Genomic DNA, 81,239 nt, shown 5'->3' with positions numbered 1-81,239 from the left:
CAGTTCGCGGCAAACTCGCGCAACTAGCCGAAGCATTGAAATCTTGAGTTTGAAGGGGCAGCAGAGCAATGCAGCAACTCAATCCTTCCGAAATAAGTGAAATCATCAAGGGTCGCATCGACAAGCTCGATGTGTCCTCCCAAGCCCGCAACGAAGGCACGGTTGTCAGCGTGTCCGACGGTATCGTGCGGATCCACGGTCTCGCCGACGTCATGTACGGTGAAATGATCGAGTTCCCCGGCGGCGTCTTCGGTATGGCCATGAACCTGGAGCGCGACTCTGTCGGCGCCGTGGTTCTGGGTGCCTACCAGAGCCTCGCCGAAGGCATGAGTGCCAAGTGCACCGGCCGCATCCTGGAAGTACCGGTCGGTCCGGAACTGCTGGGTCGCGTGGTTGATGCCCTGGGTAACCCGGTTGACGGTAAAGGCCCGCTGAACAACGTCATCACCGACGCGGTTGAGAAGGTTGCACCGGGCGTGATCTGGCGTAAATCGGTCGACCAGCCGGTACAGACCGGCTACAAGGCCGTCGATGCCATGATCCCGGTAGGCCGTGGCCAGCGTGAGCTGATCATCGGTGACCGTCAGATCGGTAAGACCGCCCTGGCGATCGACGCGATCATCAACCAGAAGAACAGCGGCATCTACTGCGTCTACGTGGCAATCGGTCAGAAGCAATCGACCATCGCCAACGTGGTGCGCAAGCTGGAAGAAAACGGCGCCCTGGCCAACACCATCATCGTCGCCGCCAGTGCCTCCGAATCCGCCGCGCTGCAATTCATTGCACCGTACGCCGGTTGCACCATGGGCGAGTACTTCCGCGACCGTGGTGAAGACGCGCTGATCGTTTATGACGATCTGTCCAAGCAGGCTGTGGCGTATCGCCAGATCTCCCTGCTGCTGCGCCGTCCGCCAGGCCGTGAAGCCTACCCAGGCGACGTGTTCTATCTCCACAGCCGTCTGCTGGAGCGTGCATCGCGCGTATCCGAAGACTACGTCGAGCAGTTCACCAAGGGCGCCGTGAAAGGCAAGACCGGTTCCTTGACCGCTCTGCCGATCATCGAAACCCAGGCCGGCGACGTTTCCGCGTTCGTACCGACCAACGTGATCTCGATCACCGACGGGCAGATCTTCCTGGAATCGGCCATGTTCAACTCCGGCATCCGTCCGGCGGTGAACGCCGGTGTGTCGGTATCCCGTGTAGGCGGCGCCGCGCAAACCAAGATCATCAAGAAGCTCTCCGGTGGTATCCGTACCGCGTTGGCTCAGTACCGTGAACTGGCGGCTTTCGCCCAGTTCGCCTCGGACCTGGACGAAGCCACGCGCAAGCAGCTCGAACATGGTCAGCGTGTTACCGAGCTGATGAAGCAGAAGCAATACGCGCCCATGTCCATCGCGGACATGTCGTTGTCCCTGTATGCCGCCGAGCGTGGCTTCCTGCAGGACATCGAAATCGCCAAGATCGGCAGCTTCGAGCAGGCCCTGATTGCTTACTTCAACCGCGATCAAGCCGAGCTTATGGCCAAGATCAACGTGAAGGGTGACTTCAATGACGAAATCGACGCAGGCCTCAAAGCCGGCATCGAGAAGTTCAAGGCCACCCAAACCTGGTAAGCCGTGGTGGGGGCGCAGGCCCCCATCCTGCTAGCCGATAGGTGTACCTATATAGGTGTTGCATGGCAGGCGCAAAAGAGATTCGCAGCAAGATTGCGAGCATCAAAAGCACGCAAAAGATCACCAGCGCCATGGAAAAGGTCGCTGTCAGCAAGATGCGCAAGGCTCAAATGCGCATGGCTGCCAGCCGTCCTTACGCGGAGCGCATCCGCCAGGTGATTGGTCATCTGGCCAACGCCAACCCGGAATACCGCCATCCCTTCATGATCGAGCGTGCCATCAAGCGCGTCGGTTACGTGGTGGTGAGCAGTGACCGTGGTCTGTGCGGTGGCTTGAACACCAACCTGTTCAAGGCGTTGGTCCGGGACATGGCGGTGAACCGCGAACAAGGCGTGGAGATCGATCTCTGCGTGGTCGGGACTAAGGGCGCGGCATTTTTCCGCAGCTTCGGCGGTAACGTCGTGGCCGCGATCAGCCACCTGGGCGAAGAGCCGTCGATCAACGATCTGATCGGCAGCGTCAAGGTGATGCTGGATGCTTACCTGGAAGGCCGTATCGACCGCCTGTCCGTGGTTTCCAACAAATTCATCAATACCATGACGCAACAGCCGACAGTGGAACAGTTGATTCCTCTGGTGGCCGATCCGGATCAGGAACTCAAGCATCACTGGGACTACCTCTACGAACCCGACGCCAAGGAGCTGCTGGACGGCCTGATGGTGCGCTACGTGGAGTCGCAGGTGTACCAGGCGGTGGTCGAGAACAACGCTGCTGAACAAGCGGCGCGGATGATCGCGATGAAGAACGCTACTGACAACGCCGGTGATCTGATCAGCGATTTGCAGCTGATCTACAACAAGGCGCGTCAGGCGGCGATCACCCAAGAGATCTCGGAAATCGTCGGCGGCGCTGCCGCGGTCTAAGACCGGTTCATATATTTAGAGGAACCAGATATGAGTAGCGGACGTATCGTTCAAATCATCGGCGCCGTTATCGACGTGGAATTTCCGCGCGATCAGGTGCCGAGCATTTATGACGCCCTGAAGGTTCAAGGCGCCGAAACCACCCTGGAAGTTCAGCAGCAGCTGGGCGACGGCGTGGTGCGTACCATTGCAATGGGTTCGACCGAAGGCTTGAAGCGCGGTCTGGACGTCAGCAACACGGGCGCAGCCATCTCCGTACCGGTCGGTAAAGCGACCCTGGGCCGGATCATGGACGTACTGGGCAATCCCATCGACGAAGCGGGCCCGATCGGCGAAGAAGAGCGCTGGGGCATTCACCGTGCCGCGCCTTCCTTCGCTGAACAAGCCGGCGGCAACGACCTGCTGGAAACTGGCATCAAGGTAATCGACCTGATCTGCCCGTTCGCCAAGGGCGGTAAAGTCGGTCTGTTCGGTGGTGCCGGTGTCGGCAAGACCGTGAACATGATGGAACTGATCCGTAACATCGCCATCGAGCACAGCGGTTATTCCGTGTTCGCCGGTGTGGGCGAGCGTACCCGTGAGGGTAACGACTTCTACCACGAGATGAAGGACTCCAACGTTCTGGACAAAGTGGCACTGGTCTACGGCCAGATGAACGAGCCACCAGGCAACCGTCTGCGCGTGGCACTGACCGGCCTGACCATGGCCGAGAAGTTCCGTGACGAGGGTAACGACGTGTTGTTGTTCGTCGACAACATCTACCGTTACACCCTGGCCGGTACCGAAGTGTCCGCACTGCTGGGCCGTATGCCGTCCGCCGTGGGTTATCAGCCGACCCTGGCCGAAGAGATGGGCATCCTGCAGGAGCGCATCACGTCGACCAAGAACGGTTCGATCACCTCGATCCAGGCCGTCTACGTGCCAGCGGACGACTTGACCGACCCGAGCCCGGCGACCACCTTCGCCCACTTGGACGCCACCGTCGTACTGTCCCGTGACATCGCTTCGCTGGGTATCTACCCGGCGGTCGACCCACTGGACTCGACCTCGCGCCAGCTGGACCCGAACGTGATCGGCCAGGAGCACTACGACACCGCGCGCGGCGTTCAGTACGTGCTGCAGCGTTACAAGGAACTGAAGGACATCATCGCGATCCTGGGTATGGACGAGCTGTCGGAAGCCGACAAGCAGTTGGTATCCCGTGCGCGTAAGATCCAGCGCTTCCTGTCCCAGCCGTTCTTCGTGGCCGAAGTCTTCACCGGTGCCTCGGGTAAATACGTTTCCCTGAAAGACACCATTGCCGGCTTCAGCGGCATTCTGAAGGGTGATTACGATCACCTGCCGGAGCAGGCGTTCTATATGGTTGGCGGCATCGAAGAAGTCGTCGAGAAAGCCAAGAAACTGTAATCCGGGCGCCCGGCGACGGGCGCTAGCGGTCTGCTTGAACGCCTTGCAGTGTTTCAACAGGTCGATACGTGAGGCTAGATATGGCTATGACAGTCCATTGCGACATCGTCAGCGCGGAAGGCGAGATCTTTTCCGGTCTGGTCGAGATGGTCATTGCGCACGGTAACCTGGGTGATATCGGTATCGCTCCAGGCCACGCGCCGCTGATCACCGATCTCAAGCCGGGTCCGATCCGCCTGATCAAGCAGGGCGGCGAAGCCGAGGTGTTCTACATCTCCGGCGGTTTCCTGGAAGTGCAACCGAGCATGGTCAAGGTCCTGGCCGACACCGTGCAACGGGCTGCCGACCTGGATGAAGCCTCCGCCCAGGAAGCCGTGAAAGCGGCCGAGAAGGCGCTGCACGAAAAAGGCGCGGAGTTCGACTACGGTTCCGCCGCCGCCCGTCTGGCCGAGGCCGCAGCCCAGCTGCGCACCGTCCAGCAAATACGCAAGAAGTTCGGCGGCAGCTGATTGCCCCGGGCTTTATCCGCTGCGAGTAGAAGGGTAGCCTTGGCTACCCTTTTTCTTGCCCGCCGGTTTTCCCGCCGGGCGCGAACCGCGGCCTCACGCTGACGTCGCCTTGCCTGTTCAGGACCTGCCTATCATGTCGCTCGATATCGTTATCCTCGCCGCCGGCCAAGGCACCCGCATGCGTTCGGCCTTGCCCAAGGTGCTGCACCCGATCGCCGGCAAATCCATGCTCGGCCATGTGATTGACACTGCCCGCCAGCTCAAACCGCAAGGCATACATGTGGTGATCGGCCACGGCGCCGAGTTGGTACGCGAGCGTCTGGCGGCGGATGACCTGAATTTCGTGCTGCAGAGTGAACAACTGGGTACCGGCCATGCCGTGGCCCAGGCGCTGCCGGGGTTGAGTGCCGAGCGTGTGCTGATCCTTTACGGCGACGTGCCGCTGATCGAAGTGGACACCCTACAGCGTCTGTTGCAACAGGTCAGCGAGCAGCAGCTTGGGCTGTTGACGGTCAACCTTAAGGACCCGACCGGTTACGGTCGCATCGTTCGCGATGAACGAGGCGTGGTCAACGCCATCGTCGAGCACAAGGACGCCACGGCGCAGCAGCGTCTGATCAGTGAAGGCAATACGGGCATCCTTGCCGTACCGGGTAAACGCCTGGCCGACTGGCTGGGGCGGCTGTCCAACAGCAATGCCCAGGGCGAGTACTACCTGACCGACGTGATCGCCATGGCGGTGGCCGACGGGCTGGTGGTGGCCACCGAGCAAGCGGCCGACGAGATGGAAGTGCTGGGTGCCAATGACCGCATTCAGCTGGCGCAGCTTGAGGGCCACTTTCAGCAGCGCTTTGCCAATCGCCTGATGGCGCAAGGCGTCACTCTGATCGACCCGTTCCGTTTCGATGTGCGGGGTGAGGTCAGCGTGGGCCGTGATATCACTATTGATATCAACGTGATCCTCGAAGGCAAGGTAGTGATCGAGGACGACGTACAGATCGGCCCGAACTGCGTGATCAAAAACTCGATCCTGCGCAAAGGTGCCATCGTCAAAGCCAACAGCCACCTGGAGGGCGCCGAGCTGGGCGAGGGTGCCGATTGCGGCCCGTTCGCCCGCCTTCGCCCAGGCTCGGTGCTGGGCGCAGGCGCCCATGTGGGCAACTTCGTTGAGCTGAAGAACGCCGTGCTGGGCGAAGGCGCCAAGGCCGGTCACCTGAGTTACCTGGGCGATGCCGAGATCGGCGCGCGCAGTAATATCGGCGCCGGCACCATCACCTGCAACTACGACGGCGCCAACAAACACCGTACCGTGCTGGGCGAGGATGTCTTTATCGGTTCCAACAGCGCCCTGGTGGCGCCGGTCACCCTGGGCGCGGGCTCGACCACTGGCGCCGGCTCGACCATCACCGGCGATGTTCCCGACCAGGCCCTGGCGGTGGGCCGGGCCAAGCAGCGCAATATCGAGGGGTGGAAGCGCCCGGTAAAACGCCCCAAGGCGTAAGCATCAACGCCGCTGCGTTGCTGCAAAACGACAAGGGCGCCATCAGGCGCCCTTTTTAATGCCAGCCATTCGGCTTAGACCGAGCGATTAGCACCTGTGCGGTCAGCACCATCGGCGGCGATCTGGTTGCTGCCGGTACGATCGAAGCCATCGGCGGCGATACGGTTGCTGCCAGTGCGCTCAGCGCCATCAGCGGCGATACGGTTGCTGCCAGTGCGCTCAGCGCCATCAGCGGCAACTCGGTTGATGCTGGTGCGGTCGAAGCCATCGGCGGCGATACGGTTGCTGCCGGTACGGTCGAAGCCATCGGCGGCGATACGGTTGCTGCCGGTACGGTCGAAGCCGTCGGCGGCGACACGGTTGCTGCCAGTGCGGTCAGCGCCATCAGCGGCGAAACGATTGCTGCTGGTACGGTCGAAACCATCGGCGGCGATTTGGTTACTGCCGGTACGGTCGTAGCCATCAGCGGCGATACGGTTGGTTGCGGTGCGATCGGAGCCATCGGCGGCGAAGGTGGTGCCGGTCAGGCCAAGGGTCAGCAGCGCAGCGATAATCAGGGTTTTCATGGTGTGCTCCTCGAAGCGGGGATAAGTGGCGACGAGGTAAATGTTGCGCTGTGGCGGCACCCATGAGAAACGCACAGGGTCGATAGCGGACATCGATGCCGTTGATGACCGCGGCATGTTACCCCCCGTCAGCTTAATGGGCCGGCCATAAACTCACTGGTCTTGCCGCGCAGCCAGCGTTCGGCGCGCAGGGACTTCATTAAACTTGACTTGAAAGCGCTATTAAGTTTTGATTGGAGAACTTTATCTTTCGAATCGAAACTTAAGACCTCTATGTCGAAGCGCAATACGCCGCAACGTCGTCACGCCATCCTCGCCCTGCTCGCCGAACAGGGTGAGGTCAGCGTCGATGCCCTGGCCAAGGCGTTCGCCACGTCCGAGGTCACCGTGCGCAAGGACCTGGCCGCTCTGGAAAGCACCGGCCTGCTGCTGCGCCGCTACGGCGGCGCGGTGCCCATGCCCGCGGAACTGATCGCCGACAGCGCCCAGCCGATCTCGAAGTACAAACAGGCCATCGCCCGTGCCGCGGTGGCGCGCCTGCGCGAACATGCGCGGATCATCATCGACAGCGGCAGCACCACGGCCGCATTGATTCCCGCCCTGGGGCACAAACCCGGGTTGGTGGTGATGACCAACTCGTTGAACGTCGCCCGTGCCCTCAGCGAACTGGAACACGAACCGGTGCTGTTGATGACAGGCGGTACCTGGGATCCGCATTCCGAGTCCTTTCAGGGCCAGGTCGCCGAGCAGGTGCTGCGTTCCTACGATTTCGACCAGCTGTTTATCGGCGCCGACGGTATCGACCTGGCCCGCGGCACGACCACTTTCAATGAGCTGCTGGGCTTGAGCCGGGTCATGGCCGAGGTAGCCCGGGAAGTGATAGTGATGGTCGAGGCCGACAAGGTCGGCCGCAGGATTCCCAACCTGGAGCTGCCCTGGAGCAGCATCCATACCCTGATTACCGATGAGCGCCTCGCCCCCGACGCGCGTGAACAGATCACGGCGCGCGGGGTGACCCTGGTCTGCGCCGCTGTGGATAACTGAGGAGAACACCCATGTGTGGCATTGTTGGCGCCGTCGCCGAACGTAATATCAGCGCGATCTTGCTGGAAGGCCTCAAGCGCCTGGAATACCGCGGCTACGACAGTGCCGGGGTGGCGGTGTTGAGTCGCGAGGGTGTGCTGCAGCGTTGCCGGCGCGTGGGCAAGGTGGCTGAGCTGGAGGCGGGCCTCGTCGCCGAGCCCCTGGCCGGCCGCCTGGGCATCGCCCATACCCGCTGGGCCACCCATGGCGCGCCCACCGAGCGTAATGCCCACCCCCATGTGTCGGGCAGCGACCTGGCGGTGGTGCACAACGGCATCATCGAGAACCACGAGGTACTGCGCGAGCGCCTGCTGGGCTTGGGCTATGTGTTCAATTCCGACACCGACACCGAGGTCATCGTCCATCTGCTGGACCACCTGCTCAAGGACAGCGGCGACCTGACCCTGGCCCTGCAGGCGGCGGTCAAGCACTTGCACGGTGCCTATGGCCTGGCGGTGATCAATGCCCGCCAGCCCGATCGCCTGGTCGCCGCCCGCAGCGGCAGCCCGTTGGTGATCGGCCTGGGCCTGGGGGAGAACTTCCTGGCCTCCGACCAGCTTGCCCTGCGCCAGGTGACCGATCGCTTTATGTACCTGGAGGAGGGCGATATCGCCGAAATCCGCCGCGACAGCGTGCAGGTCTGGGCCGCCGACGGCCAACCGGTGCAGCGTGAAACGGTGCAACACAACGAAGGCGCCGAAGCGGCCGACAAGGGCAGCTACCGGCACTTTATGCTCAAGGAAATCCATGAGCAGCCCAAGGTGGTGCAGCGTACCCTGGAAGGTCGCCTGGGCTCGGACCATGTCCTGGTCCAGGCCTTTGGCCCGCAGGCCGCCGAGCTGTTCGCCCGGGTGCGCAACGTGCAGATCGTCGCCTGCGGCACCAGTTACCATGCCGGGATGGTGGCGCGTTACTGGCTGGAAGACCTGGCCGGCATCCCCTGCCAGGTGGAAGTCGCCAGCGAGTTTCGTTACCGCAAGGTGGCGGTGCAACCGGACACCCTGTTCGTCAGCATTTCCCAGTCCGGCGAGACCGCCGACACCCTGGCGGCACTGCGCAACGGCAAGGCCCTGGGCGCGGACAACGGCGGTTACCTGGCCAGCCTGGCGATCTGCAACGTTGGCATCAGCTCGCTGGTGCGTGAATCCGACCTGACCCTGCTGACCCTGGCCGGCCCGGAAATCGGCGTGGCCTCGACCAAGGCCTTCACCACCCAATTGGTCGCCCTGCTGTTGCTGACCCTGTCCCTGGGCCAGGTACGCGGCACCCTGCAGCCGGGCGTCGAGGCCGAGCTGGTGGACGAGTTGCGGCGCCTGCCGATCCGCCTGGGCGAAGCCCTGGCCATGGACGGCACGGTGGAGAAAGTTGCCGAACTCTTCGCCGAAAAACACCATGCCCTGTTCCTTGGCCGTGGCGCGCAGTACCCGGTGGCCCTGGAGGGTGCGCTCAAACTCAAGGAAATCTCCTATATCCATGCCGAGGCCTATCCGGCCGGCGAACTCAAGCACGGCCCGCTGGCGCTGGTCGACAGCGACATGCCGGTGGTCACGGTGGCGCCGAACAACGAGCTGCTGGAAAAGCTCAAGTCCAACCTGCAGGAAGTGCGCGCCCGCGGTGGCGAGCTGATCGTCTTCGCCGATGGCCAGGCCGGCCTGCACAACGGCGAGGGCACTCATGTGGTGGCCATGCCGCATATCCACGATGTACTGACGCCGATCCTCTACACCTTGCCGCTGCAGTTGCTGTCCTACTACGTGGCGGTACTCAAGGGCACCGATGTCGACCAGCCGCGCAACCTGGCCAAGTCGGTGACGGTGGAATAAGGCTTCAAGGCCCGTCGCAGCGCTGTTAGCTAGGAAGACAGGCGAGTCGAAGCCTGTCGACCTGCGCCTGGCCTTGATCGGTCGGCGCGATCCTTGTGGGTAAAGCTGTTGATAAGTCTGTGGGTAACAGCCCGTGAAACCGCCTTGACGCCCAGCAATCCAGGGCTCCGCTCGGCGAGGACGTAGGGTAGTCGCGGCGCGCGGCGCAGTGACCGCCCAGCGTATGTGGCCAGGGCCTGCAACCCCGGTTAAAGGTCCTGTGGGGTATCGCCTATAGGTCTAAGCAATTCGCCAAAGCACCTCGCGTCGGGAGGATGATGTTGTGCTTATCCACCGCGCGGGGTGCCTGTGGATAAGTTGTGGGTAACCGACTGGGAGGGCTGTGCTGGCGTGTTCCATGGGCTGGTGTCAACGGGCGCCTTGGGCGCCGGCTAGACTCTGCAGGTCTATTGATCACCGGGAACGACTATGGACGGGCGCCAGGTCCTGCCACGGCTTGCCCGCTGGCTATCGTTGGTCGTCGGTTTTTCGCTGCTGCTGGGCGGTTGCGGACCTGGGCGGCTGGTGGATGGACGGATCAGCAGCAGTTACTTCATCGACGGCGGGCGTATCAGCTATGCCGCCGGCGGCAATTGGCTGGCCCTGGGCATGCAGCCATTGGTGGGGGTGGAGGTGGGCAGCTTCCGGCCGCTTGCCGAGCACTATGGCCGGGATCGGCAGCGTGTCTATTACGCTGCCGCGCGGCTGGAGCAGGCCGACCCCGAAGGTTTCCAGATCAGGCATGCCGGTTTCGCCTTCGCCGTGGACGGCGGCCATGTCTATCGCCAGGCCCAGCGGATCGTCGAGCTGGACGCCGGCAGTGCACGACTGGTCGGCCGCCATTACATGGTGGACGCCCATGGCGCCTGGTATGGTGAATTTCCCGAGGGCGAGCCCTACCTTTTACGCCGCTTGCCCGAGGCCGATCCGGCGCAGCTGGCGCTGGTGGCGCCGCAGCGCACGCCCTACCTGGCCACCGACCGTCGGCACCTCTATTTTATGGGCGAGAGACTGCCGATCCAGCCCGCCGCCGATTTGGCGGTGCTCGCCCTGCCGCTCGACAGCCTGGTGCTGCGCAACGACGGTGACCTCTACACCCTGGGTTATGCCCCGCGCCAGGCCAACCCCTTGGCGGCACACTTCAAGGTGCAGCGCAAGGACCTGGGCGGCGGCAATGCCCTGATTCATTACCCGGGGCTGCGGCAGATCGAAGGCAATGGTTTCTGGGCACTGTTGAACCAGCACCTGCTGGTGAGCCAGGAGCGCTTTTACTGGGTACCGGTGAAAACCACCGTAGGTGCGCTGCGCTTCTTTGCCGAGGGGCCGCGGCACGTGTTGGCCGACGGGCATCTCTATTACCTGCCGCCCGGTCCAGCCGGCACTCATGCCCTCGACCTGGGCGCCGGCCACGCGGTGAGGGTGCTGGACTGGCATTACAGCATCAGCGATGGCCACGTCCGCTGGCGCGAGCGAACGGTGGACGGCGCCCAGGCCGGCAGCTTCTCGGTGTTCGCCGATGGTCGCCCGCACCAGGGTATCGATGCCTGGGATGGGCGGCAGTTCTATTTCCAGGGCCACGCCGTCGCGCCGTTCGATGCCGCGTGGCTCGGGGTCCTCAAGGGTTCCGAATAACGGTCCGAGCTCCCGCCGCAGCGGCCGGCCGGGCCAGTAGCGCTGGCAGCCGGGGCTGCCGATCGCGCCTTGCCGGTTGTGTGACGCCCGGCTCATGTCGCACCGAAGCGTATTTTCGGCATTCATTCGTTTGCTCTGAATTTGCACGTAAGTGTATGAATAGGTTGATTTAATTCCTTTTTGTCCGGGCCTGACGCCGCGCTCCACGGGGGCTTGACTCTGCCCTAAGGGGGAGAGTTTAGAGTACGTCCACCGCCGATAAGCTGCTTATCGCTGCGGTACGACGAAGTTAGGCCTATGGACATATAAGGAGTTGCACCATGAACAATCCGCTGGAACTGGATGCCGTAATCGTCAAAACCCGTGAAATCCTCGCGCAGCTGCTGGTGATCGATGCCGATATGATCGACGCCGACAATAGCTTGATCGAAGACCTCTCCGCCGACTCTCTGGATATCGTCGACCTGGGCTTCCAGCTCGGTCGTCACTACGGCTGCACCCTGCCGAAAACCAATGTGCTGGACCATGCGGTGGCCGTTTGCGGCGACCTGCAGGCCTTCGTTGATGAGCGCGGCCTGACCGCGACCGGCCAGGCGCTGCTGGAAGACAGCCTGAGCGCCTACGGGCCAGGCCAACTGCGGGTAGGGATAAAGCCCGCCCAGGTCTTTGCCGTGACCACAGTGCGCAATTGGGCGCAGCAGTGCCACAACCTCTTCAATTATCTGCCGGAGACCTGTCCGGAATGTGGTGCCGCGCATGCCCTGTTGAACGAACGCGAGCAGGTTGTCTGCGGCGCCTGCAGTGCGCGCCTGACCCCGGCGGACGGTGATGATATCTCGCGTCGCTTGGTGGAGACGTTCGTCGCGGCGAACATCCAAGAGACCGCCTAGTGCGCGCGCGTGAAGTCTACGTCACCGGCTTCGGCCTGGTGGCACCTTCAGTGTTGGACGCCGAGACCTTATTCCAGCGGATCTGCGAAAAACGTTCCTGCGTGCGCGAGCACCCATTGTTCGCCGAGTTGGGGTTTCCCAATACGGCCGCCGGTTATATCGACGAGCAGCAGTGGCAGCAGCTGTACCAGGGTTTCCACGGCGATGCGGGTAAACAGCCACGGCAAGCGGTGTTGGCTGAATACGTGGCAAAACAGGCTTTGCGCCATGCCGGCCTGAGCGCTACGGCGTTTCGCACGGTCTCCAGCGGGTTGTTTCTCGGGGCGAACAAGTACTGCGCCACCAGCCAGGACCTGGATCAAGTCAGCCTGTGCATGGACCACAACGGCAGCCTGGACCTGGATCGATACCTGCAACGGCAGGAACAGGCGGAGCATCCGTTTGCCCGACGGGTGGACCAGCAGACGTTCCATCTGGCAGAAAGCCTGGGCATTCGCGATCACATTTCCACTCACTCGGACGCGTGCGCGGCCGGTACCGTTGCCATTGGCAGCGCCTACCGGGCGATCGAGCGTGGCGAAATCGATCTGGCAATCTGTGGCGCGGTCGAGCTGATGGCCAACGAACTGCCCTACTACATGTTCAACAGCCTGGGTGCGCTCTGCGCGAAAGCCGAGCTGCCAGTGGCCAGTCAGAGCCGGCCCTTTATGCGCGACCGCTGTGGCTTCGTGTTGAGCGAGGGCGCGGCCTTGTTGGTGCTCGAATCGAAACAGCATGCCGAACGGCGTCAGGCCAAACCGCTGGGGCGGGTGTTGGGCTACGCCAATTTCTGCGAGGCGGAAAAAATGACTTCCAGCAGTCGCGACGGCAGCAAGTACGAGCACTGCATGGAGGCGGCCATCGAGGATGCCGGGCTCCTGCGTTACGCCGTGCAGCACGTCAACACCCATGGCACTTCCACCCAGGCCAACGACAGCTGCGAAGCCCTGGCGCTGAAGCGGGTGTTCGGCTCGATGCTGGAGAACGTCACGCTGACCGCGAACAAGTCGGCCATCGGCCATTCCCTCGCCAGCAGCGGGGCCCTGGAAGCCGTGCTGTCATTGATCAGCCTGCGTGATGGGGTGCTGTTGCCAACGCTGAACTACGAGGAAAGCGGCGCGGAATATCCCGAGCTGCGTTTCCTCTCTCAGCCGATGCGCCAGTCGATCGGCGTGGTGCTGTCCAATTCCTTCGGTTTCGGGGGCGTCAACAGCTCCATCGTTCTGGGGAGGGCCTGAGCATGGTTGATCTGTGCACACGTTCGATCTACCTGCTCGAAGTCGCCGTGCTGAATGCCGCAGGCGCCGAATGCGCCGATTTGCAGGGCCCGGCACCTGTCGCGCAGCCGTTGCCGTTCGACTCGAGCCTGCTGGCCCATGCGCTGGCCACGCCACGTCTGGCAGCGGAGCTGTTCGACCGCAAGATCCAGCGCAGCGTCGAACCCCAGGGCCTCCGCCTGCTGCAGTGCGTTGCCCGCCTGGCAGCACCGTTGCAGGCGCTGCAGTTGGCGCCGGAGCGCATCGCGTTGACCGCTGCGATCCCGGAAGTGGATGCACCGAGCCCCTGTTGGGAGGCGGTCGAGGCCATCCAGCGGCAACCGGACAAACTGCTTGGCCAGTTGTTCGCCAACACCCCGCCCTTGCACGCCATCACGTTACTCAACAGCAGCGTGATGGCCTATGTGGCGGAGGCGCTGCAGTGCAATGGCGCCATGGGCGGCTACTGCTCCCAGGGCAACGCCGGGCTCGACGCACTGATCGAGGCCGTCGTGCAAATCGCCGAGCAGCGCGCGGACGCGGCACTGGTGGTCAGCAGCAGCCCGAACCTCACCCCGGCCCTTTACCTGCGCGATGGCCCGCTGGCCGATGCTCCGCTCTATGGCGAAGGGGCGGCGGCGCTGTTGCTGGCGACGGCCCCCACGCCGGGCGCCACGCAGGTGGTGCGCATTGCCGGGTTCGCCCGTGCCTATTGCGCCGACTCGGCGCGGTCCAGGCTGGTCGCCGAGCGGGTGCTCAACCAGGCGCTGGGTGCGCAGAAATTGTGCCTGAACGACCTCCGGCTGGTGGTGGCCGATCCGCAGGATGCGGTCCTGGCTGAACTGCTGGGTGCGGTCGGGCCCTTGCGCAGCAGTCGCGGCGTGACCGGTGAGCTCGGCGCCAGCGCCCTGCTGACCGAGATCGCCTATGCCCTGGGCGCCGATCGAGCGCCGGGGCAGGGCTATGCCCTGTTGATGACGCGCAGCCGGGCCGGCCACTGTGGCGCGTTGCTGCTGGCGATCGAGAACAGGGAGAAACAGGCATGAGTGCGACACGGATCGTGATAACCGGCATGGGTGCGGTAACCGGTTTTGGCTTCGAATGGCAGCACATGTGGGCCCGCATGCTGGACGGCGGGCACTGCATCCGTGCCTGGCAACCCGAAGGGGTCGAAGACGGCAGTTTCCCGGTGCGCTACGCCGCCGCGGTGGACATGCAGCTGTTGCCGGCTTACCTGGAAAATCACCGGGCCTGGCACACGGCCCTGGAGAAACGCAGCCGCTATGGCTGGATCGCCGCCAGCCAGGCGGTGGCCGACAGTGGCCTGGAGCCTGCGCAGTTGCGCGAGGCGGCGGTGCTCTGCGCCTCTGGGGCGCCCCAGCATATGCTCGAGGACATGCGTCTGGCTCTGGCCGCGGACCCGCGCGAGGGCGCCGACTGGCGTCACCTGATGCGCCGCGCCGAGCAGGTGCACGCCGATGGTTCGTTGCGTCAGAGCAACGACCGCCTGGCTCGGGTCATCGCGGCCGATTTTGGCTGCGAGGGGCCGCTGATCAATATCAGCAGTGCCTGTGCCGGCGCCTCACAGGCCATCGGCAATGCGTTCCAGATGATTCGCCGGGGTGAAGTCGAGGTCGCCCTGGCGGGTGGGGCGGACTCGGTGTTGAACCTGGATACCATGGGGGCCTTGTACCTGCTGGGCGCGGCGAGCAGCGAGCAACGCTGGGGCGCCGAACTCTGCCGTCCGTTCGACCGCGACCGCAGCGGCCTGATCGCCGGCGAAGGCGGCGGCTTTGTCGTGCTCGAAACCCTCGAGCGGGCCTTGGCCCGTGGCGCGACGCCCTATGCCGAGGTGCTCGGTTACGGCAGCAGCCTGGACGGCTACAAGGTCACCGCGCCGGATCCCCAGGGCCGCGGTGCCGCGCTGGCCATGCGGGCGGCGCTGCACGACGCCGGGTTGGCGCCGGGACGGGTCGACCTGATCAATGCCCATGGCACCTCGACCCCGCTCAACGATGCGACCGAAACCCTGGCGATCAAGCGTGTCTTCGCCCACGAGGAGCACTTTCGGCGGCTGTCGGTCAGCGCCAACAAGTCCCAGTTCGGTCACTTGATCGCGGCAGCGGGGGCCCCGGAAATCATGCTCACGGCGCTGGCGTGCCGTGACGACCGCATCACGCCCACGCTCAACCTCGATCATCCCGACGCCGAGTGCGACCTCGATTACTGCGCCCACCGGGCGGTCGATCGAGTGGTCGACGTGGCCCTCAGCAACTCGTTCGGCTTTGGCGGGCTGAACACCTCGTTGGCGTTGGGCAAATACCGGAGAGACAACTGATGGCTCGTTTCAGCAATCCCATCGCCATCGCCGGCATGGGCTGTGTGCTGCCCAGCGGGCTGGGTGCCGAGCGCTTCTGGCAGGCCGCCCGCGATGGCCGCAGTGGCATAGTACCGTTGCGCTCGGCGGATTTTCACAGCCGGCGGATCAGCGCGTTCGGCCATGTGACGCAAGAAGACCATCAACGCTGCCGCGAGGACGTCGCGCAGAACCTGCAACGCTATGGTGCCCTGTCGATGATCTGGGGGGTCAGCGCCGTTCGCCAGGCCCTGCAGGAAGCCGGGGTCGACCCGAGCCGGGATCGCCTGACATTCGGCCTGTATTGCTGCCAGGGGGGTTATACCCACCCGTCGCTGGAATCCTACGCGGACCTGCTGCGCGATTGCACGGCGGCCCAAGGCGGACTGGACTCGCGCAAGCTGGCCAAGCGGGTGTTGCAGGACCATGCCCTGGAACCTTTTCTGGTGCTCAAGAGCTTGAGCAACTGCCTGCTCGGCATCGTCAGCCTGGCCTACAAACTCGAGAGCGAGTGCAACGCCTATATGCAGGGCGTCGCCGGCAATCAGGCCGCCTTGCGCGAAGCCTGCGCGGCCCTGCTCAGTTACCGCGTCGACGTGGCGATCGTGGTCGGTGCCGGCAGCGAACTGGACGCCATGGCGCTTTCGGCCCTGGTCCAGGCAGGTGTGATCAGTGCCACCGGCGCGGACAGCTTTCGGCCATTCGACCAGGCCGGTACCGGTGGTATCGCCGGCGAGGGGGCGGCCGCGCTGATCTTGCGGCGCAGCGAGGATCAACCGGGGGCCCGGCAGACCCAATTGGTCGGGTTGTCGGCGCATGCCGAGTTGTCCGGCCTGGAGTTGCCCGCCTACCCGGTCGACCTGCTGGTGTGCAGTGGCAGCGCGATTCCCGAACGCGACCGGCAGCTGTGCGAAACCCTGGCGCAGGCCAAACCCAAGGCCATCACCAATATCCAGCCGGTCACGGGCCTGCTCAGCGCAGCGCCCAGCCTGGTCGACCTGATCCTGGCCCGCAGCGCCCTGCAGGCGCAATGCGTGCCGCCGATCATCGGCCTGAGCCAGCCGGTGGCCGAGGGCCTGCCCTTTGCCACCGGCACCAGCCGGCCCGCGCGCCTGCATCGCTGTGCGGTGCTCAACCGCGACGATAACGGCTTTAGCGCCTGTTACCAGCTCGAGTACCGCGACGACCCGCGCGACAGCTGATCCGCGCCTGCCCCGCCGCCAAAATTTTTATCCCTTCAAGGAGAGTACTGTCATGGATTACCGCGATTACGTAAGACCCAAATACGTCGAGCTGATGCAGGCCTTGGGCCTGGAGTGCGAGTTCCATCGCGCCGCCGGCACTAAGCTTTACTACCGCGACCGCCAAGGCGCGGAAGTGACGGTAACCGATTTTCTCGGTGGCTATGGCGCGGCGCTGTTCGGTCACAACGACCCGCAACTGGTCGAACAACTCTGCCGGTTGCTGGGCGAAGGCGTACCGATGAATGCCCAGATGTCGGTGCGTGGCGCCGCCGGCGAGCTCGGACGGGCGCTCAGCGAGGCCTTCAACCGTGAGCTGAACAACAGCGAACGGTTTATTTCGACCTTCTCCAACAGCGGCGCCGAGGCGGTGGAAATCGCCGTCAAACACGCCGAATATCGCCGCCAGCGGACCTTGCAGAAGCAGTTCGACGAGCTGGACTTCGCCCTTGCGCAATTGACCGCCAGCGACCGCGCCTACCGCGAACTGGAGGTCGAGGACCTCGACCTGCCGGCGGGTCTGCTGCCGGCCAACCTGCACTACGTGACCCTGCGCCAGCTGGTCGAGGCGGTGCGCCAGCACAACCTGGCGCAGCTGCACGCGGAGCCGGTATTCGTCGCCATGCGCGGCAGCTTCCACGGCAAGCTGGTCAATACCGTACAGCTGACCTATGGCAAGCAGTACCGCCAGCCTTTCTCGCGTTTCGGCCTGCAGGTCGAATTCCTCGATCCGCAGCAGCCGCAGCAGTTGCAGGACCTGCAGCAGCGTCATCGGCGCGACTGGCTGGCACTGGAGTGGAGCGGCGAGCAGCTGCAGGTGCGCCGGCAAAGGTTCAGCGCCATTACCGCGGTGTTGCTCGAGCCGATTCAGGGCGAGGGTGGCATCAATGAGTTCGCCGCCGAGTTCTACCTGGCCGTACGTCGTTTCAGCAACGAGCAGCAGTGCCCGTTGATCCTCGATGAAGTGCAGTCGGGCTTTGGTCGCACCGGCACGCTGCTGGCGAGCAGCCAATTCAAGCTGCTCGGCGACTATTACTGCCTGTCCAAGGCCCTCGGCGGCGGCCTGGCGAAGATCGCCGTGACGCTGATCCGCGAGAGCCACTACGACCCCGACTTCAGCTATATCCACAGTTCGACTTTCGCCGAGGACGACCTGTCGTGCCGTCTCGCCTTGTCGGCCCTGGAGCGCCTCTACGCCAATGACAGCGAAATGCTGAAGGACGTGCAGAAGAAAGGCGACTACCTCAAGGCGTCGCTGCGCGAACTGCAGACCGCCTATCCGGATGTCATCGCCGATGTCCGTGGCCGCGGTTTGCTGCTGGGGTTCGAACTGCACGACCTCACCGGCAGCAGCTCGCTGGTGCAGGCCTCGGCGCAGTACAACGATGCCCTGGGCTACATCATCGCCGGTTACCTGCTGCAGCACGAAAAACTACGGGTCGCGCCGTCCGGCAGCAACCCCAATGTGATCCGTCTGGAGCCGCCGGCCTGCATCGGCTATGGCGAAATGGACGGCTTGATCGCGGCCCTGCAGAACGTCTGCGAAATGCTCCGTCGGCGTGATGCCTTCCCGTTGGCCGCCGGTGTCTGTGCCGATCTGATTCCCACCCTGGCGCCCCGTGACACGAGCTTTCGGGAGGAACCGGCTGACCCAAAGTCTGACCCGGGCACCCGCGTGGTTGCCCGTGTGGCCTTTATCAACCACCTGATCGACGCCGACATGCTCAGCGAGGTCGACCCGTCCCTGGCGGCCCTGACGGCAGAGCAGAAGCGCCAGTTTATCCAGCGCATGGCACCCGAGCGTCGCGCCGCTCCCATCGGGCCGGTGCTGATCCGCTCGCGACTGGGCGTGGCGGTGGAGTTCACCCTCTATCCGCTGTGCATGGACTCCGATGCCATGGCGGCCTATATCGCCAGCGGCAACCTGGAGCCGATCCGCAAGGAGATCACCGAACGCATCCGCGATGCCCGTGCCGACGGCTACTCGGTTGCCGGCCTGGGCATGTACACCTCCATCGTGACCAACAACTGCCAGGCGCTGCAGATACCCGATATGGCACTGACCTCGGGCAACGCCCTGACCATCGGCATGGGGCTCGAGGCGATCGAGCAGGGTTGCCTGCAACAAGGCCTGGTGCTTGGCGAGGAGACCGCGGCGGTGGTCGGCGCGGCCGGCAATATCGCCTCGACCTACGCCTCCCTGCTGTCGGAAAAGGTCGATCACTTGCTGCTGATTGGCAGCGGTCGTGATGGTTCGATCCGGCGGCTGCAGAAGACCGCCCAGCTGATCTATGCCGATGCCGCCAAGGCGATACTCGCCGGACGTGCCGAGCAGGATCGGTTGGCCGGCCGCCTGCAGCAACTGGAGGGACTGGATCGTCTACTGGAGCTGCATGGCGACAGCGCCGACCTCGGCCAGCGGTTGTTCCAGTTCGTCGAGGAGAAGGCCGGTGCCAACGCCTTTATCACCCTCAGCAACGACCTGCAGGACCTGAAGCGGGCGCGCATCGTGCTGTGCGCCGCGAACGCCCCGCAGCCTTTCCTGGGGGCCGAGCACTTCGCCGAAAACAGCGTGATCTGCGATATCGCGGTGCCGCTTAACGTCGACCAGGACTTGCCGTCCCAGCGCGCGGACCTGCTCTACATGCACGGCGGCATCGTGCAGACGCCGCTCGGTGATGGCTTGGCGCCCAACGTTCGCGCCTACCTGAAGCAGGGCCAGCTGTATGCCTGCATGGCCGAGTCGGTGTTGATGGGCTTGTCCGGCATGCGCGGGCATTACTCGTACGGCGACATCAGCCGCGAGCAGGTCCAGCAGATCCGTGCCATCGCCGCGACTCACGGTTTCGGCCTGGCGCAGTTCAAGACGGACAACTCTCTTTAAGGAGGCGGCATGCACGACAAAATAGCGGTAGTGACGGGCGGCAGCCGCGGAATCGGCAAGGCCATCGTCAGAACGCTGGCTAACGCCGGTTACCGGGTCGCCTTCAGTTATGTCCGCGACGAGGCCGCCGCCGGCGCCCTCTGCGCCGAGATCGAGGGGCAAGGTGGACAATGCCTGGCGCTGCAGTGCGACGTTGGCGACGCGAGCAGCATCAGCGCGTTTTTTCAGCGGATCGAGACGGCGTTCGGCCGCATCGACCTGCTGGTCAACAACGCCGGCATCACCCGCGACGGCTTGTTGGCGACCTTGTCCCTGGGCGATATCGCCCAGGTGATCCAGACCAACCTGATCGGCACCTTGCTGTGTTGCCAAGGCGCCTTGCCCAGCATGCTGCGCCAGCGCAGCGGCTGCATCGTCAACCTCAGTTCGGTGGCGGCGCAGAAACCTGGCAAGGGCCAGAGCAACTATGCCGCCGCCAAAGGCGGTGTCGAGGCGCTGACCCGGGCCCTGGCGGTCGAGCTGGCGCCACGCAATATCCGCGTCAACGCGGTTGCCCCCGGCATCGTCAATACCGAGATGAGCGCGGCCCTGGTCGGCAGCCTGGAGCAAGAGATCCAGGCGCGTCTGCTGATCAAGCGCTACGCCGAGCCCGAAGAGATCGCCGAGGCGGTGTTGTTTATCGCCGAGCGTGCCCATTACCTGACCGGTGAAGTGCTGCCGGTCAACGGCGGATTGAAAATGCCATGAGCGCACCCAGAACGATTCTGATCACCGGTGCGGCCAAGGGAATCGGCCGCGCGGTCGCCCAAGACTTCGCCGCCGACGCCGGCAACCGCCTGGTGCTGCTCGACCTGGACCTGGACGAGCTGCAGCGTTGGGTGGCCGATTACCCTACGGCGGCGACCATCGAGACCCACGCCGCCGATATCGCCGACCTGGCCAGCCTGCGGACACTCTTCAACGACCTGGGCAAACGCCTGGGTTACATCGATGTGCTGGTCAACAGCGCGGGTATTTGCAACGAGAACGAACCGGAAGACCTGGACAACTGGCAGCGGGTGATCGCGGTCAACCTCAACGGCACCTTCTACGTCACCTCGTTGTGCTTGCCGCTGCTCTCCCGGCACGGCCGTATCGTCAATATGGCGTCCATCCTCGGGCGTGCCGGCAAGGTGCGCAACAGCGCCTACTGTGCCTCCAAGCACGGCATCGTCGGCATGACCAAGGCGCTGGCGCTGGACCTGGCGCCGCGCCAGATCACGGTCAACGCGATACTGCCGGCCTGGGTCGACACCCCGATGCTGCAGCACGAACTGGCGGTGCAGGCCAGCACCTCCGGGCAGGCACTGGCGGACATCCTGCGCACGGCCAAGCGTCGGCTGCCACTGCGACGTTTTATCCTCGGTGAAGAAGTGGCGGCGATGGTGCGCTACCTGGCCAGCCCCGAGGCGGGTGGCGTCACGGCTCAGAGCCTGATCATCGACGGCGGCGTCGGGTTGGGGATGTAGGCATGCGTGGACTAGGTGTATGTCATGGCCTGCTTGCCGTGCTGGCCACTTGCGGCCTGGGCTCAGCCCAGGCCGATACGGAGAGCGTCTACTGGGATGGCGAGATCGGGGTGGCCAGCGCGCTGCGTCTGCACGGGGAGGACCGGGTCACCCAAAAAGCCCTGTACTTCAAGGCGACCCTGGAGGACGCCTGGGATGGCGGGTATTACAAGGCCAAGGGCCGGGTGCGCTACGACGCCCGTTACGACGGCAGCAATCCCTATGGCGACGAGGCCCGCGATGACTATCGGATCAGTGCCGACTGGCGGCACCTGTACTGGGGGCAGTACGTCGGTGACGGCGAACTGACCCTGGGCTGGCAGCAGGTGGTTTGGGGGCGCGCGGACGAGCTGCGGGTGCTCGACCAGATCAACCCACTGGACTATCGCGAAGGCGTGACCGCGTTGCTCGAGGACAGCCGCATCGCGGTGCCGATGGTGCGCCTGACCCAGCCGGTCGGCGAGTGGGAGCTGGAGGCGCTGTGGATCACCGATTTCCTGAAGAACCAGGCACCGACGGCGGGCAGCGAATTCGACGCGCCGTTGTTCGCCGCCCCGGATCCGCAGTTCTTTCAGGTCGAATCAACCCCGGACTATGACGGCGCGCGGGGCTTTTCCAGCGGCCTGAGCGCCAATGGTCGTATTGGCGCCCTGGACGCCAGTTTCGTGCTCCTCAATGCCCGGCAACAGGACCCGGTGTATGCCGTCGAAGGCGTGACCGACGACCAGCGGATTCGCCTCGAGCGGCAATTTCCGCGTTACACCATGGGCGGTGCGGGTTTCGCCTTCGACGCCGGGCACAGCATCGTGGTGCGCAGTGAAATCGCCTATTTCAACGACTGGCGACTGACCAACCCGACCCGTAGCGAGGGCAGCGACCAGAGCCCGATGCTCAAGTCGCTGCTGGGTGTCGACTACCTGTGGCGCGATTGGCTGATCTCGGCACAGTGGCAGGAACAGCAGATCCTCGATTGGCAGGCCGGCATGCTGCAGGACGAACGGGACCACCTGTTCACCCTGTCCGCCGAGGGTACCCACGCCCAGGACCGCTTGAAAACCCGCCTGGTGTTCGCCTTCTCGCCGCCGGCGGCGGATGACGCCCTGGTGCAAGGCATCTTCACCTACAAGCCGGTCGAGTGGCTGAAGCTGGGCCTGGAAGTTGACCTGTTCTTCGGCAAGCAAGACCGCCTGTTCGGCGCCTACGACGGGCGCGACCAATTACGGGTATCCGCCGGCTACCTGTTCTGACCCGAAAAAACCGGCCCATCAGCGGGCCGACCTTTACCCCTTCTAGAGCACAAGGAGCTTTATATGTCGCCGCTATTCAAAGGCCTGACGGCCACCGCCCTGATCATGTTGGGCGCTTCGGTGAGTGCTGCCGAAACCCTGAGCGCGGACCAGATCATCAGTCAGGTGCGTGACCGCGACGATGGCAAGAGTTTCATGTCGCAGGTGTCGTTGATTCTCCACGACAAGAACGGTAATACGCGCGTCCGGGAGTTCACCTACCTGCAAAAGGACTACGCCGACAGCGACAAATTCACCATGTACTTCTCCACGCCCAACGATGTGCGCGACGTCGCCTTCCACATCGAAAACCCCCATGAGGCGCTGGGCCAGGAAGACAGTCAGTGGATGTACCTGCCGGTGAGCCGCCAGACCCGGCGGATCTCCACCACCGACAAACGCGGCTCCTTCATGGGCAGCGAGTATTCCTACGCCGACCTGGACAAGATTCGCGTCAAGGATTACCGCCAGACCCTGATCGGCGAGGAGAAGATCCTGCAGCGTGATTGTTATGTGATCGAGCGCGAACCGGCCTCGCCCGAGGTACTGGCCAAGACGGGTTACAACAAACTCAAGGTGTGGATCGACAAGCAGAACCACCTGGTGATGCGCCAGGATTTCTATGACGTGAAGGGCGTGTTGATCAAGCAGATGCGCACCAAGGAGGTGGGCACCGTGGATCAGATCGACAGCATCCTGCTGAGCGAAACCGAGCACTTCATCGACGGCACCCGTTCGGAAATGCGCTTCAACCACCTGCAGTACAACGTCGAGTTGAACGATCGGTTGTTCACCCAGACGGCCATTCGCCGCGGCCTGAAATCCGGCGACGTGCCGGCTTTCGCCGTTTCTTCCCTGTAAGCGCCGGAACAGACGATCATGGATAGATATCTGCAGTTCATTGAACGCTTCGCGCGGCCCATCATCTTTTTGCTGATGGCGATCACCGCCTACTTCATCTATGGGCTCGGTTCGCTGATGTCCGACACCAACCCTTACCTGCTCAAGGAGTCGCATCCCGCGCGCAAGACCATCATTGACCTGCAAGGCGAGTTCACCGGTACCTTCGATTCGGTCATGGTCGCGCTGCACAATCCCCAGGGCGTGTTCAACAAGGAGACCCTCAACGCCCTGTATTCGATGTCGCAATCGGCCCGGCAGATCGTCCTCAGCAACGAGGACGATGGTCGCGAATTGCAGCGCATCGTCGACCAGCACCCTTCTGACGAGGCGGCCCGCCAGCTGCTCGGGGCGATCCTGCAGGATGGCCTGAGCCAGAATGACTACCAGAAGGCCAAGGCCCTGCGCGACCACGCGGAGCTCCAGGGCTGGGACTCCCATGATCGACAATTCCTGACCTTCCTCGCCGAGCGCGTCAACCCGATCCGCGAAATGGCGTCCATGGGCGACCTGGAAAACATCGTGCTCACCGACAGCGGCGAGCTGTTGATCCACAAGACCCTGCGTGCCTACGACATGGACCCCAAGGAGGTCGAGGCGCAGATCATGGGCAACGAGCTGATGCTCGACGGGGTGGTTTCGCGCGACAAGTCGGTGGCATTGCTGGTGGCCGAACTGGGCACCAAACAGGATGATGCCCAGGCACAGTTGCGGGCCTACCAGGCGGTGCGGGCGATAGTCGCGGATTACCAGGCCAAGCATCCGCAGTTCAAGGACGAGGTGTTCATCGCGGGCATGCCGATCTTTATCGCCGCGCAGCAGGAGATCATCGATCATGACCTGGCGCTGCTGTTTCCGATCGTGTTTCTGCTGGTCACGACGCTGTTGGTGTTCTTTTTCCGACGCCCTCTGGGCGTTATCCTGCCGTTGTTCAACATCCTTTTCTGCACTATCTGGACCCTGGGCCTGATGGCGTTGTTCGAGGTCCCCATCGACCTGCTCACCAGCGTCCTGCCGGTGTTCCTGTTCACCATCTGCTGCTCCGACGCGATCCATATCATGGCCGAGTACTATGAGCAGAAGTACGCGGGCAAGAGCAATCGCGAGGCCAACCGCGAGACCATGCGCCTGATGGTCATGCCGGTGGTCCTGACGACCGTGACGACCGTGGCCACCTTCCTGATTTCCACCACCACCAACATCGTCGGCATTCGCAACTTCGGCCTGTTTATGTCGATCGGCTTGACGGCGGCGCTGATCATCTCGCTGTTGCTGATCCCGGCCTGGATCTCGCTCTGGGGCAAGGACGAGAAAACCGAGCGGAAAGTGCGCAAGGAGTCGATCATTTCCCGTCAGCTGGTGCGCCTGTGCGCCTGGTTGATCGCCCACCGCAAGGGCGCGTTGCTGGTGACCCTTCCGGTACTGGCGGTCATGACGGTGCTGACCTTCTTTGTCGCGATCGAGGACTCGGGCATCGTGTACTTCAAGAAGGACAGTCCGGTTCGGATCTCCGACGAGTTCATCAACGCCCACGTTGCCGGTACCGCGCCGGGCTGGATCGCGATAGACAGCAAGCTGCCGCGTGGGGTCCTGACCACCGAGGTGGTGACGTTCATCGACAAGCTCGACCACTTCCTGCGCGAACAGCCGAATATCAGCTACGGCTACTCCCTGGCGACCTACGTCAAGCGCATGAATCTGGTGTTGAACGACATGGACCCCAGTTACCTGCGCGTGCCTAACGCCCGCGAGCAGGTCACCTCGGTCAACGAGGACGGCCAGCGCGAAACCTTCGATATCGACGGTAATGCCTTGATCGACCAGCACGTGATGCTGTTCGAGAACGGCGGCGGTTCGGACTTGAACAACGTGCTCAACGCCGACTACTCCAAGGCCCTGACGCTCTACACCATGACCACCTCGGTGGCCAGTGACTATCAGGCCCTGTTGAACCGGCTGGACGCCTGGCTGGCGGTGAACAAACCGGCCAACCTGGAGATCACCCATGCGGGCACGCCCGTGATCTGGACTGGCGTATTGCAGGAAATCACCAAGGGCCAGGTGCTGAGTTTCACCCTGGCGTTGCTGGTGGTGACCTTGATGATGATGTTCTGGCTCAAGTCGGTGCGCCTCGGCATCCTGGGCATGCTGACGTTGCTGACCACCTCGGTGGCGCTCTACGGCTGCATGTACCTGCTGAAAATCGAGTTGAACATTGGCACCGTGCTGGTGACCTTCCTGGTGGTCGGGGTGGTCGATTACGCGGTCCACCTGTTGTCGCGCATCAAGCTGCTGGTGCAGCAGGGGCTGCACATCGACGCGGCGATCCTCCAGGCCATGCACAGTGTCGGTCGCTCGACGGTGGTCAATGTGGTGATCTTCTCGGTCGGTTTCCTGGCACTGTTGTTCTCCAACTTCAAGCCCATCATCGACCTCGGCGCGCTGGTCGCGCTGGCCCTGTTCACCAGCGGGGTAATGACCATCCTGGTGGTTACGCTGATTTCACCCTGGTTCTTCGCCGCGGTGGAACCCCTGGAGCAAGCCTGCCCGGCCGGCGACACGCTGCCGGTCTAGGCATAAGCCTGCGCCACGGGAGACTGTCACGCACCCGCGTTCGCGCGGGCTGCGGTGGCAGCCCCGCGGCGCTTTGCTTCAGCCAGGCCGGCCAGCACGGGTTTCAGCTGCGCGCCGAGGACTGTTTCTCGTGCTGCGTTGCCCGGACCAGATGGCATTCCTCCTTGGCGTGTTCGAGGGTTTGCTCGAACGCGACCAGGCCATCGTAGAGCGCCTGTACGGTATCGATCTGGGTCAGCAATTCGGCCTTCTTGCGGGTGATCGCCTGTTGCGCCAAGTCCCAGGGAAATTCCCGGCCGTCGTAGTTGCAGAGGATTTCCTGCAGCTCCTTCAACTTGAAGCCCAAGTTCTGCGCGCACTTGATAAACCCCAGTACGTCAATGCTTTCCTGGCTGTAGATGCGGTATTTACCCTCGCGCTGCGGCTGGGGGATAAGGCCGATCTCCTCGTAGTGACGAATGCTCTTGACCGTAGTGCCGGACAGTTTGGCGACTTTTCCTATATACATAACAGTGACCATCATAATGAAAAACGATCGGGTCCACCCCGCGCGGCAGCTGCGCTCGTGCGGTGTAAAGCTGGTCTGGGGTAGCGGCGGTTTGCGGTTCGTCCTTGGGGGTGTTTCTCCTTGAACCAGATAATCCAGCGGATCGGGGCGCAGCCGTGCACTGGCCCATGGCAGCGGCCTGTGGTCAGGTTGTCACTGTCATATGTCAGAAAAGCGAGTTGAGTTGAGTTGAGTGGAGCAGCCGGCGGCTACAGGAGGGCCTGGAACAGGCCTGGCCGGTTGGGAGGAGGGGCGTGCGGAGGGCGACAGTCGAACCTGAGGGGACCGGGGCCGGCGCTGCGACGGGGAATATCCAGCAAGCGCTGGTCTGGGGCTAAGGTCCGCTGCGTCATCGGGTTCGAGTCAGAAGTGCGACTGAAGTCGATGAAAACCAGGGGAAGATTGATCATGGCAAATTCCCTTTGCTATCGATAAAAATACGTCTCGTGCATTTGGTGCGAGCAAAGGGGGGCTTGTCAACCGGCTAAAACGATGGTTAGCGGACTATAAGGCCAAATACCTGTTTTTCAGTGTACATTTGTCAGCTGGTTGGCAATTTCCGGGTGTTGGCCGTGAGCGACAGATGCCGGTTGGCCCCCCCCGCGTCAGGCCCTTTTCTCCAGGACCAGACGGTATTCGCCGCCATGCTCGCCCGCCTTGGCGCGGATCTCGCCCGCACCGGCAAAACCGGCAAATACCCCGGTGCCGCTGCCCGAGAGCATGCGCAGTCGACCGCTGACACCGCGGGCCGGATCGAATACGCCCTCGTGCTGCACCACCAGACTGCCAGGACCGTAGGCCGTGTCGCCCTGCAGACGTTCAAAGCCGGTAAAGGCCACCGCAGTGCCCTCGACGGGTGGGTAACACAGCAGGTATTGCAACCACCCTTGGCCGATCAGGTCGCCGCTCAGTTGATTATCGATTTCGGCCCGGCTCAGTTTGCCGCTGCCGGGACCCTGCTCGTAAGCCGTCTCGACCCAGCGGCTGGCCAGGAACTGGCAGCGGAGGGTCATTGCGGTGTCGGTGCTGTTGGGCACTTCAGGCGATATCGGCATGGAAGTGCCCCATAAACACCAACTCTTCGATGGCGTGCATATAGGGCGCGAACCGTGGATCGCCCTGGGCGAAAGCGGTGGCGGCGGCCTGGGCATGCTCCAGGCTGTCCCAGCGGGCGATATCGGCAAAATAGCGTTCATCCTGCAGCGGGCTGTAGCCGTGGAATTCCACCAGGCCGGGGAATGCGCGCAGCGCGCTACGCAGTCCACGGCGCAGCTCGGGCATGTCGCCATGAAAGCCGGCCTTGAGGGTAAAGATCGCCACTTCCAGTATGGAGTTGTCGTGCATCGCGAAGCGCCTTCTGGGGTACGGGAAGGGGCCAGCTTAGGAGGGGGCTGCTGACAGCGTACTGTCAGTGGTGGCCGCGATATTTTGCACGTTTTGCTCGTTTTGCAGTTTCCAGGCCTCGGCGTGGCGGCGCATATAGTCGGCCAGGCTGAACGCCGCGGTCATCGGCTGGGTTTCATCGGTCAGTACCAGCCGCTCGATACGGTCGATGCGAAAATTGCGGTAGTCGACCCGCAACCGGCACCAGCTGACCAGGGTCCAGCGGTCGCCCCAGTAGAACAGCGCCAGCGGAAACACCCGTCGCTGTGAGTGGGCTTCATCGAGGCTGAGGTAAACCATATCGACCGCCTGGCGCTGCTGGATGGCTTGATGCAGCAGGTCCCAGTGGCGTCGATCAGTGGCCAGCGGCTGGTTGTCCAGGGCGCGCAGGGTCGCCTTGCGTGGGTCCAGGCTATGGGGTGGCAGCGCGGCGCCGATCTTGCCCAGCAGGGTCTGGGCGGCCCCGGCCAGGGCATCGCCGGTGGACCGTGAGAGCATCTCCACGCCGAGCATCAAGGCGGCGATTTCGTCCTGGCTGAGGGTCAGCGGCGGCAGTTCGAACTTCTCGTGCAAGGCATAACCCACCCCCGCTTCGCCATACAGCGGAATGCCGCTGACGGACAGGTCGTCGACATAGCGGTAGATGGTGCGTACCGACACACCGATCCGCTGGGCCAATTGCTGCGCGGTGATCGGCTGGTGGGCACGGATCAGATTCACCAGCTGGAAAAGCCGGTCAGCCTTGTGCATGGGAGGGATTCGCCAGAAACGGGAGACCCAGGGTAAAACACCCGAGGTCGTATCGGCGATAGTCCTAATGCAGACGTTTGGCCTTGGCGCGTACCGGCAGATACACCTCGTCCCTGACCAACTCGAAACCGATCAGCGCGGTGCGCAGGAAGCGATATACCGAATCGCCGGTGGCGAGTATCAGCAGGTTGTCTGAATTGAAGTTGATCTCCAGTTCTGGGGCCTGGCCTTCGACCACAAAACCGCCCATAAAAAAGAAGCGGATACGGTTATGCCCCTGGGGCGTAAAGATATCTCCGGCCTCGGGATTGAGCAGCGGATGGGGGCGTATAAAAGATTTGAGCGCTTCCAGAGGTTCCATGCCAACTCCGTATAGGGCGTTACCCTCACTGACCGGTGGGCGCAGCCGCGCGAGCGGCCCTGGCCGCAGCCCAGTGCGCGGCCCGGTTAAGATACGGAAAATCGCGGCGAAGTTGTTCACGGTAAACACGCAGAATTTGGTTGTAATAAACGCGCTCGCGCGCTTGTTAATACAGGCGCTTCGATGGAACCAGAGGCTAGACAGCGGAAAGAGTTGGTTTCGCTTCGATTGATTTGATATCGAAGCGGTTCGCAACCAAGGCGATGTTCGGCTTGGGTAATAGTTAACTCTCAAGTTGATAGTTATGTATGCAGGGTGTGATTGTCCTGTTTTTATGCGCGGATGTTCCGTCCATTTTTGCGCGGCGTATTCGGCGGCAATCCGGGTGCCGTCTCGAGCCACCTGAACCGGGTCAGCGTTAGCCCGCGCAACTGCCTTCAGGGGCGGGCCGCAACCGCAGGGCATAGTCAGCGAGACTTACCGGTACTGCGCCAATGCGCGGTTCAGCCCCAAGTATCGCTTCCAGCTGAAGTGATGCCTGCAGTGCCCGTTGCGGCTGGCACCAGGGGTCAAACCGCGAGGGCCCTCTTGTGAGGTTCAGCAGGATCGCCAGTTCGTTCGGTTGCAGTTCGCTGACAGGCAAGTCGAAATACCGCCGTGCGGCGGCATCCAGGCCCTGGGTTCCATGACCGTAATAGGCGTTGGATAAACCGCTGGTAACGATCGCGGCGGCTGACCAGTGGCGATTGATCCAGAGTGCCAGCGCTGCTTCCTGCAGATGCCGGTGCAAGGTGCTGGCGTCACCCTTCTCGTGTCCCAAGCGCCAGTAACGTGCTGCGATCGAGGCATTTCTCAAGTGCCTTGTCTGCTCAAGGGGTCTGTCGCTGGTAAATGCCAGCAGCAGGTCCCAGGGGCCCGTATCCCTGGTAACCATGGTCGCGGTTCCGCCATTTATGACCCAGGCCGCCCGGGTGACTCGAGAGGGGTACAGGTGCGTGGGCTCAGTGGGCAGCGCACCGAGACTGTTGAGCGCCGCGCAGTACAGGCCATAGGGCAGGGCGGCCACGACCAGGCCCAGCACGGCAACCGTTACCAGCAGATAGCGAGCGATGCGGCGCATAAACGCGGTTCCAATGGAGTGGCGAAAGCCGACTCGTTCGGGCGGCTTACCAGGGGTGGCGCGAGCCTGTACCGGCACCCGCGAGAAATTAGGGCGGTTGCGGCAGGCGGTCCAGCGACGGCCCAGTTCGCGGGTCGCGGTCTGCATTACACCTGGGACGTCCGCTGGCGTACCGCCTTCGGCGAGTACGCCCTACCTATGCCGGGCAGTCTGCTTGAAACTGCATCAAGGGTAACTGCGCGGGGTATAGACCCAGGCACCGCCGTCGGCCCTGGGGAACTGCCGGGTGGTGGACGAGCCGATAATCACCAGGGTGCGCATGTCCACCTGCTCGGGCGTCAGCGCGGCCAGGCTGGTCAGGCTCAGGCGTTCGGCGGGGCGGCCGATATCGCGGCCCAGCACCACCAGGGTGTCGCCGTCGCGCCGCTCACGGAGGATCTCCAGGGCACGGCCCAGTTGCCAGGGGCGGGCCTTGGAAATCGGGTTGTAAAAAGCCATGGCCAGGTCGGCATCGGCGGCATGGCGCAGCCGATCCTCGATCACGGTCCAGGGTTTCAGGTTGTCCGACAGCGACAGCACGCAGAAATCGTGGCCCAGAGGTGCGCCGGCGCGGGCGGCGCAGGCCAGCGCCGCCGAGACGCCGGGAAACACCTGCAGCTCCACCCCGTGCCAGCGGGGATCGGCTGAGCCTTCCAGGGCTTCCAGGACCGCGGCGGCCATGGCGAATACGCCGGGGTCGCCAGACGACACCACCACCACCCGCCGGCCGCTGGCGGCCAGTTCGAAGGCGTGCTGGGCGCGCTGCAGTTCCTCGCGGTTGTCGCTGTGGTGCAGGCATTGGTCGGTCCGGAACGGCCCCGCCATGATCACGTAGGTCTCATAGCCCAGCACGTCCTCGGCCTGCTGCAGCGCCAGGCTGGCGGCGGGCACGCGAAATTCGGCGGCGCCCGGGCCCAGGCCGACCACCGTCAGGCTGCCGCGGGGGCGACCGATGTGCGCGGGGTCGATCGGTGCCTCGGCCAGCAGCAGGCGCAGGTGGGCGAAGCTGCGGTGCACGGCCGGCAGGTGCTGCTCGTGCTCGATAAAGCGCAGCGGCACATTCAGCTGCGCGGCGGTGCGTTGCAGGTTGGCGTCGGCCATCCAGCGCGGATCGGCCATCAGACAGGCCAGGGCCTGGGGCGCCAACCCGGCGTCGTCCAGGGCGGCGAGCAGGTCGTGGTGCAGCTGCGGCCCGGGGCGGTCGATCAGGGCGGCCACCCGCTGTGGATAAATCAGCAGCTCGTTGGCCGAGGGTGGACGTGGGTGTGGACTGATGTGGATAACCCGCTGGGCCAGGTTATCCACAGGTAGCTCGGCCCCGTCCAGCCAGGGTGCATGGCCCTCGATGCGCAGTGGCTCGCCGCCCAGCAGGTCGGACACGAAATGTTTGCCCTGCTCCAGGTCGGCCAGCACATAGCCCGCCGGTGGGTCGAGCAGGCAGGTGCCGAAACGCAGTTCGCCGCTGGTGGTGATGGCGGGGCTGACCTGCAGCGCCGCGGCGATTTCACGGGCCAGGCGATTGACCCCCGCCAGGCCGCCCAGCAGCGGCACCACCGCGCTACCGTCCTCGGCCAGGGCCAGCACCGGCGGCTCGTTGCCTTTTTCCGCCAATAGCGGCGCCAGGCAGCGGATTACGATGCCCGCGGCGCACAGCACCAGCAGCGGTCGACCTTCGCGGTAGAGGGTGCGCAACAGGCTGCCGAAGTCGTCGTAGGGTTCGCCGTACGGATCGTCGGCATCGCTGATCCGTCCGCGCTGCCTATGCAGACTGGCCTGTGGATAAAGTGCCTGCACACGCCGTGCGGTGGCCAAGGCGGAGGGGCCGAGAATGACGATGGCCGGTGGCAGCAGATCAGCCATGGCAACGGCTCCTGTGGATAAGTCGAAAGGGAGCTGTCAGCCGCGCCATTTTTCCCCCGGCAGCAGGATCAGGGAAAAATACGGCGAGGCCATGGGCTCGACCTCGGCCAGCGGCACGATGCGCTGGTTGTCCATGGTCGCCCGTTCGACGTAGAGGGCGCGGTCGGCCAGGCCCAGTTCCTCGAGCACCCGGCGCACCTTGTCGAAGTTGCGCCCCAGCTTCATCACCACGGCGGCATCGGTGGCGGCCAGGCGAGTCTTCAGTTCCTCCTCCGGCAGGACCCCGGAAAGCACCGCCAGGCTCTGGTTGCGGTAGACCAGCGGCACGCCCAGCACCGCTGCGCCGCCCAGCATGGAGCAGACCCCGGGCACCACCTCGGCGCTGTAGCGCTCGGCCAGGCGGTCGTGCAGGTACATGTAGGAACCGTAGAAAAACGGGTCGCCCTCGCAGATCACCGCCACGTCGCGGCCGGCTTCCAGGTGCAACGCCACCTGTTCGGCGGCGCCGTCGTAAAAGTCGCTGATGATGTCCTCGTAGCTCAGTGGCGGCGCCAGTTTTTCCGTGGTCACCGGGTAGACCATCGGCAGGCGCAGCTGCTCGTCGCGCAGGTGGCCCTGGATGATGCCAAAGGCGTTGCCGCCCTGGCCTTTGCTGGCCTTGGCCTTGGCCACGAAATAGCCGACCACCGGCGCGGCCTGCAGCAGGCGCAGGGCCTTGAGGGTGATCAGCTCCGGGTCGCCGGGGCCGACGCCCAGGCCGAGCAGGCGTCCCTTTATCATTCGCCCTCCGGGGCCAGGGCATTTACCGCGGCGGCGGCCATGGCACTGCCGCCGCGGCGGCCGCGGACGATGACAAAGGGTACGCCGCGGCTGTCGGCGGCCAGCAGCTCCTTGGACTCGGCGGCGCCGATAAAGCCCACCGGCATGCCGATGATCAGCGCCGGTTTCGCCGCGCCGGCATCGAGCATCTCCAGCAGGTAGAACAGCGCGGTGGGGGCGTTGCCGATCACCACCACGCTGCCCTCCAGGTGCGCTCGCCAGAGTTCCAGGGCACTGGCCGAGCGGGTATTGCCCAGGCGTTGGGCCAGGGGCGGCACTTGGGCGTCGTGCAGGGTGCAGAGCACCGGATTGTCCGCCGGCAGGCGACTGCGGGTGACGCCCTCGGCGACCATCCGTGCATCGCAAAGGATCGGCGCGCCAGCGGCCAGGGCCCGCCGTCCGGCCTGGCCGGCCCCGGGGGAAAACACCAGGTCCCGGACCACGTCGACCATGCCGCAGGCATGGATCAGGCGTACCGCGAGTTTTTCCAGGTCGGCCGGGATGCCGCGCAGGTCCGCTTCGGCGCGGATGGTGGCGAACGACTGGCGGTAGATTTCCTGGCCGTCGCGGATGTAATCGATCATCGGTCTGTGTCCAATTCGGGCGCAGCGGCCAGCAACAGGCTGGCCTCTTCAAGGGAAAGGTGGTGGCCAAGGGGATGGCCGAATCCGGGCTGCGCCGGCGCGCGCCGGTACAGGTCATAACGCCCGGCGGCCACGGCCAGCAGGGTAAAGGCGGCGGGGTGGGCGGCGGCGCAGCTGCGCTGGCAGCCGCTCAGGTGAATGCTCGACGGCAGGTGTCGGGTCGCCAGCAAGTCCGCCAGGCGCCGGGCATCGGCCTTGGTATCGGCCAGGCCCTTGGCGCAGTCGCGGGCACCGCTGCAGGCGATCAGCCGTGTCAGCGGCAGGTCGGGGTGGCAGAGCAGGCCGAGATTTTCCAACTGGCTCAGTACCTCGGCCGCCCGGGCCTGGGGCACCTGAGGCAGCAGCAGGCTTTGCCAGGGGGTCAGGTGCAGGCTGCCATCGCCCTGTTGTTCCGCCAGCTCGGCCAGCCGGTGCAACAGGTGGCTGTCGAGCCTGCCCAGCGGCGGTTGGCCGCCCACCTGGCAAAAGGCCGGGTCGGCTTGGGGCTGGATGCCCAGGTGCGCCCAGGCGGGCCCCGGTACCCGGCGCCAGGTCGTGACGGCCGGATCGCGCAGCAGCGGGAAACTCAGGCGGCTTTGCACCTGCCGGATAAAGTCGTCGGTGGACAGCTGACTGAGCAGGTGACGCATGCGCGTCTGCTGGGGGCCGGCCAGCGCGAGAAAGGTCAGCAGCACCTGATGCACCAACGCCACCAGCTGCTCCCCGGTTACGGCGGCCAGGGGTGGCTGGTTGGCCGGGCAGCCGGCCAGGCCGAAGCCGAAGAGTGGCGCCGGCCCCCCCTGCAGCGCAGTTATCCACAGGTCATGGGGGTGGTCGAGCATGGCTAGGCGCTCGCCGCCGTCGAGTTGCACGGCGAACTTGGCGGACAGCCGGTGCAGGCGGGGGTCACTCTGCAGCAGCGCCAGCAATGCCTGGGCCAGCGGACGGGTGTCCAGCAGCGCCGCCGGGTCGAACCCGGCCGCGGGGCTGAGCATCAGGTTGCGCACCGCGTCGGCGGCGGCCAGGTCGCGGGCGCCGTCGGGACCCAAGCTGGCCGCCAGCAGGTCGTCGATCAGCGCCTGGGCCTGTTCGGGGCGTACGCCGCGCAGCTGCAGGTTGCCGCGGTTGGTCAGCTCGAGCACACCGCTGGCATGGCGTTCGGCGGCGCGTGCGATGGCCCGCGCCTGGTCGGCGCGCAGCTGGCCGCCCAGCAGCTTGATCCGGCAGATGCCACCGTCCAGCGCCTGAACGATGCGCAGCAGGCCGGGGCACGCCGAAGGGCGTGAGAGGGCGGGGTCGGGCAGGGGCAGGCTTTTGTCCAAAAAGGTCACCGAACAACGGCGTCGCGGCGACCTGACAAGGCTTCCCCGGGGGAAGGCTCTCGGCATCGGGGCACCCCGCCCGATGATTGCACTCGCGACCAGGTTCGTCGGCAGGTCTCCTGGCTGGCAGTTACCGGGGCGCGAGTTGGACCCGGCGCCTCGACGTCCGCCGCGGCCTTCCCGGTGTATTACACCAGTGGCACAGGGCAGGCGGACTCGCTGCATACAGTTGCGGGGGCAGCCACGCTTGGGAAACGAGCGCGCTCGCTTCTTGCGTGTTCCCTCTTCGGCCCCGAAGGGCACCGACGAACGCGCTATTATGCCTGCTTTGTGCGGCCCGATGAAAAGCCCGCGTGTCGCGAGGCGCCGGGGTTGCCGCCGAGCGTGACTGGTCGAGGGTTTTGGGGGGTACATGACAGCGTGGTTGACCCTGGTGGGTATTGGCGAAGAGGGCTTCAGCGGCCTGGGCAAACCGGCCCGGCGTGCCCTGCTGCAGGCCCAGCGGATCGTCGGCAGCCCGCGCCAGCTGGCACTGTTGCCGCACTGCATCCGGGCCGAACGGCTGCCTTGGCCGAGCCCTTTCGCCCTGACCCCGGTGCTCGAGGCACGGGGCACGCCGCTCTGCGTATTGGCCAGCGGCGACCCCATGCTGTTCGGCGTCGGCGCCAGCCTGGCGCGGCATCTCCCGGCGGACGAACTGCGGGTGTTGCCGGCGCCCTCGGCCTTTTCCCTGGCCGCCGCGCGGCTCGGCTGGCCGCTGCAGGAGCTGACCTGCCTGTCGGTGGTGGCCCGGCCCGTGGCGGCGCTGAACGCCCAGCTGCATCCGGGCGTGCGCCTGCTGGTGCTCAGCCAGGACGGCGGCAGCCCGGCCGCCATCGCGGCCTTGCTGCGCGAGCGTGGCTACGGCCTCAGCCGCCTGACGGTGCTGGAGCACCTGGGTGGGCCGGCCGAGCGGCGCATCGAGGGCCGCGCCGAGGGTTGGGCGTTAACCGAGGCGGCGGCGCTGAACCTGGTGGCCATCGACTGCCTGGCCGGGCCCGCGGCTCAACGCCTGGCGCTGACGGTCGGACTGCCGGACAGTGCCTACCGGCATGACGGCCAGCTGACCAAGCGCGATGTACGCGCCATGACCCTGGCCCGCCTGGCGCCCGCGCCGGGCGAGCTGCTGTGGGATGTCGGCGCTGGCTGCGGTTCCATCGGTATCGAGTGGATGCGCGCCCACCCCAGCTGCCGGGCCCTTGCCATCGAAGCCGACGCCGGTCGCCAGGCGCTGATCGCCCTCAATCGCGAGGCCCTCGGGGTGCCGGGGCTGCACCTGGTGGCAGGCGCGGCACCCGCGGCGCTGGCCGGTCTGGCGGCGCCGGACGCGGTGTTTATCGGCGGCGGGGTGACAGTGCCGGGCGTGCTGGAGACCTGCTGGAGCCAGCTCAAACCTGGCGGTCGCCTGGTGGCCAATGCCGTGACCTTGCAAAGCGAAGCCGTGCTGGTCGACTGGCGGGCGCGCCACGGCGGCGAGCTGATCCGCCTGGCCCTTGCCCAGGCGCAGCCGTTGGGCGGCTTCGACACCTGGCGTCAGGCCTTGCCGATCACCCTGCTCGAATTGCACAAGCCCTCGGAGACGTGCGTATGAGCGGCGGCGCAGTCGTGCAAAAACCGGCGGGTTGCACCCGCCCAAGCCAAGCCTTGCGGCCCTGGGGGATTTCGATCAGAGGCCTGCCGCATAGCGTGGCGCCTTTACGTAGGGCGGGCTTCGCCCGCGTATCCCGTGCCCCCTGGCGGCAGCAGCCGTGCGCGTGGCATTACCCCGCCCGGTATTTTTATATTAAAAAAATAATCTTTTGCTTGTCCGGGCCAACCGCCCATGCGTGACGAAACCCCCGAGCAGCCCGCCCCCCTGCGCAGTGGCTACACCACTGGCAGCTGCGCCACGGCCACCAGCCTGGCGGCGGCGCGGTTGCTGCTCGGCGGTGGCAGCAGCGATGCGGTGGAAATCGTCTTGCCCAAGGGAAAACGGGTGCCGATGCGCCTGGAGTTCTGCCGGCCCTGTCAGCTGCAAGACCAGCCGGCCGCCGAAGCCGGCACCATCAAGGACGCCGGCGACGACCCGGACGTGACCCACGGCGCCCTGGTCTTCGCCCGGGTGCGCCTGAATCCGTTGCCCGGCGTGCGTTTCCATGCCGGCCCGGGCGTCGGCACCGTGACCCGCCCCGGCCTGACCACCCCGGTGGGGGAGCCGGCGATCAATCCGGTACCCCGGCAGATGATGACCCAGCACCTGCAGCAATTGGCCACCGAGTTCGGCTACCCGGGCGGTTTCGAGGTGGCCATCGGTGTCGAGGGCGGCGAGGCCCTGGCGCTGAAAACCATGAACCCGCGCCTGGGTATCCTTGGCGGCCTGTCGATCCTCGGCACCAGCGGCATCGTCCGGCCGTTTTCCTGCGCGGCCTATATCGCCTCGATTCACCAGGGCATCGATGTGGCCCGGGCCAATGGTTTCCGGCACCTGGCGGCCTGCACCGGCAACGCCAGTGAGGATGCGCTGCGCCGGCATTACCACTTGCCGGAGATCGCCCTGATCGAGATGGGCGATTTTGTCGGTGCGGTGCTCAAGCACCTGCGCCAGGCGCCGGTGGACAAGCTGAGCATTTGTGGCGGCTTCGGCAAGATCAGCAAGCTGGCGGCCGGCCATATGGACCTGCACAGCCGCCATTCCAGTATCGACCTGGAGCAGTTGGCCGAATGGGCGGCCCAGCTCGGCGCCACTGCGGAGCTGCAGCTGGCCATGGGCGGCGCCAATACCAGCCAGCAGGCCCTGGCGCTGGCCAGCGCCGAGGGCATCGCCCTGGGCGATCGGGTCTGCGCCCAGGCCCTGGCATTTGCCCGCGGCATAGTGCCGGCCCAGGTGGCGCTGGAGGTGTTTGCCATTGACCGCCAGGGCCTGTTCGTCGGTTACGCCGGTGAGTCGCGGTGAGCCGCCTGCTGGTGCTTGGCGGCGTAGGCGAGGCTCTGGCCATCGCCCGGCATCTGCCACCGCCCCATGTTTACAGCCTGGCGGGCCTGGGCCGGGTACCGGATGACCTGGCGTGCCAGGTGCGGGTCGGTGGTTTCGGCGGCGCCGAGGGCCTGGCGGCCTTTATCCGGGAGCAGGCCATCGACCTGCTGCTGGACGCGACCCACCCCTATGCCGCGCAGATCAGCCGCAATGCCGCCCAGGCCGCGCAGGTAAGCGGTATTCCTTGCTGGGCGCTGCGCCGGCCTGGCTGGCAGGCCGTGGCCGGTGACGACTGGCGCGAGGTGGCCGATTGGGCCGAATTGGTGCGGGCGTTGGCGCCTTTTCAACGGCCGTTTTTCACCCTGGGCCGTGAACCCCTGGCCCATCTGCAGGACATCCCGGCGTCGCAGCGCTGGACGGTGCGCTGCCTGGAGTCGCTGCCGGGGACCGAGCGCGCCGAGGTGATAGGCGACCGCGGGCCGTTCTCACTGGACGCCGAGCGGGCGCTGTTCCGGCGCTTGGGCAGCGATGTGCTGGTCAGCAAGAACAGCGGCAGCGCCGCCACCGAAGCCAAGCTGCAGGTGGCCCGCGAACGGGGCCTGCCGGTACTGGTGCTGCGTCGCCCCGCGCTGCCGGCGGTGGAGCGGGTGTTTGGCTCGGTGGCCGAGGTGCTGACGGGATTACGTGAGCGGGGTTTTGTACGGCTTGGAGAAACGCTGGACGGTCTTACCGGCCAGGCATTGCCGTAAGCCAACCGGGGGGGGGCCGAGACTGCGTCAAGAAGACTATTTCGCTCGATTTGAGGGTTGGCTCCTCTTCTGCAGGTACGGCTCTGGTAGCCTTGCCAAGCCGCTCTTCGGTGACTCCAAAAGTATTTTTGGGTGTTAGTGAAGGGGTTACCCAGGCAACGGACGCACAGGTCAATCACAAGGAGTCGAAGATGGCAGGATATCGAGTGCCGGGGCCCGCCGGGATGGCGAACAACGCCGCTGTTGATGCTGGCACCCTGGGTCGCACGGCCACCTCTCGCCCCGGTCCCGCAGGAACCCAGGGCGGTGCAGGCGCGGCTCTCAATGAACGGCCAATGGTCAAATCCGACGCTCGACTCGATCAGATTCGCGCACTCGTCCAAGCGAACAACCGCTCCAGCCTTGCTGAAGATCTGATCATTTGCCAGATTTACATGGAGTCTCGCTTCGATGCGAATGCCAGATCGTCATCATCGAGTGCCAAGGGCCTGATGCAGGTCCTGGTCATCGCGGTCAAGCAAGTGTTTCAATCGCGCAAGGAAAAAGAGCTCGGGCACAAGATACAGGACAGGAAAACCCTGGATGCCTGTTTTGCTGCAGGCAAGGCGCTACATGCCAGCCCGGCGATTCTCGATGAGGTGGTCAATATCCAGATCGGCACTGAATACATGCAGTGTTGCCTCGATCAGACATCGTCGGTTGAAGGCGCCTACAAACTCTATCGGGGCGTCAGCAACGGTATGTATTACAACAAGATAAAAAGTGCTGCCGCCAAGCTGAAAACCAATCCAGGTGACATGAACATTCTGCTGGATATGGTCAAGTGATGAAGCGGCTACTTTGGACTGTTGCCTGTTGTTTGACGGCTATCTGTGCCCAGGCGAGCGAGCCGACTACCCCCTATCCCGGCCTGGAATCCCCCGCCCATACTGTGATCTCCTGTGCGATGGCGGATGCATCGTCGGCCACGCTGTTGGCTCAGCCGAATGGTTATGCGTTGGAGATCCTGTCCGTCCGGCTGGATGGCAAAACCGAGCGGGCCTTCCAGGATATGCCGGACATCGAATTTGCCGGCGAAGTGGCGCTGGCCACCTGTGTGGACAAGGCGTTGTTATTCGTCCTGCAGGGCGGCTCACCCTACCTCAAGGGCGAATTGATCAGAAAAAACCCGCATAGCCAGGCCGTGGAGCACCTGTATTTTGCGGAGAAGTCCCTGCCGGGCTGGTTGTACCTGAACGAGCGGCAGATGTTGCTGGTGTTTGCCAATGAGGGCCACGAGACGGATAAGCCGTACCTGGTGTATCGCTATGTCGCGGGAGAGGGACAACCAAGCGAAAGCGAGGCGACCGATCAGCGGCCGGTTCAGGATGGCTATACCGTCATGCGGATCACACCCTAGGCGCCCTGCAAAAAGGCCCGGGCTCGGCCAGCGTCGTGTCGCTCCTGGTGTTGAGCAGCGTTGATCGATAACGCGTCAACAGCACTCAGGGCGTGCGCCTGGCGCGGAAATTTCCGGGCGGCGGTAAGTGTGTTCGCGGGTATGACCCGCTCCTATGCAGGGCTGCTGTGGATAACTTTTTTCTTATCCACCGGAGCCACGCGCGGCGGATGAGGTAAGGCGTCATCCGTCCTACGCAAGGCGCTTTGGCGAAGTCCGCCATCAAGACTCGCCCCGACAAGTAGGCTGTACTCGCCGGAGGCAGTGCACCGCAGTTTTGTAGGGCGAGCAGCGCCCGCACAGGGTGTGGCAGTCAATCAGCGTGAATTCAAGCTCGCAAGCCGCTCTGGTCACGGGTTGTTTTTAGCCACGGGCAGCGACTCGATATGCCGGTACTCGGCACCCAGGGCGTGGGCCAGGCGCCGGGCGCCGCCCAGGCGGATCGGGGCGCATTCGATATCCACCAGCAGGGCGGGGCAGTCCAGGGTCGGCAGCGCCGGCCAGTCGCGCAGGCGGCCATCGGTAAGGATCAACAGTCGGCGCTGCTCCGTCGGGTGCTGGCGCTGGCGGCGGGCCAACCATTGGGCGGTCTCGCTCAGGGCTTGGACCAGCGGGGTACCACCGCTGGCGCCCAGGCTGTCGAGCCAGCGCTGGGCCGAGGCGGCGGCTCGCCAGCCTTGCCATTGCCAGTGCGGCTGGTTGCCGCTGGCTTGCACCAGGGTCAGGCGCACCCGCTGGCGATAGGCCTGGGCGAACACCTGGGCCAACAGGCCCTTGGCTTGGCCAAGTGCGCCATGCCGTTGGGTCGAGGCCGAGGCGTCGACCAGCACCACCCAGAGTTGCCCGGGTCTTTGGCTACGTGCCTGCAGCACCAGGTCGCCGCGCCGCAGCGGGCGTCCGTGCAGCAGGGTGGCCAGCCAGTCGATGCTGCCGGTATGGCCGGGGCGTTGCGGGCCGCGTGTGCCGTTGGCCAGGCCGCCGGGTCGGGCATCCGCGCCCTGGGCCGTGCGCGGGCGGATGCCTAGGGCTTTTTTGGCCAGCGCGGCGGCTCACGGCGCTGACCCATGGCGACAGATCGGGGCGGTAACTCGCCCCACTGGCCTTCGCTGTCGTTCGGGCCCTGGTCGGGCGAGGCGGGGGCGGGCGAGGTTTCCGGTTGTGCTGCCGGGTTGCTGCCGGCTGGCCGCGGTGGCGCCGCGCCCTGGCGACGATGGCGCAGGGCGAAGTCCTCCACCGCCTCGATATCCTGCGCCTCGATCGCCGTCGCCCCACGCCAGGCGGCATGGGCCCGGGCCGCGCGCAACCAGACCAGGTCGGCGCGCAGACCGTCGACACGGGCGGCGAAACAGCGCTCGGCAATGGCCTGCAGTGCCTCCTCATCCAGCGGGATGTGCTGCACCTGCGTCCGTGCCACCAGGCAGCGCTGCCGCAGGCGTTGCTGCTCGACGGCCCAGTGCGCGCAAAAGCCCGCGGGGTCGGCATCGAAGGCCAGGCGGCGGCGCATGATCTCGGCCCGTTCGGCCGGCGGCGGCAGGCCGTCCAGTTGCACATTCAGGCCAAATCGATCGAGCAGCTGCGGACGCAACTCGCCTTCCTCGGGGTTCATGGTGCCGATCAGGACAAAGCGCGCCGGGTGGTGATGGGAGAGGCTGTCGCGTTCGACCCGGTTGACGCCGCTGGCGGCCACGTCCAGCAGCAGGTCGACCAGGTGGTCCGGCAGCAGGTTGACCTCATCCACATAGAGCACGCCGCCGTCGGCCTTGGCCAGCAGCCCCGGGGAAAACTGCGCGCGACCCTGGCCCAGGGCGGCGTCCAGGTCCAGGCTGCCGACGATGCGTTCCTCGCTGGCGCCCAAGGGCAGGGTGACAAAGGCGCCGCCCGGCAACAGGTCGGCCAGGCCGCGGGCCAGGGTCGACTTGGCCATGCCGCGCGGACCCTCGATCAGCACGCCGCCAATGCCCGGGTCGATGGCCGCCAGGCACAGCGCCAGCTTCAACCGATCGGCGGCGACCACGGCGGCAAGGGGAAAGTGGGCAAGGTCGGTCATGGGGCAATCCTGTAAGCGCGTGCCGGGCATGGTAGCGAAAGCCTTGGCACCCCGATAGAAAACAGTGATTGAACGCAGCCGGGCGATGCAGTAATTTGAGCTTATTCGCTTAGGAAATCGCCATGTCGACCCTCGTACCCCTTTCGCATACCCCTGCTGCGGCTGATGCCCCGGCGCGGGTGCGGGTGGCCGTTGCGGTCGGCTATTTTTATTGGTTTAGCCACGGGCTGGCCTGATCCCCATCAGGCGGCCCACCTCAGCCGGGTCGCCAACCACAGCTCCACAACAACCCCCGGTCGGCCTCCCGACCGGGGGTTTTGTTTTTTCCGGGCCCACAAGGCCAATCCACCGTCACCGAGGATCACACCATGATCGGCTATTGCACTGTTTCGACCCGTTACCCCTTTACCGACTGGCGATTTACCGGCCTTGCCCAGCCCGCCATTCCCCTGAATCGAACACCCAGTTAGCGCCAGGCGCGGCTTGCCCGCGCCGGCCGAGGATTGCCCGTCATGAATTCGTCCGTATCCGTTCTGCCCGACCGCCACGCCCCGCTCCCCGTCATCGCCCTCGATGGTTCGTCACCTCTGGCCACGCGCCGTTCCAGCCAGCCACTGCCGACCCCCGCTGAACTGCGCCTGCGCTTGCCGCTGCAGGGCCCCCTGGCCGCCCGGGTCCGCGAGCAGCGCGATGCCGTGCGTGGGGTGCTGGCCGGCGAGGATCCGCGCTTGCTGGTGGTGGTGGGGCCTTGCTCGCTGCACGACAGCGATGCCGCCCTCGACTACGCCCGTCGCCTGGCGACGCTGGCACCCCAGGTGGAGGACCAGTTGCTGCTGGTGATGCGCGCCTATGTCGAGAAGCCGCGCAGCACGGTGGGCTGGAAAGGCCTGGTGTACGACCCGCACCTGGACGGCAGCGGCGATATGGCCACCGGCCTGGCGTTGTCGCGTCGGCTGCTGCTGGAGATCGCCGAGCTGGGCCTGCCCCTGGCCAGCGAGGTGCTGCAACCGCTGCTGGCCGGTTACCTCGACGACCTGCTGAGCTGGGTCGCCATCGGCGCGCGCACCAGTGAGTCGCAGGTGCACCGCGAGCTGGTCAGTGGGCTGGACCTGGCGGTGGGCTTCAAGAACGGCACCGACGGCAGCCTGGCCGTCGCCACCGACGCCATGCGCTCGGCGGCTCACCCGCACCAGCATTTCGGCGTCGATGCCCAGGGGCGCCCGGCGCGGGTGCAGACCCTCGGCAACCCGGATACCCACCTGGTCCTGCGCGGCGGTCACCCGGGCCCCAACTACCAGCGGGAGGCGGTCGACAGCGCCTGCGCGGCGCTGCGCCAACTCGGCATGGCGCCGCGGATCATGGTCGACTGCAGCCATGCCAACAGCGGCAAGGACCCCTTGCGCCAGCCTGCCGTCCTGGCAGAAGTCATCGACCAGCGCCTGGCCGGCCAGCACGCATTGCGCGGCGTCATGTTGGAGAGCCATCTGTTCGACGGCGCCCAGGCGCTGTCCTGCGACCTGCGCTACGGCGTGTCGATCACCGACGGCTGCCTGGGTTGGGCGGGTACCGAGTCCTGCCTGCTGGAGGCGGCACGCCGGCTGCGCGGGTAGGTTTTTATGTTCGAAATCCTAGGGTGGATAATGATTTTCTTATCCGCCCAGGCTCCGAGCGGTGGATAAATAAGACGTCATTCACCCTACGCGAGCAAGCGCGGGTCAAGAGGATATCGATCAACCCACGTAGCCCCGTCATACCCGCGAAGGCGGGTATCCAGAGTGGTAACTACAAGAAGCCAATGCCTGTGTAGGGTGGATAACGCTGTTTTATCCACCAGCGCCCGACAGGGTAAACAGGGCGTCATTTACCCAAGTGCCGTCACTGCTCTTCGCTGTCGATCAGCAGGTTTTCCAGAGCGGCTCGGTACTCGCCCGGCTGCTGCCAGAGGCCGCGCTGCTGGGCTTCCAGCAGGCGTTCGGTCATGTCCTGCAGGGCGCCGGGATTGTGCTGCTGGATAAAGGCCCGGGTGTCCGGGTCCAGCAGGTAGGCGTCGGTCAGCAGCTCGTATTGGTGGTCGTCGATCAGTTCGCTGGTGGCGTCGAAGGCACACAGGTAGTCGACCGTGGCGGCCAATTCGAAGGCGCCCTTGTAGCCGTGGCGTTTCATCCCGGCGATCCATTTCGGGTTGGCCGCGCGGGCGCGCACCACGCGGTTCAACTCTTCCTTGAGGGTGCGGATGCGCGGGTTGTCCGGCTGGCTGTGATCACCGTGGTAACTGGCGGTGGTCGCACCGCGCAAGGTCTCCACCGCCGCCAGCATGCCGCCCTGGAACTGGTAGTAATCGTTGGAGTCGAGGAGGTCGTGTTCGTGGTTGTCCTGGTTGTGCAGCACCGCCTGCAGCCGTTCCAGGCGCTGGGCGAAACGCTCGCGGGCCGGTGTGCCGGCGTCCTCGGCGCCGTAGGCGTAGCCGCCCCAGTTGAGGTAGACCTCGGCCAGGTCGGCGCGGGTCTGCCACAGGCGTTCCTCGATGGCGTTCTGGATGCCGGCGCCGTAGGCCCCGGGTTTGGAACCAAAGATCCGCCAGCCGGCCTGGCGCCGTGCCTCGTCGGTAGGCAGGCCCGAGCCTTCGAGGCGCTGGCGCTCCAGGCGGACACGGGCGGCCAGGGGGTTGAGGTCCTCGGGTTCGTCCAGCTCGGCGACCGCCTGCACGGCGGCGTCGAACAGACGAATCAGGTTGCTGAAGGCGTCGCGGAAAAACCCCGAGACGCGCAGGGTCACGTCCACCCGTGGGCGATCGAGCAGCGACAGCGGCAGGATCTCGAAGTCTTCCACCCGCTGGCTGCCGGCCTGCCACACCGGCCGCACGCCGAGCAGCGCCATGGCCTGGGCCAGGTCGTCGCCGCCGGTGCGCATGGTCGCGGTGCCCCACATCGACAGCCCGAGTTGGCGCAGGTGATCGCCCTGGTCCTGCAGATGACGCTCAAGCAACAGGCTGGCGGACTGGAAACCGATGCGCCAGGCGGTCGGGGTCGGCAGATTGCGCACGTCCACGGTATAAAAATTTCGCCCGGTGGGCAGCACGTCCAGGCGTCCGCGGCTGGGCGCGCCGCTGGGCCCGGCCGGCACGAAACGTCCGCTCAGGGCCTGCAGCAGGCCGTGCATTTCTGCCGGGCCGCAGGCATCCAGGGTCGGCGCCACCTGCAGGCGCAATTGCTCCAGCACCGCGCCGCTGGCCGCGCCGGGCGCGGGCTCAATGGGGTCCTGCAGGCTCGTCTCGATCAGCTGCAGGGCCAGCAGTTCCAGGCGCTCGCGGGTGTCGCCCTGGCTGCGCCAGGCGTCCGTGCTGAGCGCCTGCAGCAGGGGCGGGCGCAGCCCGTTCCAGGGCTCGGCCATGGCGCAATCCAGTGGATCGAAACCCAGGGCCAGGTCATCGGACAGGGCGCGCAGCAGGCTGGCGTTGGCGCCGCGGCCGTCGCCGCGAGGGATACGCAGCAGCGCCAGCAGGCTGTCGCGGCGCAGGCGGCCGACCGGCGATTCGCCGAACACATGCAGGCCGTCGCGGATCTGCGATTCCTTGAGGTCGCAGAGGTAGGCGTCCAGCTGTGGCAGCCAGCTGTCGGGGTCGGCATTGATCTGCAGCTTCAGTTCCTGGTCCAGGCGGGTGGCGCGCACCAGGCTCAGGATCTCGCCACGCAGTTCCTGGGCGCGGCGCGCGTCCAGCTGGGACGCGTCGTAGTACTCGTCGGCCAGGCGCTCGATATCGCGCAGCGGCCCGTAACTTTCGGCGCGGGTCAGCGGCGGCATCAGGTGGTCGATGATCACCGCCTGGCTGCGCCGCTTGGCCTGGGCGCCTTCGCCCGGGTCGTTGACGATAAAGGGGTAGACGTTGGGCAGCGGCCCGAGCACGGCGTCCGGCCAGCAGCTGGCGGACAGGCCGACGCTCTTGCCCGGCAGCCACTCCAGGTTGCCGTGTTTGCCCACATGCACCACGGCGTGGGCGCCGTACACCCGGCGCAGCCAGAAATAGAACGCCAGGTAGCCGTGGGGCGGTACCAGGTCCGGGTCGTGGTAGACCGCGCTGGGGTCGAGCTGGTAACCGCGCGCCGGCTGGATGCCGATAAAGGTCAGACCCAGGCGCAGCCCGGCGATCATCATGCGCCCGTCGCGGCACATCGGGTCCTGCTCGGGCGTGCCCCAGCGCTGCAGCACCGCCTGGCGGTTGGCTTCCGGCAGCTGGGCGAACTGCGCCTGGTACTGGTCCATCGCCAGGCTCTGGGCGCAGGGGCGCAGGTCCAGGTTGTCGAGGTCGTTGGTCACCCCACCCAGCAGCCGGTGGATCAAGGCGGTGCCGCTGTCGGGCAGGTCCTGCACCGGATAACCCTGTTCCCGCAGGGCCCGCAGGATATTCAGGGTGGCGGCCGGGGTGTCCAGGCCTACGCCATTGCCGATGCGCCCGTCCCGGGTCGGGTAGTTGGCCAGCACCAGAGCGATGCGCTTGTCGGCGTTGGCCAGGCGCGCCAGCTCGCACCAGCGCCGCGCCAGCTCGGCGACGAAATCCATGCCCGGCAGGTGCGGGTGGTAGCAGACCACGTCGCTCTGGCTGCGCTCGCTGCGCCAGGCCAGGCCCTTGAAGCTGATGGGGCGGGTGATGATGCGTCCGTCCAGCTCCGGCAACACGATATGCATGGCCAGGTCGCGCGGGCCCAGGCCCTGGGGGTTGGCCTGCCACAACGGCTGGTTGTCCAGGGCGCAGATCGCCTGCAGCACCGGGATGTCGCGGCGAAACGGCCGCAGGTTGGGCGTCTCGGGGCTGGACTGGGCGAACCCGGTGGTATTGATGATCAGGCTGCAGTCGCTTTGCGCCAGCCAGTCCTCGACCTGGGCCAGGCAGGCGGCCTCCTTCAGGCTGGCCACCGCGATGGGCAGCGGGTTAAGGCCCTGGGCGGCCAGGCGCTGGCAAAAGACCTCGATAAAGGCGGTGTTGGCCGACTGCACATGGGTGCGGTAGAACAGCAGCGCCACCACGGCCTGCCCCGCCTGCCAGCCGGCTTGCCAGTGACCCAGGTCGGCGTCGGCCTGGTGCGGGTGATACAGGCCGACCCGCGGCAGGGGCCGGGGTTCGCGCCACGGCAGCTGGCGGCCCAGCCAGCCGCTGGCCAGGCAATGGTAGAGTTGGGTGGCATTCTCCAGGCCGCCCTGGCGCAGGTACTGCCAGAGCCGCTGGGCCTGCTCCGCGCTGACCGTGCCCAGGGCCGTCAGCTCTGGGTCGGGCTGGTCGTCGCCCGGCACCAGCACCAGGGTCGCGCCGCGTTCGGCCAATTCGATCAGCCGCTCCACCCCATAGCGCCAGTAGCCGATGCCGCCGTGCAGGGACAGCAGGATGACCTTGGCATGCTGCAGCACCTCCTCGACATAAAGGTCCACCGAGGCGTGGTTCTGCAGCTGCGCGGGGCTGGCCAGGCGCAGGCTCGGGTAGTCCTCGGGCAGGGCGCGGGCCGCTTCGGCCAGCAGCGCCAGGTGCGAGTCGCCGGTGCAGAGGATCACCAGCTCGGCCGGGGTCTGCGCCAGATGGGCGATGCCATCGGCCGGCACATAGCCGCCGGGCTGGGTGCGCAGCAGGTGCATTAGCCGGCGCCCCGCAGCGTTTTTCGCCAGTCGCCGTTCATCCCAGCAGGGTACGCAGCTCGGCTTCGATGGCCGCCTGCTCGAGGCCCTGACCGATGATCACCAGGTGGCTGGCGCGGCTTTCATCGCTGCGCCAGGGGCGGTCGAAGTGCTTGTCGAAGCGTGCGCCGACGCCCTGCACCAGCAGGCGCATGGGTTTGCCGGGAATGGCGGCGAAACCCTTGATACGCAGGATGGCGTGGCGCTGCACCAGGGTGGCGAGGCTGTCCAGCAGCAGACGTTCCTCGACCTCCGGCAGGCTTACGGAGAAGGAGTCGAACTCGTCGTGGTCGTGCTCGTCGTGGTCCTCCAGGTCGTGGTGGGTCTTGCGCTGGTCGATGTGCAGCTCGGTCTGGGCGTTGAGGCCGAGCAACACCGACAGCGGCAGCACGCCGCTGCGCGCCTCGATGACCTTGACCGCCGCGGGCAGCTCCGCGGCGACTTCGGCGCGCACCGCGGCCAGGGCCTCGGCGCTGAGCAGGTCGGCCTTGTTGAGGATCACCAGGTCGGCGCTGGCCAGTTGGTCGGCGAACAGCTCGTGCAACGGCGATTCGTGGTCCAGGTTGGGGTCCAGCTGGCGCTGGGCGTCGACCTGCTCGGGGAAGGCGGCGAAGGTGCCGGCGGCCACGGCCGGGCTGTCGACCACGGTGATCACCGCATCCACCGTGCAGGCGGTGCGGATTTCCGGCCAGTTGAAGGCCTGCACCAGGGGCTTGGGCAAGGCCAGGCCGCTGGTCTCGATGAGGATCTGGTCGAGCTCGCCACGGCGCGCCACCAGCTCGCGCATCACCGGAAAGAACTCCTCCTGCACGGTGCAGCACAGGCAACCGTTGGCCAGCTCGAAGATGCGGCCGTTGGCTTCTTCCTCGCTGCAGCCGATGCTGCATTGCTTGAGCAGGTCGCCGTCGATGCCCAGCTCGCCGAATTCGTTGACGATGACCGCGATGCGCCGGCCCTCGGCGTGGTCGAGCATATGCCGCAGCAGGGTGGTTTTGCCGGCGCCGAGAAAACCGGTGACTATGGTGACGGGCAGTTTGCCCAGGGATTTCGAGTCGTTCATGCGCGCTTCTCTGCCAGGTCGAAAGTCGGCGGGCAGGCAGCACGAACGCGGTGGGTTTGCACCCACGCAACGAATGGCCACCGGATCACCCCGCCCGGTTGTCGTAAAAATGCGTTCGCAGGCAGGTCTCCTGGCTCGCGACCTGGCCCGTGGGCCGGCTCTTCGCCTTCCCGCACCCGGTGCAGTGGCTGTGGAAGAGCATCAGTCGCTTACAGTTGCGGGGGCAGCCGTGGCATCGAACCACGTTCCCTCTTAGCTCCGGCGGGTCCTGTGCGGAGGCCGGAGAACCTCGAAAGGGCAAGGCTACGCAGTGCCGGCGGGTCGGTCAAATGCTGCTTGTCCGTAGGCGTCCCGACCCCGAAGCGTGCAGCGCAGTTGACGCTCGCCCAGGGTTCGTGATGTTCTAGAAAGCTGTTTTCAGGTGTCTTGCGCCACGGCGCAAGGTGAAACGGGAAGCCGGTGCGTCCTTCGTGGACCAGTCCGGCGCTGCCCCCGCAACGGTAAGCGACTGCCCAGGTATTGGCTGCGTGTCTCGACACGGACCACTCGCGCGTGCGTCGCAAGCCCGGAGACCGGCCTGGAATGCAAGTGTTTGGCAACCCGCGGTGGGCGGGCGCAAGCCGGAATCCCCGTGCGTTCGTCGCGGGGGTCCTTCGTGCGTTCCCTGCCGCCCGGCATTTTACCCGCACGGAAGGAACGACCATGTCCAGCAGCACCTTGACGCATTCGGCCGCGGCCGACCTCAATTTGGCCCAGCGCCTGACCCTGGCCATCGGCGCCGGCCTGGTCGGCCTGCTGCTGGTGTACTTTGCCGGCTTCTCGCCGATCGAGGCGTTGCACAATGCCGCCCACGATACCCGGCACAGCGCCGCCTTCCCGTGCCATTGAGGGCGACGCCATGTTCATCCGTATCGCCCGTACCGCCGGTTTCACCGGCTTGCTCGCCGCTCTGCTGCTGACCCTGCTGCAAAGCCTGTGGGTCACACCGTTGATCCTTCACGCGGAAACCTTCGAAAACAGCGCGCCGGCGGCGGAGCAGGCGCACAGTCATGAGCCGGGTGTGGCCGAGCATCAGCATGACAGCGAGGCCTGGTCGCCCGAGGATGGCTGGCAGCGCGTGCTGTCCACCAGCGGTGCCAACTTGGTGGTGGCAGTGGGTTTTGCCCTGATGCTGGCGGGGCTCTACAGCCTGCGCGCACCGGGTCGCGTCCGCGATGGCCTACTCTGGGGCCTGGCCGGCTTCGCCACCTTCAGCCTGGCGCCGTCCCTGGGCCTGCCACCCGAGTTGCCGGGTACCGCGGCGGCGGACCTGGCGCTGCGCCAGTACTGGTGGATCGGCACCGCCAGCGCCACCGCGGTCGGCCTGGCGCTGTTCGCCTTCGCCCGGCCCTGGGCCCTGCGTATCGCCGGCCTGCTGCTGCTGGCGGTGCCGCACCTGATCGGCGCGCCGCAGCCGGAGGTGCATGAAAGCCTGGCGCCGGCCGCGCTCGGCCAGCAATTTATCCTCGCCTCGCTGGTCACCAATGGGCTGTTCTGGCTGGCCCTGGGGCTGGCGTCGGCCTGGTTTTATCGCCGTCCCGGTAGCCTCCAGGCGGCCTGAGGGTGCCGCTAAGCGTGACGGTAGCCGGATTCGGCTGCCGTCGGGGTTGCTCCGAGCAGGCCCTGCGCGAGCTGTTGGAGCGGACCCTGCAGAGCCAGGGCCTGCCACTGCAGGCGCTTGACGCCCTGGCCAGCATCGATCTTAAACAGACCGAGCCCGGGCTGTTGGGCCTGGCCCGCAGCCTGGGGTTGCCGCTGGTGTGCTTTTCCGCCGAGCAATTGGCCCGTTTCGAGCCTCTGCTGAGCCGTCGCTCAGCCATCGCCCTGCGTGAAACCGGTTGTGCCGGCGTCGCCGAGGCCAGTGCCCTGGCCCAGGCCGAGGCGCTCGGTGGTCGGCCGGCGACCCTGCTGATGGAAAAACTCAGCAGCGCCGAGGCCAGCCTGGCCTTGGCCCACTGCGCTGCGGAGCCAAGATGACGGTCTATTTTATCGGCGCCGGTCCCGGCGACCCGGAGCTGATCACGGTCAAGGGCCAACGGCTGATCCGGACCTGCCCGGTGATCCTCTACGCCGGCTCCCTGGTGCCGGAAGCGGTCCTAGAGGGGCATTGCGCCGAGACCCTGGTCAACACCGCCGAGCTGCACCTGGAGCAAATCATCCAGCTGATCGAAGACGCCCATCGGCGCGGCCAGGACGTGGCGCGGGTGCATTCGGGCGACCCCTCGCTGTACGGCGCCATCGGCGAGCAGATCCGCCAGTTGCGCCGTCTGGAGATTCCCTTCCAGGTCATTCCCGGGGTGACCGCCACCGCGGCCTGCGCGGCCTTGCTGGAAAGCGAACTGACCCTGCCGGGCATTTCCCAGACGCTGATCCTTACGCGCTTTGGCCACAACAGCGCGATGCCCCCTGGCGAGCAGCTGCCCGACCTGGCCCGACATGGCGCGACCCTGGCGATTCACCTGGGCATCGTTCATCTGCAGCAAATCGTCGAGCAGCTGCTGCCGCACTACGGCGCCGACTGCCCGGTGGCGGTGATCCATCGTGCCAGCTGGCCGGACCAGGACTGGGTGCGTGGCACCCTGGCCGATATCCAGCCGCGGGTCGTCGCCAAGGGGTTTCGGCGCACTGCGCTGATCCTGGTCGGCCGGGTGCTGGCGGCTGACGCCTTTGCCGACTCGTCGCTCTACCACGCCGCGCACCGCCATCTGTACCGCCCCGCGGACTGAGCTCAGGGGGCTGTCAGACGGCTCAGGCCATACAGGCTAACGTCCACCTTACCGAGGTTATCGATGATCAGGATCTGTCCCTGGTGCGGGCGCAGCCGCGTATTGACCGGACTGGTGAGCAAGGCCTGGCGGAACACGTGGTAGCTCGTGCGGTGTTCGGCGGGCAGGCGGGCGTCGAGAAAGGCATGCAGGGCCGGCAGGCGAAAGTGCCAGTGGCCGGCGGCGCAGGCGAAGCCCTGGTGGCGCAACAGTTCGATCAGTTCGCCATCGCCAGCCAGTACCTGCTGGCAGCAGTGGAGGAAATCGTTCAGTGCATGGTCCATGCTTCGCCCCTGTCGAGCCTGATGGAAATCCGTTTCCGATAAAATTTTGGCGGGTCCTGTAACGCAGTGGCAGGGCGCGACTCTATTTCACTGTCGGGACCCACACAGCCGTCCACGGCATCTTCCCACTTGTTTCGAGGATTACCCATGAGCATCAAGACCGCTACCTCTGGCGCCGCCCTGGCTTTCGCTGCTGCCGCCCTGTTCGCTGGCGTTTCCGCACCGGTTGCCGCCGAGGAAGCCAGCACCGTGCATTGCTACGGTGTGACCTCCTGCAAAGGCCAGAACGATTGCAAGACCGCGGAAAACAGCTGCAAGGGCCAAGCCGCCTGCAAGGGCCACGGCTTCAAGAGCATGACCCTGGCCGAGTGCAACGCTGCCAAGGGTACCGTCAAGGAGTAAGCGCGCCTCCGGCGCGCCATGGCCCTGGGGCCAGGGCGCGCTGTTTTTTTTCGTCCTTTTGATTTTTTTCGAGCTATCACTCCGAGGAGCCCGGCATGTCCGCCGAGTCATCCCGCCTGGGCTTTGGCCTGGGCTTGCGTAGCGCCTATTACGAAGAGATTCTCGCCCAGCGCCCACCCGTGGACTGGTTCGAAATCGTCTCGGAAAACTACCTGGTCGAAGGCGGCAAGGCGCTGTATTACCTGGACGCCATCGCCGAAACCTACCCGCTGGTGATGCATGGCGTGTCGCTTTCGATCGGCGGTCCGCATGCCCTGGACCGCGATTATCTGCGGGCGCTCAAGGGGCTTGCCGATCGCGTGCGCCCGGCCTGGATCTCCGATCACCTGTGTTGGAGCCGGGGTAATGCGCACCAGCTGCACGACCTGCTGCCGCTGCCCTATACCGAGGAAAGCCTGCAGCATGTGGCGGCGCGGATCCGTCAGGTACAGGACCTGCTGGAGCGCCCCTTGGTGCTGGAGAACGTCTCCAGCTACGTGCGCACCGCCGACGCCGATTTCAGCGAATGGGAGTTTCTCGCGGCGCTCAGCGACCTGAGCGGCTGCGAGCTGTTGCTGGACCTCAACAACGTCTATGTCAGTGCCCATAACCACGGCTTCGACCCCTGGACCTTTATCCGCTCGCTGCCGCCCACCCGCATCCGCCAACTGCACCTGGCCGGCCATAGCCAGCAGGGCAGCGCCTTGATCGACACCCATGACCAGCCGGTTTGCGACCCGGTCTGGCAGCTGTACCAGGACACCCTGCGCCATCTCGGACCGGTGGCCACGCTGCTGGAGCGCGATGATCATTTCCCGCCCCTGGCTGAGTTGCTCGACGAACTGGGCCGTGCCCGCCAGTTGGCCCAGGCCGTCCTCGGCGGGGTGGCGGCATGAGGTTGGTGGAGTGGCAGCTGGCGTTCGAGCGTTACCTGCTGGAGGCGCCGCTCAGTCCGCCGGCCGCGCTGCGCGCGAGCCTGCTGGGCAGTGCGGCGCTGAACATCGAGCAGGGCCTGGGCATCTACCACAACGCCTACCGGGCGCGGTTGCAGGACACCCTGCGGGGGGATTACTTCTGCCTGCACCAGTGGCTGGGCGACCTGGAGTTCGAGCGCCTGGCCGGCGCCTACCTGGAGGCCCATCCCTCGTCGCACTACAGCCTGCGCTGGCTGGGGCAGCAATTGCCGGCCTTTATCGAGGCGCACCTGGTGCCCGAGCAGAGCGCGCCGCTGGCCGAATTGGCGCGCCTGGAGTGGGCTTTCACCCTGGCCTTCGACGCTCCGGACGGCGCCCCGCTGACCCTCGAGGCCATGGCCGGGCTGGCCGCCGCGCACTGGCCGGAACTGCGCCTGGGCTTGTTGCCCAGCGTTCAGTGGCAACGCTGCCAGTACAACAGCCTGGCGCTGTGGCGGGCGCTGAAGGCCGAACAGCCGTTTCCCGGCAGCCAGCTCCTGGCGGCGCCGGAGTCCTGCCTGGTCTGGCGTCAGCACAGGATCAGCCGCTACCGCAGCTTGTCGGGCGGCGAAGCCGAGGCACTGGCCGGCATGGTCGAGCAGGGTTGGTGTTTCGCCGAGCTGTGCGAGCGTCTTACCCACCAGGTACCCGACGCGGCGCAGCAGGCGGCGCTCTGGCTCAAGCAATGGGTAGGCGAGGGGCTGGTGTGGCGACGGCTGCCGGAGGAAGGGAACCTAAGCGCTGACAGCTGAGTCAGCTGCACAATCGGCAGTCAGTTTTGGCACACGAGAGAGGGATCTCCTCATGCTGACACTTATCCCGCCCGCCCTGCGTCGTCTCAAGTTGCCCCTGCGGCTGCGTTTGTGGAATGGCAATCAACTGGACCTCGGTCCCACGCCGAGCGTGACCCTGGTGGTCAAGGACCCGAGCCTGGTCGCCCAACTGGCCCATCCGAGCCTTAGCACCCTGGGCGGTGCCTACGTCGAGGGTCGCCTGGAGCTGGAGGGGCCGATGAGCGAGATCATCCGCGTCGGCGATACGCTGAGCCGTGCGTTGCTCGACGGTGGAGGGGGGCCGGTGCCTGAGCGTTCCAGCCATGACCCGGCCGAAGACGCCGCCGCGATCGCCTATCATTACGACCTTTCCAACGACTTTTACGCGCTCTGGCTGGACCGCCAGATGGTCTATTCCTGCGCCTATTTCAGAACCGGTCAGGAAGACCTCGAACGTGCGCAAACGGCCAAGTTGCAGCACCTCTGCCGCAAGCTGCGCCTGCAGCCGGGCGACCGTTTGCTGGACGTCGGCTGCGGCTGGGGTGGGCTGGCCTGTTATGCCGCGCGTGAGTTCGGCGCCCAGGTCACCGGTATCACGCTGAGCCGCGAACAGCTGCAACTGGCCCGCAAGCGAACCCAGGTCGAGGGCCTGCAGGACCGGGTGCAACTGGTGCTGCAGGACTACCGCGACCTGCCCCAGGACGGCCGCTACGACAAGGTGGTGAGCGTCGGCATGTTCGAGCATGTCGGCCATGCCAATCTGGGGCTCTACTGCCAGCGCCTGGTCGGTGCGGTGCGCGCGGGCGGGCTGGTGCTCAACCACGGCATCACGTCCAAGTACACCGATGGCCGGCCGGTGGGTCGCGGCGCCGGTGAATTTATCGAGCGTTATGTCTTTCCCCGGGGCGAGTTGCCTCATCTGGCGACCATGACCGCGCGCCTGAGCGAGGCCGGGCTGGAAGTGGTGGACGTGGAAAGCCTGCGCCTGCACTACGCCCGCACCCTGGAGTTGTGGAGTGCGCGGTTGGAGAGCCAGTTGGACAAGGCCGCCACCCTGGTGCCGGAACAGGCGCTGCGGATCTGGCGGCTATACCTGGCCGGTTGCGCCTACGGCTTCGCCCAGGGCTGGATCAACCTGCACCAGATCCTTGCGGTAAAACCCTTGGGGGATGGCTCTCACCCGTTGCCCTGGACGCGGGCGGACCTGTATCGCTGAGCCTAGGGATCAGGGAGAGGGGTGGTCGGCGCAGTGCCTGTAACAGCGGGGTGGAGCTGGGCAAGGCAGGCCGCTCGCCGCAGTTGGCCAGCCAGGCACAGCGCCCAGCCGGGATGGCTTACCATGGGCCATCTTCTGACACCGAGCGCGTCATGCCCCGATTGTTCTCGCGCTATCCGCTGGTCCTGACCCTGTTGCCGATTCTGGCCGGGCTGCTGGTCAGCTGGCTGGTAGCTGGCCGTTTGGCTGAGCAGCGGGCCTGGCAAGCCCGCAGCGACGAGGCCCGTGGCCAGCTGCAACTCTATGCCCAGACGCTGCACACCCTGGTGGAGCGCTTTCGTTCGGTGCCGGCGTTGCTGGCCCAGGACAGCGATATCCAGGCCCTGCTGCGCACCCCGGCGGCGCCTGTCGCGCGGGCGACCTTGAACCTTCGGCTGGAGCGTCTCAACCGCGCCGCCGGCTCGACCGTGCTCTACCTGCTGGACCGCCAGGGCGAGGCGATCGCCGCCAGCAACTGGCGTGAGGCGGGGAGTTTTATTGGTAACAACTACGCGTTCCGGCCCTATTTCCAGGAGGCCTTCCGCGCCGGCGGCGGGCGTTATTTCGCCGTCGGGGTGACCACCGGGGTGCCCGGCTACTTCCTCTCCCATGCGGTACGGGACGACACCGGCGCGGTACTCGGGGTGCTGGTGGTGAAGCTCGAGTTCGAGGCGCTGCAACAGGACTGGCAACGACAACCGGACGTCCTGCTGGTCAGCGACGAGCAGGCCGTGGTGATTCTGGCCAATCGTCCGGACTGGCGCTTTCGCGCGCTGGAGGTCCTGGCCGAGCCGGTCCAGCGGCAGGTGCTGAACACCCGGCAATACCCCGCGCAGGCCCTGCGCCCCCTGACCAGCCGGGTCCTGGCGCAACTGGATGACAGCGCCCAGCGGCGCCGGGTAGAAGGCCCGCAGGGCCGGCAGGACTATCTTTGGCAGCGTCTTTTGCTGCCCGATGAGGGCTGGACCCTGCACCTGCTGATGTCGCCCGCGGTGCTTAACGACAGCGTGCGCAGTTATCGCCTGGCCGCCGCCGGGATCTGGATGACCCTGGCGTTTTTCGGGCTCTTTCTGCTGCAGCTTCGGCAGAACCAGCGCTTGCAGAGCGGTATCCGTGAACGGCTGGAACTCGAGGTGGCGGCGCGCACCGCGGAATTGCGCGCGGCCCAGGAGGGGCTGGTGCAGGCGGCGAAGATGGCGGCTCTGGGGCAGATGTCGGCGGCCTTGGCCCACGAGCTCAACCAGCCGCTGACCGCCCTGCAAATGCACCTGGGCAGCCTGCGCCTGCTGCTCGACAGTGGGCGTCAGGCCGAGGTGCGCGAGGGCCTGGGCCGGGTCGAGGCGCTGCTGCAGCGCATGGCGCTGCTGAGTGGCCGGCTGAAGACCTTCGCCCGCAAGAGCCCGGCGGGCTTGCGCGAGCGCTTGAGCCTGGACGGCGTGCTGGAGCAGACCTTGCAGCTGCTCGGGCCGCGGCTGCGGGCCGAGCAGGTTACGCTGCGCCGCGAGGTCGATCCCCTGGCCCAGGTGTTGGGTGACGGCATTCGCCTGGAACAGGTGCTGCTCAACCTGCTGAACAACGCCCTGGACGCCATGGCCAGGGTCGAGCACCGGCAGCTGACCATCGACCTGCAGGCGTTGCCGGGAGAGTGGCTGCTGAGCATCGGCGACACCGGCGGCGGTATCGCGGTCGACCACCTGGGGCGGGTATTCGAGCCTTTTTTCACCACCAAACCCGTGGGGCAGGGCCTCGGCCTGGGCCTGGCGGTGTCCTTTGGCATCGTCCACGAGCTGGGTGGACGCCTGGAAGCCGGCAATACGCTGGAAGGCGCAGTGTTTCGCCTGTATCTGCCGGCTGCGCCCGCGGCCTGACCGTCCTGAGGCTCAGGCCGTGGGCGGTTGTGGCATCTGCGCCACCTGCTGCTGCAGCCAGTGGCTGAACAGGGCGGTGGCCGGGTGCTGGGCGCGCGCGGTGGCCCGGTAGCGGTAGCCGCTCGCCTGAAAACCGAAGGGCGCCAGCAAGCGACCCGTCAGCACCTCGTCGGCGACCAGGTGCCAGGGCGCGAGACAGATACCCAGGCCGCCGAGGGCCGCCTCGATGCTGAAGTAGTAATGCTCGAACTCCGCACCCTTGCCGTCCAGTGGTGCGAGCCCAAGGGATTCGCACCACATCGCCCAGGCGTTACGCCGTGTGCGGGTGCGCAACAGCGGCGCCTTGGCCAGGTCCGGCGGCTGCCGCAGGTCCAGCGCAGCGGCCAAGGCCGGGCTCAGCACCGGCCCCAGCCACTCGGCGAACAACTCACAGGCGCCCGCCTGCAGGGGCCCCTGACCGACGTCGATGACCAGGTCATGGCGTTGCCCCTGGCCGGTCCGCGCCCGTTCGGTGGTACTCAGGCGCACCTCGATCCGGGGGTGGAGCGCGTTGAAGTGGTACAGCCGCGGAATCAGCCAGCGCATGCTGAAAGTGCCCAGGCACGCCACGTCGAGGGTGTCCTGGCTGTCGTCGGCCAGGGCCTGCAGCGCCGCTTCCATCTGATCGAAGGCGGCCGACAAGGCCGGCAGCAGGGCGTGCCCCTGGCGGCTGAGGCGTGGCTGGTTTTTGGAACCCTCGAACAATGCCAGCCCCAGATGATCCTCGAGCTGGCGCACCTGGCGGCTGATGGCGCCGGGCGTGACCGAAAGTTCGTCCGCTGCGGCATTCATGCGCCCCAGGCGAGCGGCTGCTTCAAAGGCACGGAGGGCATTCAGGGAAGGCAGGCGACGTTTCATTAGGTGAGTTTATCTCACATAAGACTGGGGTGGAAAATCGCTTTCCCCACGGAACACGCCTGGTGAAACTCTTGCTGCATGCGGCTACCAACGGGGCAGCCGTTCCATCGAAAGTGAGTAAAGCGCCATGCCTTTTGTCCGTACCCATGTCCATCACAGCAGCAGCCCGGCGTTGCGCCAGGCCATAGTCGGCGGCATTCACCAGGCCCTGGTCGAGAGCATCGGCATGCCCGACGCGGAACTGTTCAACCTGGTGGCGGAGTACCAATCGGCGGACTTTTTCTATGATCGAGGCTTCAACGGCATCGCCCGTTCGGAGCGCCTGGTGGTGGTCGAGATCACCCTGCGTCGTGGCCGTAGCGACGCGATGAAGCGCGACCTGTACGCGGCGATCGCGGTCAATCTGCAGCGCAGCGGCCTGTCGCCCCGTGACCTGTTTATCTTTATGCACGAGAACGATTATTCGGACTGGTCGGTGGGCAATGGCGCCTTTGCCATGGCGTTGGTGCAGCAGCCAGGCAACGATTAGTCTCGGGCTGGCGCACGCCCGCGTGCGATACACTGCCGGGCACAGCGCAGGAGGGTGGGATGAGCGGGCAGGTACTTTTTGTCGATGACGAGGCGGCGATTCGCGAGGCGGTGCAACAGTGGTTACAGCTGTCGGGCTTTGCCGTCAGCACCTGCTCCTCGGCCGAACAAGCCTTGGCCCAGCTCGATCGGACCTTTGCGGGCGTGGTGATCAGCGATGTGCGGATGCCCGGCACCGATGGCCTGCAGTTGCTCGAGCAACTGCTGGCGATCGACCCGGACCTGCCGGTGATCATGGTCACCGGCCATGGCGACGTACCGATGGCGGTGCAGGCGCTGCACCGCGGCGCCTACGACTTTATCGAGAAACCCTTCAGCGCCGAACGGCTGCTCGACAGTGTGCGCCGGGCCCAGGACAAGCGCCGGCTGGTCTGTGAAAACCGCCAGCTGCGTGAGCAGTTCGCGCGCAAGGACAAGATCGAATCGAGTCTGTTGGGCGTATCGCGGGCCATGGAGCACCTGCGCCGGCAGATCCTCGAACTGGCACCCACCTCGGTCAACGTATTGATTCGCGGCGAGACCGGCAGCGGCAAGGAGCGGGTCGCGCGCTGCCTGCATGACTTCAGTCCACGCCAGATCAAACCCTTTGTCGCGCTCAATTGCGCGGCGATCCCGGAAAGCATGTTCGAGAGCGAGCTGTTCGGCCATGAAAGCGGCGCCTTCACCGGCGCCCAGGGCCGACGCATCGGGCGTATCGAATACGCCGATGGCGGCAGCCTGTTTCTCGACGAGGTGGAAAGCATGCCGCTGGCCCAGCAGGTCAAGCTGCTGCGGGTGCTGCAGGAAAAGACCCTGGAGCGTCTGGGCTCCAATCGCAGCGTGCGAGTCGACCTGCGGGTGATCAGCGCGGCCAAGCCCGACTTGCAGGAAGAGGCCCAGGCCGGACGCTTTCGCGAGGACCTGTTGTATCGGCTGAATGTCGCAACACTGACCATCGCGCCACTGCGCGAGCGACGTGAGGATATCCCGGTGCTGTTCCAGCATTTCGCCGACGAGGCGGCGCAGCGCCATGGCCGTGAAGCCGCGCCGCTGTCGCCCAGCCAGCTGGCCTGGCTGCTGAGCCACGATTGGCCGGGCAACGTGCGCGAGCTGATCAACGCCGCCGAACGCCATGCCTTGGGTTTGAGCGACGGGGCGCCGCCGGGCGGCGACGCCCAGTCGTTGGCCGCGCAATTGGAAGCCTTCGAGGCGCACTGCTTGCACAACGCCTTGCTCCACAGCCGCGGCAATATCGCCGAGGTCATGGCGCTGCTGCAGTTGCCGCGTCGCACCCTCAACGAAAAGATGCAGCGTCATGGCTTGCTGCGGGCCGCCTACCGCCCGGCGGGCGCCAGCGACGACGACTGAGGGCCGGTGCTGTCTCGGCGCCCGCCACAGCGACAGCCGATGTGCCGACACCCGGTGTGCCGACACCCGGTGTATCGACACCCGGTGTAAGGTAAGCGATCGAATGCTGCTGGCGAGGTCCCGCGATGAAGTACCTGTGGTGCGTGATTTTCCTGCTGACCCTGCTGTGGTCGGCCATCGAACCCAAGGATCGTTTCACCTGGTTGCTGGAGGTCGCGCCGGCCCTGCTCGGGGCCCTGGCGCTGGTGCTGACCTACGGCTCCTTTCGCCTCACGGGGCTGGTCTACGGGCTGATCCTGTTGCACTGCATCGTGCTGATGGTCGGTGGGCACTACACCTATGCCGAGGTGCCGCTGTTTGATCAGTTGCGCGACTGGCTGGGGTCCTCGCGCAACAATTACGACAAGCTCGGGCACTTCGTCCAGGGCTTGGTGCCGGCACTGATCGCCCGGGAAATCCTGCTGCGCAAGCAGGTGATCAACGGCCGCGGCTGGCTGGCGTTTTTCGTGCTGTGTTTCTGCCTGGCGTTCAGTGCCTTCTACGAACTGGTGGAATGGTGGGTGGCGCTGGCCAGCGGCGAGGACGCGGAGGCGTTTCTCGGCACCCAGGGTTATGTCTGGGACACCCAGTCGGACATGGGGCTGGCGTTACTCGGCGCCATAGTCGGGCTGCTGACCCTGAGCCGCTGGCACGACCGGCAGTTGCAGGCGCTGCCGCCCCTCAGGGGCTGATCCCGTGGCGCGCCTGCAGCTGCGCAAGCAGGTCCGGGTGGCTGGCCAGAAACCGGTCGAATTGCCGGATCAGTTCGGGGTGCTGCAGGCTGGACAGGTGATAGTCACCCTTTAGGTGGGGCAGCGTGGCATCGAACACCAGGGCCTCGCGGGGCAGCCCCGCGGCATGCAGGGCGTTTTGCGCGACCCGCGGGTTGAGGTAGACGCCGTCCACCCGGCCGGACAGCGCCATCTTCAACAGCGAATCGATCTGGTTGGTTTGGGTCAGGCGCATGCGCCCGGCGGCCAGCTCGGCCAGGTAGGCCTGCGGGGTGAAGCCCAGCGGGGTCCCGAGCACACGAAGGCGTCCCATGCCCTGGCCGAGGTTGCCGGGCAGCACCAGTACGCCATCGATAAAGGGCGCGGTGGCGACGCTGTAGTGCAGCCGGTGGCCGCGTTTCTGCTCGGCGCTCCAGTGCGGGTTATCGGGGTATTTGAGGTCCAGCCTGCCGGCCAGGAAATCACCCAACAGCCGCTGCACCGGTACCGCAACGTAGGTGAATTGGTGACCCTCGGCGTTGGCGAAGGCATCCAGCAGATCACGGGCAAACCCACGGTACTCTCCATTTTGCTGGCTGTAGTAGGGCAGGTAGGGCTGCAACTCCACGCCGACCCGAAAGGACTGCGCCCAGGCCATGGGGGCGATCAGGGTCCAGCTGAGGACGACAGCGAACAGGCTTCTCATCGGCGACTACTTCTGGGTCACGACAGGTCAGAGGGCTGGTCTAACCATAGTCGTTGCGTCGCATTCAGGGTTTGCGCATGTCTTTCAGCTGAGCCAATAGCGCTTCGGTGCGCGCCTGTTGTTCGGCTTCGCTAAGGTCGGGCTCTTCCAGGACCTGGTCCAGCGCCTCGAGCAATTCGGCTTGCCGCTGCACGCGTCGATCCAGCAGCTTGAGTTGCTTGTCGTTGCGCCAGTTCCAGAAGGCGAAGCCGAGCACCACCAACAGCGTGACAGCCAGACCGATCAACAATGGGGTTTTCATACCGGCCTCACATGGGTAGGACGGGGCAGGATCAGTTTTCGCATCAGCCCCCGCTGCAAGCCCACCGCGCCCCGAAATACGGTTTGCAGTTGTTCCAGCACAAACCCCTGGTGTTCGAAAAAACCTTGGGCAACCAGGCTGGCCTCGGTGGAGAGCGACGTCGCGCCTCGGGCGATCAGGTCGGCTTCGACGTCCTGGTAGAGGGCGCTGGCGACGCCCTGGCGCGCATGGTGAGGCGACGCGTACAGCAGGTCGATATGGCCGTCGTCGGTGCAGGCGATAAATCCAGCGAGCTGCTCGTCGATCAGGGCCAGTCGCGTCCGTTGGCTGCTCAAGCGACTGTGCCAGGCCTGCAAGTCCACTTTGCGCGGTGCCCAGGCCTCGCGCTGTACCCGGTCGTAGTGGCCGGCGGCCAAGGTATGCACCGACTGCTGAAACAGTTCGACCACGGCGTCGAGGTCGCTGCCCTGGTAATCGCGCAGGCTAAGCATTTTTAGAGTGTCGAGAGATTAAAAGGCGATCCTAGCATTTCATTCATTATTCAAACAAAGGCCCATCCGCTGCCTGCAAGTACTTGGGCAGGTCGTCGGTGAAATCCCGCAGTTGTTCTGAATAAAAATAGTGCCGGTTGGGCTGCAGCGCTTCGGGCAGCACACCGCCATTGGCGCGGCGAAACAGGGCGTAGGCGATGCAGCGCATACCAAAGGCGTCGGTATGAAACACGGTACTGCCACAGTCGCCGCAGTGGTAGCGGCACATGGCTTTGGTTGGGTGGGCAAAGGCGACGAGCCCTGCTTCGCCGTTGATGATCTGGACCTGGCTGTAGTCCCAGGCGGTGCCTTCGAAAACCTCGACGTCCAACAGCGTCCTGCAGGAGTGGCAATGACAATAGTTGCGCGCCCGTGGCTCGCCGACTATGGCGAGGGTGGTCGTGCCACAGGTACAGCTTACCCGGTACTTCATCGCGCTTGCGGTCTCGGTAAAAGAGCGTCAGTTTACACTGTTATATCGCCAAGCCCATGTCTGCCGTGGCTTGCAGGGCAGTGGCAGAGCCTTTGGCTGGACGCACTGGGCGTACGCGAGTGCAATAAGGGCAATAGGTTTAATCTATTTAATTACTTCAATTCGACCCTGTAACAGTGCGAATAACAACGGCTTCATATATCGTCAATAACACTTCGCGCAGGGCGGTGGTTATTTCGCAGGCCTTCGCGGGGGTATTGGCAGTGTATTGGCCGGTACCAGCGATGTTTGCTGTCTAGCCTTCATGTCGATGCTTTTTACCCGTTCGTACCCTCTGCCTAACGCCTTCACGGGCGATGCGGACCTCAGCCAAGGACTCTCCATGAACCTGACATTAACGCCCCTGATCTCGCTCCTCGCGGGCATCCTGATTCTGATCATGCCCCGTTTGCTCAACTATATCGTCGCGATCTACCTAATCGTTATCGGGCTGGTCGGTATTTTTGGCCTGGGCGGCTTCAACCTGCGCTAGGGTCACGCGCGGCGTTGCCGCGAATAATGGCCCCAGGCCTGCCGAGGCGCTTCATTCTGCCGGCTCAGTCTTTTGACGTTGCCGGGACGGCTGTGCGCCATATCCCTGCAGGGCCGAGGGCGAGCAGCGCTTCTGCGCTTGCGTGCCACTCTTACTGGCCGCTGCTGCCAAGGGCGTTTCTTCGTTGCCGGGTGGGGCAATGCGCAGATTAACCGCGGGTTCCACGTGAAACCCCCATGGAACCTAGCTTGCAGCGATTTGCACGTCGCAAGCGTACCTCCCGACCAGACCTCAAGCATCCGCCGTAGCCGCGCATGAAGGTAACCAGGACCTTCAGCGCACCTGGGTTCCCGCCTTCGCGGGAACGACGGTGAACCCAGGCATGCCTCGGAGGGACCGACGCTGCCAGTGAGCAATAGGGTAAGCAACGCATTGCCGCTCCGGCACGAACGGCCTCTACGTCCCCAAGCGTCCGTCATAGTCCCAGTCCCCTTCATCCCCGCGAAGACGGTTATCCGGTTGCTTGCGCATCTGGGGTTTGATCTGAAATCCCTTAATGTTATGTTATAACAAATAAAGCGAAGCTGAACCAACCCCCTGAGATGGGCTCATCGTCCTGCAAACGCCCAGCGGCGCTTGGTGGCATAAGCCCGCAAGCCCCAGCAAGGCCGTAACAAACCCCGCTCACCAATGGAGATGCCCATGCCCACCCGCCTTCCCGTAACCCTGCTGTCCGGCTTCCTGGGTGCCGGCAAGAGCACCTTGCTCAACCATATCCTGCTCAACCGTGAAGGCCTGAAAGTGGCGGTGATCGTCAACGACATGAGCGAGGTGAATATCGACGGCAGCGAGGTGCAGCGCAGGGTCAGCCTCCACCGTGGCGAGGAGACGTTGGTCGAAATGAGCAACGGTTGCATCTGCTGCACCCTGCGCGAAGACCTGCTGGTGGAGGTCGGTCGGCTGGCCCGGGAAGGGCGTTTCGACTATCTGCTGATCGAGTCCAGCGGTATTTCCGAACCCTTGCCGGTGGCGGAGACCTTTACCTTTCGCGATGAGGGTGGCCAGTGCCTGGCCGACCTGGCGCGGCTGGACAGCCTGGTGACGGTGGTCGACGGCTTGAATTTCCTCAAGGATTTCCAGGCCGCGGAGGCCCTGGACGAGGATGATCCGCGCTGCATCACCGAGCTGCTGATCGAACAGGTGGAGTTCGCCGACCTGATCCTGATCAGCAAGAGCGACCTGATTGGCCTGGAGCAGCGCCAGGAGTTGTTCGCCATCCTGCGTAGCCTCAATACCCAGGCCGAGATCCTGCCCATGGTCATGGGCGAGGTGCCGCTTGAGCGGCTGCTGAACACCGGGCGCTTCGACTTCGAGCGGGCTGCCCAGGCCGCGGGTTGGCTTAGGGAACTGCGTGGCGAGCATGTGCCGGAAACCAGCGCCTATGGCATCGCGTCGACGGTCTATCGGGCGCGTCGACCGCTGCATCCCGAGCGCTTTTTCGCCTTTATCAATCGCCCATGGGATAACGGCCGACTGTTGCGCTCCAAGGGCTACTTCTGGCTGGCCAGTAAATACCAGGAAGCCGGTAGCTGGTCCCAGGCCGGGGGCCTGATGCGCCATGGCTCGGCGGGGCGCTGGTGGCAGTTCGTGGACCGGGCGCAATGGCCTGAAAGCGCAGAGGAGCAGGCGGCGATCATGCGCCACTGGGCCCCGGACACGGGGGATTGCCGGCAAGAACTGGTCTTTATTGGACAGAAAGTCGATTTCGATCGATTGCACCGCGAACTGGACGCCTGCCTGCTGGGCGATGACGAGTTGGCCTTGGGTGCCGCGGCCTGGTCGGCCTGGGCCGATCCCTTCGGCGCCTGGTACGACGAGGCGGCCGCGTGATGGGCACTGCCACTGATCCGCTGCTGCGTTCAGGGCCCAGGCAGGTGCAGGGCACGGAGCCGGAGGTGCTCAGCGAGGTGTTGCACGACAGGGTCAATCTGGCCGTCTGGCAACGACCCTTGCCGGCACCGCTGCAAGCCTTCGCCCGCGCGGCGCTGCATTCAGGCCGGCCTTTGGCAGAAAGCCGGGTGCTGGAAGTGGAGCAAGGGCGGGTGTGGGACCTGGACAGGCTGCTGGTCGCTCAGCGGACGCTGCCCGGTCACGGAGCGTTTCTGGCTGACCTGGCCTGGCTGCTCAGCGCGTTCGCCTGGCTACTCGATGCCCGTCGTATTGGTTTACGCGTGCGCTCGCTGCAGCAGGCCATGTGCCCGCGCTTTCATGTCGATCAGGTGCCGCTGCGGCTTATCACCACTTACGCCGGGCTGGGCAGCCAATGGTTGCCCGAGGGGTCCATTGACCGCCAGCGACTGGGCGATCCGCTCGCTGAGCCGAGCGCCCCTGAACTGATCGAGAACAGCCGCACCGGCGATGTATTGCTGGCCAAGGGCGAGAAATGGCTGGGCAACGAAGGGGCGGGATTGATTCACCGCTCGCCGCCGCAGTGCGTCGGGCAGGCGCGGCTGCTGGTCACCCTGGACTGGTTGGATTGAATCGCGCCTCAAGGCACCAACCAGGTGCCCTTGCTTTGGGTTTCGCAGAACGGCTTGAGGTAGCGGGCGTCACTGGCCACGCCGTAGTAGTGAATGTCCTGACGGTAGGGCATATTCGCAACCTGGGCATTGCTGCACACGCCGAAAGCCTTTACCGGACACTGGTCCAGGTACTCGACCTCGACTTTTTGTCCACTCAACTGCGGCTTGCAGAAGCCGCCGTGGAACAGTTCCTTCGGGATACTGCGATTCTGCTGGCAGACCTTGACCTCGACGCGCTCGTCTTCGCTGTGCACGACACAGGCTTCTCCCCAGGCCATGCCGGAGCAGACCAGTAACGCAAGCAGGCAAGTAACACGCATGCGGTTTTCTCCACATCCAATTCGGCGGCGACTCTAGCACGGCGGTTTTTGCCTGTCAGTGCTGCGACGGCAGACAAACGCTGCTTTCCCTCGGCCCGCCGACACCGCAGGATAGGCAGATGTTGAAACAGATCCCGACCCACCTGATTGCTGGCCCGCTGGGGGCCGGCAAGACCAGTCTGATCCGCCAGCTGCTGCGCCAGCGTCCGGCCGGCGAGCGCTGGGCGGTGCTGATCAACGAGTTTGGCCAGATTGGCATCGATGCGGCACTGCTCAGCACCGGCGACTCGGGCGTACGCCTTGCCGAAGTGGCGGGTGGCTGCCTGTGCTGTGTCAACGGCGCGCCTTTCCAGGTCGGCCTGGCGCGCCTGTTGCGCCAGGCGCGGCCGGACCGCCTGTTGATCGAACCCTCTGGCCTGGGCCACCCCGTGCAATTGCTGCAGCAATTACGCCAGCCGCCCTGGGCGGGTGTATTGGCTGTGCAACCTTCGGTCATGGTGCTTGACGCAGTGGCCATGGCGGCAGGCCAGGCGTTGCCCGACAGCCAGCGCGCGGCGCTCGAGGCCGCCGGGCTCTTGCTGCTGAACAAGGCCGATGGCCTCGACGCTGCCACTCGCCAACGTATCCTGGAAGCCCTTCCGCGGCGTCCGCTGCAGTGGACCCGCGACGCTGAGCTGCGCCTGCTCGACCTGCCGGGTATGCAGGCCGTGGTGCATGACGATGCGGTGCTGGCCGACGGGCCGCAGCCCGCGCCAGCATTGGCGACGTTATGGATCGATCCGGCTCAGCCGATCTGCCACGCCCAGGGCCAGGCCGATGGCTGGAGCATCGGCTGGCGTTGGCATCCCAGTCAGCGCTTCGACCGCGAACGGGTCCAGCACTGGCTGGCCAGCCAGGCCTGGCGCCGCGCCAAGCTGGTGTTGCTGACCGAGCAAGGCTGGAGCTCGGGCAACGCCCTGGACGGTGCGCCGATCCAGTGGCGCAGCAGCGAGTGGCGGCGGGATTCACGGTTGGAGTTGATCCTGGAGGACCCTCCCGACGTGCCCGGGCTAAGTGATGGCTTGGCCTGCTGCCGGCTCTAGCCACACGCGCCGCGGTGCCGCGGTAAACTGCCCCAAGGGTGCGGGTGGCCTGCCTCCTGGTTGCCTGAAGTAATCCATCAGGGGCCCTGGGCGCCCAAGCGCTCCAGCGCCGCGATCATGCTGCTGCTGTACTGCTGGATCACAAAAGGCACCTTGACCCCTTGGTAATGCATCAGGGCGCCCTCGATAAACCGCCATTTGCGCCAGATGTCGTCCAGCGTTCGTTGCTGGGCAGGGGTATCGACCTGCAAGTGGACCAGTTGCTCGGCGAAGTCGGCGGCCAACTGATCGGGTGCCTGGTCAGCAGCGCCCAGCAGATTGGCGCCCAGGCTATGGGCGGCATAGGCACTGGCGATCTGTTGCAGGACCAGGCCGGCGGCGCGGCTGCGGTTGATCAGCTCACCCGGCGGTTTGGCGGCCTGTTGGCGCAGGCGATGCTCCAGCTGATCGCACAGGGTCAGCAGCGCGCGATTAAGGCTAAGCAGCTCGCTCAATGCCCGCAAGTCGGGCGCGTCCTGGGCGCGCTGTTGCTGGCCCAGCTCGCTGAGCTGTTCACGGTAAGGTCGCCAGCGCGTCTGCAGCTGCGCCCAGGGACGCTGGGCCGGGGTACCCCGCAAGCCTTGCAGGGTATCGATGGTGTCGGTGGCGTCGGCCAGCCGCTGCTCGAGCGCGGCTGAGCTGGAATGAGGGTCTTCGTACAGCAGGTAGAGATCGGTCAGCGAGCCATGGATCGCCAGGCGAACCTGGTGCAAGCGTGCGAAGCTGTCGAGCGGCTCGGCCGCATCCAGCTCGGTTCCAGCCAGCACCAGCAGAATCCACAAGGCGGCCCATAAACGCGTGCGCATGAGCGGTTTTCCAAAAAGTGGCGGGTAAGGGGAGGCGTCGCCCGTCGGTGCGGGCCGGAGGCCGATCATCGCCGGGTAGCGGCGATGATCGGTGGCCAGGTTTTAAGGGTGGCGATTGAACCAGTCGAGGATCCGCGCCGGGGCTGCCGACAACCATTCGTGGTTACCCAGCGGATCGGTGTAGCGGGTGGTCTCGATGCCCTGGTACAGCAGGCGGTCGTAGTACATGTCCATGGTCCACCAGGGCACGATCATGTCGATAAAACCGTGCAGAAAGGTGGTTGGCGGGTGGTCGGCTGGCAGTGTCGGCACCACGCACAACGGGCCGGCACAGGTGGCGTAGGAGCCCGACTGGATGGCCAGCGCCTTGAACTCGCCGCGGAAGGAAATCGCCATGCGGCTGGTGTTGTACCCGCCGCTGGAGATGCCGGTGGCGTACTTGCGATTGCTGTTGAGCGGGCCGAAGCGACCGTCGCGGACCGCCTGCAGCAGGTTGGTGATGTAGGTGTAGTCGGTGGTCTGCTCATACAACTGCGCCAGGCCCGGGATATTGGTCTGCCAGAACAGGTCGGCGGCCGCACTCGGGGCGATGACCGCATAGCCGTTGTCTAGCAGGGACTTGATCAAGCGGCCTTCGTTGTACAACTTGCCGAGCCATTCGGTACTGGTATAGACGAAATCGTCCAGGGCGAAAAAAGAGCCCTGATAGATGATCACCACTGGCCAACCGCCGGGGGGCGGCGTGCCGACCGGGGTCTGGTAGATCACTTTGCGGCTGGTCAGACCGCCTGAGGCAATGGTCGTGGATTGATGGGTACAACTGATTTTTCCGGACAGCAGGAGGAACGGTTTTCGCTCGGTACAGCGTGATTCCGCCCAGGCGGTGCCAGTGCAGATGAAGCTGAGCAGCAGGGTGAGAAACAGCGTGCGGCATTTGGACAGGGAACAAAACATGGAGAGCCCTTCTTATTGTTGGGTGTGCTCGTACGAGCTGCTGAACCGGAGCGTCCTATCCGGTGCAGGGAGGTTCGATGCCGTCAGGGGGGTGGCGGATCGGCGCGAGGCAAGTCCTTGCGCCTCGGGAAAAGCTACGTTTTTCAGCGATTCCTGGGGTCAAATCGAAACAGAAATTCCGATTCCGTCAAGAGGGGGTTTCACCGCGCTTCCCTTGCCGGGTGTGCGCGGTGCGTCTAGAACAAGGCTTGGCGGGGAATAAATTTATTTTTCCGGCGTGCCTCTTGTCAGTTGTCGCGGGGCTGTTTAGAGTACTTCGGAACCGATGTTCCGATTCCGATATTCGGCTTACAATAACAATCAGGAGATCATCGTGGCGACTCAAGGAAAAAGCCTCGGCGTTGCTGCCGTGGCATTGCTCGGCCTGTGGCCGGCAACCCAAACCCTGGCCTTCCAGACGCGTTCCGGCGACTGGGCTCTGTCCCTGGACACCACCCTGTCCTACGGCGTCAACTACCGTGCCGAGGATCAGGACCGGGGCCTGATCGCCCGCGCTAACGGCGGCACGGGCGACAACACGGCGTTGATCAATTCCGACGACGGCAATCTCAATTTTCAGAAAGGCGAGTTGTTTTCCGAAGTACTCAAGGCCGTTTCCGACCTGGACCTGAAGTACGGCGAGAACTACGGGTTGTTTCTGCGCGGCCGGGCCTTTTACGATTTCGAGCTGGAGGAGGACGAGCGCCGCCACCGCCAGATCAGCTCTGAAGGGCTGGAGGAGGCCGGCTCCAGCGCGGACCTGCTGGACGCTTTTGCCTATGGCAGCTGGTCGATCGACGAGCGCGCGCTGAACGCCCGCGTCGGGCGGCAAGTGATCAACTGGGGAGAGGGGCTGTTCTACCAGAACGGTATTGGTGCGACCAACCCGATCGATATCAACGCGCTGCGCGCACCGGGGTCAGAGATCAAGGAGGCCTTTATGCCGACTGCGATGATCTCCGGCTCCTATGAACTGCGCGATAACCTGACGGTGGAAGGTTACTGGCAACCCGGCTGGGCCTGGGAGGCTTCGAAGATCGACCCGTGCGGTACCTATTTCTCGACCCTGGATGTGATTGGCGAGGGGTGCAATTACCTGTCCCTGCCACCGCTGCAGGAGCCCTTGTTACGCGGCGGCGCATTCGACAGCCCGCAGCAGGCCCAGGCCTATGCCAATAGCCTGGCACCGGGGTTCGTCAACGACCTGCTCAAGGGTTACCTGCCGGGCACCTTTATTCCCCGTACCAGCGATATCGATGCCGATGGGGCGCCGCAGTATGGCGTGGCCCTACGCTGGCTGGCGCCGCAACTCAACGACACCGAGCTGGGGTTCTACTACCTGCGCTACAACATGAACGTGCCCATGCTCGGGCTGACGGTCGGCCAACCGACCACCCTGCCCGTGGTGGGCGTGTTACCGGTGGCCAGCAGCTCGCGTTACTACGCCGAGTACCTGGAAAAGCGCGACCTGTTTGGCATCAGCTTCAACACCAGCATCGGCGGCGAAAGCATCTTCAACGGCCTGTCATTGGCCGGTGAGCTGAGTTACCGGCCCGACACGCCCATCGCCCTCGGCCTGGCCGAGTACCTGCCGGACGCACTGCTGGGCAGCCGAACCGGTCTGGCGGTCGGCAGCCGTCTGGACGGCTATCGCGAGAAGGACATGTACCAGGCCTCGCTGGTGGCCATCTACAGCTTCAACGGACTGCTCGGCTCCGACTCGGCGACCTTGCTCTCCGAGGTGGTCGCCAGTCGGGTCCAGGACCTGGAGTCGGACGTCGATTACTACAACGCCACCGCTAACGCCCTGGGCGCCCAGGCCAGCCTGTCGCTGACATACCCGAACGTGTTCAACCTGGTCAATCTGGTGCCCAACGTCAGCTACCAGTACGGCTTCAATGGGGTGGCTCCGCAGCTGACCAACGGCATAGTCGAGGAGTCGCGCAGTTACTCACTGGGCGTCGACGCCATTTACCAGGAGGCCTTCTCCGTGGGGGCGCGCTACGTCGGTTTTTCCGGCGGCGGCCTGGATAACAAACGCAGCGACCGCGACTACGTCAGCCTCAATATCAAGTACAGCTTCTGACCCCCTGGAGCCCTGCATGAAGACCCTTAACAAGAACAAAACCCTGCCGCGAGTTGCCCCCCTGGCCCTGCTGGTGCTGCTCGCGCAAGGCGCGGTGCCCGAGGTCCAGGCCCAGGTCAGCGGCGATCAGGCGACGCGCCTGGGCCAGGATCTGACCCCGCTGGGTGCCGAGCGTGCCGGCAATGCCGCCGGCACCATTCCCGCCTGGGACGGCGGCTTGCCCCAGTCCAATACCGCCTATGACCCGGCGCAGGGGTACAAGGATCCCTTTGCCGCGGACAAACCGCTGTTTACCATCACCGCCGCCAACGCCGAGCAATACCGGGCGAACCTCAGCCCCGGCCAACTGGCCATGCTCAAACGCTTTCCCAGCAGCTGGAAACTGCCGGTCTACCCCAGCCATCGCTCCGCGTCCTATCCGCAGCGGGTTTACGACGCGATCAAGGCCAATGCCCGGACGGCCACCCTGATCGAGGGCGGCAACGGCATCGCCGGCTTCAAGCTGGCCACGCCCTTTCCGATCCCGCAATCGGGCTTGGAAGTGATGTGGAATCACCTGGTCCGCTATCGAGGCGACAGCGTCAAGCGCCACTATGCCCAGGCGGTACCCCAGGCTGGTGGTGATTACTTCATCACCAAGATCGAGGACCTGTTCCTGTTCAACCCTGATGCCGGGGACGCCAGCCAGGAAAACGGCAACGTGCTGTTCTACTTCCGCCAGTCGGTGTTGGCGCCGGCGCGCCTGGCCGGTACCGAGCTGTTGGTTCACGAGACCGTGAACCAGGTCAAGGAGCCGCGCCTGGCCTGGCTCTATGCCTCGGGCCAGCGGCGTGTACGGCGCACCCCGAACGTCGCCTACGACTCGCCGGGCACGGCGTCGGACGGCATGCGCACCACCGACAATTTCGACATGTTTTCCGGGGCGCCGGACAAGTACGACTGGCAACTGGTGGGCAAGCAGGAGCTGTACGTGCCGTACAACAGTTACAAATTCGCCGATAAGACGCAAAAATACGCCGATATCGTCAAGGCTGGGCATGTCAACCCGGACCTGTTGCGCTATGAGTTGCACCGCGTCTGGCATGTCCGCGCCAATTTGAAAGCGGGTATGCGTCATCAGTACAAACAGCGCGACTTCTATTTTGACGAGGACAGCTATCAAATCCTCGTGGTCGACCACTATGACAATCGCGACAAACTCTGGCGCGTTGGCGAGTCCTACACCATCAATCTGTACGACCAGCCGCTGGTGTGGACAAGGGGCGATGCGGTGTATGACCTGATTGGCGGGCGTTATGTCATCGGCTTGATGTCCAATGAAGAAAAGGCCGATGAGTTTGGTGTGCCCTTAAAACCCACTGACTTCACCCCGGCGCAATTACGTCGGGACAGCCTGCGCTGAGGTCAGCCGAGACGCGGCACTTCCAGGTAATTGAGTGCCAGGCGTGAAAGTTCCGCCGGAATATCCTTTCCGGCGGTAATGCCCAAACTGCCAGTCATGGTGTAGTAGTTCAAGCTGGCCAATAACAGATGAGCAACCAGATCGGTTGCCTGGGTAGGATTGGGATGTCGAATGGTCATCAATTGCGCCAAGGCAATGCGGCAGAAGGCCTGGGCGATATACGCATTCAATTCATGGAAGCGCTGGCGGAATTGCAAATCGGCGGAGCTGCGGCGAATCAAGGCGCGCAGCAGGCCTTCACGGTCACGAAACAACTCGATGAGGGTACGGATAAACGTCTCGATCTGCGCTTTGGCGCTCAAGTCGCTTTGCAGGATTTGATCGATGGCCTGGTCGATTGCAGCTCGACTTTCGTCCACAAAGCGCCCGTGAACGGCATACAGCAAAATATCCTTGTCGCCCAGCAGTCGGTAGAAAGTCCCGACCGAAGAACCGGCAAGTTGGCTGATCTGGGATATCCCGGTTTCTTCGAAGTTATTAGTGGCCAGCAATTCCGCGGCAACATTGAGAAAGCGTTCCAAAGCCTGCTTACTGCGCTCTTGTGTCGGGGTAACGAGGCCATTCATATCAAAATCCTTTGAATACTATGGGGTGATTTTAGTTTTTTTGGCGACGTAAAGCAAATGCTAGCCATTTGCAGGCTGTTCTAAGTACAGCGCGTTTAATTAGCGGATATCTGTCATGAATATGAACGGGCGGCAAATAGTTAAGCTAAAACAGTGCAGGAGAATGGCGAAATGGATTACATGAAATTAAGTTCAGGGCGTTTTGCCTATCTATGCAAAGGCCAGGGCGCGGCGGTGTTGTTGTTGCACGGACTGGGTTCATCATTGCGCGACTGGCAGGCGCAAATCGATTACCTGTCGCGTTACTACAAAGTCTATGCCCTGGATCTACGCGGCCATGGCGACAGCGAACCCCTGCGTGCGCGGCTGGAACTCGCCGACATGGCCGCCGACGTGGCGGAATTTATCGCCACCCTGGAGATCGACCCCTGCTTCGTGGTGGGCATTTCCATGGGCGGCATGGTGGGCTTCCAGCTGCTGGCCAGCCACCCGGAACAGGTACGGGGATTTGTGGCCATCAACAGCGCGCCGAGCTTTCCGCTCGATTCCCTGCGCGTACGCGCTCGAGTGCTGGTGCGCAAGGCGATGGTCCGCCTGCTGGGCCTGCCTGCCCTGGGCCGGCTGATGGCGCACAAACTGTTTCCCCACGCCGAGCAGACCGCCTTGCGGGCCCAGTTCAAGACGCGCATCGCTGGGAATGACCAGGTGTCCTACCTGCATGCGCTGCAGGCCATTCTGGGGTGGTCATCCTTTCCTGCCGTGCAGGACGTCGACGTGCCGATGCTGATCATCAGCGGCGACCGCGATTACACCCCACTGGCCTACAAGGAGGCTTATGTACGTCAGCTGCGCAATGCACGGCTCGAGGTGATCGCCGACTCCGGTCACGCCACGCCGTTGGACCAGCCGGCGCAACTGAACCTGTTGATCAAGAATTTCCTCGACGAGGGGGTTCGCGCGCGGCGCACCAGCGGCCGCGAACCAGCGTTGTCGAGCCAGTAGGGCCGCGGGAGCCGATCTGGGACGCGACCTTCAGGCCCGTACAGGAGCGACGAGAAACACCTGTTCGCGTCGACGAAGTCCCGGCCTCCAGTGCGCGACAAGCCGTGGTGGGCCATTCGACAGTTGAGTGTTAGGGCGCTTCGGCGCCCTTTTTTTGTCCTTGCTGCTGGCGTTTCAGCGGCTGCTGCGCTGGCCGGCAACTTCCTTCTGCATCCATTCGACGAAGCCCGTGCGGTTGCGTGAGCAGATCAGCACCGTTCCGGACCCGGAAAAGCGCAGCACCACACCCTCGCCACTGGTCACGCTGTTGACCAGGTTGCCGAGCATGCCACCCAGGCCACCTCCCTTGGGCGCGGTGGTCACCGAGATCTCGTAGGACAGCGCGCTGTCCCAGCAGACCACGTGGGCATTGTCGATGATCACGTCCTTGCCCGGGTTCACTTCCAGCTCGAACATCGAACCGAAACCTGAAACCGCCACCTGGCCGGCCCCCGAAGTTTCCATGATGAAAAATCCGCCGGACTGGGCGAACAGCGCATTGCCGATACCCTGGGTCCTGACCTTCATGGTGGTGCCCGAGGTCGCCGCCACAAAGGCGCCGTCGTTCAGCAGGTACTGGCGTTTATCCACGTCCAGCATGCGCATGGCGCCGGGTAGCGCGGGCGACAGCAGGCAGTCGCCTTCGCCGCGCACGGCCTCGATATGCTGTTGGAAAAAGGATTCGCCATTGGCGAAACGGCGCATCAGGGCACTGCCAATGCCGCCGGTCATTTGGCCACGCAGGTCGAGGTTGGCTTCCATCATCACCATGGCCCCGGACTCGCAGTAGATCTTCTCGCCCTGGGCCAGGGAAACATGCAGAAACGGGTCGATGTCGCCGGTGACGGTGAAAACGGGCATGGCGGGGTACTCCTGTAAGGGGGGGCGCGGGTCAGGGTGGTTGGCGATGGCAGCGGGCTCAACCAACTGTGCGCAAGCCTAGTGCTTGGCGCGGATCGCGGCAACGGACCACTAAGGGCTATGTTCGCACCCGCGTCCGCGGCTTTACACTGGGCGCCTTCCTATCGAGCAGTCCCTTATGCACCTGCAAGCCTGGTCTCATCCCAGCTCCGCCGGCTTTACCCTGCGCGGCTGGCACAGCCCCCCTTCCGGCAAACCACTTCTGCATTTCCTGCATGGCAATGGCTTTTGTGGGCGCACTTACGAACCCATGCTGGAGGTGCTGGCGCAGTCGTTCGACCTGTGGCTAAGCGATGTTCAGGGGCACGGTGACAGTGATCATGGCGGCCGTTTTCACGGCTGGAACCTGAGTGCCGCGCTGGCCATCGAGGCCTTTGCCGCGGGCCGTGAGCGGTTCGGCGAAGCTCCGGCTTACGCGGTTGGACACAGTTTTGGCGGAGTGCTGAGCAGCCTGATCCTGGCCAAGGCGCCCCGGCTGTTCCAGCGTGCGGTGTTGCTTGACCCGGTGCTGTTCACCCCGGCGATGATTGGCGTGATGACGTTCACCGAGGCGCTGGGCCTTTACCGGCGCTCGTCCATGGCCCGCCAGGCCCGTGCCCGCCGCCATCAATGGCCGGATCGGGCCTCCGCCTACCAGGCCCTGCACGGGCGTGGCATCTACCGTCATTGGGACGATGCGGCCCTGCACGCGTTCGTTGCGCACGCCCTGCGTGAGACCGATGAGGGTCAGGTCGAACTCAAGTGCCGGCCCAGCCGCGAAGCGGAAATTTTCAGTTCCTTCCCCCGGCGCCTGTGGCCGTCGCTGGCGCGGGTGCAGACGCCGACCCAGGTGCTGCATGGCCAGCGCAGCTACCCCTTCGTCGCCAGGTCCGTGGCGCGCTGGTGTGCGCTCAATCCGCGGATCAGTGCGCAGGTGGTGCCCGGCGGGCACTGTTTTATGCAGGAGCAGCCGCTGGAGAGTGCCGAGCGGGTGGTGGATTTTCTGCTGCGTCAGGGCTGAGACATTTTTGCTTATGATTTGGCCGGCCAAGCCGCTCGGCATGACGGGCATGGATCAGTAGAGTGCGCGGTTTTGGCCAGGAGCACGTCATGGGCATCGCTAAACAAGTCGTCGCAGCGGCGGCCCTAGTGTGGGGGTTGCAGGTTCAGGCGGTTGAGCTGGTGGAAAGCCCGGCGGTCAAGGCGCTGTTCGAGCAGGCCGAAGTCCGCGGCACCTTCGTCCTGTACGACGTCGCCAGTGGGCGTTTCAGTGGACATGATCGTTGGCGCGCTGATACGCGTTTTATCCCGGCCTCGACGTTCAAGATCGCAAACAGCCTGATCGGCTTGTCGACAGGCGCAGTCGACAGCGTCGATCAGCTGCTGCCCTACGGCGGCCAACCGCAGCCGTTGAAGGTCTGGGAGCAGGATATGAGCCTGCGCCAGGCGATCAAGGTCTCCAATGTGCCGGTCTATCAGGAGCTGGCGCGGCGTATCGGCTTGGCGCGCATGCGCAGCAACGTCGCGCAACTGGGATACGGCACTGGTGAAATTGGCGACGTGGTGGATAATTTTTGGCTGAAGGGGCCGCTGGCGATCAGCGCCGTGGAGCAGACCGGCTTTTTGGCACGCCTGGCACAGGGCCGCCTACCGTTTCCCGCCGAAGCCCAGGCTCAGGTGCGCAGCATTACTCTAATGGAGAAGGGTTCGGGTTGGAGCCTGTATGCCAAGACCGGCCTGGCCGACAGCTATGAACCGGATATCGGCTGGTGGGTGGGTTGGCTGGAACAGGACGGCAAGCTGTACAGCTTCGCAATGAATATCTCGATGCCCGACCCGGCCGATGCCGCCAAGCGGCTTGAACTGGGCAAGGCCAGCTTGCGTGCGCTGGGGGTGCTACCCGCGGCCGGGGCCGATCAAGGCCGGCCCTGATGGTGCTCGCGGCGCCATTGTTCCAGCTCCACCACCTTGCCCATGGGTAAGGGCGCCGGCTCGGGCTCGGGTTCCGGAAAGGGATGGGGGGCCAGTTCGATGTGGCCCAGGTGGCGGCCAAACAGGCTGATGGTGCCGACATGGCGTTGTTGGCCGGTGACGGTGAACTCGAATCCATAGACCCGTGCCAGCCGTCGACGGCCACGGGCATCACGCAGCAGGGTCAGCTTGCGCAGTGCGACATTGCCGTCCAGCAGTTCCACGCGCATCTTCGCGCAATGCAGTTGCGCAAGTTCCAGCGCCCGCTCGCGTATGCCGTGGGCATGCCACAGCCAAGCGGCCGCCGTCGCCAGCAACATCAGCACGAACAGATTGCCCAGCGTCAACACCATGATCGTCTCCCGCGAAAGTGCACCAGCTTACGCGCCACCGTCGTCGTGCTCCAGTCCGTCAAGCATGACAAATTGACGGTCCGTTCAGGTTATCGGAAACCGTCATGAAAAATGCTGGGCGCGCGCTTGTTCTGGGTCTGCTGATCATCACGCTGCTCGGTTTTTATTGGCAGCATGACGAACCTGTGAGCGCGGAGGCGCTCGCCTGGCTGGCCGCCGTGCAGACGCCCACTCAGGGCCGCGGCGCTTTTATGTCGTTGATGGGGCTGGATGTGCCAGCGAATGAATCGCCCGAGCAGTTTGGCCAGGCGCGGTTGGCCGGACCCGGGTCGTTCCAGGATGCAGCGAGCCTGGCCACCCTGGCGCAACCACCTCGGTTCGATTCTGCTGGAAATCGGTGCAGCGGACTTCGATCCTTACCTGGGGCGACTGCATGACCTGGATGCCAGGTTCCGCTTGTTCAATCAACTGCGGTTGCGAGCGGGTGATGCCGATCGCTGACCAGGGCCTGGTGGCCTTGCCGGTGAACAACCCCTGCCGGCCCGGGGAGGCGCCGACCTGGAAGGCCAAGGACCGCCAGCTGTGTTACGCGGGCCCCGTGCCGGACGTCAAGGGCCTGCGGTGCCTGAGCCTGCCACGCTGGGCGTCAGCTTTCGCGCTTGATCGCCTGGTAGCGGGTTTCCAGTTCCTGGCGCAGTTCGCGGCGTTGGCGGGCCTGGTCGAAGCGCCGGCGCTCCTCGGCGCTTTCCGGTTGGCGCGGCGGTACCGGCGTCGGCTTGCCCTGGTCATCCACCGCCACCATGGTGAAAAAGCAGCTGTTGGTGTGGCGCACCGAACGCTCGCGGATATTCTCGGTGACTACCTTGATGCCGATTTCCATGGAGCTGGTGCCGGTGTAGTTGACGCTGGCCAGGAAGGTCACCAGTTCCCCGACATGAATCGGCTCGCGAAAGGTTACCTGATCCACCGACAGGGTCACCACATAACGCCCCGCGTAGCGACAGGCGCAGGCATAAGCCACCTCGTCGAGGTATTTGAGCAGCGTGCCGCCGTGCACATTGCCGGAAAAATTGGCCATGTCCGGGGTCATCAACACGGTCATCGACAGCTGGGCGTTTCCGGGTTCCATGACAACAGACTCCAGGCAGGTAGGAGGGCCAGGCAGTGACGCTGGCGCAGGCGGGCCACGACGGCCCCCCCATGGGAACGTAGCCCAAGGCCTAAGGGTCACCTGGGACGTACGGTTTCAGCATGACGTCTTCCTCCAGGGGCTGCACGTCAGTCTGGAAAAGGACATAAAAGACTGTCTATTTATCCAGTTCAGGCCTTGTTTTTTGAGGCTTTATCTTCTATTAATGTAGATAAAGCATCAAAGAGAGCCATTATGACCCCCTTGAACCAGGCCAAAGCCCGCGACGATTTTTCCGAGGATGCGCGTCGCGACCTGGCCCGTGTCATCAGCGCCCTGTTCGATCGCTGGCAGCTGGACACCGAACTGCAGATGCATTTGCTGGGCATGAGCCCCAAGAGCCGCAAGCAGCTGCCCAAGTACCGCTCTGGCGAGCTGGCCCTTCCGGGTAACCGCGACACCCTGGATCGCAGCGGCTACCTGCTGGGCATCCATAAGGGCTTGCGGCTGTTGTTTCCCGAGGACGAGGAGTTGCGTTTTACCTGGGTGCACCGGCGCAACCAGGCGCTGGAAGGCGCCACACCGCTGGAAGTGATGGTGCGCGATGGCCTGTTGGGCATCGCCCGTATTGCCCGTCTGATCGATTTCCAGCGGGGACGTTGATGGCGCTGTTCGATACCAGCTGCGATTTCGCCGGGCCGACCTACCGCAATATCGTGTCCTTGCGCGTGTCGGCCAACCTGTTCGACGACCTGGTGTCGGACCCCAAGGCTCAGGACGTGGCCAACAGCGCCGAGATGCGGGTGCGCAGCGTCGGCCCGGGTGTGATCGAGCGCGGCCTGGCCTACAGCGAATCCATCGGTTACCCCTTCGAGGCCGACCGGGCATCGGCCAGCCGCTTCGGCGACGGTACCATCCGGGTCTGGTACGGCGCACTGGAGGAGCAGACCGCGCTGGCGGAAACCTGCTACCACCAGATCCAGATGCTGCGCGAGGTCGACGGCATCGACCGGGTCGTGATCCGCTACCGCAAGGTCTGGCAGGTCCAGGCCGCCGGCCTGTTTATCGACCTGCGCGGCAAGGCCGCGGCCTTTCCCGACCTGTTGAGCGACGATTACGCCTACCCCCAGGAGGTCGGCAAGCGCCTGGCCGCCGAACGCCTGCCGGGAGTGCTTTACGACTCGGCGCGCTGGCCGAGTGGCCAGTGCCTGGCGGTGTTCCGTGCCGATCCCTTGTCGCACCCGGTGCAGCTGTACGACCTGACCTACCGCATCGATGCCCGCGCCGGGGTGGTGGAGGTCGAGCGCGAGCCGGGCAAGTTGCTGTGTCGCCTGAGCCTGCAGCAGTTGCGACGAACGCCGGGGCGCTGAAGGTCGTTCGGCGGTATGCCCTCAGTCGGTGTCGATCAGCGAATGGGCCCGGGTGTCCTTCATACCGATGTAGACCAGCAGCGAACAGGCGATGCAGGCGGTCACGTACCAGTAGAAACCGCTTTCCAGGCCGATGCTCTTGAACCACAGGGCGATGTACTCGGCGGTTCCGCCGAAGATCGATACCGTCAGGGCATAGGGCAGGCCGACGCCCAAGGCGCGGATCTCGGTGGGAAACAGCTCCGCTTTGACCACCGCGTTGATCGAGGTGTAGCCGCTGACGATGATCAGCGCGAACATGATCAGGAAAAACGCGCCCCACCAGCTCTGGACGGTCTGCAGCGTGCTGAGGATCGGCACCGTGCACAGGGTGCCCAGCAGGCCGAAGGCGATCAGGATCGGCCGCCGGCCGATCTTGTCGGACAGCGCACCGACCAGGGGCTGCAGCAGCATAAACAGGAACAGCGTCGCGGCGGAGATCAGGGTCGCATCGCTCTTGCTCATGCCGGCACTGTTGACCAGGTACTTCTGCATGTAGGTGGTGTAGGTGTAGAACGCCAGGGTGCCGCCCATGGTCAGGCCGACTACGGTCATCACCGCCTTGGGGTGACGGGCCAGGGTACGCAGCAGGCTTTCCTTGGGCTTGTCGCGCTTTTTGCTGAAGGCCTCGGTTTCTTCCATGCCGCGGCGCAGGAACAGGGCGACCACCGCGCACATCGCGCCGATCACGAACGGGATGCGCCAGCCCCAGGTTTCCAGCTGTTCCACCGTCAGGGTCTGTTGCAGCACGATCAACACCGCCAGGGCGACCAGTTGACCGGATATCAGGGTCACGTACTGGAAGCTGGAGAAAAAGCCGCGCCTGTCCTTGGTCGCCATTTCCGACAGGTAGGTGGCCGAGGTGCCGTATTCGCCGCCCACCGACAGGCCTTGCAGCAGACGAGCGAACACCAGCAGCACCGGCGCGCCATAGCCGATGCTGGCGTAGCTGGGGGTCAGGGCGATGATCAGCGAGCCGAAGCACATCAGCAGCACCGAGGCCATCAGCGCCGCCTTGCGGCCCATGCGGTCGGCGTAGATGCCCATCAGCCAGCCGCCGATTGGCCGCATCAGAAAGCCCACCGCGAACACCGCCGCGGTGTTGAGCAACTGGGCGGTCTGGTCGCCTTGAGGAAAGAAGGCTTTGGCGAAGTACAGGGAAAACGCGGCGTAGACGTACCAGTCGTACCATTCGACCA

General features: G+C 64.8%; 78 protein-coding genes and 3 riboswitches (1 of these 81 only partly in view). Of the genes, 49 read left to right on the top strand and 29 right to left on the bottom strand.

From position 1 onward, the window contains the following. Positions 1 to 68: 68 nt before the first annotated feature. The 5 genes from atpA (at position 69) to glmU (ending at position 5,953) form a co-directional block, all read left to right on the top strand. Positions 69 to 1,613 carry a F0F1 ATP synthase subunit alpha gene (gene atpA, locus ABWY06_RS03355; RefSeq protein WP_353924150.1) on the top strand — a complete coding sequence of 515 codons (1,545 nt, stop codon included), beginning with the start codon at positions 69 to 71 and terminating at the stop codon, positions 1,611 to 1,613. Between the two features lie 62 nt (positions 1,614 to 1,675). Further along, positions 1,676 to 2,536, top strand: coding sequence for a F0F1 ATP synthase subunit gamma (gene atpG / locus ABWY06_RS03350; protein ID WP_353924149.1), 861 nt, complete (start codon positions 1,676 to 1,678; stop codon positions 2,534 to 2,536). A 30-nt stretch (positions 2,537 to 2,566) separates the two neighbouring features. Then, on the top strand, positions 2,567 to 3,943 hold the full coding sequence (gene atpD, locus ABWY06_RS03345) for a F0F1 ATP synthase subunit beta (RefSeq protein WP_353924148.1): 1,377 nt from the start codon (positions 2,567 to 2,569) through the stop codon (positions 3,941 to 3,943). A gap of 80 nt (positions 3,944 to 4,023) precedes the next feature. Next, the gene (locus ABWY06_RS03340; protein ID WP_353924147.1) at positions 4,024 to 4,452 is read left to right on the top strand and encodes a F0F1 ATP synthase subunit epsilon; all 429 of its coding nucleotides are present in this window, start codon (positions 4,024 to 4,026) and stop codon (positions 4,450 to 4,452) included. A 133-nt stretch (positions 4,453 to 4,585) separates the two neighbouring features. Then, positions 4,586 to 5,953, top strand: a complete 1,368-nt coding sequence (gene glmU, locus ABWY06_RS03335; RefSeq protein ID WP_353924146.1) for a bifunctional UDP-N-acetylglucosamine diphosphorylase/glucosamine-1-phosphate N-acetyltransferase GlmU — start codon at positions 4,586 to 4,588, stop codon at positions 5,951 to 5,953. 74 nt (positions 5,954 to 6,027) lie between these two features. Here glmU and ABWY06_RS03330 read toward each other — a convergent pair whose 3' ends face one another. Then, on the bottom strand, positions 6,028 to 6,519 hold the full coding sequence (locus tag ABWY06_RS03330) for a phage infection protein (RefSeq protein ID WP_353924145.1): 492 nt from the start codon (positions 6,517 to 6,519) through the stop codon (positions 6,028 to 6,030). Positions 6,520 to 6,792: 273 nt separating this feature from the next. Between ABWY06_RS03330 and ABWY06_RS03325 the strand changes: the two genes are divergently transcribed. The 14 genes from ABWY06_RS03325 to ABWY06_RS03260 all read left to right on the top strand — a co-directional run bounded on the left by ABWY06_RS03325 (position 6,793) and on the right by ABWY06_RS03260 (position 26,069). Next, positions 6,793 to 7,563 carry a DeoR/GlpR family DNA-binding transcription regulator gene (locus ABWY06_RS03325; RefSeq protein ID WP_353924144.1) on the top strand — a complete coding sequence of 257 codons (771 nt, stop codon included), beginning with the start codon at positions 6,793 to 6,795 and terminating at the stop codon, positions 7,561 to 7,563. An 11-nt stretch (positions 7,564 to 7,574) separates the two neighbouring features. Next, positions 7,575 to 9,425 (top strand): glutamine--fructose-6-phosphate transaminase (isomerizing), encoded by a 1,851-nt coding sequence (gene glmS, locus ABWY06_RS03320; RefSeq protein ID WP_353924143.1) that lies wholly within the window; start codon positions 7,575 to 7,577, stop codon positions 9,423 to 9,425. 468 nt (positions 9,426 to 9,893) lie between these two features. Continuing rightward, positions 9,894 to 11,096, top strand: a complete 1,203-nt coding sequence (locus tag ABWY06_RS03315) for a DKNYY domain-containing protein (protein WP_353924142.1) — start codon at positions 9,894 to 9,896, stop codon at positions 11,094 to 11,096. A 320-nt stretch (positions 11,097 to 11,416) separates the two neighbouring features. Then, positions 11,417 to 11,986 carry an acyl carrier protein gene (locus ABWY06_RS03310; RefSeq protein WP_353924141.1) on the top strand — a complete coding sequence of 190 codons (570 nt, stop codon included), beginning with the start codon at positions 11,417 to 11,419 and terminating at the stop codon, positions 11,984 to 11,986. Beyond that, positions 11,986 to 13,263, top strand: coding sequence for a beta-ketoacyl-[acyl-carrier-protein] synthase family protein (locus tag ABWY06_RS03305; RefSeq protein ID WP_353924140.1), 1,278 nt, complete (start codon positions 11,986 to 11,988; stop codon positions 13,261 to 13,263). The genes ABWY06_RS03310 and ABWY06_RS03305 overlap by 1 nt, the downstream gene beginning before the upstream one ends. Before the next feature lie 2 nt (positions 13,264 to 13,265). Beyond that, entirely contained in the window at positions 13,266 to 14,327 is a 1,062-nt protein-coding gene (locus ABWY06_RS03300) for a beta-ketoacyl synthase (RefSeq protein ID WP_353924139.1), read from the top strand. Then, positions 14,324 to 15,619 (top strand): beta-ketoacyl-[acyl-carrier-protein] synthase family protein, encoded by a 1,296-nt coding sequence (locus ABWY06_RS03295; protein WP_353924138.1) that lies wholly within the window; start codon positions 14,324 to 14,326, stop codon positions 15,617 to 15,619. The genes ABWY06_RS03300 and ABWY06_RS03295 overlap by 4 nt, the downstream gene beginning before the upstream one ends. Next, complete coding sequence (locus tag ABWY06_RS03290) at positions 15,619 to 16,839, top strand: beta-ketoacyl synthase N-terminal-like domain-containing protein (RefSeq protein ID WP_353924137.1); 1,221 nt, start codon at positions 15,619 to 15,621, stop codon at positions 16,837 to 16,839. Before ABWY06_RS03295 ends, ABWY06_RS03290 begins: the two co-directional genes overlap by 1 nt. A gap of 52 nt (positions 16,840 to 16,891) precedes the next feature. Further along, entirely contained in the window at positions 16,892 to 19,762 is a 2,871-nt protein-coding gene (locus ABWY06_RS03285) for an aminotransferase class III-fold pyridoxal phosphate-dependent enzyme (protein WP_353924136.1), read from the top strand. A 9-nt stretch (positions 19,763 to 19,771) separates the two neighbouring features. Beyond that, positions 19,772 to 20,509: a 3-oxoacyl-ACP reductase family protein gene (locus ABWY06_RS03280; RefSeq protein WP_353924135.1), complete on the top strand. Its 738-nt coding sequence runs from the start codon at positions 19,772 to 19,774 to the stop codon at positions 20,507 to 20,509. Continuing rightward, positions 20,506 to 21,270: an SDR family NAD(P)-dependent oxidoreductase gene (locus ABWY06_RS03275; protein WP_353924134.1), complete on the top strand. Its 765-nt coding sequence runs from the start codon at positions 20,506 to 20,508 to the stop codon at positions 21,268 to 21,270. Before ABWY06_RS03280 ends, ABWY06_RS03275 begins: the two co-directional genes overlap by 4 nt. Positions 21,271 to 21,272: 2 nt before the next feature. Then, the gene (locus tag ABWY06_RS03270) at positions 21,273 to 22,556 is read left to right on the top strand and encodes a DUF1302 family protein (protein WP_353924133.1); all 1,284 of its coding nucleotides are present in this window, start codon (positions 21,273 to 21,275) and stop codon (positions 22,554 to 22,556) included. A gap of 63 nt (positions 22,557 to 22,619) precedes the next feature. Further along, positions 22,620 to 23,456, top strand: a complete 837-nt coding sequence (locus tag ABWY06_RS03265) for an outer membrane lipoprotein-sorting protein (RefSeq protein ID WP_353924132.1) — start codon at positions 22,620 to 22,622, stop codon at positions 23,454 to 23,456. 18 nt (positions 23,457 to 23,474) lie between these two features. After that, positions 23,475 to 26,069 carry an efflux RND transporter permease subunit gene (locus tag ABWY06_RS03260; protein WP_353924131.1) on the top strand — a complete coding sequence of 865 codons (2,595 nt, stop codon included), beginning with the start codon at positions 23,475 to 23,477 and terminating at the stop codon, positions 26,067 to 26,069. Positions 26,070 to 26,172: 103 nt separating this feature from the next. On the opposite strand, the gene ABWY06_RS03255 is transcribed toward ABWY06_RS03260, so the two are convergent. From ABWY06_RS03255 to cobG, 10 genes are all read right to left on the bottom strand, one after another. Beyond that, entirely contained in the window at positions 26,173 to 26,577 is a 405-nt protein-coding gene (locus tag ABWY06_RS03255; protein WP_353924130.1) for a MerR family transcriptional regulator, read from the bottom strand. Positions 26,578 to 27,221: 644 nt separating this feature from the next. Beyond that, complete coding sequence (locus ABWY06_RS03250; protein WP_353924129.1) at positions 27,222 to 27,671, bottom strand: DUF3224 domain-containing protein; 450 nt, start codon at positions 27,669 to 27,671, stop codon at positions 27,222 to 27,224. Beyond that, complete coding sequence (locus ABWY06_RS03245) at positions 27,655 to 27,960, bottom strand: antibiotic biosynthesis monooxygenase family protein (protein WP_353924128.1); 306 nt, start codon at positions 27,958 to 27,960, stop codon at positions 27,655 to 27,657. The genes ABWY06_RS03250 and ABWY06_RS03245 overlap by 17 nt, the downstream gene beginning before the upstream one ends. A 36-nt stretch (positions 27,961 to 27,996) precedes the next feature. Then, positions 27,997 to 28,749, bottom strand: coding sequence for a helix-turn-helix transcriptional regulator (locus ABWY06_RS03240; RefSeq protein WP_353924127.1), 753 nt, complete (start codon positions 28,747 to 28,749; stop codon positions 27,997 to 27,999). 64 nt (positions 28,750 to 28,813) lie between these two features. Further along, a complete protein-coding gene (locus tag ABWY06_RS03235) occupies positions 28,814 to 29,110 on the bottom strand; it encodes a hypothetical protein (protein ID WP_353924126.1) in 297 nt (98 codons plus the stop codon). A 418-nt stretch (positions 29,111 to 29,528) separates the two neighbouring features. After that, entirely contained in the window at positions 29,529 to 30,230 is a 702-nt protein-coding gene (locus ABWY06_RS03230; protein WP_353924125.1) for a transglycosylase domain-containing protein, read from the bottom strand. Positions 30,231 to 30,455: 225 nt separating this feature from the next. After that, on the bottom strand, positions 30,456 to 32,129 hold the full coding sequence (gene cobJ, locus ABWY06_RS03225) for a precorrin-3B C(17)-methyltransferase (protein ID WP_353924124.1): 1,674 nt from the start codon (positions 32,127 to 32,129) through the stop codon (positions 30,456 to 30,458). A 36-nt stretch (positions 32,130 to 32,165) separates the two neighbouring features. Next, positions 32,166 to 32,909 (bottom strand): precorrin-2 C(20)-methyltransferase, encoded by a 744-nt coding sequence (locus tag ABWY06_RS03220; protein ID WP_353924123.1) that lies wholly within the window; start codon positions 32,907 to 32,909, stop codon positions 32,166 to 32,168. Then, a complete protein-coding gene (locus ABWY06_RS03215) occupies positions 32,906 to 33,532 on the bottom strand; it encodes a precorrin-8X methylmutase (RefSeq protein WP_353924122.1) in 627 nt (208 codons plus the stop codon). The genes ABWY06_RS03220 and ABWY06_RS03215 overlap by 4 nt, the downstream gene beginning before the upstream one ends. Beyond that, a complete protein-coding gene (gene cobG / locus ABWY06_RS03210; RefSeq protein WP_353924121.1) occupies positions 33,529 to 34,893 on the bottom strand; it encodes a precorrin-3B synthase in 1,365 nt (454 codons plus the stop codon). The genes ABWY06_RS03215 and cobG overlap by 4 nt, the downstream gene beginning before the upstream one ends. Positions 34,894 to 34,985: 92 nt before the next feature. Beyond that, positions 34,986 to 35,215, bottom strand: a riboswitch (cobalamin riboswitch). A 90-nt stretch (positions 35,216 to 35,305) separates the two neighbouring features. On the opposite strand from cobG, the gene cbiE reads away from it, so the two are divergent. The 5 genes from cbiE (at position 35,306) to ABWY06_RS03185 (ending at position 40,033) form a co-directional block, all read left to right on the top strand. Further along, positions 35,306 to 36,523, top strand: a complete 1,218-nt coding sequence (gene cbiE / locus ABWY06_RS03205; RefSeq protein WP_353924120.1) for a precorrin-6y C5,15-methyltransferase (decarboxylating) subunit CbiE — start codon at positions 35,306 to 35,308, stop codon at positions 36,521 to 36,523. 231 nt (positions 36,524 to 36,754) lie between these two features. Continuing rightward, complete coding sequence (locus ABWY06_RS03200) at positions 36,755 to 37,864, top strand: cobalt-precorrin-5B (C(1))-methyltransferase (protein WP_353924119.1); 1,110 nt, start codon at positions 36,755 to 36,757, stop codon at positions 37,862 to 37,864. Beyond that, positions 37,861 to 38,634, top strand: a complete 774-nt coding sequence (locus tag ABWY06_RS03195; protein WP_353924118.1) for a cobalt-precorrin-6A reductase — start codon at positions 37,861 to 37,863, stop codon at positions 38,632 to 38,634. The genes ABWY06_RS03200 and ABWY06_RS03195 overlap by 4 nt, the downstream gene beginning before the upstream one ends. 191 nt (positions 38,635 to 38,825) lie before the next feature. Next, positions 38,826 to 39,461 (top strand): transglycosylase SLT domain-containing protein, encoded by a 636-nt coding sequence (locus ABWY06_RS03190; protein ID WP_353924117.1) that lies wholly within the window; start codon positions 38,826 to 38,828, stop codon positions 39,459 to 39,461. Further along, on the top strand, positions 39,461 to 40,033 hold the full coding sequence (locus ABWY06_RS03185; protein ID WP_353924116.1) for a hypothetical protein: 573 nt from the start codon (positions 39,461 to 39,463) through the stop codon (positions 40,031 to 40,033). The genes ABWY06_RS03190 and ABWY06_RS03185 overlap by 1 nt, the downstream gene beginning before the upstream one ends. 389 nt (positions 40,034 to 40,422) lie before the next feature. On the opposite strand, the gene ABWY06_RS03180 is transcribed toward ABWY06_RS03185, so the two are convergent. After that, the gene (locus ABWY06_RS03180) at positions 40,423 to 41,091 is read right to left on the bottom strand and encodes a vWA domain-containing protein (protein ID WP_502948141.1); all 669 of its coding nucleotides are present in this window, start codon (positions 41,089 to 41,091) and stop codon (positions 40,423 to 40,425) included. Positions 41,092 to 41,093: 2 nt separating this feature from the next. Continuing rightward, the gene (locus ABWY06_RS03175) at positions 41,094 to 42,119 is read right to left on the bottom strand and encodes a magnesium chelatase ATPase subunit I (protein WP_353924115.1); all 1,026 of its coding nucleotides are present in this window, start codon (positions 42,117 to 42,119) and stop codon (positions 41,094 to 41,096) included. A 512-nt stretch (positions 42,120 to 42,631) separates the two neighbouring features. Here ABWY06_RS03175 and ABWY06_RS03170 point away from each other — a divergent pair. After that, the gene (locus ABWY06_RS03170; protein WP_353924114.1) at positions 42,632 to 43,729 is read left to right on the top strand and encodes a 3-deoxy-7-phosphoheptulonate synthase; all 1,098 of its coding nucleotides are present in this window, start codon (positions 42,632 to 42,634) and stop codon (positions 43,727 to 43,729) included. Positions 43,730 to 43,994: 265 nt separating this feature from the next. Here the strand turns inward: ABWY06_RS03170 and cobN are convergent, their stop codons facing one another. Both cobN and cobW read right to left on the bottom strand, forming a co-directional pair. Further along, positions 43,995 to 47,741 (bottom strand): cobaltochelatase subunit CobN, encoded by a 3,747-nt coding sequence (cobN, locus tag ABWY06_RS03165; RefSeq protein WP_353924113.1) that lies wholly within the window; start codon positions 47,739 to 47,741, stop codon positions 43,995 to 43,997. Positions 47,742 to 47,778: 37 nt separating this feature from the next. Beyond that, entirely contained in the window at positions 47,779 to 48,840 is a 1,062-nt protein-coding gene (gene cobW / locus ABWY06_RS03160; RefSeq protein WP_353924112.1) for a cobalamin biosynthesis protein CobW, read from the bottom strand. A gap of 103 nt (positions 48,841 to 48,943) precedes the next feature. After that, a riboswitch (cobalamin riboswitch) is annotated at positions 48,944 to 49,148 on the bottom strand. 94 nt (positions 49,149 to 49,242) lie between these two features. Next, a riboswitch (cobalamin riboswitch) is annotated at positions 49,243 to 49,435 on the top strand. A 107-nt stretch (positions 49,436 to 49,542) separates the two neighbouring features. Here cobW and ABWY06_RS03155 point away from each other — a divergent pair. The 4 genes from ABWY06_RS03155 to cobM are packed head-to-tail and all read left to right on the top strand — an operon-like array spanning position 49,543 to position 51,605. Beyond that, the gene (locus tag ABWY06_RS03155; RefSeq protein ID WP_353924111.1) at positions 49,543 to 49,728 is read left to right on the top strand and encodes a CbtB domain-containing protein; all 186 of its coding nucleotides are present in this window, start codon (positions 49,543 to 49,545) and stop codon (positions 49,726 to 49,728) included. A gap of 10 nt (positions 49,729 to 49,738) precedes the next feature. Further along, entirely contained in the window at positions 49,739 to 50,440 is a 702-nt protein-coding gene (locus tag ABWY06_RS03150) for a CbtA family protein (RefSeq protein WP_353924110.1), read from the top strand. A 14-nt stretch (positions 50,441 to 50,454) separates the two neighbouring features. Next, complete coding sequence (locus tag ABWY06_RS03145) at positions 50,455 to 50,856, top strand: cobalamin biosynthesis protein (protein WP_353924109.1); 402 nt, start codon at positions 50,455 to 50,457, stop codon at positions 50,854 to 50,856. Further along, positions 50,853 to 51,605: a precorrin-4 C(11)-methyltransferase gene (gene cobM, locus ABWY06_RS03140; RefSeq protein WP_353924108.1), complete on the top strand. Its 753-nt coding sequence runs from the start codon at positions 50,853 to 50,855 to the stop codon at positions 51,603 to 51,605. The genes ABWY06_RS03145 and cobM overlap by 4 nt, the downstream gene beginning before the upstream one ends. A 2-nt stretch (positions 51,606 to 51,607) precedes the next feature. Here cobM and ABWY06_RS03135 read toward each other — a convergent pair whose 3' ends face one another. Next, the gene (locus ABWY06_RS03135) at positions 51,608 to 51,928 is read right to left on the bottom strand and encodes a hypothetical protein (protein ID WP_353924107.1); all 321 of its coding nucleotides are present in this window, start codon (positions 51,926 to 51,928) and stop codon (positions 51,608 to 51,610) included. Positions 51,929 to 52,075: 147 nt separating this feature from the next. Between ABWY06_RS03135 and bufA2 the strand changes: the two genes are divergently transcribed. The 5 genes from bufA2 (at position 52,076) to ABWY06_RS03110 (ending at position 57,218) form a co-directional block, all read left to right on the top strand. After that, a complete protein-coding gene (bufA2, locus tag ABWY06_RS03130; RefSeq protein WP_353924106.1) occupies positions 52,076 to 52,330 on the top strand; it encodes a BufA2 family periplasmic bufferin-type metallophore in 255 nt (84 codons plus the stop codon). 95 nt (positions 52,331 to 52,425) lie between these two features. Beyond that, positions 52,426 to 53,265, top strand: coding sequence for an MNIO family bufferin maturase (gene bufB, locus ABWY06_RS03125; protein ID WP_353924105.1), 840 nt, complete (start codon positions 52,426 to 52,428; stop codon positions 53,263 to 53,265). Further along, the gene (locus ABWY06_RS03120) at positions 53,262 to 54,074 is read left to right on the top strand and encodes an HvfC/BufC family peptide modification chaperone (RefSeq protein WP_353924104.1); all 813 of its coding nucleotides are present in this window, start codon (positions 53,262 to 53,264) and stop codon (positions 54,072 to 54,074) included. The genes bufB and ABWY06_RS03120 overlap by 4 nt, the downstream gene beginning before the upstream one ends. Before the next feature lie 52 nt (positions 54,075 to 54,126). Beyond that, entirely contained in the window at positions 54,127 to 55,311 is a 1,185-nt protein-coding gene (gene cfaB, locus ABWY06_RS03115) for a C17 cyclopropane fatty acid synthase CfaB (protein ID WP_353924103.1), read from the top strand. 152 nt (positions 55,312 to 55,463) lie between these two features. After that, complete coding sequence (locus ABWY06_RS03110) at positions 55,464 to 57,218, top strand: sensor histidine kinase (protein ID WP_353924102.1); 1,755 nt, start codon at positions 55,464 to 55,466, stop codon at positions 57,216 to 57,218. Positions 57,219 to 57,230: 12 nt separating this feature from the next. On the opposite strand, the gene ABWY06_RS03105 is transcribed toward ABWY06_RS03110, so the two are convergent. Then, positions 57,231 to 58,115, bottom strand: coding sequence for a LysR substrate-binding domain-containing protein (locus ABWY06_RS03105; protein WP_353924101.1), 885 nt, complete (start codon positions 58,113 to 58,115; stop codon positions 57,231 to 57,233). A gap of 127 nt (positions 58,116 to 58,242) precedes the next feature. On the opposite strand from ABWY06_RS03105, the gene ABWY06_RS03100 reads away from it, so the two are divergent. From ABWY06_RS03100 to ABWY06_RS03090, 3 genes are all read left to right on the top strand, one after another. Further along, positions 58,243 to 58,644 carry a tautomerase family protein gene (locus tag ABWY06_RS03100; protein ID WP_353924100.1) on the top strand — a complete coding sequence of 134 codons (402 nt, stop codon included), beginning with the start codon at positions 58,243 to 58,245 and terminating at the stop codon, positions 58,642 to 58,644. Between the two features lie 59 nt (positions 58,645 to 58,703). Continuing rightward, positions 58,704 to 60,050 (top strand): two-component system response regulator MifR, encoded by a 1,347-nt coding sequence (gene mifR, locus ABWY06_RS03095; RefSeq protein ID WP_353924099.1) that lies wholly within the window; start codon positions 58,704 to 58,706, stop codon positions 60,048 to 60,050. 125 nt (positions 60,051 to 60,175) lie between these two features. Further along, on the top strand, positions 60,176 to 60,781 hold the full coding sequence (locus tag ABWY06_RS03090; RefSeq protein WP_353924098.1) for a DUF2238 domain-containing protein: 606 nt from the start codon (positions 60,176 to 60,178) through the stop codon (positions 60,779 to 60,781). Here the strand turns inward: ABWY06_RS03090 and ABWY06_RS03085 are convergent. From ABWY06_RS03085 to ABWY06_RS03070, 4 genes are all read right to left on the bottom strand, one after another. After that, a complete protein-coding gene (locus tag ABWY06_RS03085; RefSeq protein WP_353924097.1) occupies positions 60,771 to 61,505 on the bottom strand; it encodes a substrate-binding periplasmic protein in 735 nt (244 codons plus the stop codon). The two genes, ABWY06_RS03090 and ABWY06_RS03085, sit on opposite strands and share 11 nt — an antisense overlap. Before the next feature lie 64 nt (positions 61,506 to 61,569). Continuing rightward, on the bottom strand, positions 61,570 to 61,806 hold the full coding sequence (locus ABWY06_RS03080) for a hypothetical protein (protein WP_353924096.1): 237 nt from the start codon (positions 61,804 to 61,806) through the stop codon (positions 61,570 to 61,572). Continuing rightward, a complete protein-coding gene (locus tag ABWY06_RS03075; protein WP_353924095.1) occupies positions 61,803 to 62,297 on the bottom strand; it encodes a GNAT family N-acetyltransferase in 495 nt (164 codons plus the stop codon). The genes ABWY06_RS03080 and ABWY06_RS03075 overlap by 4 nt, the downstream gene beginning before the upstream one ends. A 46-nt stretch (positions 62,298 to 62,343) precedes the next feature. After that, positions 62,344 to 62,769: a GFA family protein gene (locus ABWY06_RS03070; RefSeq protein WP_353924094.1), complete on the bottom strand. Its 426-nt coding sequence runs from the start codon at positions 62,767 to 62,769 to the stop codon at positions 62,344 to 62,346. Positions 62,770 to 63,151: 382 nt separating this feature from the next. Here ABWY06_RS03070 and ABWY06_RS03065 point away from each other — a divergent pair, with 382 nt between their 5' ends. The 3 genes from ABWY06_RS03065 to ABWY06_RS03055 all read left to right on the top strand — a co-directional run bounded on the left by ABWY06_RS03065 (position 63,152) and on the right by ABWY06_RS03055 (position 65,841). Continuing rightward, positions 63,152 to 63,301 (top strand): DUF3096 domain-containing protein, encoded by a 150-nt coding sequence (locus ABWY06_RS03065; protein WP_353924093.1) that lies wholly within the window; start codon positions 63,152 to 63,154, stop codon positions 63,299 to 63,301. 702 nt (positions 63,302 to 64,003) lie between these two features. Then, positions 64,004 to 65,191: a zinc metallochaperone GTPase ZigA gene (gene zigA, locus ABWY06_RS03060; protein WP_353924092.1), complete on the top strand. Its 1,188-nt coding sequence runs from the start codon at positions 64,004 to 64,006 to the stop codon at positions 65,189 to 65,191. Beyond that, a complete protein-coding gene (locus tag ABWY06_RS03055; protein ID WP_353924091.1) occupies positions 65,191 to 65,841 on the top strand; it encodes a DUF1826 domain-containing protein in 651 nt (216 codons plus the stop codon). The genes zigA and ABWY06_RS03055 overlap by 1 nt, the downstream gene beginning before the upstream one ends. Positions 65,842 to 65,849: 8 nt before the next feature. Here ABWY06_RS03055 and ABWY06_RS03050 read toward each other — a convergent pair whose 3' ends face one another. Then, complete coding sequence (locus ABWY06_RS03050; RefSeq protein ID WP_353924090.1) at positions 65,850 to 66,203, bottom strand: NADH:ubiquinone oxidoreductase; 354 nt, start codon at positions 66,201 to 66,203, stop codon at positions 65,850 to 65,852. Positions 66,204 to 66,322: 119 nt separating this feature from the next. Here ABWY06_RS03050 and ABWY06_RS03045 point away from each other — a divergent pair, with 119 nt between their 5' ends. After that, the gene (locus ABWY06_RS03045) at positions 66,323 to 67,285 is read left to right on the top strand and encodes a CobW family GTP-binding protein (protein WP_353924089.1); all 963 of its coding nucleotides are present in this window, start codon (positions 66,323 to 66,325) and stop codon (positions 67,283 to 67,285) included. 77 nt (positions 67,286 to 67,362) lie between these two features. Here ABWY06_RS03045 and ABWY06_RS03040 read toward each other — a convergent pair whose 3' ends face one another. After that, the gene (locus ABWY06_RS03040) at positions 67,363 to 68,130 is read right to left on the bottom strand and encodes a hypothetical protein (RefSeq protein ID WP_353924088.1); all 768 of its coding nucleotides are present in this window, start codon (positions 68,128 to 68,130) and stop codon (positions 67,363 to 67,365) included. A gap of 102 nt (positions 68,131 to 68,232) precedes the next feature. Continuing rightward, on the bottom strand, positions 68,233 to 69,084 hold the full coding sequence (locus tag ABWY06_RS03035; protein ID WP_353924087.1) for an extracellular medium-chain-length polyhydroxyalkanoate depolymerase: 852 nt from the start codon (positions 69,082 to 69,084) through the stop codon (positions 68,233 to 68,235). A 373-nt stretch (positions 69,085 to 69,457) separates the two neighbouring features. Here ABWY06_RS03035 and ABWY06_RS03030 point away from each other — a divergent pair, with 373 nt between their 5' ends. Further along, a complete protein-coding gene (locus ABWY06_RS03030; RefSeq protein ID WP_353924086.1) occupies positions 69,458 to 71,209 on the top strand; it encodes a DUF1302 domain-containing protein in 1,752 nt (583 codons plus the stop codon). A gap of 16 nt (positions 71,210 to 71,225) precedes the next feature. Beyond that, positions 71,226 to 72,611, top strand: coding sequence for a DUF1329 domain-containing protein (locus ABWY06_RS03025; RefSeq protein ID WP_353924085.1), 1,386 nt, complete (start codon positions 71,226 to 71,228; stop codon positions 72,609 to 72,611). Between the two features lie 2 nt (positions 72,612 to 72,613). Here ABWY06_RS03025 and ABWY06_RS03020 read toward each other — a convergent pair whose 3' ends face one another. Continuing rightward, positions 72,614 to 73,237, bottom strand: a complete 624-nt coding sequence (locus tag ABWY06_RS03020) for a TetR/AcrR family transcriptional regulator (protein ID WP_353924084.1) — start codon at positions 73,235 to 73,237, stop codon at positions 72,614 to 72,616. Positions 73,238 to 73,408: 171 nt separating this feature from the next. Here ABWY06_RS03020 and ABWY06_RS03015 point away from each other — a divergent pair, with 171 nt between their 5' ends. After that, positions 73,409 to 74,239, top strand: coding sequence for an alpha/beta fold hydrolase (locus tag ABWY06_RS03015; RefSeq protein ID WP_353924083.1), 831 nt, complete (start codon positions 73,409 to 73,411; stop codon positions 74,237 to 74,239). A 174-nt stretch (positions 74,240 to 74,413) separates the two neighbouring features. Here ABWY06_RS03015 and ABWY06_RS03010 read toward each other — a convergent pair whose 3' ends face one another. Next, a complete protein-coding gene (locus tag ABWY06_RS03010) occupies positions 74,414 to 75,139 on the bottom strand; it encodes a TIGR00266 family protein (RefSeq protein WP_353924082.1) in 726 nt (241 codons plus the stop codon). A 178-nt stretch (positions 75,140 to 75,317) separates the two neighbouring features. Between ABWY06_RS03010 and ABWY06_RS03005 the strand changes: the two genes are divergently transcribed. Beyond that, entirely contained in the window at positions 75,318 to 76,199 is an 882-nt protein-coding gene (locus ABWY06_RS03005) for an alpha/beta fold hydrolase (protein ID WP_353924081.1), read from the top strand. 89 nt (positions 76,200 to 76,288) lie between these two features. Beyond that, positions 76,289 to 77,110, top strand: coding sequence for a class D beta-lactamase (gene blaOXA / locus ABWY06_RS03000; RefSeq protein WP_353924080.1), 822 nt, complete (start codon positions 76,289 to 76,291; stop codon positions 77,108 to 77,110). Here the strand turns inward: blaOXA and ABWY06_RS02995 are convergent. Beyond that, on the bottom strand, positions 77,095 to 77,499 hold the full coding sequence (locus tag ABWY06_RS02995; protein ID WP_353924152.1) for a DUF3301 domain-containing protein: 405 nt from the start codon (positions 77,497 to 77,499) through the stop codon (positions 77,095 to 77,097). The genes blaOXA and ABWY06_RS02995 overlap by 16 nt on opposite strands. A 107-nt stretch (positions 77,500 to 77,606) precedes the next feature. On the opposite strand from ABWY06_RS02995, the gene ABWY06_RS02990 reads away from it, so the two are divergent. After that, positions 77,607 to 77,939, top strand: coding sequence for a hypothetical protein (locus tag ABWY06_RS02990; protein ID WP_353924079.1), 333 nt, complete (start codon positions 77,607 to 77,609; stop codon positions 77,937 to 77,939). Between the two features lie 209 nt (positions 77,940 to 78,148). Here the strand turns inward: ABWY06_RS02990 and ABWY06_RS02985 are convergent, their stop codons facing one another. Continuing rightward, entirely contained in the window at positions 78,149 to 78,631 is a 483-nt protein-coding gene (locus ABWY06_RS02985; protein ID WP_353924078.1) for an acyl-CoA thioesterase, read from the bottom strand. 255 nt (positions 78,632 to 78,886) lie between these two features. On the opposite strand from ABWY06_RS02985, the gene ABWY06_RS02980 reads away from it, so the two are divergent. Beyond that, positions 78,887 to 79,294, top strand: coding sequence for an antitoxin Xre/MbcA/ParS toxin-binding domain-containing protein (locus ABWY06_RS02980; RefSeq protein ID WP_353924077.1), 408 nt, complete (start codon positions 78,887 to 78,889; stop codon positions 79,292 to 79,294). Beyond that, positions 79,294 to 80,001 carry an RES family NAD+ phosphorylase gene (locus ABWY06_RS02975; protein WP_353924076.1) on the top strand — a complete coding sequence of 236 codons (708 nt, stop codon included), beginning with the start codon at positions 79,294 to 79,296 and terminating at the stop codon, positions 79,999 to 80,001. The genes ABWY06_RS02980 and ABWY06_RS02975 overlap by 1 nt, the downstream gene beginning before the upstream one ends. 21 nt (positions 80,002 to 80,022) lie before the next feature. Here ABWY06_RS02975 and ABWY06_RS02970 read toward each other — a convergent pair whose 3' ends face one another. Further along, positions 80,023 to 81,239 carry the 3' portion of an MFS transporter gene (locus tag ABWY06_RS02970; protein ID WP_502948140.1) on the bottom strand. It continues 61 nt past the right edge of the window, so only the last 1,217 of its 1,278 coding nucleotides appear in the window; its start codon lies off the right edge, out of view; it ends in the stop codon at positions 80,023 to 80,025.

Source organism: Pseudomonas sp. (assembly GCF_040514055.1).
Lineage (GTDB): Bacteria > Pseudomonadota > Gammaproteobacteria > Pseudomonadales > Pseudomonadaceae > Aquipseudomonas.
Note: the sequence above shows the minus strand (reverse complement) of the source record. Positions and strands in the feature narration are given on the sequence as shown.

Excerpts from the sequence above, each read along its gene's own strand:
- atpA (WP_353924150.1), top strand. The coding sequence starts at position 69 with ATGCAGCAACTCAATCCTTCCGAAATAAGTGAAATCATCAAGGGTCGC.
- atpG (WP_353924149.1), top strand. The coding sequence starts at position 1,676 with ATGGCAGGCGCAAAAGAGATTCGCAGCAAGATTGCGAGCATCAAAAGC.
- atpD (WP_353924148.1), top strand. The coding sequence starts at position 2,567 with ATGAGTAGCGGACGTATCGTTCAAATCATCGGCGCCGTTATCGACGTG.
- ABWY06_RS03340 (WP_353924147.1), top strand. The coding sequence starts at position 4,024 with ATGGCTATGACAGTCCATTGCGACATCGTCAGCGCGGAAGGCGAGATC.
- glmU (WP_353924146.1), top strand. The coding sequence starts at position 4,586 with ATGTCGCTCGATATCGTTATCCTCGCCGCCGGCCAAGGCACCCGCATG.
- ABWY06_RS03330 (WP_353924145.1), bottom strand. The coding sequence starts at position 6,519 with ATGAAAACCCTGATTATCGCTGCGCTGCTGACCCTTGGCCTGACCGGC.
- ABWY06_RS03325 (WP_353924144.1), top strand. The coding sequence starts at position 6,793 with ATGTCGAAGCGCAATACGCCGCAACGTCGTCACGCCATCCTCGCCCTG.
- glmS (WP_353924143.1), top strand. The coding sequence starts at position 7,575 with ATGTGTGGCATTGTTGGCGCCGTCGCCGAACGTAATATCAGCGCGATC.
- ABWY06_RS03315 (WP_353924142.1), top strand. The coding sequence starts at position 9,894 with ATGGACGGGCGCCAGGTCCTGCCACGGCTTGCCCGCTGGCTATCGTTG.
- ABWY06_RS03310 (WP_353924141.1), top strand. The coding sequence starts at position 11,417 with ATGAACAATCCGCTGGAACTGGATGCCGTAATCGTCAAAACCCGTGAA.
- ABWY06_RS03300 (WP_353924139.1), top strand. The coding sequence starts at position 13,266 with ATGGTTGATCTGTGCACACGTTCGATCTACCTGCTCGAAGTCGCCGTG.
- ABWY06_RS03295 (WP_353924138.1), top strand. The coding sequence starts at position 14,324 with ATGAGTGCGACACGGATCGTGATAACCGGCATGGGTGCGGTAACCGGT.
- ABWY06_RS03290 (WP_353924137.1), top strand. The coding sequence starts at position 15,619 with ATGGCTCGTTTCAGCAATCCCATCGCCATCGCCGGCATGGGCTGTGTG.
- ABWY06_RS03285 (WP_353924136.1), top strand. The coding sequence starts at position 16,892 with ATGGATTACCGCGATTACGTAAGACCCAAATACGTCGAGCTGATGCAG.
- ABWY06_RS03280 (WP_353924135.1), top strand. The coding sequence starts at position 19,772 with ATGCACGACAAAATAGCGGTAGTGACGGGCGGCAGCCGCGGAATCGGC.
- ABWY06_RS03275 (WP_353924134.1), top strand. The coding sequence starts at position 20,506 with ATGAGCGCACCCAGAACGATTCTGATCACCGGTGCGGCCAAGGGAATC.
- ABWY06_RS03270 (WP_353924133.1), top strand. The coding sequence starts at position 21,273 with ATGCGTGGACTAGGTGTATGTCATGGCCTGCTTGCCGTGCTGGCCACT.
- ABWY06_RS03265 (WP_353924132.1), top strand. The coding sequence starts at position 22,620 with ATGTCGCCGCTATTCAAAGGCCTGACGGCCACCGCCCTGATCATGTTG.
- ABWY06_RS03260 (WP_353924131.1), top strand. The coding sequence starts at position 23,475 with ATGGATAGATATCTGCAGTTCATTGAACGCTTCGCGCGGCCCATCATC.
- ABWY06_RS03255 (WP_353924130.1), bottom strand. The coding sequence starts at position 26,577 with ATGTATATAGGAAAAGTCGCCAAACTGTCCGGCACTACGGTCAAGAGC.
- ABWY06_RS03250 (WP_353924129.1), bottom strand. The coding sequence starts at position 27,671 with ATGCCGATATCGCCTGAAGTGCCCAACAGCACCGACACCGCAATGACC.
- ABWY06_RS03245 (WP_353924128.1), bottom strand. The coding sequence starts at position 27,960 with ATGCACGACAACTCCATACTGGAAGTGGCGATCTTTACCCTCAAGGCC.
- ABWY06_RS03240 (WP_353924127.1), bottom strand. The coding sequence starts at position 28,749 with ATGCACAAGGCTGACCGGCTTTTCCAGCTGGTGAATCTGATCCGTGCC.
- ABWY06_RS03235 (WP_353924126.1), bottom strand. The coding sequence starts at position 29,110 with ATGGAACCTCTGGAAGCGCTCAAATCTTTTATACGCCCCCATCCGCTG.
- ABWY06_RS03230 (WP_353924125.1), bottom strand. The coding sequence starts at position 30,230 with ATGCGCCGCATCGCTCGCTATCTGCTGGTAACGGTTGCCGTGCTGGGC.
- cobJ (WP_353924124.1), bottom strand. The coding sequence starts at position 32,129 with ATGGCTGATCTGCTGCCACCGGCCATCGTCATTCTCGGCCCCTCCGCC.
- ABWY06_RS03220 (WP_353924123.1), bottom strand. The coding sequence starts at position 32,909 with ATGATAAAGGGACGCCTGCTCGGCCTGGGCGTCGGCCCCGGCGACCCG.
- ABWY06_RS03215 (WP_353924122.1), bottom strand. The coding sequence starts at position 33,532 with ATGATCGATTACATCCGCGACGGCCAGGAAATCTACCGCCAGTCGTTC.
- cbiE (WP_353924120.1), top strand. The coding sequence starts at position 35,306 with ATGACAGCGTGGTTGACCCTGGTGGGTATTGGCGAAGAGGGCTTCAGC.
- ABWY06_RS03200 (WP_353924119.1), top strand. The coding sequence starts at position 36,755 with ATGCGTGACGAAACCCCCGAGCAGCCCGCCCCCCTGCGCAGTGGCTAC.
- ABWY06_RS03190 (WP_353924117.1), top strand. The coding sequence starts at position 38,826 with ATGGCAGGATATCGAGTGCCGGGGCCCGCCGGGATGGCGAACAACGCC.
- ABWY06_RS03185 (WP_353924116.1), top strand. The coding sequence starts at position 39,461 with ATGAAGCGGCTACTTTGGACTGTTGCCTGTTGTTTGACGGCTATCTGT.
- ABWY06_RS03175 (WP_353924115.1), bottom strand. The coding sequence starts at position 42,119 with ATGACCGACCTTGCCCACTTTCCCCTTGCCGCCGTGGTCGCCGCCGAT.
- ABWY06_RS03170 (WP_353924114.1), top strand. The coding sequence starts at position 42,632 with ATGAATTCGTCCGTATCCGTTCTGCCCGACCGCCACGCCCCGCTCCCC.
- cobN (WP_353924113.1), bottom strand. The coding sequence starts at position 47,741 with ATGCACCTGCTGCGCACCCAGCCCGGCGGCTATGTGCCGGCCGATGGC.
- cobW (WP_353924112.1), bottom strand. The coding sequence starts at position 48,840 with ATGAACGACTCGAAATCCCTGGGCAAACTGCCCGTCACCATAGTCACC.
- ABWY06_RS03155 (WP_353924111.1), top strand. The coding sequence starts at position 49,543 with ATGTCCAGCAGCACCTTGACGCATTCGGCCGCGGCCGACCTCAATTTG.
- ABWY06_RS03150 (WP_353924110.1), top strand. The coding sequence starts at position 49,739 with ATGTTCATCCGTATCGCCCGTACCGCCGGTTTCACCGGCTTGCTCGCC.
- cobM (WP_353924108.1), top strand. The coding sequence starts at position 50,853 with ATGACGGTCTATTTTATCGGCGCCGGTCCCGGCGACCCGGAGCTGATC.
- ABWY06_RS03135 (WP_353924107.1), bottom strand. The coding sequence starts at position 51,928 with ATGGACCATGCACTGAACGATTTCCTCCACTGCTGCCAGCAGGTACTG.
- bufA2 (WP_353924106.1), top strand. The coding sequence starts at position 52,076 with ATGAGCATCAAGACCGCTACCTCTGGCGCCGCCCTGGCTTTCGCTGCT.
- bufB (WP_353924105.1), top strand. The coding sequence starts at position 52,426 with ATGTCCGCCGAGTCATCCCGCCTGGGCTTTGGCCTGGGCTTGCGTAGC.
- ABWY06_RS03120 (WP_353924104.1), top strand. The coding sequence starts at position 53,262 with ATGAGGTTGGTGGAGTGGCAGCTGGCGTTCGAGCGTTACCTGCTGGAG.
- cfaB (WP_353924103.1), top strand. The coding sequence starts at position 54,127 with ATGCTGACACTTATCCCGCCCGCCCTGCGTCGTCTCAAGTTGCCCCTG.
- ABWY06_RS03110 (WP_353924102.1), top strand. The coding sequence starts at position 55,464 with ATGCCCCGATTGTTCTCGCGCTATCCGCTGGTCCTGACCCTGTTGCCG.
- ABWY06_RS03105 (WP_353924101.1), bottom strand. The coding sequence starts at position 58,115 with ATGAAACGTCGCCTGCCTTCCCTGAATGCCCTCCGTGCCTTTGAAGCA.
- ABWY06_RS03100 (WP_353924100.1), top strand. The coding sequence starts at position 58,243 with ATGCCTTTTGTCCGTACCCATGTCCATCACAGCAGCAGCCCGGCGTTG.
- mifR (WP_353924099.1), top strand. The coding sequence starts at position 58,704 with ATGAGCGGGCAGGTACTTTTTGTCGATGACGAGGCGGCGATTCGCGAG.
- ABWY06_RS03090 (WP_353924098.1), top strand. The coding sequence starts at position 60,176 with ATGAAGTACCTGTGGTGCGTGATTTTCCTGCTGACCCTGCTGTGGTCG.
- ABWY06_RS03085 (WP_353924097.1), bottom strand. The coding sequence starts at position 61,505 with ATGAGAAGCCTGTTCGCTGTCGTCCTCAGCTGGACCCTGATCGCCCCC.
- ABWY06_RS03080 (WP_353924096.1), bottom strand. The coding sequence starts at position 61,806 with ATGAAAACCCCATTGTTGATCGGTCTGGCTGTCACGCTGTTGGTGGTG.
- ABWY06_RS03075 (WP_353924095.1), bottom strand. The coding sequence starts at position 62,297 with ATGCTTAGCCTGCGCGATTACCAGGGCAGCGACCTCGACGCCGTGGTC.
- ABWY06_RS03070 (WP_353924094.1), bottom strand. The coding sequence starts at position 62,769 with ATGAAGTACCGGGTAAGCTGTACCTGTGGCACGACCACCCTCGCCATA.
- ABWY06_RS03065 (WP_353924093.1), top strand. The coding sequence starts at position 63,152 with ATGAACCTGACATTAACGCCCCTGATCTCGCTCCTCGCGGGCATCCTG.
- zigA (WP_353924092.1), top strand. The coding sequence starts at position 64,004 with ATGCCCACCCGCCTTCCCGTAACCCTGCTGTCCGGCTTCCTGGGTGCC.
- ABWY06_RS03055 (WP_353924091.1), top strand. The coding sequence starts at position 65,191 with ATGGGCACTGCCACTGATCCGCTGCTGCGTTCAGGGCCCAGGCAGGTG.
- ABWY06_RS03050 (WP_353924090.1), bottom strand. The coding sequence starts at position 66,203 with ATGCGTGTTACTTGCCTGCTTGCGTTACTGGTCTGCTCCGGCATGGCC.
- ABWY06_RS03045 (WP_353924089.1), top strand. The coding sequence starts at position 66,323 with ATGTTGAAACAGATCCCGACCCACCTGATTGCTGGCCCGCTGGGGGCC.
- ABWY06_RS03040 (WP_353924088.1), bottom strand. The coding sequence starts at position 68,130 with ATGCGCACGCGTTTATGGGCCGCCTTGTGGATTCTGCTGGTGCTGGCT.
- ABWY06_RS03035 (WP_353924087.1), bottom strand. The coding sequence starts at position 69,084 with ATGTTTTGTTCCCTGTCCAAATGCCGCACGCTGTTTCTCACCCTGCTG.
- ABWY06_RS03025 (WP_353924085.1), top strand. The coding sequence starts at position 71,226 with ATGAAGACCCTTAACAAGAACAAAACCCTGCCGCGAGTTGCCCCCCTG.
- ABWY06_RS03020 (WP_353924084.1), bottom strand. The coding sequence starts at position 73,237 with ATGAATGGCCTCGTTACCCCGACACAAGAGCGCAGTAAGCAGGCTTTG.
- ABWY06_RS03015 (WP_353924083.1), top strand. The coding sequence starts at position 73,409 with ATGGATTACATGAAATTAAGTTCAGGGCGTTTTGCCTATCTATGCAAA.
- ABWY06_RS03010 (WP_353924082.1), bottom strand. The coding sequence starts at position 75,139 with ATGCCCGTTTTCACCGTCACCGGCGACATCGACCCGTTTCTGCATGTT.
- ABWY06_RS03005 (WP_353924081.1), top strand. The coding sequence starts at position 75,318 with ATGCACCTGCAAGCCTGGTCTCATCCCAGCTCCGCCGGCTTTACCCTG.
- blaOXA (WP_353924080.1), top strand. The coding sequence starts at position 76,289 with ATGGGCATCGCTAAACAAGTCGTCGCAGCGGCGGCCCTAGTGTGGGGG.
- ABWY06_RS02990 (WP_353924079.1), top strand. The coding sequence starts at position 77,607 with ATGAAAAATGCTGGGCGCGCGCTTGTTCTGGGTCTGCTGATCATCACG.
- ABWY06_RS02985 (WP_353924078.1), bottom strand. The coding sequence starts at position 78,631 with ATGGAACCCGGAAACGCCCAGCTGTCGATGACCGTGTTGATGACCCCG.
- ABWY06_RS02980 (WP_353924077.1), top strand. The coding sequence starts at position 78,887 with ATGACCCCCTTGAACCAGGCCAAAGCCCGCGACGATTTTTCCGAGGAT.
- ABWY06_RS02975 (WP_353924076.1), top strand. The coding sequence starts at position 79,294 with ATGGCGCTGTTCGATACCAGCTGCGATTTCGCCGGGCCGACCTACCGC.